At 67.5% G+C, this 115,343-nt stretch carries 100 protein-coding genes, 1 tRNA gene and 1 other RNA gene (2 of these 102 only partly in view); 57 read left to right on the top strand and 45 right to left on the bottom strand.

Annotated features, from left to right (window positions below; all coding sequences use genetic code 11):
• Positions 1-1,906: the 3' portion of an AAA family ATPase gene (locus RIA68_02510; protein ID MEQ8316306.1), read on the top strand. Its footprint begins 806 nt before the window's first position; only the last 1,906 of its 2,712 coding nucleotides appear in the window; its start codon lies off the left edge, out of view; it ends in the stop codon at positions 1,904-1,906.
• Between the two features lie 3 nt (positions 1,907-1,909).
• On the opposite strand, the gene RIA68_02515 is transcribed toward RIA68_02510, so the two are convergent.
• Positions 1,910-2,788, bottom strand: coding sequence for an alpha/beta fold hydrolase (locus RIA68_02515; GenBank protein ID MEQ8316307.1), 879 nt, complete (start codon positions 2,786-2,788; stop codon positions 1,910-1,912).
• A gap of 41 nt (positions 2,789-2,829) precedes the next feature.
• The gene (nbaC, locus tag RIA68_02520) at positions 2,830-3,414 is read right to left on the bottom strand and encodes a 3-hydroxyanthranilate 3,4-dioxygenase (protein ID MEQ8316308.1); all 585 of its coding nucleotides are present in this window, start codon (positions 3,412-3,414) and stop codon (positions 2,830-2,832) included.
• A gap of 71 nt (positions 3,415-3,485) precedes the next feature.
• Here nbaC and RIA68_02525 point away from each other — a divergent pair, with 71 nt between their 5' ends.
• On the top strand, positions 3,486-4,028 hold the full coding sequence (locus RIA68_02525) for a DinB family protein (protein MEQ8316309.1): 543 nt from the start codon (positions 3,486-3,488) through the stop codon (positions 4,026-4,028).
• Here the strand turns inward: RIA68_02525 and RIA68_02530 are convergent, their stop codons facing one another.
• The 4 genes from RIA68_02530 to RIA68_02545 form a co-directional block, all read right to left on the bottom strand.
• Positions 4,029-4,757, bottom strand: a complete 729-nt coding sequence (locus tag RIA68_02530; GenBank protein MEQ8316310.1) for a DUF4253 domain-containing protein — start codon at positions 4,755-4,757, stop codon at positions 4,029-4,031.
• A 66-nt stretch (positions 4,758-4,823) separates the two neighbouring features.
• The gene (atpD, locus tag RIA68_02535; protein ID MEQ8316311.1) at positions 4,824-6,263 is read right to left on the bottom strand and encodes a F0F1 ATP synthase subunit beta; all 1,440 of its coding nucleotides are present in this window, start codon (positions 6,261-6,263) and stop codon (positions 4,824-4,826) included.
• Between the two features lie 109 nt (positions 6,264-6,372).
• Positions 6,373-6,873, bottom strand: coding sequence for a DinB family protein (locus tag RIA68_02540; protein MEQ8316312.1), 501 nt, complete (start codon positions 6,871-6,873; stop codon positions 6,373-6,375).
• 8 nt (positions 6,874-6,881) lie between these two features.
• Positions 6,882-7,322: an HIT family protein gene (locus RIA68_02545; GenBank protein MEQ8316313.1), complete on the bottom strand. Its 441-nt coding sequence runs from the start codon at positions 7,320-7,322 to the stop codon at positions 6,882-6,884.
• 79 nt (positions 7,323-7,401) lie between these two features.
• On the opposite strand from RIA68_02545, the gene RIA68_02550 reads away from it, so the two are divergent.
• Both RIA68_02550 and RIA68_02555 read left to right on the top strand, forming a co-directional pair.
• Entirely contained in the window at positions 7,402-7,860 is a 459-nt protein-coding gene (locus tag RIA68_02550; protein ID MEQ8316314.1) for a hypothetical protein, read from the top strand.
• A 182-nt stretch (positions 7,861-8,042) separates the two neighbouring features.
• Complete coding sequence (locus RIA68_02555) at positions 8,043-8,852, top strand: CPBP family intramembrane glutamic endopeptidase (GenBank protein MEQ8316315.1); 810 nt, start codon at positions 8,043-8,045, stop codon at positions 8,850-8,852.
• On the opposite strand, the gene raiA is transcribed toward RIA68_02555, so the two are convergent.
• Together raiA and RIA68_02565 are read right to left on the bottom strand one after the other, a co-directional pair.
• On the bottom strand, positions 8,849-9,154 hold the full coding sequence (raiA, locus tag RIA68_02560) for a ribosome-associated translation inhibitor RaiA (protein MEQ8316316.1): 306 nt from the start codon (positions 9,152-9,154) through the stop codon (positions 8,849-8,851). The two genes, RIA68_02555 and raiA, sit on opposite strands and share 4 nt — an antisense overlap.
• Before the next feature lie 13 nt (positions 9,155-9,167).
• The gene (locus RIA68_02565) at positions 9,168-9,626 is read right to left on the bottom strand and encodes a hypothetical protein (GenBank protein ID MEQ8316317.1); all 459 of its coding nucleotides are present in this window, start codon (positions 9,624-9,626) and stop codon (positions 9,168-9,170) included.
• 89 nt (positions 9,627-9,715) lie between these two features.
• Here RIA68_02565 and RIA68_02570 point away from each other — a divergent pair, with 89 nt between their 5' ends.
• A complete protein-coding gene (locus tag RIA68_02570) occupies positions 9,716-11,350 on the top strand; it encodes an MmgE/PrpD family protein (protein ID MEQ8316318.1) in 1,635 nt (544 codons plus the stop codon).
• Positions 11,351-11,417: 67 nt separating this feature from the next.
• Here RIA68_02570 and RIA68_02575 read toward each other — a convergent pair whose 3' ends face one another.
• Together RIA68_02575 and RIA68_02580 are read right to left on the bottom strand one after the other, a co-directional pair.
• A complete protein-coding gene (locus RIA68_02575) occupies positions 11,418-11,540 on the bottom strand; it encodes a hypothetical protein (protein ID MEQ8316319.1) in 123 nt (40 codons plus the stop codon).
• 30 nt (positions 11,541-11,570) lie between these two features.
• A complete protein-coding gene (locus RIA68_02580) occupies positions 11,571-15,968 on the bottom strand; it encodes a chemotaxis protein CheB (GenBank protein ID MEQ8316320.1) in 4,398 nt (1,465 codons plus the stop codon).
• A gap of 241 nt (positions 15,969-16,209) precedes the next feature.
• Between RIA68_02580 and RIA68_02585 the strand changes: the two genes are divergently transcribed.
• The gene (locus tag RIA68_02585) at positions 16,210-16,866 is read left to right on the top strand and encodes a hypothetical protein (GenBank protein ID MEQ8316321.1); all 657 of its coding nucleotides are present in this window, start codon (positions 16,210-16,212) and stop codon (positions 16,864-16,866) included.
• Between the two features lie 498 nt (positions 16,867-17,364).
• Here RIA68_02585 and pap read toward each other — a convergent pair whose 3' ends face one another.
• A complete protein-coding gene (gene pap, locus RIA68_02590) occupies positions 17,365-18,846 on the bottom strand; it encodes a polyphosphate:AMP phosphotransferase (GenBank protein ID MEQ8316322.1) in 1,482 nt (493 codons plus the stop codon).
• Between the two features lie 100 nt (positions 18,847-18,946).
• Here pap and RIA68_02595 point away from each other — a divergent pair, with 100 nt between their 5' ends.
• Positions 18,947-19,912, top strand: coding sequence for an SDR family oxidoreductase (locus RIA68_02595; protein MEQ8316323.1), 966 nt, complete (start codon positions 18,947-18,949; stop codon positions 19,910-19,912).
• On the opposite strand, the gene RIA68_02600 is transcribed toward RIA68_02595, so the two are convergent.
• The 3 genes from RIA68_02600 to RIA68_02610 all read right to left on the bottom strand — a co-directional run bounded on the left by RIA68_02600 (position 19,909) and on the right by RIA68_02610 (position 25,543).
• Complete coding sequence (locus RIA68_02600; protein MEQ8316324.1) at positions 19,909-22,614, bottom strand: GC-type dockerin domain-anchored protein; 2,706 nt, start codon at positions 22,612-22,614, stop codon at positions 19,909-19,911. The two genes, RIA68_02595 and RIA68_02600, sit on opposite strands and share 4 nt — an antisense overlap.
• 197 nt (positions 22,615-22,811) lie before the next feature.
• On the bottom strand, positions 22,812-24,848 hold the full coding sequence (locus tag RIA68_02605; protein MEQ8316325.1) for a VWA domain-containing protein: 2,037 nt from the start codon (positions 24,846-24,848) through the stop codon (positions 22,812-22,814).
• Positions 24,845-25,543: an RlmE family RNA methyltransferase gene (locus RIA68_02610; GenBank protein ID MEQ8316326.1), complete on the bottom strand. Its 699-nt coding sequence runs from the start codon at positions 25,541-25,543 to the stop codon at positions 24,845-24,847. Before RIA68_02610 ends, RIA68_02605 begins: the two co-directional genes overlap by 4 nt.
• Before the next feature lie 227 nt (positions 25,544-25,770).
• On the opposite strand from RIA68_02610, the gene RIA68_02615 reads away from it, so the two are divergent.
• The 8 genes from RIA68_02615 to RIA68_02650 all read left to right on the top strand — a co-directional run bounded on the left by RIA68_02615 (position 25,771) and on the right by RIA68_02650 (position 32,790).
• Positions 25,771-26,109 (top strand): hypothetical protein, encoded by a 339-nt coding sequence (locus tag RIA68_02615; protein MEQ8316327.1) that lies wholly within the window; start codon positions 25,771-25,773, stop codon positions 26,107-26,109.
• Positions 26,106-26,555 (top strand): NADAR family protein, encoded by a 450-nt coding sequence (locus RIA68_02620; protein MEQ8316328.1) that lies wholly within the window; start codon positions 26,106-26,108, stop codon positions 26,553-26,555. Before RIA68_02615 ends, RIA68_02620 begins: the two co-directional genes overlap by 4 nt.
• 3 nt (positions 26,556-26,558) lie before the next feature.
• Complete coding sequence (locus RIA68_02625; protein ID MEQ8316329.1) at positions 26,559-26,774, top strand: hypothetical protein; 216 nt, start codon at positions 26,559-26,561, stop codon at positions 26,772-26,774.
• 595 nt (positions 26,775-27,369) lie between these two features.
• On the top strand, positions 27,370-28,059 hold the full coding sequence (locus tag RIA68_02630) for a hypothetical protein (GenBank protein MEQ8316330.1): 690 nt from the start codon (positions 27,370-27,372) through the stop codon (positions 28,057-28,059).
• 86 nt (positions 28,060-28,145) lie between these two features.
• Positions 28,146-29,000, top strand: coding sequence for a hypothetical protein (locus RIA68_02635; protein MEQ8316331.1), 855 nt, complete (start codon positions 28,146-28,148; stop codon positions 28,998-29,000).
• A gap of 49 nt (positions 29,001-29,049) precedes the next feature.
• Positions 29,050-29,463 carry a 6-carboxytetrahydropterin synthase gene (locus RIA68_02640; GenBank protein ID MEQ8316332.1) on the top strand — a complete coding sequence of 138 codons (414 nt, stop codon included), beginning with the start codon at positions 29,050-29,052 and terminating at the stop codon, positions 29,461-29,463.
• A 21-nt stretch (positions 29,464-29,484) separates the two neighbouring features.
• On the top strand, positions 29,485-31,722 hold the full coding sequence (gene ppk1, locus RIA68_02645; protein ID MEQ8316333.1) for a polyphosphate kinase 1: 2,238 nt from the start codon (positions 29,485-29,487) through the stop codon (positions 31,720-31,722).
• Between the two features lie 3 nt (positions 31,723-31,725).
• On the top strand, positions 31,726-32,790 hold the full coding sequence (locus RIA68_02650) for an N-acetylneuraminate synthase family protein (GenBank protein MEQ8316334.1): 1,065 nt from the start codon (positions 31,726-31,728) through the stop codon (positions 32,788-32,790).
• Here the strand turns inward: RIA68_02650 and RIA68_02655 are convergent.
• Positions 32,716-34,074, bottom strand: a complete 1,359-nt coding sequence (locus RIA68_02655) for an O-antigen ligase family protein (GenBank protein ID MEQ8316335.1) — start codon at positions 34,072-34,074, stop codon at positions 32,716-32,718. The genes RIA68_02650 and RIA68_02655 overlap by 75 nt on opposite strands.
• A 174-nt stretch (positions 34,075-34,248) precedes the next feature.
• Between RIA68_02655 and RIA68_02660 the strand changes: the two genes are divergently transcribed.
• Positions 34,249-35,982 carry a hypothetical protein gene (locus RIA68_02660; GenBank protein ID MEQ8316336.1) on the top strand — a complete coding sequence of 578 codons (1,734 nt, stop codon included), beginning with the start codon at positions 34,249-34,251 and terminating at the stop codon, positions 35,980-35,982.
• Positions 35,983-35,989: 7 nt separating this feature from the next.
• Here RIA68_02660 and RIA68_02665 read toward each other — a convergent pair whose 3' ends face one another.
• On the bottom strand, positions 35,990-37,129 hold the full coding sequence (locus RIA68_02665) for an alpha/beta hydrolase (GenBank protein MEQ8316337.1): 1,140 nt from the start codon (positions 37,127-37,129) through the stop codon (positions 35,990-35,992).
• Between the two features lie 52 nt (positions 37,130-37,181).
• Positions 37,182-39,230: a hypothetical protein gene (locus RIA68_02670; GenBank protein MEQ8316338.1), complete on the bottom strand. Its 2,049-nt coding sequence runs from the start codon at positions 39,228-39,230 to the stop codon at positions 37,182-37,184.
• 126 nt (positions 39,231-39,356) lie between these two features.
• Here RIA68_02670 and RIA68_02675 point away from each other — a divergent pair, with 126 nt between their 5' ends.
• Entirely contained in the window at positions 39,357-42,326 is a 2,970-nt protein-coding gene (locus RIA68_02675) for an FAD-linked oxidase C-terminal domain-containing protein (protein ID MEQ8316339.1), read from the top strand.
• A 2-nt stretch (positions 42,327-42,328) separates the two neighbouring features.
• Here the strand turns inward: RIA68_02675 and rpiA are convergent, their stop codons facing one another.
• The 5 genes from rpiA to thiS form a co-directional block, all read right to left on the bottom strand.
• A complete protein-coding gene (gene rpiA, locus RIA68_02680; protein MEQ8316340.1) occupies positions 42,329-43,072 on the bottom strand; it encodes a ribose-5-phosphate isomerase RpiA in 744 nt (247 codons plus the stop codon).
• Between the two features lie 25 nt (positions 43,073-43,097).
• Positions 43,098-44,633: an aldehyde dehydrogenase family protein gene (locus tag RIA68_02685; protein MEQ8316341.1), complete on the bottom strand. Its 1,536-nt coding sequence runs from the start codon at positions 44,631-44,633 to the stop codon at positions 43,098-43,100.
• A gap of 43 nt (positions 44,634-44,676) precedes the next feature.
• A complete protein-coding gene (locus RIA68_02690; GenBank protein ID MEQ8316342.1) occupies positions 44,677-45,504 on the bottom strand; it encodes a GC-type dockerin domain-anchored protein in 828 nt (275 codons plus the stop codon).
• Between the two features lie 32 nt (positions 45,505-45,536).
• Positions 45,537-46,382, bottom strand: coding sequence for a GC-type dockerin domain-anchored protein (locus RIA68_02695; GenBank protein ID MEQ8316343.1), 846 nt, complete (start codon positions 46,380-46,382; stop codon positions 45,537-45,539).
• A 61-nt stretch (positions 46,383-46,443) separates the two neighbouring features.
• Positions 46,444-46,665: a sulfur carrier protein ThiS gene (thiS, locus tag RIA68_02700; protein MEQ8316344.1), complete on the bottom strand. Its 222-nt coding sequence runs from the start codon at positions 46,663-46,665 to the stop codon at positions 46,444-46,446.
• Positions 46,666-46,720: 55 nt separating this feature from the next.
• Between thiS and RIA68_02705 the strand changes: the two genes are divergently transcribed.
• The 13 genes from RIA68_02705 (at position 46,721) to RIA68_02765 (ending at position 59,033) form a co-directional block, all read left to right on the top strand.
• On the top strand, positions 46,721-47,596 hold the full coding sequence (locus tag RIA68_02705; GenBank protein ID MEQ8316345.1) for a hypothetical protein: 876 nt from the start codon (positions 46,721-46,723) through the stop codon (positions 47,594-47,596).
• A gap of 188 nt (positions 47,597-47,784) precedes the next feature.
• Positions 47,785-48,117: a hypothetical protein gene (locus RIA68_02710; GenBank protein MEQ8316346.1), complete on the top strand. Its 333-nt coding sequence runs from the start codon at positions 47,785-47,787 to the stop codon at positions 48,115-48,117.
• The gene (locus tag RIA68_02715; protein MEQ8316347.1) at positions 48,108-49,172 is read left to right on the top strand and encodes an AAA family ATPase; all 1,065 of its coding nucleotides are present in this window, start codon (positions 48,108-48,110) and stop codon (positions 49,170-49,172) included. The genes RIA68_02710 and RIA68_02715 overlap by 10 nt, the downstream gene beginning before the upstream one ends.
• A gap of 157 nt (positions 49,173-49,329) precedes the next feature.
• The gene (locus RIA68_02720; protein MEQ8316348.1) at positions 49,330-50,250 is read left to right on the top strand and encodes a fatty acid desaturase; all 921 of its coding nucleotides are present in this window, start codon (positions 49,330-49,332) and stop codon (positions 50,248-50,250) included.
• 103 nt (positions 50,251-50,353) lie between these two features.
• A complete protein-coding gene (locus tag RIA68_02725; GenBank protein ID MEQ8316349.1) occupies positions 50,354-51,157 on the top strand; it encodes a polyprenyl synthetase family protein in 804 nt (267 codons plus the stop codon).
• Positions 51,158-51,433: 276 nt separating this feature from the next.
• Positions 51,434-51,916: a hypothetical protein gene (locus RIA68_02730; protein ID MEQ8316350.1), complete on the top strand. Its 483-nt coding sequence runs from the start codon at positions 51,434-51,436 to the stop codon at positions 51,914-51,916.
• A gap of 69 nt (positions 51,917-51,985) precedes the next feature.
• Positions 51,986-52,795 (top strand): bacteriorhodopsin-like, encoded by an 810-nt coding sequence (locus tag RIA68_02735; protein MEQ8316351.1) that lies wholly within the window; start codon positions 51,986-51,988, stop codon positions 52,793-52,795.
• Positions 52,796-52,849: 54 nt separating this feature from the next.
• Positions 52,850-54,433, top strand: coding sequence for a phytoene desaturase family protein (gene crtI / locus RIA68_02740; GenBank protein ID MEQ8316352.1), 1,584 nt, complete (start codon positions 52,850-52,852; stop codon positions 54,431-54,433).
• Entirely contained in the window at positions 54,430-55,401 is a 972-nt protein-coding gene (locus RIA68_02745) for a phytoene/squalene synthase family protein (protein ID MEQ8316353.1), read from the top strand. Before crtI ends, RIA68_02745 begins: the two co-directional genes overlap by 4 nt.
• Positions 55,398-56,576, top strand: a complete 1,179-nt coding sequence (locus RIA68_02750) for a lycopene cyclase family protein (protein ID MEQ8316354.1) — start codon at positions 55,398-55,400, stop codon at positions 56,574-56,576. Before RIA68_02745 ends, RIA68_02750 begins: the two co-directional genes overlap by 4 nt.
• Positions 56,573-57,544 (top strand): Brp/Blh family beta-carotene 15,15'-dioxygenase, encoded by a 972-nt coding sequence (locus RIA68_02755; GenBank protein MEQ8316355.1) that lies wholly within the window; start codon positions 56,573-56,575, stop codon positions 57,542-57,544. Before RIA68_02750 ends, RIA68_02755 begins: the two co-directional genes overlap by 4 nt.
• Before the next feature lie 141 nt (positions 57,545-57,685).
• Complete coding sequence (locus RIA68_02760; protein ID MEQ8316356.1) at positions 57,686-58,672, top strand: hypothetical protein; 987 nt, start codon at positions 57,686-57,688, stop codon at positions 58,670-58,672.
• Positions 58,673-58,775: 103 nt separating this feature from the next.
• Positions 58,776-59,033: a hypothetical protein gene (locus RIA68_02765; protein ID MEQ8316357.1), complete on the top strand. Its 258-nt coding sequence runs from the start codon at positions 58,776-58,778 to the stop codon at positions 59,031-59,033.
• A gap of 132 nt (positions 59,034-59,165) precedes the next feature.
• On the opposite strand, the gene sat is transcribed toward RIA68_02765, so the two are convergent.
• A complete protein-coding gene (gene sat, locus RIA68_02770) occupies positions 59,166-60,377 on the bottom strand; it encodes a sulfate adenylyltransferase (protein MEQ8316358.1) in 1,212 nt (403 codons plus the stop codon).
• 129 nt (positions 60,378-60,506) lie between these two features.
• Positions 60,507-61,733 (bottom strand): glycosyltransferase family 4 protein, encoded by a 1,227-nt coding sequence (locus RIA68_02775; protein MEQ8316359.1) that lies wholly within the window; start codon positions 61,731-61,733, stop codon positions 60,507-60,509.
• A gap of 105 nt (positions 61,734-61,838) precedes the next feature.
• Here RIA68_02775 and cysC point away from each other — a divergent pair, with 105 nt between their 5' ends.
• Entirely contained in the window at positions 61,839-62,468 is a 630-nt protein-coding gene (gene cysC / locus RIA68_02780; GenBank protein ID MEQ8316360.1) for an adenylyl-sulfate kinase, read from the top strand.
• Between the two features lie 9 nt (positions 62,469-62,477).
• Here the strand turns inward: cysC and RIA68_02785 are convergent, their stop codons facing one another.
• Genes RIA68_02785 through RIA68_02795 form a run of 3 tightly spaced genes read right to left on the bottom strand, consistent with a single transcriptional unit; the run spans position 62,478 to position 65,866 of the window.
• Complete coding sequence (locus RIA68_02785) at positions 62,478-62,771, bottom strand: hypothetical protein (GenBank protein ID MEQ8316361.1); 294 nt, start codon at positions 62,769-62,771, stop codon at positions 62,478-62,480.
• Positions 62,772-62,789: 18 nt separating this feature from the next.
• Complete coding sequence (gene gltX / locus RIA68_02790) at positions 62,790-64,517, bottom strand: glutamate--tRNA ligase (GenBank protein MEQ8316362.1); 1,728 nt, start codon at positions 64,515-64,517, stop codon at positions 62,790-62,792.
• 35 nt (positions 64,518-64,552) lie between these two features.
• The gene (locus RIA68_02795; protein MEQ8316363.1) at positions 64,553-65,866 is read right to left on the bottom strand and encodes a S8 family serine peptidase; all 1,314 of its coding nucleotides are present in this window, start codon (positions 65,864-65,866) and stop codon (positions 64,553-64,555) included.
• 375 nt (positions 65,867-66,241) lie between these two features.
• Between RIA68_02795 and fusA the strand changes: the two genes are divergently transcribed.
• A complete protein-coding gene (gene fusA, locus RIA68_02800) occupies positions 66,242-68,311 on the top strand; it encodes an elongation factor G (GenBank protein MEQ8316364.1) in 2,070 nt (689 codons plus the stop codon).
• Positions 68,312-68,374: 63 nt separating this feature from the next.
• On the opposite strand, the gene ssrA is transcribed toward fusA, so the two are convergent.
• Positions 68,375-68,725: a transfer-messenger RNA gene (ssrA, locus tag RIA68_02805) on the bottom strand.
• A gap of 132 nt (positions 68,726-68,857) precedes the next feature.
• Between ssrA and ispD the strand changes: the two genes are divergently transcribed.
• Positions 68,858-69,595 (top strand): 2-C-methyl-D-erythritol 4-phosphate cytidylyltransferase, encoded by a 738-nt coding sequence (ispD, locus tag RIA68_02810; GenBank protein MEQ8316365.1) that lies wholly within the window; start codon positions 68,858-68,860, stop codon positions 69,593-69,595.
• A 9-nt stretch (positions 69,596-69,604) separates the two neighbouring features.
• Here the strand turns inward: ispD and lexA are convergent, their stop codons facing one another.
• Both lexA and dprA read right to left on the bottom strand, forming a co-directional pair.
• The gene (lexA, locus tag RIA68_02815) at positions 69,605-70,219 is read right to left on the bottom strand and encodes a transcriptional repressor LexA (GenBank protein ID MEQ8316366.1); all 615 of its coding nucleotides are present in this window, start codon (positions 70,217-70,219) and stop codon (positions 69,605-69,607) included.
• A gap of 611 nt (positions 70,220-70,830) precedes the next feature.
• Positions 70,831-72,009, bottom strand: coding sequence for a DNA-processing protein DprA (gene dprA / locus RIA68_02820; GenBank protein MEQ8316367.1), 1,179 nt, complete (start codon positions 72,007-72,009; stop codon positions 70,831-70,833).
• Between the two features lie 227 nt (positions 72,010-72,236).
• Here dprA and RIA68_02825 point away from each other — a divergent pair, with 227 nt between their 5' ends.
• Positions 72,237-73,667: a SpoIID/LytB domain-containing protein gene (locus RIA68_02825; GenBank protein ID MEQ8316368.1), complete on the top strand. Its 1,431-nt coding sequence runs from the start codon at positions 72,237-72,239 to the stop codon at positions 73,665-73,667.
• A gap of 96 nt (positions 73,668-73,763) precedes the next feature.
• On the opposite strand, the gene RIA68_02830 is transcribed toward RIA68_02825, so the two are convergent.
• Entirely contained in the window at positions 73,764-76,268 is a 2,505-nt protein-coding gene (locus RIA68_02830; protein ID MEQ8316369.1) for a serine/threonine-protein kinase, read from the bottom strand.
• The gene (locus tag RIA68_02835; protein ID MEQ8316370.1) at positions 76,268-76,849 is read right to left on the bottom strand and encodes an ECF-type sigma factor; all 582 of its coding nucleotides are present in this window, start codon (positions 76,847-76,849) and stop codon (positions 76,268-76,270) included. The genes RIA68_02830 and RIA68_02835 overlap by 1 nt, the downstream gene beginning before the upstream one ends.
• A 220-nt stretch (positions 76,850-77,069) precedes the next feature.
• Here RIA68_02835 and RIA68_02840 point away from each other — a divergent pair, with 220 nt between their 5' ends.
• Positions 77,070-78,029 carry a GC-type dockerin domain-anchored protein gene (locus RIA68_02840; protein ID MEQ8316371.1) on the top strand — a complete coding sequence of 320 codons (960 nt, stop codon included), beginning with the start codon at positions 77,070-77,072 and terminating at the stop codon, positions 78,027-78,029.
• Positions 78,030-78,565: 536 nt separating this feature from the next.
• Here RIA68_02840 and RIA68_02845 read toward each other — a convergent pair.
• Genes RIA68_02845 through RIA68_02855 form a run of 3 tightly spaced genes read right to left on the bottom strand, consistent with a single transcriptional unit; the run spans position 78,566 to position 84,724 of the window.
• Complete coding sequence (locus RIA68_02845) at positions 78,566-79,222, bottom strand: hypothetical protein (protein MEQ8316372.1); 657 nt, start codon at positions 79,220-79,222, stop codon at positions 78,566-78,568.
• Complete coding sequence (locus RIA68_02850) at positions 79,185-83,942, bottom strand: hypothetical protein (GenBank protein MEQ8316373.1); 4,758 nt, start codon at positions 83,940-83,942, stop codon at positions 79,185-79,187. Before RIA68_02850 ends, RIA68_02845 begins: the two co-directional genes overlap by 38 nt.
• 26 nt (positions 83,943-83,968) lie before the next feature.
• On the bottom strand, positions 83,969-84,724 hold the full coding sequence (locus tag RIA68_02855; GenBank protein ID MEQ8316374.1) for an HNH endonuclease: 756 nt from the start codon (positions 84,722-84,724) through the stop codon (positions 83,969-83,971).
• Between the two features lie 408 nt (positions 84,725-85,132).
• Between RIA68_02855 and RIA68_02860 the strand changes: the two genes are divergently transcribed.
• The gene (locus RIA68_02860) at positions 85,133-85,834 is read left to right on the top strand and encodes a hypothetical protein (protein MEQ8316375.1); all 702 of its coding nucleotides are present in this window, start codon (positions 85,133-85,135) and stop codon (positions 85,832-85,834) included.
• Positions 85,835-85,931: 97 nt separating this feature from the next.
• On the opposite strand, the gene RIA68_02865 is transcribed toward RIA68_02860, so the two are convergent.
• Entirely contained in the window at positions 85,932-86,453 is a 522-nt protein-coding gene (locus RIA68_02865) for a DinB family protein (GenBank protein ID MEQ8316376.1), read from the bottom strand.
• Positions 86,454-86,734: 281 nt separating this feature from the next.
• On the opposite strand from RIA68_02865, the gene RIA68_02870 reads away from it, so the two are divergent.
• From RIA68_02870 to RIA68_02880, 3 genes are read left to right on the top strand one after another with little or no spacing between them, the layout of a single operon-like run.
• Complete coding sequence (locus tag RIA68_02870) at positions 86,735-86,968, top strand: hypothetical protein (GenBank protein ID MEQ8316377.1); 234 nt, start codon at positions 86,735-86,737, stop codon at positions 86,966-86,968.
• Positions 86,968-87,192, top strand: coding sequence for a hypothetical protein (locus RIA68_02875; protein ID MEQ8316378.1), 225 nt, complete (start codon positions 86,968-86,970; stop codon positions 87,190-87,192). Before RIA68_02870 ends, RIA68_02875 begins: the two co-directional genes overlap by 1 nt.
• A gap of 21 nt (positions 87,193-87,213) precedes the next feature.
• The gene (locus tag RIA68_02880; GenBank protein MEQ8316379.1) at positions 87,214-88,737 is read left to right on the top strand and encodes an SDR family oxidoreductase; all 1,524 of its coding nucleotides are present in this window, start codon (positions 87,214-87,216) and stop codon (positions 88,735-88,737) included.
• On the opposite strand, the gene RIA68_02885 is transcribed toward RIA68_02880, so the two are convergent.
• The 5 genes from RIA68_02885 to RIA68_02905 form a co-directional block, all read right to left on the bottom strand.
• Positions 88,734-89,417: an SCO family protein gene (locus RIA68_02885; GenBank protein ID MEQ8316380.1), complete on the bottom strand. Its 684-nt coding sequence runs from the start codon at positions 89,415-89,417 to the stop codon at positions 88,734-88,736. The genes RIA68_02880 and RIA68_02885 overlap by 4 nt on opposite strands.
• A 1-nt stretch (position 89,418) precedes the next feature.
• Positions 89,419-90,207: an ABC transporter permease gene (locus tag RIA68_02890; GenBank protein MEQ8316381.1), complete on the bottom strand. Its 789-nt coding sequence runs from the start codon at positions 90,205-90,207 to the stop codon at positions 89,419-89,421.
• Positions 90,204-91,013: an ABC transporter ATP-binding protein gene (locus RIA68_02895; GenBank protein MEQ8316382.1), complete on the bottom strand. Its 810-nt coding sequence runs from the start codon at positions 91,011-91,013 to the stop codon at positions 90,204-90,206. The genes RIA68_02890 and RIA68_02895 overlap by 4 nt, the downstream gene beginning before the upstream one ends.
• A gap of 86 nt (positions 91,014-91,099) precedes the next feature.
• Positions 91,100-91,999 (bottom strand): heme o synthase, encoded by a 900-nt coding sequence (cyoE, locus tag RIA68_02900; protein MEQ8316383.1) that lies wholly within the window; start codon positions 91,997-91,999, stop codon positions 91,100-91,102.
• 170 nt (positions 92,000-92,169) lie between these two features.
• On the bottom strand, positions 92,170-93,384 hold the full coding sequence (locus RIA68_02905; GenBank protein ID MEQ8316384.1) for an endonuclease/exonuclease/phosphatase family protein: 1,215 nt from the start codon (positions 93,382-93,384) through the stop codon (positions 92,170-92,172).
• Between the two features lie 362 nt (positions 93,385-93,746).
• On the opposite strand from RIA68_02905, the gene RIA68_02910 reads away from it, so the two are divergent.
• The 8 genes from RIA68_02910 to rplI all read left to right on the top strand — a co-directional run bounded on the left by RIA68_02910 (position 93,747) and on the right by rplI (position 98,895).
• A tRNA-Gln gene (locus RIA68_02910) sits at positions 93,747-93,817 on the top strand.
• 52 nt (positions 93,818-93,869) lie between these two features.
• On the top strand, positions 93,870-94,670 hold the full coding sequence (locus tag RIA68_02915; GenBank protein MEQ8316385.1) for an NTP transferase domain-containing protein: 801 nt from the start codon (positions 93,870-93,872) through the stop codon (positions 94,668-94,670).
• Positions 94,667-95,647, top strand: coding sequence for a ribose-phosphate pyrophosphokinase (locus tag RIA68_02920; protein MEQ8316386.1), 981 nt, complete (start codon positions 94,667-94,669; stop codon positions 95,645-95,647). The genes RIA68_02915 and RIA68_02920 overlap by 4 nt, the downstream gene beginning before the upstream one ends.
• Positions 95,648-95,692: 45 nt before the next feature.
• Complete coding sequence (locus tag RIA68_02925) at positions 95,693-96,355, top strand: 50S ribosomal protein L25 (protein ID MEQ8316387.1); 663 nt, start codon at positions 95,693-95,695, stop codon at positions 96,353-96,355.
• 26 nt (positions 96,356-96,381) lie between these two features.
• Complete coding sequence (pth, locus tag RIA68_02930; GenBank protein ID MEQ8316388.1) at positions 96,382-97,116, top strand: aminoacyl-tRNA hydrolase; 735 nt, start codon at positions 96,382-96,384, stop codon at positions 97,114-97,116.
• Between the two features lies 1 nt (position 97,117).
• Positions 97,118-97,666, top strand: a complete 549-nt coding sequence (gene rpsF / locus RIA68_02935) for a 30S ribosomal protein S6 (GenBank protein MEQ8316389.1) — start codon at positions 97,118-97,120, stop codon at positions 97,664-97,666.
• Between the two features lie 51 nt (positions 97,667-97,717).
• Complete coding sequence (gene ssb / locus RIA68_02940; protein ID MEQ8316390.1) at positions 97,718-98,182, top strand: single-stranded DNA-binding protein; 465 nt, start codon at positions 97,718-97,720, stop codon at positions 98,180-98,182.
• A 122-nt stretch (positions 98,183-98,304) separates the two neighbouring features.
• Complete coding sequence (gene rplI / locus RIA68_02945; GenBank protein MEQ8316391.1) at positions 98,305-98,895, top strand: 50S ribosomal protein L9; 591 nt, start codon at positions 98,305-98,307, stop codon at positions 98,893-98,895.
• Positions 98,896-98,919: 24 nt separating this feature from the next.
• Here rplI and RIA68_02950 read toward each other — a convergent pair whose 3' ends face one another.
• From RIA68_02950 to RIA68_02965, 4 genes are read right to left on the bottom strand one after another with little or no spacing between them, the layout of a single operon-like run.
• Positions 98,920-99,660, bottom strand: a complete 741-nt coding sequence (locus tag RIA68_02950) for a hypothetical protein (protein MEQ8316392.1) — start codon at positions 99,658-99,660, stop codon at positions 98,920-98,922.
• A gap of 12 nt (positions 99,661-99,672) precedes the next feature.
• The gene (locus tag RIA68_02955; GenBank protein ID MEQ8316393.1) at positions 99,673-100,452 is read right to left on the bottom strand and encodes a CoA transferase subunit A; all 780 of its coding nucleotides are present in this window, start codon (positions 100,450-100,452) and stop codon (positions 99,673-99,675) included.
• A 58-nt stretch (positions 100,453-100,510) separates the two neighbouring features.
• Positions 100,511-101,212, bottom strand: coding sequence for a DUF4328 domain-containing protein (locus RIA68_02960; protein ID MEQ8316394.1), 702 nt, complete (start codon positions 101,210-101,212; stop codon positions 100,511-100,513).
• A 30-nt stretch (positions 101,213-101,242) separates the two neighbouring features.
• Positions 101,243-103,171, bottom strand: coding sequence for an ATP-dependent DNA helicase RecQ (locus RIA68_02965; GenBank protein MEQ8316395.1), 1,929 nt, complete (start codon positions 103,169-103,171; stop codon positions 101,243-101,245).
• A gap of 188 nt (positions 103,172-103,359) precedes the next feature.
• On the opposite strand from RIA68_02965, the gene rpmF reads away from it, so the two are divergent.
• The 10 genes from rpmF to RIA68_03015 form a co-directional block, all read left to right on the top strand.
• Positions 103,360-103,560, top strand: a complete 201-nt coding sequence (gene rpmF / locus RIA68_02970) for a 50S ribosomal protein L32 (protein MEQ8316396.1) — start codon at positions 103,360-103,362, stop codon at positions 103,558-103,560.
• Between the two features lie 66 nt (positions 103,561-103,626).
• Positions 103,627-104,694 carry a phosphate acyltransferase PlsX gene (gene plsX, locus RIA68_02975; protein MEQ8316397.1) on the top strand — a complete coding sequence of 356 codons (1,068 nt, stop codon included), beginning with the start codon at positions 103,627-103,629 and terminating at the stop codon, positions 104,692-104,694.
• Positions 104,691-105,755, top strand: a complete 1,065-nt coding sequence (locus RIA68_02980; protein MEQ8316398.1) for a beta-ketoacyl-ACP synthase III — start codon at positions 104,691-104,693, stop codon at positions 105,753-105,755. Before plsX ends, RIA68_02980 begins: the two co-directional genes overlap by 4 nt.
• A 35-nt stretch (positions 105,756-105,790) precedes the next feature.
• Positions 105,791-106,744 carry an ACP S-malonyltransferase gene (locus tag RIA68_02985; protein ID MEQ8316399.1) on the top strand — a complete coding sequence of 318 codons (954 nt, stop codon included), beginning with the start codon at positions 105,791-105,793 and terminating at the stop codon, positions 106,742-106,744.
• A gap of 143 nt (positions 106,745-106,887) precedes the next feature.
• Positions 106,888-108,198, top strand: coding sequence for a hypothetical protein (locus RIA68_02990; GenBank protein ID MEQ8316400.1), 1,311 nt, complete (start codon positions 106,888-106,890; stop codon positions 108,196-108,198).
• Positions 108,199-108,306: 108 nt separating this feature from the next.
• A complete protein-coding gene (gene fabG / locus RIA68_02995; GenBank protein ID MEQ8316401.1) occupies positions 108,307-109,053 on the top strand; it encodes a 3-oxoacyl-[acyl-carrier-protein] reductase in 747 nt (248 codons plus the stop codon).
• A gap of 60 nt (positions 109,054-109,113) precedes the next feature.
• A complete protein-coding gene (locus RIA68_03000) occupies positions 109,114-110,163 on the top strand; it encodes an NAD(P)-dependent alcohol dehydrogenase (protein MEQ8316402.1) in 1,050 nt (349 codons plus the stop codon).
• 10 nt (positions 110,164-110,173) lie between these two features.
• Positions 110,174-111,457: a divalent metal cation transporter gene (locus tag RIA68_03005; GenBank protein ID MEQ8316403.1), complete on the top strand. Its 1,284-nt coding sequence runs from the start codon at positions 110,174-110,176 to the stop codon at positions 111,455-111,457.
• 18 nt (positions 111,458-111,475) lie between these two features.
• Complete coding sequence (locus RIA68_03010) at positions 111,476-112,948, top strand: alpha/beta hydrolase (GenBank protein MEQ8316404.1); 1,473 nt, start codon at positions 111,476-111,478, stop codon at positions 112,946-112,948.
• A gap of 50 nt (positions 112,949-112,998) precedes the next feature.
• Positions 112,999-115,343, top strand: the 5' portion of a protein-coding gene (locus RIA68_03015) for an OPT/YSL family transporter (GenBank protein ID MEQ8316405.1). Its footprint extends 190 nt past the window's final position; only the first 2,345 of its 2,535 coding nucleotides appear in the window; its start codon is at positions 112,999-113,001; its stop codon lies off the right edge, out of view.

Raw genomic sequence — 115,343 nt, forward strand, 5'->3', positions numbered from 1 at the left:
CGAGGGCGCGGTCATCCTGTTCATCGACGAGCTGCACACGATCATCGGCGCCGGCGCGGCCGAGGGGGCGGTCAGCGCTGGGAACCTGCTCAAGCCCGCCCTGGCGCGGGGCGAGCTGCGGTGCATCGGCGCGACGACGCTGGACGAGTACCGCAAGCACGTGGAGAAGGATCCGGCTTTTGAGCGTCGCTTCCAGCCCATCTTCGTGGGCGAGCCCTCGGTGGAAGAGACCGTGGCGATCCTGCGTGGGCTCAAGGAACGCTACGAGGCCCACCACGGCGTGCGCATCCAGGACGGGGCGATCCTCGCGGCGGCCCAGCTCAGCCAGCGGTACATCGCCGATCGCTTCCTGCCCGACAAGGCGATCGACCTGATCGACGAGGCCGCCAGCCGGCTTCGCATCGAGAATGACAGCATGCCCACCGAGCTCGACGAGCTGCGGCGGCGGATCATGCAGCTCGAGATCGAGCGCGAGGCGCTCAAGCTCGAGGAGTCGAGCGACGGCAGTGCCAAGGAACTCGGGCGGATCGAGAAAGAACTGGCCGAACTCCAAGAGAAGAACCGCGCCCTCACCAGCGAGTGGGAGGCGGAGAAGGCCGAGCTCGATCAGGTCAAGAGCATCAAGGAGACGATCGACGCCAAGCGCGTCGAGCTCGAGCAGGCCCAGCGGCGGGGCGACCTGGAGACCGCGGCCCGCATCCAGTACGGCGAGATGCGTGAGCTCGAGGCCGAGCTGGCCAAGGCAGACGAGGTCTTGCGGGAGAAGGCCAAGCAGGGCGACCTGCTGGTCAAGGAAGAGGTCGACGCCGAGCAAGTGGCCGAGGTGGTGGGCCGGTGGACGGGCATCCCCGTCGCCCGCCTGGTCGAGAGCGAGCGCGACAAGCTGACGCGCATGGAAGAGCACCTCCGCGAGCGGGTCATCGGCCAGGACGATGCGCTCCGGCTCGTGGCCGACGCGGTCCGCCGCAGCCGGGCGGGGCTGGGCGATCCCGACCGGCCCATCGGCAGCTTCCTCTTCCTCGGGCCGACCGGCGTGGGCAAGACCGAGACGTGCAAGGCGCTCGCGCAGTTCTTGTTTGATACCGAAGAAGCGCTCGTGCGCATCGACATGAGCGAGTACATGGAAAAGCACGCCGTGAGCCGGCTCATCGGTGCGCCCCCTGGGTATGTTGGCTATGACGAGGGCGGGGCGCTGACCGAGGCTGTCCGCCGGCGGCCGTATTGCGTCATCCTGCTCGACGAGGTCGAGAAGGCCCACCAGGACGTGTTCAACGTGCTGCTGCAGTTGCTCGATGATGGCCGGCTGACCGACGGGCAGGGCCGCACGGTCGACTTCCGCAACTGCATCGTCGTGATGACGAGCAACCTGGGCAGCCAGAAGATCCAGCAGATGACCGAACAGGGCGCCGAGGACTGGGAGATCGAGGCCGCCGTGCGCGACCTCATCCGCCACGGCCCGGGCGTCGACGTCGCCGGCAAGGGGCTCAACCCCGACATGGAGAGCGGCGAGATGAACGCCCGGCTCAACGTAGACCTGCGCGGCGCGTTCTTCCGGCCCGAACTCCTCAACCGCATCGACGAGATCGCCGTGTTCCACCAGCTCAAGAAGGACCAGCTGGGCGCGATCGCCGACATCCAGCTCGAGCGCTTGCGGCGGCGGCTGGCCGAGCGCGACATGGCTATCGAGCTGAGCGACGCGGCCAAGGCCCAACTCGCCAGCGAGGGCTGGGATCCCGCCTACGGCGCCCGGCCGCTGAAGCGGGCGATCCAGCAGCGCATCGAGAATCCACTGGCAAGCCGCATCCTGGCGGGCGAGTTCGGAGCGGGCGACACGATTGCGGTCGATGTGCAGGGGACGAGCTTCACGTTCAGCAAGGCCGGGACGCCCGAGCCGGCGACGGGCTGAGAGCTACCTGGCGACGAATTCCGGTGGAACAGGGCCCTCGGCTGACGACCCTTGTTGCTTCGGCAGAGCTTGCCCCCGCATGTTCGCGTGCTGTATCGCACTCGAGATGGCGTCGCGGATGATCTCCTGCCGTCCCCACAGCACGAAGTGCCCCGCCCCCTCGACCCTCACCGTCTCGACGAGTGGCGATCCGGTGAACGCCTCCTGCATGTACTCGACGTTGGCGTACGGCACGAGGCCGTCCCTGGTGCCGTGTACGATGACGACCGGGCAGCGCACGCGCACCAGCACCGCATCGAGCCGCTCGGTCTGCTCGCGGGCCGCGAAGATCTCGGCGTTGCTGACGCGGAGCATCCGGGGCAGGACGGGGCCGAGCGCCACGCCCACGTAGTTGAACCACCGCGGGTCCTCGAGGTCTGGATCGAGCGAGCCGGCGATGATGACGATCGCCGCGACGCGATCGGGATGGTCCGCGGCCATCCGGGCGATGATCGGGCCGCCGAGCGAGTGGCCCACAAGCACGGGCCACGTACCCTCACGCTCGACGAGCAGTGGCTCGAGGGCGGCGGCCTGGTCGGCGAATGAGGTCAGGGCGGGGCCTCCGGTCTTCCCGAAGCCCGGCCGATCGACGCTGATGGACTCGACGCCGTCGATCGGGTTGCGCACGAACTCGGCAAAGGCGCCGGCGTCGCCGGGCGTGCCGTGAACGTAGATCAGTCGAGGCTCGGCTTCGCTCCCGCTGCGGACGTAGGACACCGCGTTGCCACGTACGGCCCTGGTGATCCTTCGGTCGAGGTCCTTAGTTGACATGTCCACGTCGCCGAAGGGCGAGCAGCCGCCCAAGCCGGCCAGCATCGACGCGACCAGCCACACCAGGGTCATTCTCGCGCATTGGCACCGAACGATTGTCCGATACGCCACGCTCAGCCCCCGCCCAGCGGATCCATCTCGAATTCGGGCGCCCGTGTGATCACATAGCCGCATTTCTTGCACGTCCGGCGTTCCACCGGTCCGTCCCAGAAGTCATCCATCACCTTGTGCAGGTCACGGTCGATGTGTTCGAGTTCGAAGTAGTCTTCGTAGACGAGCTCATCGTCTTGGGGGCAGTACCACTGGAGCCCATCCTTCTGCGGGTTGCCGTTCTCGTCGAAACCGCGCGGGAACTCGACGATGAGACCCAATGTGTCGGCCGGTCGCTGCGGGCGGTGGGGCACCCATCGTGGCAGCAGGAAGAGCTCGCCTTCGCGCACGATCACGTTGTGCGGCGGGCTGCCATCGAGCGGCCGAACGCGGACGGCGATGTCGCCCTTGAGCTGGTAGAACAGCTCTTCGGTCGGGTTGACGTGGAAATCGTTGCGCGTGTTGGGGCCCTTGGACACAAAGATGATCGCGTCGCTGCTCTCGTGGAAGAACTGCTTGTTCATCACCGGCGGCGTGAAGGCCTCGGGATGCTCGTCGATCCACTGGAGCAGGTTGATGGTGGGGAAGGTGGTGCCGGTGGTGGTCATGGCCGGGCCTCCTGGTGGGTGCGATTGATGCTACGCCGGCCCGCTACCCTCGGGCGAGAGGGGGTATCACCATGGCCGATCCGGCGGATCGCTTCGAACCAACCTACTTCGTCGATCGGCTGCGGAGCTTTCCAGCGTTGCTCGACGCGATCCTCGCCGACCTGCCGGAGGCCAACTGGCGATGGAAGCCCCGGCCGGAAGACTGGGCGATCGCCGAGGTGATGGGGCATCTGGCCCGCGAAGAGCGCGAGGACTTCCGGCCGCGGCTTGAGCGCACGCTGCGCGATCCGACCGAGGCCTGGCAGACGATGGACCCGCAGGGCGACGTCACGAAGTTCGACGATCTCGCCGGCGATCCGCGAGCGTTCCTTGACGAGTTTTCGACGCTTCGCCGCGAGAACCTCGCCTGGCTCGCGTCGCTTGGCCCCCTCGACCAGATCGACTGGAGCCGGGCGCACCATCACCCCAAGGGCTTCGTGATCCACGCCGGGGACCTGCTGGCAAGCTGGGCCGACCACGACACGCTCCACGCCCGCCAGCTCATCAAGCGTCGGCACCAGTTGATCGAGCGAGCGGCGGGGGGATATGGGTGTGTGTATGCGGGGGAGTGGTGATCAGTCCCACCAGAAGAACCAGCGTGGTGCGTCGAGCAACTCGTTGGCGAGGCGTTCGATCGTCTCGGTGCCCTGATCGACGATGTCTGCGCAGTACCAGAAGTGCTCCAGCGCAAGTTCGACCGCCGCTTCGCGTGTGGTCGGGGGGCGGGAGACCGTGAATTCGAGGGTGTCGTTCGAACACACAACCAGCTCTGCACCAAACGTCTCCTGCCATTGCTTCACGTATGCAACGTGTATCCATGGCATCGGACAGTCATTCCACGCGCCGTATGCGATCGCTCCGATGGCCTCGGCGCCGCTTCGCGCCGGCACGTGTGCGAGCAGCAGCGATTCAACCGGCTCGCCTTCTGGATTGAGTAGTACGAGGAAGTCGTCCGGATCGGTCATCTGCCCGGGTTCGTCGGGCCATTCACCGCGCTCGGGATACTCGATGCCCTCTTCGGCCATCTCGGCCGATTCGCGTTTGCGCTCGGCAAGGAATTCGGCGGCGGCCTCAGGGGTCGCTTTCGCCATCACGTCCTGGTGTGTCCATGGGCCACTCTCGCCGAGTTCGATGAACTCGAGATCTTCGACCTGGCCGAATGCATCGACCGGCGGCCCGAGCAGCAACGGGTAGATCCCGGACTTCTCTGTTTGCGCGCGTAGTTGCCGCCAACGCTCGACGGCACGCGTTGTCGGAACGGACTCGATCCGGATCTCGCCGCACAGCGCCTTCTTGCTTTCCAAGACTGGAACCCCATGAAAAAGGGCGACCCGAGGGTCGCCTGATTGATCAGCCCTTTCGGACCCGCGCTACGCCTTCGCCGCCATCTTCTCGGCCTTGGCCCGGGCGTCGTCGAGGGTGCCGACGTACATGAAGGCGCTCTCGGGCAGGTCGTCGCCCTCGCCGTTGACCAAGCGCTCGAAGCTGTCGATGGTGTCTTCCAGGCTCGTGTAGATGCCCGGGAAGCCGGTGAAGACCTCGGCCACGTAGAACGGCTGGCTGAGGAAGCGCTCGATCTTGCGGGCGCGGCCCACGATCAGCTTGTCCTCTTCGCTCAGCTCGTCGACGCCGAGGATGGCGATGATGTCCTGCAGGTCCTTGTAGCGCTGCAGGATACGCTGCACGCTCTGGCTCACCGCGTAGTGACGCTCGCCCAGCACGCTGGGGTCGAGGATGGTCGACGTCGACGCCAGCGGATCGACGGCGGGGAAGATGCCCTTCTCGGCAATCGAACGCTCGAGCACGACGAACGCGTCGAGGTGGGCGAACGCGGTCGCGGGGGCCGGGTCGGTCAGGTCGTCGGCCGGCACGTAGATGGCCTGCACCGAGGTAATGGCGCCCTTGGCCGTCGAGGTGATGCGCTCCTGGAGCTCGCCCATCTCGGTCGAGAGCGTCGGCTGGTAGCCCACGGCCGACGGCATGCGGCCGAGCAGCGCGGACACCTCCGAACCCGCCTGGGTGAAGCGGAAGATGTTGTCCACAAACATCATCGTTTCCTTGCCCGATGCGTCGCGGAACTCTTCGGCCATGGTCAGGCCGCTCAGCGCGACGCGGAGGCGGGCGCCGGGGGGCTCGTTCATCTGGCCGAACACCATGGCCACCTTGTCGATGACGTGGGCGGTCTGGCCGTTCTCGTCGGTGTACTCGGCCTCCTGCATTTCACGCCAGAGGTCGTTGCCTTCGCGGGTACGCTCGCCCACGCCGCAGAACACGGAGTAACCACCGAACTCACGGGCCACGCGGGCGATCATTTCCTGGATGATGACGGTCTTGCCCACGCCCGCACCACCGAACAGGCCGATCTTGCCACCACGCACGAAGGGGCAGAGCAGGTCGACGACCTTGATGCCGGTCGGCAGGATCTCTGTGTTGGGGTTCAGGGCCGTGAACTCGGGCGAATGGCGGTGGATGGGCTTGCGGCCGCTGGCGTTGGCCGGGCCGCGGTTGTCGATGGGCTCGCCCAGCAGGTTGAACACGCGGCCGAGGACGCCCTCGCCCACGGGCACGCTCACGGGCTGGCCCGTGTCGGTGCAGGTCATGCTGCGACGCAGGCCGTCGGTCGAGCCCAGGGCCACGCAGCGGACGCGACCACCGCCCAGGTGCTGCTGCACCTCGCCCACGAGGGTGAGCTTGCCGGCGGGGGTGTCGGCATCGACCGTGATGGCGTTGTAGATCTCGGGCAGGTCGCTCTCGGCGAACTGCGCGTCGAAGGTGGAGCCGATGACCTGCGTGATGGTGCCTTGCGCCATGTGGAATGGTTCCTCGGAGCCGAGTATGCGAACAGAGACGAAACGGGCCTCTCAGCGGCACCGTTGGGGGACGCAAGGGTAGGCCAAAAGCCGGCCGATGGCACGCGACTCAGGAGCCCAAGAGCCCCTCGTGCCGCGCCGCGTGCATCCACGCCCGGAGCTGCCCGCCGTGGTTGCCCTCGTGCCAGACGTTGTAGACGACGTTGTGGCCGATCGTGGGGAAGTAGGAGCGGGCGTTCTCGTTGGGATGGGGGGCCGCCCAGGCCTCGTCGGAGACGCCGGCGATAGCTCCGAGCAGCGCCTCGTGCGAGTTGGCCGCGGCATCGATGGCATTGGTCCACGTGCCGAAGTGCGTCGCCAGTGCCTCGCCCGCACGGTCCACGTCCGAGCCCGGACCAACTTCCTTGAACAGGCCCTGCATGTCGCCCGGCACGAGCCCGAGGCTCTTGCCCAGCAGGTTGTCGGCCAGGTAAAAGTGACACACGATCCAAGCCGGTGTTTGGGCGAGCCCGCCCGGGCGCCGGGCCACGGTGCCCTCGGGCAGCGACCGGGCGATCTTGAGGTTCTCGGCTCGCTCGTATCGCAGGGTTTCGATGATGAGGTTGCGCATGTGCTCGATTACTCCGTCGTGATCGCGCCAGAGATCGCCTTCGCGAGGGTGGCGCCGTCGTCGAGCTCGCCCGACGGCCAGCCGATGCCCAGTCCGCTGCCTGGCGTGCCCTCGGCCTTGTCCGGATTGCGGGGGATGACGTGCACGTGCAGGTGCATGACGGCCTGGTGGGCGTCGGCGCCGTTGTTCTGCAGCAGGTTGTACGCCGAGGCGCCAGTCGCCTTCAACACCGCCCGGCAGATGCGCGGCAGCACGCGGCCGAGTGCCGCCGCGGACTCGTCGCTCAGTCCGTCCATCTGGGCGGCCCGCTCCTTTGGAATGACCAGCGTGTGACCCTTGCTCAGCGGCGCCACGTCGAGGAACGCGAGCACGTGCTCGTCCTCGTACACCCGGTGGCAGGGGATCTCACCCGCGATGATCCTGTCGAAGATGGTGGTTTCCTGGGCCATGGGGGAAGATAGCCCGCGTCACGTCCGCCGGTGGGCATGCTCGATCGGGCCTCCCGTACCATTTCGTCGGAGGCAACCAGTGGACCTCAAGGACGTCGATCGTCGGATCTCTGGCTGCATGCGGCACTACGGCCACGGCGCCCTGCGATTCACGCTTGCGGTCATCTTCGTCTGGTTCGGCATCCTGAAGCCCCTGGGAATCTCGCCGGCCGAGGCGTTGGTGCTGCAGACCGTGGATTGGATGCCGCTGCTGCCGGCGACCACCTGGCTGGCGATCATCGGCTGGTGGGAGGTCGCCATCGGCGTGCTGTTTCTCTTCCGCCCGACGCTCCGCTTCGCGATCGCCCTGCTGGCGATGCAGATGGTCGGGACGTTCATGCCGCTCGTGATCCTCCCCGACGTGACCTTCCAGCCCGGCCGCGTGCCCTACGGCCTGACGCTCGAGGGCCAGTACATCATTAAGAACATCCTGATCATTTCCGCGGCCATGGTCATCGGCGGCACGGTCACAAAGGAGAGGCCGGGCGACCGTGCGTGACGCCGCCCCCAGCGGAACGGGCACCCGTTCGTGCCTCCGGATCCGACACGAGGCGGGCCTCCCATCGTATTCAACATAACTTGTATTATCGGCAGTATCGAGGTGGCAGGGGAGGGGTGTGGGTTCGGGAATCCTGTGGCGGCGAGGCACCAGTGCGTCTCAGGGGCCATCATTGCGGTGACGTGTCAGTCGACGCAAGCATTCCGAACGCCATCGATCACGTTGGCAAGCCTCGACCGCTCGTACGGCTCTGGCTCTGGTGCGAGATGGTGTTCCTCTTCGCGTTCCTGCCGGCCTTGGCCGCGGCGGTGATGGATCCGGAGCATCGCTTCGACGGGCTGTTCCGCTCGGTCGGCCTCGGTGTGCTGGCCGACCCGCCCGTGCCCCCGGGTTCGCTGCTGTTTCCCACGCTCATCGCGTCGGCGATGCTCCTGGGCATCTGGCTTGCCATCGACCCCAGCTATCCGGCCCGCCAACTCTGGAACTGGCAAGCGTTCCGCAAGGACGCCAAGCGCATCTTCGGCTTGTTCGCCATCAACGCCGTGGCCATGCTCGCGGCAGCCTACGCGCTCTCGCAATTGACGCCGCTCATGACGCTCGTTGGCCGCGACGGCCAGGAGATCGACGCCTTCCTGCGATTGCCGCGCGAGGCCCCCATCATCCTGCTGTTCATCGCCATCGGCTACCCGTGGCTGAGCGCCTACCCGCAAGAGATCACCCACCGCGCGTTCTTCTTCCACCGCTACCGACGCATCGTGCTCGACGTCCGCGTGCTGTTCGTGCTAAACGTGCTGGCCTTCACCTGGCTGCACGCGCCGTTCTGGCACTGGATGGCGTTCGCCGTGACGCTGCCGGGCGGCGTCTTCTTCGCCTGGACGTACCTGCGCACGAAGTCGACGCTGGCCGCGGGCATGGAGCACGCGATCTACGGCTGGTGGCTCTTCTTCGTGGGGCTCGGGTGGTTCGTATTCACCGGCAGCGTGGGGAGCTAGTCGCGCTCGAGCCGCTTGGTCAGCGCACTGCGAAGCTTGTGGGCCGCGTCGTTAATGGCGGGATAGAAGTCGGCCGCGTGCGCTTCGACCGTGATCGGATCGCGCCCCCGCGGCCGGGCCTCGATGGTGCACCGCTTGTCGTCGGGCCCGTGCTTCTTGGAGCTGTTCTCGTCGGCGATGTGGACCTCGAAGCCGGTGAGGTGCTTGTACAAGTGGCCGACCTGCGATTCGAGCTGCTGCTCGACGTGCGTTTGAAGTGCGTCGGATGCGTCGATGTTGGCGTAGTTGTACTGGATGTGCATGACTTTCGCTCCTTCAGTCGTAGTTGTTGAAGCATACTTCGGCAACACTCGGCCGGCTGTTCGGGTGAAACCAAGTTAACAGGCTTCTGCGTTCGCAGCCGATGTCTACCCACTGTTTGATGGTGAGTCGCGTTCGCAGGAGTGACTCGTTGAGCAGCGTCACCAGACCGTACTCGAGTTCCCGTGCTCGGGCTGGCGCCGCACAAGGGTCGATCTTGCCGGCTTCGTGCGTCGTCGACCACGTTGCGAAGGGTGCCCCGAGCAACCGTAGCAGATAGTGGGTTGAGCCCTGATCCAGGAAACCTACCCATGCAAAGGTGTCACAGCTCTCCACGCACGCGTCCGTCCGATTGACTCTCAACTGCCTTGCGATGTGCTGGTACCAGATCGCAATCTCGCTCATGTCGGCCTGATTCCATTGCGTGGGATCACCGCCGAGCGCAGCGACCAACTGCCGGACCTGATCGACCATGGAGTCTCCAGACTGCTTGGGCAAGAACGGTATCGCCAATTCGCGACCTCCCCCCTACCCTCCCCCACCACTCCAGAGGACCCCCAAACATGACCCAAGCCGCCGCTCCCGCCTCCAGCACCGACACGCACGTGACCGTGCCCGCCGACAGCAATCAGGCCCGCGGCATCGCCCGCTACGCCATCGACTTCATGGCCTCGGGCAGTCCCGACCAGAGCGTGCTCGAGCGGACCAACCTGTTCTACACCGACGCGTGCCTCTGTGGCGTGAGCGCCCTAGCCCTCCGCACCAACGCCCCCACCATCTTGAGGGCCGAGGCCCTCGAATACGCCGTGCCGGCCGGGCACACCGGCAAGCCGCTGGGCACGGCGACGACGCACGGGGCGACCTGCTTCGGGTCGAGCCAGCGCGTGAAGGCCGAGAAGGCGATCCTCGCGAACGCCAACGCCGTCCGCGAGTGGGACAGCAACGGGACAAACTTCGGCTACAACCCGGCACTGGGCCACACGGCCGGCGAGTTCGGGCACAACGACTTCTACGCCGTGCCGGTGGCGGCCGCGCAGATGCTCGGCTCGGGCGGCGACGTCGCGCTCAAGGGTATGGTGTGCCTCGACGAGATCCGCGGCCGCCTGGCCGAGGTCTTCAGCCTCAAGACGTACAAGGTCGACCACGTCGTCCACGGCGCCATCGCCAGCGCGGCGGTCTTCGGCGCGATGCTGGGTGCGACCGAAGAGCAGATCGAGCGTGCCATCGGCATGGTCGTGGCCCACTACATCCCGTTCCGTGCGATCCGCGCGGGTAAGCAGCTCAGCGACAGCAAGGGCGCCAGCGCCGCCATCAGCACCGAGGTGGCGATCCTCAGCATGAAGCGGGCGATGGCCGGTTTCCTCGGCCCGCGCGACATCTTCCGCAACCCCGAGGCAATCTTCCGCATCTTCGAGGGGCCGGGGCAGATGTTCAAGGCCGTCAATGCGACCGACGCGAACACCGAGCAGGCCGACGCCTCGCCGTTCGACCTCGTGCTGGCAAGGTCGGGTGACGACTTCGCCGTCATGGGCATGCACTTCAAGCTGGGCTTGTACGAGCACCAGAGCGCGGGCGCGTTGCAGGCAGTCATCGACCTGTTCACGAAGAACCCGGGCCTGCTCGAGCAGGCCGACGGCGGCGCGATCAAGAACATCAACATCGTGGCGTACGAGCCGGCCTTCGGCATCATCGGCGATCCGGCCAAGCGCACCCCCACCACCCGCCAGAGCGCCGACCACAGCATGGTCTACATCGTCTCGACGCTCATCCGCAAGGCGCTCGAGACCAAGAAGGTCAACTGGAAGGACCTGATCCTCACGCCCTACGACTACGATCGCGCGTCGATCCACAACGCCGTCACCCGATCGCTCATGGACAAGATCACCTTCGAGCACGGCGGCAAGACCTACGACGACAAGTACCCCGACGGCATCCCCACCAGCATGGTCATCACCGACACCAGCGGCAACACCCACGACTCCGGGCTCGTGATGTACCCTGCCGGCCACGCGCGTAACACGACCGCCGACCTGCAAGACATCCTGGCCAACAAGTTTCGCGTCATGGGCTCGCTCGCGGGTGATGCCGACGCGATCGTCGGTCGCTTCGAGAACTTCGCGAGCAAGAGTGCGGCCGAGGTCGCCAGCGTGCACGACTTCGAGATTGCGTTCAAGGATGACTTCGACGACGCCGAGTAGGCAGGCATCGAGCCGCACGATATCGACATCCCGCATCACAAGGCGATGAGGCCACCGGTCACGCCGTTCAGTCTTCTGTAAGCCACGCCTGTAGCTTGTCCAGGTCCAGCGGCTTGGCGAACAGCGGCGCCGTGGCGTGGGCCTGGGGCAGATCCTCGGCGTTGTAGCCGGTGACGAATGCGAATGGCACGCCACGCGAGAGCAGTTTGTCGGCGACCGGCTACACCCGCTCTCCGTTGAGATCGATGTCCAGCAGCGCTACGTCGAGGGTGTTCTCCGCGACGGCGTTCATCGCACCGTCGAGGGTTGCGATGGGACCAACGACCTCGAAGCCCAGGTCGCGTAGGAATATGGTCATCGAGCGCGCGATGACCGAGTTGTCCTCGACGTAGAGCAGCCGCTCGGACGAGTTGTCCGCTCCGATCTTCGCTGGCGTTTCGCTTGCCGCACGCTTCTCCTTGCGGCGCGCAGCGCCGGCTCGGGCATTCGAATTGCTCGCCCCGGTGAGCGACGCCGGCACGATGGCATCGGTATCGGCGTGGCGCAGTGGGAACCAGATGCGCGCAGTCAGGCCCTCGGGCTCGAAGTCGAAATCGACCTCGCCCTGCAGCTCGTAGGCGAGCATGTCACGGATCATCTGGCTTCCGAAGCCCTCCGTGTGCGAGGCTTCCAGCGTCGGCCCGCCGCGCTCGGTCCAGGTGATCTCCACGCCGGTTGTCTCGCGGCTGGTCACGATGCGCCACCGGATGCGCAGGCGGCCCTCCGGCGTGGAGAGCGCCCCGTACTTGGCGGCGTTGGTGGCCATCTCGTGGATGGCCATGTGCAGCGAGAGCGCGCTCTTTGGCCTGATGGCCAGCTCGGGTCCCTCGATCTCGAGCCGGTCCGATGCGGCGACTCGGGGCTCGACCTCGCTGGTAATGATGTCGCGGATGTTGGCGCCTCGCCAGTCGCTGCGTGTCAAGAGCGAGTGGGCGACGCCCATCGAGGTCAGTCGATCGGCAAATGCCTTGCGGAAGGCGTCCATCGACGGCGCGTTGTTGGCCGTCACACGGGCGAGGGCCTGCACCGACGCCAGGGTGTTCTTGACCCTGTGGTTCAGCTCGGCCATGACGACACGCAGGTGCTTCTCGGCGTTCTTGCGTTCGGTGATGTCCGTCGAGATGCCGCACACCGCATACACCGAGCCATCAGTCGTTCGCAGAGGAAACTTCTGCGAGATGAACGAGCGCGTGTGATCCTTGAACACGACCGTCTCTTCGAACTCGATCGCTTCGCCGCTCCTGGCAACTTCGGCGTCGTTACGGCGATAGGCCTCGGCCCTGGCATCATCGAAGACCAGGTCTTCATCTCGCAGGCCGATGATCTTGGTGTGATCCATCTCGACCGCACGCCCGAGGGCCGCGTTGACCAGGATGAATCGGCCCTGGAGGTCCTTTGCGTAGATCGCCGCGGGCGCGTTGTCGATGATCGCCTGCAGCTTGCGCTGGCTCTCTTCAAGATCCTCGGTGACGCGTATCCGCTGCAGGGCGCCGCCGAGCACGTTGGCGATCTGCTGGACGAACGCCACCTGGTGCTGGTCGAAGGCCCTGGGCTTCGTTCCGTGCACGCCCAGGACGCCGTACGGCTCGCCGCCCGGCCCGAAGATGATGACGCTTACGCCGCTGCCGACGCCGTGGTCGGTCAGCAACGCGGGGCCGCTGAACCTGGTCTCGTTGGGCAGATCCGGGACGACCACCGGCCCGGCCGCCTCCAGCGTGTATCCCGCCTGGCTGCCGCGATCGTTGGGGACGGTGGCCCTTCCGACGAGCCCATCGTGCCAGCCGACGCCTGCGATCATCAGCAGCTCGCGGCGGTCTTCGGTCAGCTCGAGCACCTTGCACATCGGGCATCCGAGCGTTCGCGCCACGATGTTGACCGCGTGCTCGGCGAGGCCGACGAAGTCACCTTCCCGCAGGGCTAGCACGCCCGCCTCGGCCGCCGCCCGCTGCTGCTCGCGCTGGGCGGTCAGGCCGGCGGTCAGTTCCTTGAGGCGCGTGACCTGCGAGAACGTGATCACGACGCCATCTATGCGGTCATCGGCGGTGCGATAGGGCAGGATGCGACGCAGGTACCACGAACCGTCGTCGCCCTGGATCTCCTTCTCGACCGGGGCGAGCCCGTCGATGACCTTGCGCGCATCGTCGAGCATCCCGTCGTCGACGCACACGCCCTTGAGATCGCGGATCGGGCGGCCGATGTCGCTCTCGATGACGCTGAGCAGCTTGCGGGCCTCGGGCGTGTAGCGGCGGATGCAAAAATCGTGGTCGAGGAAGATGGCCGGCAGCTTGGTGCTGTGCAGCAGGTTGGCGATGTCCGCGTGGGCCTCCTGCAGCTCATCGAGCTTCTCGCGGAGCAGGCTGTTGGCGGTGATGAGCTCCTCGTTGACGCTGCGGAGCTCCTCGGACTGGGTCTCCAACTCCTCGCTGGTCGACTGGAGCTCCTCATTCATCGTCATCGACTCTTCGTTGCTCGTACGCAGCGCGTCGTTGGTCTGCTCGAGCTCTTCGACGGTCGACTGCAGGTCGCTGCGGAGGGCCTCGACCTCCCGATTCAGTTCCTCGGTGACGGTGCCGATGTCGGCGTCGGTAGAACCGTCGGGCTCGGGCGCGGCGCCGAGCTCGAACGTCACGGCGAGCAGGTCGTCGCCCAGTTCGGTCGAGGCACACGGCGAAACGGTCACCGTGTACGCGCGCTGCTCGCCGCCGCGGGTATGCAGCGTGCCCCGGGTCACGATCCGCTCGCGTGACCGCGAGGCCCGATAGACCGCGGCCCGGATGCGCGTCCGTGGCTCCTCACGCACCATCTCGATGAGGGTCATGCCCCCCGCGCCGCTGGGCAGATCGAGGAACTCGATGAGATCGCCGTGCAGGTACACGACCTGGTGCTGGCCGTTGATGAGCACGCTGGGCGGGGTCGAGGCCTGGGCCAGCAGCCGCAGCGAGGCCAGTTCGCTGCTGCGCTGCTCCTGGTGGCGCTGCATCGTGGGCATGGGCATCGCGACGGGCTCGAACCGGCGGCCCAGGAATGCCGGCGTGCCGGGGGCCTCCTGCTTGCCCTGCGTCTCGAGCCGCTGGTAGATCCGCCATCGCTTGTCGATGACGCGGAAGTGGCTGGCCGCCTGGCCGAGCGCCTCGGATGGGCCCAGGAAGAGGTAGCCCTGGGGCTCGAGCGCGAAGTGGAAGCTCGAGAGGGCGCCTTCCTGCGCCTCGCGACGCAGATAAATGAGCAGGTTCCGGCAGCTGACAAGGTGGAGCCTCGAGAACGGAGGATCGCTCAGCAGGTTGTGCGTGGCGAACGACACCAGGTCGCGCACGGGCTGGCGAACGCGGAACATCCCGGCCCTGTCCAGCCGGTCGAAGTAGGTGTCCCGTCGTGCCTCGCTCACGTTCGACAGGCACGCCTCGGGATAGACCGCGGCGCGAGCCTGCCTGATGGCCTCCGGGTCGACGTCGGTCGCGAAGACCTGGATGGCGATACCGGCGTCCGACCATCGCTTCTCCCGGTGTTCCAGGAGTGCGATGGCCAGCGAGAAGGCCTCTTCGCCCGTGGCACAACCCGGCGCCCAGACGCGGATGATGCGCTCGTCCGCGGGCTCGGCCGACGCGGCCTCGAAGATGCGGGGTATGACGCGTTCCGACAGCACTTCGAAGGCCTCGGGATCGCGGAAGAAGTCGGTGACGCTGATGTGCACGTCGCGGGCGAGTTCCTGGAGCTCGGTGCGATCCTGCTTGATGAGGTTGAGATACTCGGAGAGCGTCGTGACGTGACGCAGGCCCATCCGCCGCTGCACGCGCCGGGCGAGGGTGGAACTCTTGTACAAGGTGAGATCGATGCCCAGCTCGCTGCGGAGCAGCTCGAAGACCCCGTGGAATTCGTCGGGGAGGTCGCCGCCATCTTCGGAGCCATGTCGATCACCCTTCGCGTCGAGTCCTCGTTGCTCTCTCTCGTCGTCAGCCTCCCCCGACCCGGCTGTTCCGGTGGGCCTGCCGCCGTTGACGTACGGGTGGTCGAGGAACCGTTGGATGGCCTCGGGAATCTCGTTGATCTCCAGCACGAGATCCGCGACCCCCTGTTCGACCGCGCTTCGAGGCATTCCGTCGTAGGCGGCGCTCCCTGGCTCTTGCGCGATCGTGAAGCCGCCGGCGGCCTTGATGGCGCGCAGGCCGTTGGTGCCGTCGCTGCCCGTGCCGCTGAGGACCACCCCGATGGCGCTGCGGCCGAAGGAGTCGGCCAGCGACCGGAACAGGTAGTCGATCGAGAGCCGGCCGCCCCGCTCGCCCGAGGGCGTGTCGAGCCTAAGCGCGTTGCCCTCGATCGTGATGAAGCGATTCGGCGGGATGACGTAGACGCAGCCGGCCTGCACCTCTTCGTCGGGCTGGGCTTCCTTGACCCTGAGCTTCGTCTTCCGCGACAAGAGCTCCGCCATCATGCTCTCGTGCGTCGGGTCGAGGTGCTGGACGAAGACCCAGGCGACGGGCAGGTCGGGTGGGATCGATTCGAGCAGCGACGAGAACGCGTGGAGGCCACCGGCCGAGGCGCCCACGCCGACAACGACTCGCTGCGTCATGGTGGTGCCCATAGGAGGTTGACGATACGCGAGGGAACCCGTACAAGAGCGCGGCGCACCGGTCACAGGAGCCAGAAGCTCCGGACGGGATGCGACCCATGTACGTGGTGTCCCTGCTGGCATAAGAGACCTCACTGACTCAAATCGCCCTCGGTTCCGGAGCGTGGAGCGGGACGATCTAGGATGTCCCCTCGAAGCCATTCGCGACGCTTTACTAGTGTGATCCCGGTGGCATGACGGAAGGGGGTGCCAGTTGGACGCGAGGACCCTGATCGAAGCCAAGGCGTCGGCCCTTGACGAACAAGTTGAGGCCCGTGTGCAACTGCTGGAGCGTTGGACTTCGGCGGTCCGCCATGAGTTGGGCAACGTGCTCTATCCGAGCCGAAGCTTGCTCGAGAGGGCGTCGAACTCGCCCGGCCCGGCATCCGAGATCGCCGCCCGGATCGGTGATCTGATGGAGAGCATTGATCACAATCGGGCCTCGTTGGCCTGCGTCCGACCGGTGTCGAACGATGCGTCCAGCGGTGCGACCATCGTCGGCGAGTGGTGGGGCCGGACTCGACACCTGCTCCACGCCGTCGTGGGGCGGCAGGTGCGGTGCACGGGGCCGCACGAGTGCGACCACGCCCTGCCGGCAACCGACAGTGGCCTGACGGCGCTCGCGCTGCCCATCTTCGTGGCGCTCGACCTAGCAGCAGGCGACGGCGGCATCGAATCGGTCGTGGTCGACGCGCCGCGCGGCGAGCTCGCGCTGCGCATCGAAGCCGCCGCCACGGGCCTCGATCGCTTGGCGTTGCCCAGCAGGGTCTACGCGGTGGCGGCCGTGCTTGGGTGCGAAGTGACCAGCGAAACTCGGACCGGCACCTGGACGGCCCGCGCACGCTGGGATGGCCCTGCCGATCCAATGTGAGATCCAACCGCGCAGACTTGCCGGTCGTGGATGATCGAACTCCGAGCGGCGTTCGTGTCCGTTCGTTGCTGCCCCTCGCTATTCGGGAAGCCGAATCAAGTTCGTTGCATTGCCTCCGTCCCAGAACCCAGCATCCCCGGGCCATCCCTCTCGTCCCATAGAAAAGCCGCCCTGGCGCCCCCAGGAAGCGTTGATGCTCGAGGATCAGTCGTTGATTGTCGAGCATCGGTCGTTCATGGAGCTCCATCAAGAGCTGATCGTCGAGCATCAGGAGCTGATGGAGGACGATCAGGAGTTCGTGGCGGACGATCAGTCGTTGGTGAAGGCCGATCAGGAGCTGATAGAGGCCGATCAAGAGCCGATGGACGTCCATCAGTCGTTCATGGAGCTTCATCAGGAGCCCATGGCGCTTGCAAGAGAGCCCCGCCGACGAACGAGGAAACACCCACGGAGCCCCTGCCGCGTCGGTCGTTCTCGGAACCGTGAACGCGACCGCGATCACTCCAGCCGCTCGAGCCGCTCGCACACCGACTCGATCACGCTGACACGGGCGAACCGCTTGTCGTTGGCGGGAACCAGGTGCCAGTGCGAGATCTCCGTGCTCGTGCGTGCGATCATCTCGTTGGCGGCGGCCTTGTAGTCGTCCCAGCGCAGCCGGTTGCGGTGGTCTTCGTCGGTGAGCTTGTACTTCTTGTAGCCGGTCCGGGATCGAAGCTCGAAACGCTTCGCCTGCGTGTCTCGATCGATGTGCAGCCAGAACTTCATGACGACCAAGCTACGCTCGGCGAGCTGGTCCTCGAAGTCGTTGATCTCCTCGTACGCCCGGCGCCACTCGGTCGCCGAGGCCAGGCCCTCGACGCGCTCGACCAACACGCGGCCGTACCAGCTGCGGTCGAAGATCGCCATGCGTCCGTTGGCGGGGACGTCGCGCCAGAATCGCCAGAGGTAGTGCCGTGCGAGCTCTTCCTCGTTCGGCGCACCCGTCGAGATGACGTGGTAGTCGCGGACGGGCAGCGGCCGGATGAGCCGACGGATCGCCCCGCCCTTGCCGGCCGCGTCCCAGCCCTCGAACACGATGACCGGAGATCGACCTCCGCGCAGGCCACGGACGAGCCGGGCCAGCCGGGCCTGTGCCTCGCCGAGGCGATCCTTGTACTCGTCCCGCTCGAGCGATTGGCCGAGGTCGACCGCATCGAGCGGGCTGCGCTGCGGCGCGGTCAGCGTCGTGGGCTCGGACTCGGTGACAGCCGGCTCGGACGCCGCCGGGCCTGCAGCATCCAGCCGGGCCCGCACCGCCGACGCGATGGTCTCGCCGATCGTCAGGTCGCGATAGTCCTCGTCGACGCCCTCGATGATGTGCCATGGGGCGGTGCTGCGGTCGGTCAGGCGGACGTACCGCTCGACGATCGGCATCACCCGATCGTGGTCCTTCAACAGGGCGCGGTCGACGTCGTCGACCTGCCACGACAGAGCAGGATCGGCGTCGGCCCGCTCGATCCGATTGCGTAGCTCGTTGCGCGGCAGGTGGAGCCAGAACTTGAGCACCAGCGAGCCATCGTCCGTAAGCGCCCGCTCGAACCGCACGGCGTGGCTCACCCGGCGCTCGTACTCGAGGTCATCGATGGTGCCGGCGATCCTCGCATCGAGGATGTGCCGTGCCCAGCCGCCCATGTAGAGCCCGATGCACCCCCGCCGCGGCAAGACGCGCCAGTACCGCCAGAAACGCGGCCTGGCCGCTTCCTCGCTGGAAGGCTCGACGAAGACCTCGGTCTTGAGGTGCCGTGCATCCATCCATTCGTTGAGCAGGTCGACGACGCTGTTGCAGCCGAGGCGATCGTCGCCCGCGATCAAGATGAGAACGGAGAAGTCGGCATCCCTCAGATCGAACTGGGCGTTGAGCAGGTCGACCCGGAGCCCGGGGACGCGCTTCTTGAAGACGTCCTTGTCGACCGTGCTGCCGGTTTCTGCATTCTCGAACATAGGGCTCCCCGGGGCTCTCGTAGTCTACCGGAGCCACGTCGGTCGAGCCGTGCCACGCCAGCGTGGTACCATCGCGGTCCACACCAGAGAGTGCAACTGCATGCCGTCCGACACGCCCCCAACGAGCGCCCGAAGCGAGGCCCCACGCCGCCTGCTCATCACCGGCATCGCCGGCTTCCTGGGCGCGCACGTGGCTCGAGTTGCCACCGGCGCGGGCTGGGACGTCGTTGGCGTCACGCGAGCCTCCTCGACGCCGTATCCACACCTGACGATTGACCTCGCCGAGGACGACGCGGCGCGCGATGCCATCGAGCGACTCGCTCCGCATGCGGTGATCCATTGCGCCGCAAACGCGCGCACCAACGAGTGCGAGCGGTTCCCCGAGCTCGCCGAACGCGACAACGTGCTGGCGACCCGGCTGCTGGCCGAGGCGTGTGTTGACGACAGAAGTGCCACACCGATGGTCGTGTGCTCGACGGACCTGGTCTTCGACGGCGAGCGGCCCGGCGGGATGTACGCCGAGAGTGACGAGCCCAACCCGATCAACGCGTACGGACGCAGCAAGCTGTCGATGGAGCGGATGCTGCGCGAGATCGGCTCGCACGCCGTCGTCGCACGCTTGCCGCTGCTCTTCGGCCCCCCCGCTGCCGAGAACGCCCGGGGCTGTTTCCTCTCCGCGTGGGCCGAGCACCTACGCGGCGGCGAGGAACTCGTCTTGTTCACCAACGAATGGCGCACGCCCCTGAGTGCCCGCGACGCGGCACGGGGGCTGCTCGCGTGCCTTGAACACGGCGAAGCGGGCGAGACCTACCACGTCGCTGGCGCCGAGCGCGTCGACCGGTACGTGCTCGGCACTCGCTTCGCCGCCCATGCCGCTGGCTCGCTCGGATTCGACGCCACCTTGATCAAGCCCGGCGTCCAGAGCGACGTACCGATGCCCGCGCCCCGCGCCAAGGACGTCTCGCTCGACACCGGGCGCGCGCGAAGCGGCCTGGGCTTCGAACCCAGGCCGCTCGACAAGGAACTGCAATGGACGGCCGGCGTCATGGCCGGCCAGCCGGCTTAGCCGCAGCCGACGGTAAACGCGTTCTGGAACGCCAGGAAGTCGAAGAGGGTCAGCGAGCCGTCGCCGTCGAAGTCGGCCTCGGGGCTGCCCATGTCGAAGAGGTTCTGGAAGGCCAGGAAGTCAAAGATCGTCAGCGAGCAATCGCCATCGATGTCGGGCAGGCAGGTGTTGCGCAGCTCGACGCTCGTGCCAGTGTAGAACAGGCGCCAGCGCTGGTTGCTGCCGGCGACCGGTGGCACGAGCGTGTCGAACTCGCCCGTCACCGAACTACCGCTGATGACGACGAAGTTCTCGCACACGTCGGGCGTGAATCCATCGAACAGCGATGCGTCCAGCGTGCCGTCGACCGTGATCACCGCTGTACCGGCAATGCGGTCGAAATTCGTGTCGAGGCGTCCGCCGAGCTGGATCTCGACGACCGTCGAGTCGGTCATCTCGACCGTGCCCGTGTGCTGGAACACGCCGATGTCTCCCGCGGCTGCGCCCGCCTTGCCTGGCGATACCCGGCCGCGAAAAACGAAGTTGCCATTGACGATGCCGTTTCCGGTGAGGGCCATCGTCGGCTCAAGCGTCGTCGTCAGTCCGCCAACTGAGTGGATGAACTGGGCCCGACCAATGACGGTCGTGGGTTCAGTTCCGTTCAGCAGGATCTCGCCGTCACCGTCGATGCTGCTCGTCTCGTTCATGAGCAAACGGGTAGCCGAGGTCGAACCATTACGGTTGATGATGATCGTACCATCCATCGTAATGTCACCGCTGATGAACATGTCGCGGCCGTTCTCGATCTCGACGTCTCCGGTCACGCGCTCGACGTCATCGAGCGTTCCCGCGCCGCCGGCGATCTCGAACAAGCCGCCCGTCGTATCGATCTCGCCACCGACGATCGTGCTGATCAGCCGAACCTCGCCATCGACGATCTCGATGAGCCCGTCCGGACCTTGATTTACCGGCGTCTGCACTCGCAGCTTTCCGCCGCCGTCGACCTGGATCAAGTTGTTGTTGGTCTTGGGCGTACCGATGATGGCAAGCTCGCGTCCGTCGACATCGGCGATGATCGACCCGTCGTTGATGATGGTGGCGTTGACCTGGCCCGAGCCGCGGACCGTCACGGTTTCGGCGAGCGTCGTCGTGAGACTGCCAACGGCGTCGACCAACTGGGCCCGGCCGAATGCCGTGGGTGAGCTGTCATTCAGGAAGACGGTCATGTTGCCGTCCAGCGTGCCCGACGTCCCGAACAGCAGCCGCGACGGAGACGTGCTGCCGTTGCGATTGACGATGATCGTCCCGTCCATGGTCAGGCCGCCGCGGACGAACAGGTCGCGGCCGTTCTCGATCTCGATGTCGCCGGTCACGCGCGCGACGTCTTCGAGCGTCCCCGCACCGCCGGCGATCTCGAACAAGCCGCCCGTCGTGTCGATCTCGCCCCCGACGATTGTGCTGATCAGCCGAACTTCGCCGTCGACGATCTCGATGAGCCCGTCCGGGCCTTGATTTACGGGAGTTTGCAGGCGCAGCTTGCCCCCGCCGTCGACCTGGATCAGGTTGTTGTTGGTCTTGGGCGTGCCGATGATGGCAAGCTCGCGGCCGGCCACGTCGGCGCTGATCGTGCCATCGTTGATGATGGTGGCGTTCACCTGGCCCGAGCCACGGACGGTCACGTTTTCGGCGAGCGTCGTCGTCAGACCGCCGACGGTGTCGATCAACTGTGCCCGTCCGACGGCCGTGGGCGAACTGTCGTTCAAGAAGACGGTCATGTTGCCGTCCAGCGTGCCCGACGTGCCGAACAGCAGCCGCGTCGGAGACGTGCTGCCGTTGCGATTCACGATGACCGTCCCGTCCATCGTCAGGCCGCCGCGGATGAACAGGTCGCGGCCGTTCTCGATCTCGATGTCGCCGGTCACCATCGAGACGTCGGTGAGCGTGCCGGTACCTGCGCGGATCTCGAAGAGGCCGGCGGACGAGTCGATCTCGCCACCGATGATCGTGCTGATCAGCCGGATCTCGCCGCCATCGGCCACCATGCGGCCGGTCGTGCCCTGATCGACAATGGCCGCCAATCGCAGCAGGCCGCCGTCGACGGCCTCCATCAGGCCGTTGTTGTTCTTGTCCGGGCCGATGATGGCCAGTTCGCGGCCGGCGACGTCGGCGCTGATCGTGCCGTCGTTGGTCAGTACGAGGTTTACCTGGCCCGAGCCCCGCAGCGTCAGGTCGGGATTCAGCGTCGTCGACAACCCACCGATGAGGTCCACCAGTTGTGCCCGGCCGACTGCGGTGGGCGACGAATCGTTCAACACGATCTGGCCCGAACCGTTGATGAGCAGATCGGGCTCGCCGATGAGCAGCCGGCTCGGGCTGGTGCTCCCGACGTCGTTGACGATCACCGTGCCGTTGATCACCACGTCCGGACCGTTCAGGAAGAGATCTCGGCCGTTGCCGATCGCCACCGTGCCATTGGGATTGGTGAACCGGAAGCCGTTGATCTGCGGGGCGGCGCCCGAGCCGATGGTGATCGTGTAGGCGCCCGGCAGCCCGATGACGGCGACCTGACCCGACGTCAGCGGGACCGTCATCGGGTTCCAGTTGGTCGCGTCGTGCCAGATGCCGCCGGCCGCGTTGTCCCACTCGATGTCTTGGGCCACCGCGCTGCAAACCGTGCCCGCAACCGCGCACAACACCGACGCCAAGCTCAGCGTGCTCTTCATCGCTCCCTCCCGTGATGGACCTGTCCGATCTCTCTCAGCCGGGGCCGTCGGCGAGGCCGGCTCGAAACCCCCTGCAGGAGCATCATTAGAACGCGGCGCAGCGTGTTCCAGCGCGACAATGTCGTGCGAGCAGGCTTTTCGGACGCCGCTACGCCGGATTCGTGCCAGCTCTGTGAAGATAGCGAAGCTTCGATCGCCTATCGAGCGAGCCCGCGCGCCGAGAATAGCCACTCGATCGACAGCACCAGCAGCCCCGCGATGAGGAACCAGGGCCAGAGCTCGCGCTCCCCGCCGCGCGTGCGCTCGTCGGCGGCGTCGGCCTCGAGGCCACCGAAGCCCGCGGGCAGTTCCTCGAGCATCGAGACCCGGCTCTCCAGGTTGCTCATCACGTTGACCGCGACGCCGCGCTGGTCGCCGGGCGCTGCCTGGTCGAGCAGGTACACGCCCGCGCGCTCGAAGGGACCAACCGACGGCGACGCGCTCGGCGTCGAGAGCCGCAGGTCCAGATCGGTGCCCGCGCCGACGAGCCGCACCTGCGTCCGCGGCCGGCCGAGCCGCAGCGTCGCGGCGTCGCCCGCGCGCACGCCGTCGGCCGCATCGCGCGAGCCGCGCATCGAGAGGTAGTCGATCGCCTCGGCCACGAACAACGGAAAGCTCACGAGCTTGGGCCAGTTGCTCATCGCCGGCTCGAAGCCGACCCAGATCCGGCGGTGCCGCTCGGCCTCGAACGCGACGATCAGCGGGCCGCGCGAGCCGCTGGCCAGCACGGTGTGCCGCACGCCGTCGGGCAGGCCGGTCTCGATCAGCGGCTGGGCGACGGCGAGCTGGTCGAGCGCGAGGTCGCGCATCACCGGGTGCGTGCGCCGCCACGAGACGACGCGCGTGCCCCCCCCCGCCTCACCTGCCTCGCCCGCGTCGACCACCGGCAGCGGCGGCGCATCGCGGCGCTCCATGGGCGGCGGCGGGCCGAAGTGCAGGCTCGGCGCCGGCGGCGGGGTGCGCGGCGAGACGCGGTCGAACACGATCGCGTCGAACGGCAGGTCGCCGCCCGCGGCCAATTGCTCGTAGCGGCTCAGCCGGACGATGCGGATGTCACCAAGCTCCATCGCCTGCAGAACCGCGGCGATCAACAGCACCGGCCCGGGCCGGTCGGGGTCGACCAGCTCGGTCTCGGGAATCACCTGCATCACGCGCGGCCGGCCGGCGGTGCGCAGCCAGAGCGAGGCGACGTCGTCGGCGGCCAGCACGTCCTGGCCGGGCAGCAGCACGCTCAAGACGCCCGCGCCCGGCGCGACGGCCGAGAGGCTCACGCTTGCTTCGGTCTGTTCAGCGTCCTCTCCCTCTTGCCCGAGCTGCGCGACGGCTTCGGCGACGACCTCGCCGTCGAGCGCCAGTCGCACGGGCAGCTCACGCCGCATCTCGCCGGTCGCCAGCACGCGGGCGAAGACGCGGACCGTCGCGGGGTCTTCGTACTGCCGCTGGGCCGCGAGGGCCACGATCCCGGCATTGCCCGCGTTGCCCGCCTCGGCTGCGCCACCGACGGGCTCCAACCGCACGCGCACGTTCGCCGGCAGCGGATCGGTCGGCGGCGGCACGGCGCCGTCCGAGGCCAGCACCAGCGTCAGCACGCGCGGCTCGTCGGGCGTGGCCTCGCCCGCTTCTTCGCCGCCGACGTCCTCCCGCGCGCTGGCCAGGCGCACCAGCTCGGCCAGCGCCTCGCCCGAGGCCTCCTCGTCCGTCGGCTCGACGGCGTCGATGGCGCCCAGCAGCACGGCCCGGTCGCCCGTCCACGGCGTCAGCGGCACGGCCTCGGCCCCGAGCGCGACGACCATGACCTGCGCATCGCTCCCGGCCGCCAGCTCGCGGGCCATCGCGCGGAGCCGCGTGCGCGCCTCCTCGAACCTTGACACCCCGCCCGCGCCGTCGGTGGCGTTCATGGAGGCCGAGCGGTCGAGCACGAGCATGACGCGGCCGCCCAGCGTGCTGGGGATGACCGGCCGCGCGAAGGCCAGCAGCAGCAGCGCGAGCGCGAGCAACTGGAGCAGCAATTGCGTCTGCGGCCGCACCATCCGCCACGGCGCGTTGCCCTGGGCGTCTCGTACCGCGCGCTCCCAGAACAGCACGCTGCCAACCCGCACCGGCCGCCGCCGCAGCTTGAGCAGGTAGAACGCGATCACGGGCGGCACCGTCAGCGCCGCGGCAACGAGGGCAGCAAAGGGCGCCAGGAACGTCACGAGCCCCAGCCCTTCCCCGGCTTCGGCGGCGGCGGCGCCACGCCCTCGGGCCGCTCCAGCCGCCCGAGCGCGGGCTCATACCCCGTCGCGATCACGAACATCTCGGTCGAGACCTCGCGCGTTGCCCGCGGCTTCAGGCCCCGGCACTGTGCGAACATCGCGCCCGTGCGCTTCACCAGGTCGGGGTACGTCTCGCCCTCGAACACCTTGTAAACCAGCCCCCCGCCGGGCCGCAAGACATCGGGCAGCCGCTCCAGGATCGCCTCGCACAGCCGCACCGACTTGTAGTGGTCGCCCGCCCCGCTCGTGTTCGGGGCCATGTCGCTGATGACCACGTCGTACAGCCCGGGCCTGTCCTGTTCATCGCCCCGCCACCGCTTCAGCGGCTCCAGCAGCGTCGCCGCGTCCTGCTTCGTGAAGTCGCCGCGCATCGTCACGACGCACGGCGGCATCGGCTCGCGCACGTCGCTGAGGTCGATCCCGGCGACCAGCCCCTCGTCCCCACCCCCACACACCAACTCCGCGGCCACCTGCAGCCAGCTCCCGGGCGCACAGCCCAGGTCGAGCACGGCCATGCCCGGCCGCAGGATCCCCCGCCGCTCCTGGATCTCCAGCAGCTTGTACGCCGAACGCGCGAGGTAGCCCTCGGCCTTGGCCTTCTTGAAGTACTGGTCGTGGAGGACGCGTTTGGGCACGTGGGAGGGTACGGGGGAAGCGACGGAGGGACGGAGCGACGGAGCGACGAAGGGGGGAAAGACGTAGAGACGTAGAGACGGAGAGACGCAGTGGCGATCGCGCTCTCGCTCCCTCTCCCGCTCGCGGGAGAGGGCCGGGGTGAGGGTCTTCCGTCCGAGCCGCGTGCGTGAGCACGCGTGCCAACGCGATGCACTGCCAGTTCTCTCGCGTACGCTTGTCCCAATCCATGGCCGAACCACGAAAGCTCATGTGGAACGATCACCTCGTTGGCACCGTCGTTCGGACGGGCAGCGATTTTCCTGAAGAGCACGGTCGTGTAGAGCTGTCCACCAAGGACGAATCGCTCATCGCCTTCTTTCGAGCTGCCCGCGAGTCCGCCAAGCGGGGTGGCACGGAGTGGCCCGAGGGATTCGATCCTGATTTTGTTGATCGATTGTTCGAGGGCTGGACGCTGGTTGATCGCGCCGGGGTCGTCGAGAAGATCGCGGCCTTCCCGTTTCTGGATCTCGAAGAACGTTCTATCGTCTGGCGAACAGACCATACCGACGATCCGGAGCCGAGATGAACGACGAACCAATCCGCTTCTATCGCCTTGCCGACGAGTACGGCTGCTTCTCCAATTTCTCCAAGCACCCCATCACGATCGACGGCAAGGAATGGCGCACCAACGAGCACTATTTCCAGGGCCAGAAGTTCGCCGGCACCGAGCACGAGGACGAGATCCGCCTGACCGCCTCGCCCATGGTTGCGGCGCGGATGGGCCGGGCGCGCAAGCGTCCGCTTCGCGAGGACTGGGAGTCGGTGAAGGACGACGTCATGCGTACCGCAGTCCGCGCCAAGTTCACCCAGCACGCCGACCTGCGCGACATCCTGCTTGGAACGGGCGACGCCGAGATCATCGAGCACACGGCCAACGACCGCTACTGGGGCGACGGCGGCGACGGTAGCGGCAAGAACATGCTCGGACAGATCTTGACGGAAATCCGCTCAGAGCTTCGCGAGCAGAACTGAGCATTGCAACCCCGCAGTATTGGGTCGCCAGGCGACGACTGCGACCAGTTCAAGGCCGTGATGGAACGCGAGAACCGCCAACGCGGCTACTTCGTCGGCTTCAGCTACTCGAGCGCCGCCGTCCAGGAAGCCGCCAACTTCCACAAGCGCACCAACCGCATCATCAAGCTCATCAGGGTGCAAGAGATCCTCGACGACGAGCACGCCCAGCGGATGTGAGGCACGGGGGAGTCCGTAGCAGGCCGGCTGGCGCTGTGGGGAGCAGCTTCGCAGCGCAGTCGAGCCGGTCTACCGCGCCGCAAAACGGATCTACCGCGCCGCGGATTCGTTCTACCGCGCTGTTAAACGGATCTACCGCGCTGCGAAGTGGTTCCACCGCGCCGCGAAACGGATGTACCGCGCTGCGGATGCGTTGTACCGCGCTGCAAAATGGATTTACCGCGCGGTAAATCCATTCTGCAGCACCCCAAACGGGCTTGAGCGAATCTCGGGAGAATCTTCGTTCGGCCCCGAAAACCGCTCCTGCGACCTCCCGCGGCGGTTTTCTGCCGCGACGCGCTGGCAACGCCGTGCCGGGCCCGGAAACTTTCTCGTTTTCTCGGACTCGGGCTGGAGTCGGTCCGTGATCGCCCCGATGACCGGGATTGCCCGGCCGCTGTGGTCCGGGAATCTTGGTTCACGCGGCCGCCCGCTCGTGACGGGGTGACCGCGCTCTGGAGGACGCTGCGATGATGCACGTCGTTCAACAGCCGTCGGCGGCCCGGTTCGTGTTGGTCGCCACCGTCCGCACTTCTGCTTGCGAAGGAGCGCACTCATGAGCACGATCCCACGAGAGAACGATGCAGCCGTCGCGTGGTGCGCCGCGCACCTTCCCATCTGGATCGACAACGCCGCCTCGATCGGACTCGATCCGGCGGAGTTGGCGGACCTTTCGACCCTGATCTCCGAGGCCAATACCCGCCTGACCGCGCGTGACCAGGCCAAGGACGCCGCGTCGGGTGCCGTTGGCACGTTCAACGAGGCGGCCGGCACCATGCGCGAGCTGGCGGCGCTGCAAGTTGCCAAGATCCGCACGTTCGCCAAGGGCAGCGACACGCCCGCGATCGTGTACGAGGATGCGCAGATCCCCGCGCCCGCCGACCCCACGCCGCGGCCGGCGCCCGGCACGCCCACCTTGTTTACCATCACGCTCGAGCAGAGCGGGGCGCTGCAGGTCGACTTCAAGTGCCCCAACCCGCCGCGGGTCGGCGCGCTCACCTACCGCGTCGAGCGGTCGATCGGCGCGCAGCAGCCGTTCGTGTTCCTGCTCAACGCCAAGGAGCGGTCGTTCACCGATGGCACCGTGCCGTCGGGCTCGGGCGACGTGACCTACCGCGTGACGGCCCAGAGCTCGACCAAGGACGGGGCCCCGGGCTACTTCACCGTGCGCTTCGGCGTGAACCAGCAGGCCGAGCCGCAGGCCGAGATCGTGTCCGAGGGCACGAGTAGCAGCAAGGCAAGTTAGGCGGTACGCGGCCGGGCCGTGCCGACAACGCAACTTTGCAACGCGGGCCGACGGGCCCGCTTTCTCGTGCGCTTCTATCGTGGGGCGTGGACACCCCGGAGTCCCCCACGCTTCAAGCAACCCCCACCGTCCCCGACCGCCTCCCCTGCGTCGGCTGCGGCTACGACTTAATTGGGCTTCCCGAGGACGGGGCCTGCCCCGAGTGCGGCGTGGCGATCGGGCGGTCGATCAGCGGGGATCACTTGTTTGCGAGCTCGAAGGAGCACCGGCAGCGGCTGGCGCGCGGGGCCGACTATGCGCTCGGGGGCGTCTGGGCGGGCTGGATGTCGCTGGCGTTCGTGCCGGTCTCCGTGTTCGTCGACGCGACGATCGCGAGGCTGCCGCTCTTGCTGAGCGTCTCGCTCGCGCTGCTGGGCACCGGGCAGGGCTGGCTGCGGCTGATCTCGGCCGACCCCGATCGCATCGGCGACGTGCCCGAGCGGTGGGTCCCCAGGCTCGTGCTGCGGCTGTACGCGTGGACCATCGGGACGCTCGGCCCGGCGCTGGTCGTGCTGTGGTTCCTGCTGGAGGCGCTGCTGCGGACGCTGCCCACGCCCCGGGCCTCGTCCAGCCTGCTGCTGGTGCTGGCCGCGCTGGCGTGCCTGCCGACGCTGGCGGTCTCGGGCCCCATTGCCTCGGAGGTGGCCACGCTGGCCCGGCGGCTGCTCGAGGGCGACCTGGCCGATCGCTCGCGCGGGCTCGCGGTGACCGGCTGGGCGGGCATGGGCTCGGTCTTCGCGGCGACCACGCTCGCGTGGGCCAGGCCGGCCGGGCCGGGGTGGGTGCTCGAACCGATCGCGTGGATCATCGCCTTCGTCCTGATGCTCGCCTGGGGCGTGCAGTACCACACCCTCGTCCGGGCCCTGCGCCTCGCGCTGGCCACGGTCGCCGCTCGGCCGTGACGGGCCTTGACGGGCGGGCATGGACGCACGGCCACCTACCCTTCCCGAGATGGCCGAGATGTTCGAGATCACCGTCCAGGCCGGCTTCAACGCGCAGCACGCCATCCTGATCGGCGGCGAGCGCGAGCCCCAGCACGGGCACGACTGGCTCGTCGAGGCAACGATCGCCGGCCCGACGCTGGACGCCGAGGGCCTGCTGTGCGACTTCCACGCCGTCGAGGCGGCCCTGCGGGCGATCGTCGAGCCCTGGATCCACGGCGACCTCAACCTGGCCGAGGCCTTCCGCGGCCGCACGCTCGAGCCCACCGCCGAGAACGTGGCCCTGGTCATCGCTGCCGAGCTGGAGCGGGCCCTGGAGGGCCGCCTGCCCGAGGGGGCCGGGGTGTCCCGCGTGGCCGTGACCGAAGCGCCCCGCTGCGTGGCGACGTACCTTCCCCCCCGGGAAGGCCGACGGAAGGGCTGATCGAGTGGGGAGCACGGACGCATGACGCGGCAGGAAACACGCACGGCGGAGGCCCCCGAGGCCGACGGCAAGGCCGGCAGGAAGGCCGACCGGCGCGAGCCGGCGCCCGAGGAGCTGTTCAACCGCGACCTCTCGTGGCTGGCCTTCAACCAGCGCGTGCTCGAGCTCTCGGAGGACGAGGCCACGCCGCTGCTGGAGCGCGTGAAGTTCCTGGGCATCTTCGCGAGCAATCTTGACGAGTTCTTCATGAAGCGCGTCGGGCTCATCCGCCGCCAGGTCGACGCGGGCATCGAGGCCCCCTCGCCCGACGGCCTCACGCCCCGCCAGCAGCTCGACGCCGTCCGCGCGTTCGTCGAGCGGCTCCAGGCCCGGCAAGCAGATTGCTGGGAGCGGACCATCCTGCCCGCGCTCGAGGCCGAGGGCGTCTCGCTCGTGGGCTACGACCAGCTCGACGACGCCGAGCGGGCCCGGCTCGACCAATGGTTTGAGGACGAGGTCTTCCCGATCTTGACGCCGCTGTCGATCGACCCGGGCCACCGCTTCCCCTTCATCAGCAACCTGTCGGAGAACCTGGGCGTGCTGCTCTCGGGCGACGGGGGGCCGCCCGAGGCGCCGGCCGCCGAGGCCGGGCTCGGCCGCTTCTGCCGGCTCAAGATCCCCGACGGCGTGCCGCGCATGGTCCGCTGCGACGACCCCATGGGCGAGGGCGAGCCCGCGAGCGCGCTGGCCGCCGAGGGCCGGCTGCGCTTCACGCCGCTCGAGCAGGTCATGCGCGCCAACCTCGGCATGCTCTTCCCGGGCGTCTCGGTGCTGGCGACCAACGCCTTCCGCGTCACGCGGTCGGCCAGCGTCGAGGTCGAGGACGAGGCCGGTGACTTGTTGGAGAGCGTGCAGGAAGAGCTGCGCCGCCGCCGCTTTGCCCGGCCCGTGCGCATGGAGATGACCGAAGAGCCCAACGACGACCTCGCGGGCTTCTTCGCCACGAGCCTGGGCCTGCAGCCCGGGGACGTCTACGTCCGCCGCGGGCCGCTCGAGTACGGCGACGTCATGGAGATCGCCTCGCTCGACCTGCCGCACCTGAAGGACAAGCCCTGGAAGCCGCTGACGCCGCCGCGCCTGCTGGGTGTGGACGTGCGCAGCGGCCGCGGCGACATCTTCGCGGCCATCCGCGAGCGGGACATCATCGCGCACCATCCCTACGAGAGCTTCGACGACTCGGTCCGCGCGTTCGTGAGCGCCGCGTCGCGCGACCCGGACGTGCTGGCCATCAAGCAGACGATCTATCGCACCAGCCGCGACTCGCCCTTCGTGCGCTCGCTCGTGCGGGCCGCCGAGAACGGCAAGCAGGTCGCGTGCATGGTGGAGCTGCGGGCCCGCTTCGACGAGCACCGCAACGTGTCCTTCGCGCGGCGCCTCGAGCACGCGGGCGTGCACGTGGCCTACGGCATCGTCGGGCTCAAGACCCACGCCAAGTGCTCGCTGGTCGTCCGGCGGGAGCGCGACGGCCTGCGCACCTACGCCCACGTGGGCACGGGCAACTACCACCCGCGGACGGCCCAGCTCTACACCGACCTCTCGCTGCTCACGTGCGATCCCAGGATCACCGGCGAGGTCCTCGAGCTCTTCAACGCCATGACCGGGTACTCGCTCAAGGGCGACTACGAGCACTTGCTCGTCGCCCCCACCACGATGCGGCCGACGTTCGAGGCGTTGATCGACGCCGAGATCGAGCACGCCCGCGCCGGCCGGCCGGCGCGCATCTTCGCCAAGCTCAACTCGATGGAAGACCGCAAGATGACGGCACGGCTGTACGAGGCCAGCCAGGCCGGCGTGCAGGTCGATCTGTGCGTCCGCGGGTTCTGCTGCCTCAAGCCCGGCGTGCCGGGGCTGAGCGAGAACATCCGCGTGGTCTCGGTCATCGGGCGCTTCCTCGAGCACTCGCGCATCTTCCACTTCTCGGCGGGAAAGAGCGATCCGCTCAAGGGCCACTGGTACATGGGCAGCGCCGACTGGATGTACCGCAACCTGAACAATCGGCTCGAGGCCATCTGCCCGATCTACGACCAGGACGCCCGGCGTCGGCTGCACGAAGCGATACGCGTCAACCTCGAAGACCGAGACCAGGCCTGGGACCTGCAGCCCGATGGCACGTATACCCGGCGCGAGCGCGCGGGCCGCGGCACGTTTGCCACGCTCATGCGCCTCAGGCAGAAGGCCCACGCCGCGGCCCTGGCGGCCGCGGGCGAGCAGGACCGCTGACCCGTGCGCATCGGCGACCGGGCCATCGGGAACGAGCACCCGCCCTACGTCATCGCCGAGCTCGGCGTGAACCACGACGGTTCGGCCGACATGCTCGAGGAATTGGTGCGAGCTGCGCATGGAGCCGGCGTCGACGCCATCAAGCTCCAGCTCTTCACCGCCGACGACCTGCTCGCCGGCGCGGCCACGCTGGCCGAATACCAGAAAGACGCGGGCGAGCGCGACCCGCGCGAGATGCTCCGCCGGCTCGAGCTACCGATGGACGACGCACGGCGCGCCGTCGACCTCGCGCACGAGCTCGGCATGCACGCGATCGCGACGGTCTTCGACCTGCCGCTGCTGCCGATCGCCGAAGCGCTCCCACTGGACGCGTACAAGACCGCGTCGCCCGACCTCGTGCACCGGCCGCTCCTGGAAGCGCTGGTCGAGACTGGCAAGCCCTTGATCGTCAGCACGGGTGCGGCCTCGCGCGAGGAAGTCCAGCGGTCCGTCGGCTGGCTGGCACCGGCGCGTGATCGGCTTGCGATCCTCCAGTGCGTGAGCAGCTACCCCACGCCCCCCGGGCACGCGTCGGTGGCCGCCGTCACCGACCTCGCCGACGTGTTTGCCGGTCCGGTTGGCTACAGCGACCACACGACGCTCGTCGACACCGGCGCCCTCGCCGTCACGCGCGGGGCCCGCGTACTCGAGAAGCACCTGACGCTCGATCGCACGCGTCCGGGCCCCGACCACGCCGCCTCCATCGAGCCCGAGCAGCTCGCCGAGTACGTTCGGCTCTGCCGCGCGGCGTTCGAGGGCGAATGGAACGCAGATCCCAGCGACGAACGCCTCGGGCCGCCGACCAAGTTCCTCTTGCCGATCGAGGCCGACGTGCGGCAGGTGGCACGCCGGAGCATCGTGGCGGCGTGTGATCTTCCCGCAGCCCACGTACTCACGATGCAGGACCTCGCCTTCAAGCGGCCTGGCGGCGGGCTCGAGCCCTGGCAGGCCGATCTACTCCTCGAGCGCCCCCTCGAGTTCGACGTCCCCGCCGACCGCGCGATCATGCCGGAGGACGTAATCGACTGAGCCGGCGACCGCGAGCCCTAGCAGCAGCATCCACATCGCCAGCACGTGCGTGTTCATGTGCATGACCTCGAACATGCACGCCGCGAACAAGCCGAGCAACGCCCACGGCACCCCCGCGGCGTAGGGATGATCGTGCAGTCGCATCACCCACGCGAGCCGCGCCATGATCAGAAGGACCAGGACGTACAGCGCCAGGCCGATGGCGCCGGTATTGGCGAGCGGCTGCAGGAGGGTGTTGTGCGGATGCGGCCCCGTGTGCGTGCGGTCGGCGGGATCGATGCCCCGTTCGGCCAGGTTCTTGAGCACCCAGGGCTGGTAGCCGCCCTCGCCCGTGCCGCCGATGGGGTTGTCGGCGAACGCCTGCACTGCCCACCACATCAGCAGCAGCCTGGTGCCCGTGTACGACGAGAAGTCCTTGTCTTCGAAGACCTGTCGGAGTTCTTCGCGAGCCTCGAGCGCGCGCGGGGCGGCAACCTTCCAGCCCACCACACCTCCACCGATCGCGACGACAAGCAAGACCACGCCCGCGACGATCGCGCGCCTCGCGGTCCACCGGATCTTCCAGGCGCCCGCGAGGCAAGCGAGCCCAACAAGTCCCGCCGCAGCCAGCCACGCGCCACGCGTGCCGGTCGCCAGGATCGCCGCAAGCGTGATGACGACGCCAACGCCGCCGAGCGCGGCCCAGCCTCGTCGACCATACAGCAGCGCGCCCAGGTGCAGGCCGAGCGCGGCGCAGAGGTTCGTGCCCCCCGCCACCGGCTCGTTCCACCCGGCGTTGCGGTTGGGCATGCGGTCCCACTGCGGCAGCCACTCGAGCCCCGCCCGGCTGAGCCCGTGGCTGAGCTGCGAAAGGTTGTAGATCAGGAAGCCGCACACCAGACCGACCGCCAGCGTGCCAACCACCGGCGCGAGCGGCAGCAGAAACGGGATGTTCCAGGCGAACCGCAGCTTGTCGATGCGGTCGACGCCCGCCTCGACGTCGGGTGACCACAGCAGCGAGATCGCGCGCCACGCCGTCCAGGCCACGATCGCCAGGAAGAGCGGGTGCGCGAGACCCATCACGAATGCACGCCAGACCCAGGGCATCCGGACGAACGTGACGAGCCAGAGCAGCGCTCCGCCGACCTCGACGTAGGTGGTGCGACCGCAGACGCAGATGGTCCACGCGAGGGCGCCGATCAGGTGCAGCCACCACAACCATCGCGGCCCTGCCTGGGCCCGCTCGATCGCGTCTTTCGCAAACGGCTTCGAGAAGAACCCGAGCACGAGGCGTTCGGCATGCATGCGGGGTATCCCCTGTTCTCGAGCCCGGCAGCGAGGAGCTGCCGCCAAGGTGCCATAACCGAACCGGAATGCAACGAACCCGACCGCTCTTCGTACAATAGTGCATCGGAGGGCCCAGCCCGCCCGACTGTCTTGTCGGGTAGCCCACCAAGCCGACCGCAGGAGGCAGCGACCATGCAAGCCGTTCATCGAGTCGTCCGCAAGGCCTCGCTCCGCCTGTTCGTGCGACTGTTCGTCCAGCGGCTGGCGGTCACGAGCTTCGTGGCTGTGTTGGGCGTGCTTGCCGCCAAGGTTGGGCTCTGGCTCGCAGGCGTGGGCGTCGACGTGGTCGCCACGGTCGCCATCGCGGCCGGCGCCGCCATCGCGAGCGCCATGGTCTGGGCTCTCATCACCCGTCCGCGTGGCGTCGCTGTTGCCCGGGCCGTCGACGAAGCCGCAGGCCTGCGCGAGAGCCTGAGCACCGCGTGGCTGCACGAGCAGGCAACCGACCCATGGTCGGCCGCCGTGCGGACAGATGCCGACCGTCGAGCGAGCGCCGTCGACGTGCGCGCCGCGCTGCCGCTGGCCGTCGGCAAGCTTTGGAGGGTCCCGCCCATCGCGGCCGCCGCGGTCGCGCTCATCTGGGTGGTGCTGCCGGCGACGAGCCCCGACATCTTCGGCTGGCTCGAGCGCGAGCAGCAGCAGGCCCAGGCCGAGCAGGAGATGGAAGAGGCGCAGGTCGCCATCAAGGTGGCCGAAGAGATCGCCCAGAAGGTCGCCGAGAAGACCGGCCAGCCGCTCGACCAGTTCAAGCCCGAGCAGAATCCCGAAATGCAGACGCCCCAGGCGCTGCGCATGGCGGCGCTCGACAAGCTGACGCAGGCCGAGCAGGCCTTGCGTGACGAGATCGAGAACGGTGATCGGGCTAAGCAGCTCGAGGCCATGCGGCGAGAGCTCAGCCGCATGAAGCAGCCCGGCCCCGGTCCGGCATCGGAGCTCGCACGCGAGCTGGCGCGCGGCGACTTCGCCGCCGCCAAGCAGCAGCTCGACGCTCTTGCGCAGCAGATCGACAGCGGCGAACTCGACGAAGCGACGCGGCAGCAGCTCGCAGAGCAACTCAAGAACATGCAGGCCCAGCTCGATCAGATCGCCGAGGACCGCAGCTCGCTGGAGCAAGCGCTGAAGCAAGCCGGCATGGACCAGCAGCAGGCTGAGCAGCTCGCCCAGCAGCTGGCCCAGAGCGCCAACAACCCCCAGCAGATGCAGCAGATGATGCAGCAGGCCATGCAGCAGATGCAGAACCTGACGCCCGCCCAGAAGCAGCAGCTCATGCAGCAGGCCCAGCAGATGGCCCAGGCGTGCCAGGCATGTCAGGGCATGGGCGAAAAGATGGGCCAGATGGCCGCTGCATGCCAGAACCCCGGCCAGGGTGGCGCAGGCCAGGCCTCGTCGGGCATGCTCAGCCAGATGGAGATGATGCAGATGGAGCAGATGGCCGCCCAGGCCATGCTCAACCAGACCCAGCAGCAGATGCAACAGATGGGCGGAGGCATGAAGTCGTTGACGTCGGGCAGCAGCGGCAGCGGGCCGATGGCCGGCACTGGATCATCGCTGGCCAACGGCGAAGAGACCGCGCCCATCGAGGTCGATCGTCAGGCTCAGCGCACGCCCACCCAGCTCGGTGAAGGCCCGATCGTGGCCGAGCGACTCGTGTACGGCGAGCTCGTCCGCGGCGAGTCGGTCGCCCAGTTCAGCAGCGCCGTCCAGGCCGCCAGCACGGGCGTAGCCGAGGCCATCGAGGATAACGTCGTGCCAGTCGAGTGGCAGGAGTCGCTACAGGCCTACTTCGGCCGCTTGCAGAAGCGGGCCGAAGTCGTACAGGGCGAGAGGACCGAAGCACCGGCCGAGTCCGCCGGTGGTGGCGGCTAAGCGGCCATCAGTCTTCCACGATTCGATCCATCCAGGCAATCACGATGTCGGTCACGATGGGCTGCATCGGTTCACCAGCCGTTGCGTACTCGTCGAGCAAGCCCGTTCGAGCCGCCTGGAAGAGATGGTTCTGCGATTCGATCGTCACGACGGCCGACCGCTCGTCGCCGGCGTCGCGGAGATAGTCGGCCATAAGACCGGCGTTCTGCTCGGGAACGACTTGAACGTCGAGCGCACCGAAGATCGCGAGCACCGGGACCCGGGCTGACCGCAGGTCGTCGGCCGGGTCGTACTTGAGGAAGTAATTCATCCAGGTCTCTTCGAGCGGCGCGAGTGCCTGGGCGATCAGGGTGTCCATGGTCTCCTCAGGAATCGCAGATGGATCTCCGCCCCCGAGCCGCACGTTGAAATCGATGGCGTCGCGCGCTCGTGCTCGCCGCTCGGACTCGTCCCCGACTGCGACCGCGCGAATGAGCCCGGTCTGCACGGCGTCCATCTGGTCGATCTGTTCTGGCGACAGGCCGGTGGGCTGGCGTTTGTCGGTTTCGCGAAGGATCTTGTCGGTCTGGTAAGACAGCAGTTCCCAGCCGACGACCGAGGGCGAGGCGAGCAGGATGGCGCCGGCGGGCACCCGTCCCTCGCGGAGCAGCTTGGCGGTCACCAGGCCGCCCGTGCTATGCCCACAGACGAACACCTTCGAGCCATCGACGGCGTCGTGCGACGCCAGGTGCTCGATCGCGGCCGCGGCGTCGAGCGCGAAGTCAGCGGTGGTCGAGCCAGCGAATGAGCCCGTACTCTCTCCGATGCCGAGGGCCTTTGTGCCGCGATCGTCGTAACGCAACACCGCGTAGCCCTTCGCGACGAATGCCTCGGCCAGGACCTTGAACGGCTTCTTGTCCAAGAGCGTCTCGTCACGGTCCTGGGCGCTCGAACCGGTGATGAGCACGACGCCGGGCGCTTTGGCATCTTCTGACGCGGCCTCTGGAACGAGCAGCGTGCCCGCGAGCACGACGTCCTGCCCGGGCACGGGGATGCGCACTTCCTCGGAGACGACCCCGGCAGCATCGGGCTGGAGGGCCATCGCCCTCCAGCCAGAGAACGTGATCGTCAAGACGCAGATTGCAACGAAGCATCGAGTGGTTGGCATGCACGAGTATACGTGATCGCCCTCGCGAGTTTTCAGGGCGTTTCGGCGCCACTTACCGCACGCTCAATCCCTCGAAGTACTTCCGTCGCTCCGTCTCGGCCTGCTCGATGGCCCGGCGCGTCTGCTCGGCCTCGGTGCCCAGTTCGGCGAGCTGGTCTTCCTGGGTGGAGAGCGTTTCGAGGTAGCGGCGGTACAGGTCGGTGGTGCGGTCGATTGCCTGCATGTTCTGGCGGATGCGGTTCTGGTCCTGCTGGATGGACTGGACTTGCGCGGTGATCCGATCAAGCTGGCTTCGGAGGTCGGCGACCTTGCGGTTGAGCCGGGCGCCCTCGCGGAGGGCCTCCATGACGCCGTCGCTGGCCTCGGCGCCGCGGTTGATCTGCTCGATCAGGTTCGGCAGGTCGGCGTCGATCAGGCCGTAACGGCTCGACTCGGTGCGACGCTCGACGACCTTGAGCTCGAGCGTCTTGCCGGCGGCGACGGTGCGCTCGAATCGGACCATGCCGTCGTCGCTCTTCACGCCATTGGTTGGCTCGACGAGGTCCCAGCCGCCCATGGGCTGGTGCTCGATGACGACGGTGCGCTCCTTGCCCGCCTCGTTGCGAAGCGTGTAGGTGTTGGCGACGGTGCGGACATAGCTGGACTGGAGGTACCCGTTGATGATGCGGTACGTGGCTCGCGAGCTGCTGGAGTTCTGGGCCTGCTGGGCCTTGAGCTCCATGTCGACGGCGTAGGCCAGCATGCGGTCGGCCTCGCGCGGCACGAAGCCCACCATGGCGTCGCCGGCGTAGGCGCCGTCGTAGACGGCCACCGGCCCGCTGATGAGCGGGGCGCTCGTGGTGTTGGTTAGCTCGACGCCCAGCATGGGCTGGTTGCCCTGGCTGGGCGTGTAGATGCTGATCTTGCGGGCCTCGACCCTCTCGGTCAGCATCGGGATCATCGCGCTCTGCTGGCGGTCGAGGCTGATGGGGTTCTCGATGCGCAGCACGACCGACTCGCCCACCTGCACGGCGGCCGCCATGCTGGAAGCCGAGGCGAAGAATCCCGCCGCAGAATCGGCCATCGCCGTGCTGAGGCCAAGACTCGATTGCCCTCGCGCCGACATATCGGCTTCTGTCGCGGGTGCCGCGAAGCGGCTGCGGCCCGCTCGGCTCAGTTCTCGCTGCTCAACACGCATCGCTTCAGCCCCGGCATAGACCTTCGGCTGGGCCAAGGCCCCGCCGGGAACGGCGATGTCGGGCCGTTGCACGAAGAGTGGCGTCTGCAGGTCCATCGTGAAGCCGACCGGCTGGCTGGCGACGAGCGAGAGGTCGATCTGCCGCCAGTCTTCCTCGGTCGTGTTCTCGACGATGGCCCAGGCCTGGAGGATCGGCTCGCCCCGCTGGCTGAGCACCAGGCGGTACGCCGGCTTCCACACGGGCATCTCGTGCACGTAGCTGACGAGCAGCTCGCGGTCGCCGTCGCCTCGTGTCGAGACCTCGACGGTGCGGATGTTCTCGTCGCGCTCCTGGGCCAGGATCTCGAGGGCTCGCTGGATGTCGCTCTTGAGCCGCTCGTCGAGGAACTCCAGGCCGATGATGTCGTCCAGGTCGATCCGCTTGATGCCCGCGCCGGTGAAGATCGTGACCGCGAACGTGCTGACGGCCTTGTCGCCCTCGGCCCGCTGCACCGTCTCGACGCTGGTGATCGTGCCGGTGGCCGAGCTGTCGGCCGTCTGGATCTGGACCTTGGCCCCCCGAAGCCGACTGAGGAGTTGGCTCATCGACGGGTTGTCGGCGAGGTTCACGCCGAAGCTGGCCAGGCGTCGCTCGATGGGCTCGCGCGAGCCGTAGCTGATGGCCCCCACCGTGCCGCCGGCGTCGAGGACGACCAGGCTCTTGAGCAGGTCGTTGAGCTGGCCCTGGTCGACGCGGAGGTAGACGTTGGCGTCGCCGTTGATCTCGCCGACGCGCTCGAAGCTGCCCACGCCCGAGCGATAGAGCGTGATGGCGGTGATGGGGAGCTCCTGGGCCTCGTCCTGGGCGGCAAGGGCGGGCAGCGCGAGGCCGGCGGCGAGGGCGATGCTCAGGCACGACCTGGTGGTACGACGAATAGCTGGCATATCGGAAGTCCTCCTTGGTTCTGTCCGGAGATGTACGGACGCCGGCACACTTGGATCGACCGGGCGCGGGGGTTCCGTCCACTCAATCGGGCCTTGTGACAGTCCCGTGACCCATACCATCTCCGAATGCCATCGCTCAGCCTTCCGCAGCTTCCAAATGCCAACGGCGCCCTTCCCGCAAACGTCCTGACGGCGCTGGCCGGCGCGATCGAGGGCGAGGTCCGGACCGGCTACCACGACCGGATGCTGTACGCCACCGACGCCTCGAGCTACCAGGTGGAGCCGCTGGGCGTGGTCATCCCGGCGAATGCAAGCGACGTGATCAAGGCTGCCCGGCTGGCGAGCGACCACGGCCTGCCCATGCTGCCCCGCGGCGGCGGCACGAGCCTGGCGGGCCAGTGCACGAACCGGGCGCTGGTGATCGACACGAGCGTGCGGATGACGGCCATCAAGTCCGTCGACGCCGAAGCAAGGCGGTGCACGGTCGAGCCTGGCATCACGATCGACGACCTCAACGCCGCGATCGCGCACACGGGCCTGTTCTTCGCGCCCGATCCCTCGACGGCCCGCCAGGCCAACGTGGGCGGGAGCATCGGCAACAACGCCGCGGGCTCGCACTCGGTGCTCTATGGCAGGATGGCAGAGAGCGTCGAGGCCATCGAGGCCTGCCTCGCCAACGGCACGGTGACGCGTTTCGAGGCGGGCTCGCGAGACCTCGCGGCTCGCGCGATCGCCACGCAGGTCGTCGAGATCGTCAAGGAGCACCGCGACCTGATCCGTGAGCGATTCCCGAGGACGCCCCGGCGCAACGCGGGCTACGCGCTCGACATGGTGCTCGACGACATCGAGCGAGCCGAAGGCGAAGGGCGTGATCCGCTGGACGTAGTCAACCTCGCCAAGCTGCTGTGCGGCAGCGAGGGCACGCTCGCGATGACGCTGAGCGCTGACCTCGCCTTACATCCGCTGCCCAAGGCGAAGGGCCTGCTGCTGCTGGGCTTCAACGACCTCGACGCGGCCATCGCCGCCGTCGAGCCCTTGCTCGAGACCGGGCCCTCGGCAATCGAACTCGTCGACAACGTGATCATCGACCTGGCCATGGTCAACCGCACGCACCGGGCGTCGGCCGAGGCGATGCCCATGCCAAGCGAGGGGAAGCTCCGGGCCGTGCTGTACGTCGAGTACTTCGCGCAGTCCATCGACGACCTGCGCGAGCGGCTCGACGGCGGCGTGCGCGTGGTCGCCGAGAGCGACCCGACCGCGGGCGTCGAGCGCATCGAAGACCCTCGGGCGATAGGTGCCGCCTGGGCGCTGCGTAAGGCGGGCGAGCCGCTATTGCACGGCATGGTCAGCGACCGCAAGCCCGTGACGTTCGTCGAAGACAACGCCGTGCCGGTCGAGCGGCTGGGCGAATTCGTCCGGCGGTTCCGGGCGATCGTCGAGAAGCACGGCACGTTCGCGGCGTTCTATGCCCACGCGTCGGTGGGCGTCTTGCACGTTCGGCCCGCGCTCGATCCGCGCGACGACGCGGACGAGCGGAAGCTGCACGCCATCTCGGTCGAGGTCGCCGATCTGGCCAAGGAGCTCGGCGGCGTGATGAGCGGCGAGCACGGCGACGGTCGCGTGCGCGGGCCGCTGCTCGAGCGGTTCTACGGGCCCGAGCTGATGGACGCCTTCGCACGCGTGAAGGCGGTCTTCGATCCTCAAGGCCTGCTGAACCCGGGCAATATCGTTGGTGCGCCAATCAACATCGAGACCATCACCCAGCGCACGCGCATCCGCCCAGAAGGCAACGAGGTCGACGTCGTCGCCCGCGACACGTACTTCGAGTATGAGGACCAGCACGGCTTCCGCGGCGCGGTCGAGATGTGCAACGGCGCGGGCGTCTGCCGGAAGAAGTCCGGCGGCGTCATGTGCCCCAGCTACATGGCCACGCTCGACGAGAGGCACAGCACGCGCGGGCGTGGCAACGCGCTGCGGCTCGCAACGACGGGCCAGCTCGAAACGGGCGAGGCCGACCCGTGGAGCGACCCGGGCACGATGGAGACGCTCAACCTTTGCCTGAGCTGCAAGGCGTGCAAGAGCGAGTGCCCAAGCAACGTCGACATCGCACGTCTGAAGGCCGAGTACACGGCCCAGCGATTTGCCAGCAAGGGCAGACCCACGCTGCAGGCAACGGTGTTCGGCCACGTCCGCACGCTCAACAAGCTGGGCTCGCTGACGCCTGGGATTGCAAACGCCGTCAACCGTACCTCGCTCGCCAAGTGGGCAGCGGGCAAGCTGCTGAACCTCGACGAGCGGCGCAGCCTTCCGCCGTTTGCGCGTTCGCTGATGGGCCAGTGGAAGCGCGCCGGGCTGGACCGGCAGACCGATCGACCTCGCGTCCTGGTCTTTGGCGATTGCTTCACCATGTACAACGAGCCACGCATCGGGCTGGCCGCGGGTCGCGTGCTTGAAGCTTTCGGCTACCGGCCCGTGCTAATCGACGCGGGGTGCTGCGCACGCGCGATGATCTCGACGGGCCTGCTGGACGACGCCGCCCGGACGATCGCGAACACCTACGCGAAGCTCATGGCGGCCGATGCAACGGCGCCGATCGTGGTGCTCGAGCCGAGCTGCCTGTCGGCCATCATCGATGACTGGGTGCAGCTCAAGAACGAGGTCCCGCTGGCAGACCGCAAGGCGCTGGCCGCTCGCACGTTTGGGCTCGAGGCCTTCCTTGAACACGCCTGGGACGAGCATCCGCAGCGGCCGACAGTCGAGGCCAAGCCCGACGTCTACGTGCACGGTCATTGCCACGAGAAGGCACTGCGCGGCATCGGTCAATCGCGGAAGCTGCTCGAGCGGTTTGCGAATGTCCGCACGGCCGACGTGACTTGCTGCGGCATGGCCGGCTCGTTCGGCTTCACGAAGGACCGCTACGACCTCTCGATGAAGATTGGCGAGCTGGGCGCCCTGCCCCACGCGCGGAGCGCGGCGGCGGATGGCAAGGACGTGATCGCGTCGGGCACGAGCTGCCGGCACCAGATGCACGACGGAGCGGCGCTGACGGCGCTCCACCCGGCGGAGTGGCTGGACCAGGTCATCAGCGGCTCGTAGTGCTATTCGGCGGGCGGCCGAAGCAGCCGCTCGATGCTGCCGTCGTTGCGGCGCACCAGCACCTCGCTGGCCTCGGTCAGGAAGAGGCCGTGCTCGATGACGCCGGGGGTGTTGTTGAGGGCGGCGGCCAGGCGCTCGTAGTTGTGGCCGTCGTCGTCGCCACCGCCGTGGAGCTGGACGTCGAGGATGAGGTTGCCATTGTCGGTCACGTACAGCGTGCCGTCCATGCTGCGGCGGAGCACGCCCGAGAGGCCCAGCGTGCGGAGGTTCGCCCGGATCGTTGCGAGCCCGAAGGCCATGACCGCGACCGCCAGCGGCGTCCGCTCGCCCAGGTGCTCGACGAGCTTCTCTTCCTCGACGAGGTAGACGCGGCGCTCGGCGGCGGTGGCGACGAGGCGCTCGCGTGTCATCGCGCCGCCCGCACCCTTGAGCATGCGGAGGTGTCCGTCGACCTCGTCGGCGCCGTCGAAGAGGTAGTCGACCCGCTCGATGGTCGCGAACTCGCGGACCTTGATGCCGAGCTCGAGCGCGTAGGCGCTGCTGGCCTCGCTCGTCGAGACGCAGGTGATGTCGAGCTGCTCGGCGATGACCCGGCCGGCCAGCGCGGCGATGGCTCGGCGGGCGGTCCGGCCCGTCCCGATGCCGACGACCATGCCGGGCTGGATGTCGGCGACGGCAGCGCGAGCGAGGGCGTCGTTGGCGGTCTCGGTGGCAGCCAGGCGGGCCGCGTCGGTGGCGCTCGCCATGCCGGGATTGTCGGAGCGGGCCGATTCAGCCAAAGCGCACCCCCTGGGCGAGGCGCAGTGAGGCGCCGTAGTTGATCGTGCACGTCTGGCGACGCATGTAGGCCTTCCAGCTATCGCTGCCGGCCTCGCGTCCGCCGCCGGTGTCCTTCTCGCCGCCGAACGCGCCGCCGATCTCGGCGCCGCTGGTACCGATGTTGACGTTGGCGATGCCGCAGTCGCTGCCGGCAGGCGAGAGGAATCGCTCGCTGGCTCGCACGTCGCTGGTCATGATGGCGCTGCTCAGCCCGTGGGCGGTCGAGTTGTGCATCGCGATGGCGTCGTCGAGGTCGCGGTACGAGAACGCGTAGAGGATCGGCGCGAAAGTCTCGCGCTCGGCGACCGCGAGCCGGTTGCTCGCGGGGGCGCGGACGATCGTCGGCTTCACGAAGCAGCCGCCCAGCGAGACGTCGGCCCGCTCGCCACCGACGAGCACGGTGCCGCCCTGACTCTTCGCTTCTTCGATCGCGGCGTCGAAGGCCTCGCCCGATCGTTCGGTGATGAGCGGGCCCACGAGCGTGTTGTCGTCCATCGGGTCGCCGATCGGCGCTCGCTCGTAGGCGTCAACGAGCCGCTCGAGCAGTGGCTCGATGATCGACTCGTGGGCGAAGAGCCGGCGCGTGCTGGTGCACCGCTGGCCGGCGGTGCCCACCGCGGCGAACAACAGGGCGGGCACGGCCAGGTCGAGGTCGGCGTCGGGCTCGACGATCACGGCGTTGTTGCCGCCCAGCTCGAGCAGGCACCTGCCCAGGCGGGCCGCGACGACCTGGCCCACCTTTCGGCCCATCTCCGTCGAACCGGTCGCGCTGATGAGCGGGAGGCGGGCGTCGGCGGTCATGGGCCTGGCGACCGTCTCGTCGGTGCCGATGACGAGGTTGAAGATCCCTTCGTGGCCCATTTCGCGAGCGACCCTGCCGGCGATGGCGTTGGTCGCCATCGCGGTGAGCGGGGCCATCAGGCTTGGCTTCCACACGACCGTGTCGCCGCAGACGGCCGCGATCATCGCGTTCCAGCCCCAGACGGCGTTGGGGAAGTTGAAGGCGGTGATGACGCCGATGGGCCCGAGCGGCTGCCACTGCTCGAAGAGCCTGTGGTCGGCCCGCTCGCTGGGCATGGTTCGGCCGCCGATCATGCGCGACAAGCCAGTGGCGTAGTCGGCGATGTCGATGGTCTCCTGGACCTCGCCCAGGCCCTCGCTCCTGATCTTTCCGACCTCCATGCTGACGAGCGCGCCCAGCGCGTCCTTGTGCTCGCGCAGGGCGTGGCCGATGCGGCGGACGACCTCGCCCCGCTCGGGCGCGGGCACCGATCGCCACTTCAAGAACGACGCCCTCGCACGCTCGATCGCTTCTTCGAGTTGGGCAGCTCCGTCGAGGCGGACGCCCGCCAGCGGTTGGCCCGTCGCGGGGTTGAGGCTCACGACCTGCGACGCGTCGCCCGGGTCCGCCCGATCGGGTGCGATGTACCTCAGGTCGTCGACCAGGGGCAGCGTGTCGAGCGGGTTTCCGGCCGTCGTCTGGGACATCGGGGCACTGTAGGCAAAGCCCGCCCCGAGCCTTGGGCGACCTTTACCCGCAGCCCGCGTCGAAGGCGTTCTGGAACACGAGGAAGTCGAAGATGGTCAGCATGCCGTCGTCATCGAGATCGGCCTCGGTCCGCCCGGCATCGAAGGCGTTCAGGTAGGCCAGGAAGTCGAACACGGTGAGTTCACCATCGCCGTCGAAGTCGGCCAGGCACGGCAGGGGTCGCAGCGAGAGGTCGACGGTGTGCCTGGCGCTGTCGCCCTGTCGCGCACCATCATCAAACGCGATCTCGTAGGCGGCGCTGGCCTCGAAGGTGTACACGCCCGGAGCGAGCGTCACCTGCCAGATCCAGGTCGAGCTGCCGGTGGGCTGGCCGCTGACGATGATGTTGCCGTCGGCGTCGGTGAGCGTGCCCGGTGTGTACTCGGTATAGCTCAGGTCGTCGAACAGCGATGGGCGGACACTGAGGTGCAATTGGGCGGCCCGGTAGATCTCGAACTTCGCGTACTGCCGCCACGACCCGGCGGCCACGCGGCGTGGGGGCGCGGGATGGGACGAGCTATCCGCGCTGAAGTTCACGCTCGAGTTCATGAAGAAGCTCGTCGCGTCCAGCAATCGCCCGCCGCCATCACCCCAAGAACGGATCCTCGGCTCGGCGAAGGTGCCCCGACCAAGCTCGACATCGGTTTCAACGTCGGGGAAGGGCCGCGTGGTGTCGCTGTCCGACTCCTGGCCGACCAGTGGCGTTGGCGGCGTGTGGAGCTCGGCCCGCGAGGTGCAGGCGACCTCCGTCTCGATGAGGCGGAAGAAGATCTGCGCGTGGCACGCCGAAGCCAGAGCAAGGCTGGCAAACGCAATCGTCGATGGGACCATTGGCACATCTCCAGTCATGACTGAGCGTGGGACTACGGGCAGCCGGCGGCGAAGGCGTTCTGGAAGGCGAGGAAGTCGAACAGCGTGAGTTCGCCGTCGTCGTCGAAGTCGGCCTCGAGATCACCCGCGTCGAAGAGGTTCTGGAAGGCCAGGAAGTCGAAGATGGTCAATTCGCCGTCGCCGTCGAGGTCGGGTCGGCAGGGGGGCGCGAAGAAACTCATGAACGCGATGTCCATGCCCGCCCGATCGCTGAGGCCATCCCTGGAGTCGATCATGGCCTCGAAGGCGCCGAAGGACTCGAACGTGTATTGCCCCGGCTCCAGCGTGAGCAACCAGATCCACGAGCTGACCCCGGGTGCGGGCACGCCGCTGACGATGACGCCATCGGGGCCGGTCAGGCGGCCGGGCTCGTAATCGAAGAAGGCGACGTCGTCGAAGAGCGTGGGACGGATGCTCAGGTCGACGCGTGCTGTCCGGTCGATCTGGAAGACCAGGCGGTGGCTCCACGAGCCCCGGGCGGTGCGCTCACGCGGCGACGACGCGGGCCGCCACTCTCCGAGGTCGAAGCGCAGGCTCGTGCCCAGCGCGATCCGCGTGCTGCCCGGGGCCCAGCCATCGGTCACGACCTCGCACGAGGCGCCCTGGTGGCCGAAGGGGTCGCGCTCGATCTCGGCCAGGGCCTCGGCCTCGGGGCTGACCGGGTCGTCGTCGAAGGCCATCGCGGCATCAGAAAGCGGCGTCGGCAGCGTGTCGATGGTGACCGAGGCCGAGCTCTCGACCTCGAACTCGAGGACGTCTGGGAAGACCGGCTGGGCGTGGGCGAGTGCGGCGACTGCGAGCGTTGCGAAGAGCGACGTGGCGGCCTGGCTGCGGAACATGGGCGTACCTCCCGATCGGGATGGTACAGAACGCTCCGAGGCCAGGTTGCAACGGGCAGGCCTACCCGCCGCCGACGAGGGTGACGATCTCGACCTCGTCGCCATCGGCGAGCGTGTGCGTCTCGTGGGTGGCCTTGGGGGCCAGCTCGCGGTTGACCTCGACGGCGCAAGCCGTGCTGCTGAGGCCGAGTTGCTCGATGAGGCCGGCGATGGTCGTGCCGTGGGGGGCTTCGCGCTGCTCACCGTTGACGTTCAGCGAGATGGATTGCGTTGCCTGGGCCATGGCCGATGGTAACCGGGCCGCAACGATCGGGTCCACCGCGGCGTACGGTCTATGTATGAACCCTACCCGCCCCCTCGCGTTCGTTGCTCTTGCGCTCTTGGCGGTGGCCGTCTTGGCTGGCTGCGAGCAGGACTACAGCCAGGAGAGCCCCGAGGCGCTCGTCGACTCGGCCCGCCAGATGGTGCTGGACGGCAACGCCCGGCGGCTGAGCGAGCTGGTGTGGACCGAGGGCGACGGCGAGCGCCTGGTGATCGATCGCCTGGGCCGGACGATGGGCGCGCTGCAGCGGCTGGGCGAAGCCGTGGCCGAGGAGTTCCCAGAGGAGGTCGAGAAGATCCGCGTGCGGGCCGACGAGGCGGCCGAGAGCGGCGAGATCACCAGCATCATCGGCCGGGCGCTGACGGCCCAGGGCGGCGTGGCCCGCGGTGCGCCGGGCGCGATGCGCGACGAACGGCGAATGCGGCAGGGGCTCGACAGCGTCGTGCGCGAGCTGATGGCCGACCCCTACGGCTGGCTCGAACGCCACGGCGACAAGCTGCAGCCCATGCGCATCACCGACGACATCGTGGCGCTGAGCTGGCAGGGCAAGCCGGTGGTCGGGCTGAGCCTGGTCGAGCAGGACGGCGAGTGGTACCTGAAGCTGCCGCTCGATCAACCGGCGCTGCGACGCTTCCTGCCGCAGAACGACGAGGAGTTCGAGATCTGGGGCGAGCTCGTTGGCAGCGTGCACAACGTGCTGCTCGACCTTGCCATCGAGGTCGAGAACGGCCAGCACAAGAGCCTGGAGAGCGTGGCCAGCACCGCGGGCGAGTACGCCCTGCCCACCGCATTCATGGTGATGATCGCCTACGGCAAGGCGCTGGAAGAGCGGGAAGCGGAGCGTCGGGCGGAGCGTGAGGCGGAAGAGGCGCAGGACTCCGGCGAGGGCTAACGCCCGTGTAGGCCCAACAGAATGAGCCCCATCACCACCCGTGTGCGCTATCTCGCGGCGCTCGGGGCCTTGCTTGTTGCATCGCGTTGATTGCACGGAAACAGTGCATTGCCCGTTCGTTCTTGGATCGCAGCCCCCTTCGCTCGTTCGCTCACCGACGATGGGGATTGCTCATGGACCGCCTGGAGATGCAACTGAAGAGGAGCTGCGCCGCGATGCGCGCGTGGGATGGATCGATCGACGTGCCGACCAACACCGTGTTCGTGCTGGCGCGCGATCGGCAGAACCTGGACCTGCTCGACCAGCACCGCGACCTGGGCCTGGAGGTGCTCGGCCGCGTCATGGACGGCCACCTGCAAGTGCCCATGGTGCGCGACGCGGCGCGGTCGATCGCGCACGAGAACCGCCACGCGATCCTGGGCTACGTGCCCTTCGGGCTGCCGGTGCAGGGCACGGCGGCGGTGCTGATCCGCGAACTGACGGCGCGGTTCGTCGAGGCGGGGGTGGCATCATGCGCGTGAACCTGACCGACGGGAGCATCGGGCCGACGCCGACTGCCAAGAAGATCGATGCGAGCAAGCCCGGCTCCGATTCGATTCGGCCACCGACCAACCCAGCCCCGGAGCATAGCCGAAACGAATTCACGCTCACCGCATTGGGCGAGCTCGGACCCAGCGAGTCGCCCGATTGGATCTGGCCGGGCTACGTGGCGCGCGGGGGCGTCACGCTGCTGACCGGGCTGTGGAAGGCCGGCAAGACCACGCTGCTGGGGCACCTGCTGCGAGACCTGCCGCTGGGCACGGGGCTGGTCGACGTGCCGATGCAAGACCCGGTGGCGATCGTGAGCGAAGAGCCCGCGGGCGTGTGGGCGCGGCGGCGCGATGCGCTGAAGCTGGGCTCGACCAACCTGCTGCTGCAGCGCGAGTCGTTCGCGAGGCCTTCCCATCAGCAGTGGATCGACCTGATCGACAAGCTGACGTCGGCCGTGCGCGAGCGGTCGCTGGCGATGGTGGTGTTCGACACGCTGCCCAGCCTGTGGCCCGTGCACAACGAGAACGACGCGAGCGAGGTGGTGCACGCGCTCGCGCCGCTGCGGAACCTCAACAACGCCGGCGCGGCGGTCCTGCTCGTGCACCACCCGCGCAAGGGCGAGGGCGACCAGGCCCAGGCCAGCCGGGGCAGCGGCGCGCTGCCCGGCTTCGTCGATGCAATCGTCGAGCTGCGCCGCTTCAACCCCCAAGACGCCGCCGACACGCGCCGCAAGCTGACCGCGTATGGCCGCTACCCAGAAGTCCCGCCCGAGATGGTGCTCGACCTGACGCCCCAGGGCTACCGCATGCTTGGCCAGCCCGGCACGCTGCGCAGCGAGGGGCTCCAGCAGATCATCGAGGGTCTGCTGCCCACCGAGCCGCCCGGGCTGACGGTGGAGCAGGTGCTCGAGCGATGGCCCGAGGCGACGCGGCCGGGGCGGGCCCACACGCGCAACGTGCTGAATCGCGGCGCCGAAGACGAGCTCTGGGAACGCCACGGCGCGGGGCTGCGGGGCGATCCGCACACGTTCATGCGGATGGCGTAAGCGGGATCTCGTTTCGTTTCGGCTATGGTCGGAGGCTGGGTCGGGCTGTGGCCGAAACGAATCCTGGCTTCCGCCCCAGGTTTCCCTGTTGGCGCTTCCGAGCATCGGTTGGCGGCGTGGGTTGGCCTCGTCGCGTGGTCGGTCAATAGTTCTCTGCATGACCGCCATCGACACGCACGCCCCCGACGCAGCACCCGACCAGCACGACCACGACCGCCCCACGCCCGGCGACGAACGCCGCTCCGGGCTGCGGCTGCATCGCGGGAACACCGTCATGATCATCGTGGGACACGCGCTGTGCCTCGCCGCGCCGTTCGTCTTCTCGTGGAGCGGCCTGGCCTGGTGCCTCGTGCTGTTCTGGTTCAGCAGCGGCATCGGCATCACGCTGGGCTGGCACCGGCTGCTGACGCACCGGTCGTTCCGCACGCCGCGGTGGGTCGAGCTCGCGCTCACTGTCGTCGGCTGCCTCAGCCTCCAGCACGGGCCCATCGAGTGGGTCGGCACGCACCGCATGCACCACGCCCACACCGACGGCGACGAAGACCCGCACTCGCCCACGCACGGCTTCTTTTGGTCGCACGTGCGCTGGACGTTCTTCAAGACCGAGCCCGACCCCAGGCAGTTTGCCAAGGACCTGGTACGCGACCGCACCATCGCCCGCATCGACCGCGTGTACTGGCTGTTCCCGCTGTTGCTCGCGGCGGTGCTGCTGGTGGCGGGCGAGTTCATCCGGCCCGGTCTTGGCATCAGCTGGGTGGTCTGGGGCGTCGCGCTACGCACCGTGCTGGTGTTTCACGCGATCTGGTTCGTGAACTCGGCCGCGCACACCTGGGGCTACAAGAACTTCGAGGACGCCAGCGACGACAGCCGCAACAACTGGTGGGTCGCGATCATCGCCTTCGGCGAGGGCTGGCACAACAACCACCACGCCGACCCCAGGTGCGCCGCCCACGGCCGCCGCTGGTGGGAGTTCGATCCTACGTGGACGACGATCCGCCTCATGCGCCGCGTGGGCCTGGCGTGGGACGTCAAGGACCCCGGCCCGCTGCCCGAGCGGCGCGTGCGAGCAACCCCGTGACCAAACCCCTGGACGAGCCGGCGCCCAACACCACGCGCCCGTAGACTCTTGCGGAGCCCCTTGGCATGAAGCGGGGCGCCGGCCGAGCCACGACGGGGTGCCAATGACCAGTCCTTCCCATCCAGGCTTCGAGGATGCCATGCTGCTCGAGGTCGGTCGGCTGCCCGTCGAGGTGCGCACCGTCGCCGGTGAGTTCTGCGCGAACGGCAAGCGGCTCCGACCGAGGCTCGTCGAGGCCTTCGCCCTGGCCCATGGCGCCGATACCGATTCGTGGCATCGCTTCGGCGTGGCCGTCGAGCTGCTACACAAGGCGAGCCTGATCCAGGACGACCTCCCGATCATGGACGACGACGAGATGCGCAGCGGGATGCCGGCCGTGCACGCCGCATCCTCTCCAGCGCACGCACTGCTCGCGTCGGACGCGATGATCGGCCACGCGTTCCGCCTGGGCGCCGAGTCTCCGCACCCGGCGCACGCCGTCACGCTCATGAGCGACGCGCTCGCCTCGCTGTGCAGCGGCCAGCTCAAGGACCTGCACCTTGCGGGCGAGCAGGCTTCGGCCGACTGGTCGCAGATCGCCGACGAGAAGACCGGCGCGCTGTTCGCGCTGGCCGCCAGGCTGGGCGTGCTTGCGGCGGGCCGAATCGACGCCGAGGCCCACGCGGTCGCCCAAGGCTTCGGCGTGGCGCTCGGACGCCTGTACCAGCTCTTCGACGACGTTTCCGACGGCGACACGAGCGCTCCAAAAGCCTCGCTGGCCGAGCACCGCGACGCCATCCTGGCGCTCGTGGAGCGCACGCCCCGGCCCGCGGCGCTTCTGAAATACGTCGAGCAGCTCAAGAAGCTCACCGAAAAAGTGCTCGGGCGCCCGGGTGCGACGCCTCCCGCATCGCCGCCGGGTTCTTAGCCGCACCGCACGGTCGTCTTCTTCCGATCTCCCTCGTCGCATCTCGGCCAACCCGCGTCCCGCGGGGGGTATCTGTCATGAGATGCCTTGAACGTGCGTCACTCGCGACAAGCGGATGCTCGATAGGGATTACCGGCAAACCTGCGGGAGAGCCCGTTGCCGTGCCGCGATGCCGATCTGCAAGGTAAGTTGTGGCGGTATGCTCGCATCGCAACGCGAACACCTGCCGACTTGGCGTGATGCTTCGTGTGCTTGCTGCAGAACGTGAGTTAGAACATGACCTCGCATCGTGTCCACGCAGGCAACGGCACCACCATGACCGATCAACGCCACATCTTCGGTTCGGCCCTCGATTTGTTCGCGGCTGTGCTCGGAGCGTGCGTGTGCGTCGCGTGGCTCGTCGTGTTCCAAGACCGATTCATCGATGGTGCGACGTGGAGCGGCCTGAACCCCGGCGGCGGTGGACCGGGCTTCCTGCTCATCGTCTCGGCCGGCAGCCTTGGCTTCTTCATTCGCTCCAAGACGGCCAGGACGATGGCCGCCCTTCCGGCGATCGTCTACGCGGCGGTGTTCGCGGTCGCGTGCGGCGCCTGCTTCGCGCTCATCGCTTCGCAGCTCGTGACGCTGCCCTCAGACATGATCATGTCCATGGCGTCGGCCGTGACCGGCGCCTATTTCGTACCCCGAGTCGTGTCGTCTGTACTCAACGAAAGCTGGAAGCACGCACATGCCGCGCGTGCATACGACGGCACGGAGTAGTTGTTCGGTTGGTAGTTCCTCTTTGAAAGGCGGGCCGGACCCACTCCGAACCCGAGGAAGGAGCACGCAGTGCCAGATCTGAGTTCATTCGAGTTCAACGTGGTGTACAACCTGCTGTCGCTGACGGTCGCGACGATGGGTGCCGCCACGCTGTTCTTCTTCTTCGCTCCCAGGGTGAACAAGAAGTACAAGGCCGCCATGGTCATTACCGGCCTCGTGACGGCCATCGCCTGTTATCACTACTTCCAGATCCGCATCTCGTTCGGCAACGCGTTCGCGCTGAATGACGCGGGCGTGTACGCCGCCACCGGGAAGCCGTTCAACGACTTCTACCGCTACGCGGACTGGCTGCTGACCGTGCCGCTGCTGATGGTTGAGCTCATCGCCGTGATGGCGCTGACCAAGGCCGAGACGGCCAAGTACCTCCGGATCCTGATCCCGGCGGTGCTCCTCATGATCGTGCTGGGCTACCCGGGAGAGAACGCCATCTCGACCGGTGGTAGCGCCGCCGCCATCTGGGGCTGGTTCATCGCCAGCATGATCCCCTTCTGCATCATCCTCGCCGTCCTCTTCACCCAGCTCAGCGCGGCCATCGAGAAGCAGCCCGCCGAAGCGCGCGGCCTGATCAACCTGGCCCGCATCGTGGTGCTCATCACCTGGTCGTTCTACCCGATCGCCTACGTCATCGGTGCCTTGGGCTCGGGCGGTGAGTCCGGCATGAGCACGACCGCCGTCGTCGGCCTCCAGGTCGGCTACACCATCGCCGACATCACGGCCAAGGCCGGCTTCGGTGTCGTCATCTACATGATCGCTCGCAAGAAGAGCGAGATCGAAGGCCTCGACGAGGAGGCCCGGGCAACGGCCGTCGTGCCCGCGTAAGAGATTCGTGTCATCCACGGTCGCGGCGATTAGCGTCGCCGCGACCGCTTTCTCGTGCAGCACGCAACGCTCCAATCCGAGCCGCCCGGGGCGGCAGCCACCACGGCCTCGCCCGGCCGCCCGGCGGTCCTCGACTCGGGCCGACGCACCGCAGTCGTGATTGGCGCCGGCTTCGCGGGCATCGCCTCCGCTCTTCGTTTGGCCGCTGCGGGCTGCAAGGTCACGCTCGTGGACCGGCTGCCCGAGATCGGCGGCCGCGCACGGACCTTCGAGCGAGACGGGTTCACCTTCGATGCCGGCCCCACCGTCATCACCGCCCCCTACCTGCTCGACGAGCTCTTCCAGCTCTTTGGCGAATCGCTGCACGACCACGTCGACCTCCGCCCGGTCTGGCCCTGGTACCGCGTGCAATGGGAAGACGGCCGGCACTTCGACTACGGCGGCGACCCCGACACCATGTGCGAGCAGATCGCCCGGTTCGAGCCTGCAGACCAGGACGGCTACCGCCGCATGCTGCGAAAGGCCGAGGAGATCTACCGCATCGGCTACGAGGGCCTGGGCGACCAGCCCTTCGACACCGCGGGCTCCATGGTGCGAGCCGTGCCCGACATGATCCGCTTGGGAGCCCAGCGCTCCATGTACTCGTTCGTAGCGTCGCACATCAAGAACGAGCGCTTGCGTCAGGTCTTCACGTTCCAGCCGTTGCTGGTGGGCGGGAATCCGTTCACGACGTCTTGCATCTATGGGCTCATCCAGCCGCTTGAGCAGAAGTTTGGCGTCCACTACGCGATGGGCGGCACGACCGCGATCGTCAAGGCCCTCGAAGGGCTGCTCGTTCGGGCCGGCGTCGAACTCGTCCTGGGCGACGCCGTCTCCCGGATCGAGACACGCTCGAATCAGATCGCTTCGGCGCATCTCGAGTCCGGGCGAGAGGTCAGGGGTGACCTGTTCCTCTCCGCCGGCGATCCGGTCACGCTGTATACCAAGCTGCTGCCACCGAGCGGGCGGCACCTGCGGACGCGGCTGCGTGCCAAGTCCATGAAGCTCTCGATGGGCCTGTTCGTCTCCTACTTCGGTACGTCGACCGAGTATCCCGAACTGGCGCACCACACGATCCTGCTGAGCGACCGCTACAAGTCGCTGCTCAAGGACATCTTCGACCGGGGCGTCGTGCCCAAAGATCCGAGCCTGTACGTGCACGCGCCCACGAGGTCGGACCTGTCGATGGCGCCCCCGGGACACGAGTGCTTCTACGCCCTCGCACCGGTGCCCAATCTCAAGCTCTACGACGATTGGCAATCCCGGGCCGACCGGTACCACGACCTGGTGCTCGAGCGCATCGAGAGCCACCTCGCCCCCGGACTGCGACAGAACCTGGTCACCAAGTTTGCCGTGACGCCCCAATATTTCGAGAGCGAGCTCGAATCACCGGCCGGCGCTGGCTTCAGCGTGCAGCCCGTGCTCTCGCAGTCGGCCTACCTGCGCTTCCACAACCGCTGCCCGCACTACCGCAACATGTACCTCGCGGGCGCAGGGACCCATCCCGGAGCCGGAATCCCCGGAACGCTCTGCACCGCCAAGACCGCGATGCGATGCATGGTCCGCGACAACGCCGTCCCATCGGAGGCCCTCGGATGAACGCGAACGCCGCGAGCGACCATCCCACCCCGGCAGAGCAGGTCTACGGAAGCGTCGACCCTGTAGAGATCCTGCGACGTTGCGGACGCACGTTCTACAGCGCGTCGCTCGTCCTGCCCCGCCGCGTGCGGCAAGACTTGGCCCTCTTGTATGCATTGTGCCGCGCCATCGACGACAGCGCAGACGCCGTCGACGGCTCCGAAGATCACACGCCCGAAGCGCTCCTCGACGAGATCGCCTCGGGGCTTCGCGGAGCGCACGACCGCTCGCCCGTCGTCAATGCGTTCCGATCGCTCTCCGATCAATACCACATCCCGCTCGTCCTCCCACAGCAGCTGATCGAGGGCGTCCGGTGCGACCTCGGCACCGTCCGCGTCCAAACCGAGGACGAACTGCTCCGGTACTCCTACCGCGTCGCCTCGACCGTGGGGCTGATGATGTGCCGCATCCTGGGCGTCGATCCACGGGGCGATTCCTTTGCGGTCGACCTCGGCATCGCGATGCAGCTCACGAACATCGCCCGAGACGTCGCCGAAGACGCACGGACCGATCGCGTCTACGTCCCCGCCGAGTGGGTCGACGCCGAGCGGGTGCTCGCGACCGTGCAGCACACCGAGCCCGGCGTAGGGGAGCACGCCGGCGAGGTCTGCCTCGCCGTTCAGCGGCTGCTGGACACCGCCGAAACCTACTACGAGAGCGCGGAGCTCGGAATGCACTTCCTGCCGATTGCGGTCCGCGGCGGCATTCGCTCGGCGGCTTGGAACTACCGCGCCATCGGCGGCGTCGTTCGACGCGACTACGAACGCGCCCTGCGACAGCGATCGAGGACCAGCGGCGCCGGCAAGGCCCTCCGCACCATGGCCGCCCTGTGGGCCTCATCACTCGAATCGCTCCCCCTCGGACCCTCCGACACGCACGACGAGTCGCTCCACGGCGCGGTACGAGCGTTGCGGGTCGCCTCGGCATGAGCGCACTCCAGCCCGGCAGCCGCATCGCCATCGCCGGCGGAGGTTGCGCGGGCTGCTCCCTCGCGTGCGAGATCCTCGCCCGATGCCCGGGCGTGCACGTCTCGGTCTTCGAGCCTGCGGCCAGCCTCGGGTCCCGCCGGACATGGTGCTTCTGGGACGTGCGGCCCCACCGCTTCGCCGACGCGATCCACACGCGGTGGAATCGTGTGCTCGTCCGCTCAGCGCGCATCGACGTCGAAGTCGACGCCTCGTCCTATCCCTATTCGTGCATCCGGGCGGAAGATTTCTTCCGAGTCGCTCGAGAAGCGATGTCTTCCGAATCATGCACGATCAGGCTCGGAACTTCCGTCGAGGCGATCTCCGAGCGAGACGATGGCGTCGAGCTCTCGCTCCGCACCGGCGATGGGGCGTCGACGGAGCGATTCTCGCACGTGTTCGATGGCCGTCCGCCCGCCCAGCCGTCGCACCCGTCGAACGAACCCATGCTCCTGCAGCACTTCGGCGGCATCGAGATCGACACCTCATCTACTCCCGTCGATCCCAGCGTTGCGACGCTCATGGACTTTGGCGTCTCGCAGCATCACGGCGCTCACTTCATGTACGTCCTGCCGTTCCGTGCCGACCGGGTCCTCGTCGAGTCGACGTTCCTGACGACCGGCATCCCCGAAGGGATCGACTACGAGTCGAACGCCGCGGACTATGCCACGAGCGTGCTGGGCGTCGACCCCACCCGCATCGTCTACCGCGAGTCGGGCGTCCTGCCCATGACCTTGCGACCGCTCGGGCCGGCGTCGACGCCCAGGATCTGGGCGATCGGCACACGCGCCGGCATCGGTCGTGCCAGCAGCGGGTATGCGTTCGATGCCATCCAGCACGACGCTCGCAGGATCGTGGACGCCCTTCGTTCGAACGCACCGAGGCCTCGTCCACCCCGCCCGCGGGTCTTGGGTGCGCTCGACCGCGTTCTGCTGTCCCTGCTCGACGCCCAGAATGACGCGGCCCCCGACCTGTTCTCGCGGCTCTTCCGTGACGCCCCAACGGACGGACTCATCAGATTCCTCGGCGATGTGCCGCGACCGCTCGACTACCTCGCCGTAATGTGGGCTATGCCAAAGGCACAGGTCATCCGCCACGTGCTCGCACACCCGTCGGCTTGGCCACGGTTGGTCGGATGATCGCCTCGACCGAGGCGCCGGCTCCGATCGACGGCCGTTCCGTGTTGGCGATGTACACGTGGGCCATCAGCGTCGCCACGCTGGTCGCGGGCGCCCTCGTTCTCGCCTTTGGTTCGCCACCGCCGCTGACATCCGCGATCATCATGGTGGTTGCGGTCGCACTCATCGGTCTGCCGCACGGCGCGTACGACCTCGAAGTCGCCCGGCGCATCTTCGCCCATCGCCTCGGCAACGCCTGGTGGCTGCTCTTCGGCATCGCGTACCTGGCGTTGGCGGTGCTGGGCCTGGGGTTGTGGTTGGTGTTGCCTTGGGTCGGCCTGACCTTGCTGCTCGTGGGCGGTGCGATCCACTGGGGGCTCGATGATCTCGAGTGCGAACATACCAGCCGACGCACGAGGACGTGGCTCGCCCTGAGCCGGGGAGCCATCCCGGTCGCGAGTCCGATGGCTTTCCACAGTGAAGCGGTGTCCACGATTTTCTCCGCGATCCTCGGGGCCCAAGAAGTCGATGCGTCGCTCGTTCGCGTGGCGGGGGTCGTCTGGCTCGTTCTCGCGTGCCCTGGCATCCTCGCCTCGGTGCTGTGGGTGAGCCACGCAGCGCCCGCCGCAAGGCTGCGAGTCCTGGTCGAACCCCTCGTGCTCATCGCGTGGTTCGCCGTCGCCCCGCCGATCCTTGCCTTCACGATGTACTTCTGCTTCTGGCACTCGGTGCGACACTCGCTCCGCTCGGCCATGGCAGCCGCTCCGGGCGCGTCGGTGCGTGCTGCGATCACACGGTACCTGAGGGCCTCGGCGTTGCCGACCGTGCTCACGTGGGCCCTCGCCGCTGCGGCCGTCCTGATCTGGTCCGGGCTTGGGGATGCCGTGCAGTTGAGCTGGAGCATCGTGTTCATCGGGCTGTTCGCGTTGACCATCCCGCACGTCACGCTGGAGTGGTTCGAGAGCCGAGCTCGACCCGCAGGAGCATGACGAATGGACCGGCTGGTCCTCGCGAGGCGGCGGGAACCCTACGTCCCTCGTTGTTCCCCCCAAACGCGTGGGATGCCGCTACGCGAATCCCCGCCGAACCGAGCTTGGTGAGGCGATTCCGGATTCGATTGAGGTTCGGAGATGAGTCTCTCTACTGAACAAGCCTGCGCCACGCTGCTGGACCCCGCCATCCAGCCGCTCTCCCGTACATACGACCGGCTCTACTCGCCCGCCAACCTGCATCGCCTTGAGGTTCTGGTGATGATCGCCGCGTGCGCGGGGTTCATCGTCAATGTCGCGCTCATCTTCGCCGCACGCCGCTTTGCCGACATGGACCTGCCGGTGCTGCGGATCGTCAACACGAACTACTTCAGCGCGATCTACACGCCCTTCAGCTTCATCCTCTTCTACGAGGTCTTGATGCTGGTGGTCGCGCTGCCCAAGTCGCTGTCCATCGCGGTGGCCAAGCAGTACGAGATCATCTCGCTCATCATCGTGCGCGGCGTCTTCAAGGACATCGGCGAGTTGGAGAGCCCCGAGCAATGGGCCAGCCAGGTGGGCGACGTGCTGGTGCTGCTGGCCGACATGGCGGCGGCGCTGGCCATGTTCGCGCTCGTCGCGGTCTTCTACCGCCTGCGCAAGCGCAGCCCGCTGCGCCTCGACCCCAACACCATCACGGCGTTCGTCTCCTTCAAGAAGGCCGTCGCGGTGGTGCTCAGCATCATCTTCGTGGTCGTCGCGGTTGTTGGCCTCGTGGGCTGGTTGTGGAGCGTGATCGAGAGCTCGAAGGCGGGCGAGGTCAAGGGCATCGACACCGACCTGATCTTCTTCCCCAGGTTCTTCGAGATCCTGATCTTCAGCGACGTACTGATCCTGATCGTCTCGTTCTCCATCACCGACGGCTACCAGTACGTGTTCCGCAACGCGGGCTTCGTCATCTCGACCATCCTGCTGCGCATCTCGCTCACCTCGCCCAAGCCCCTCGACCTGGCCGCCGCCCTCACCGCCATGGGCTTCGGCATCGCCGTGCTGGCCATCTTCAACACCTACGCCAGGCTCGGGAAGGACAACGACGCGGGCGACGGGCCATCCGGAGCCCTGCCCGCGGACTCGACCGATTCGACCTAGCTCCGCACTCCTGCGCGACCGAGAGCGACGGATTCGTTTCGGCCACCGCCGACTCCACCCCTGGGCAAGAACCGATTCAAATCTCCCCTGCTATCCTCTGGCAGTGCGGTGCCCAAACTGCAAGTACGACATGCGCAGGATCGACGAGCGGCGCTGCCCCGAGTGCGGCTGCCGACCGCACGTGATCTTCGCCGACCGGGCCGAGCGCCGCCACCGACGCCGCCGCATCGCGAGGGTTGTCGGCTTCTGGGGCGGGCTGGCGATGGTCGTGGCCCTCATCTGGGCCATGTCGTACTTGCAGGTCAACGCGGACGAACTCAGCCAGAAGAAGGGCTTTCGCCTGTTGTACGGCTGGCGGTGAGGCACACCCAATCACGCCCGGCGCCACGCCGGCCGTTCAGCGCCTGCCCGCGTCTGCTCCACGCCCCTGACGCACGAAATGAAAGAGCCCGGACTCGCGCCCGGGCCTCGCTCGAACAGACGATCGCAAGCCTCAGCTCGTCGCCCACTTGATCAGCACATCAGCAACCTCCGGCCGCGTGAACTCGCCGGGGGGGCGCTCGCCCTTGGCCAGCATCTCGCGGACCTTGGTGCCGCTCAGGAACACCTGGTCGCCCTCGATCTTGGGGAACGTCTTGCCGCTGACCATGCCCTGGGCCTTGTGGCTCCACGCGGCGTGCTCGAACTTCAGCGGCGTGATCTTGAGGTCGCCGACCGCACCGGTCGTCACCTGGTCGACGAGCGTCTGCGCGTCGTACGTGCCGTAGTAGTTGCCCACGCCGGCGTGGTCGCGGCCGACGATGAAGTGCGAGCACCCGTAGTTCTGGCGGACGATCGCGTGCAGGATGGCCTCGCGCGGGCCGGCGTACCGCATCGCCGCGGGCATCACGGTCACCATCGTGCGATCGGTGTTGAAGTAGTTGTCGACGAGCACCTCGTAGCAGTCCATGCGGACGTCGGCGGGGATGTCGCCGGGCTTGGTCTCGCCCACCAGCGGGTGGATCAGCAGGCCGTCGGTGATCTCCTGGGCGCACTTGCACAGGTACTCGTGGGCGCGGTGGATGGGGTTGCGAGTCTGGAAGGCGCTGACCGTGCTCCAGCCCTTGCCCTCGAAGGCCTCGCGCGTCTGCGCGGGCGTCAGCCGCTTGTCGAGGAACGCCTCGGGGCCGTCGGGGTCCACGCACACCGTGACCACCTCGATCGGGCCGGCCAGGCACGTATCGCCTTCCTTCTTCACCGCCTCGGCGCCGGGGTGCTGCCCGTCGTCGTCGCCCGGCTCGTTGAAGAAGATCGTCGCCTCGGCCTCGCGGTCGTGGGCGAAGACCTCCTTAACGGTCATGACGGCCTGCAGCTCGCCGTTGGGCGCATAGAGCGCAACGCGCTCGCCCTGTTTCGGGGCCTTGCTGCCGTCAACGCTCAGCGTGATCGGAATAGGCCACCGCACGCCGCTCTCGAGCCGCATGTCCTCGATGACGCCGCGGACGTCGGCCGAGCCCATGAAGCCCGTGAGCGGGCTGAAGGCGCCCGTCCCGATCATCTCGACGTCGCACGACTGCTTCGCCGAGAGGTCGACGCGGGCCAGGCCCTTGGCCTCGGCGACCAGCTCGTCGCGGCGAGCGCCGTCGGCCACCTGGTTCACCAGGGTGCCGCCATGGGGCTCGATCAGGGACTTGGTGGCCGACTTCGGTGCCATCGTCGCGGGCATCGCATCCTCCTTGGAGGTGTTCTTGGAGTTGTTCGGGCCCGGGGCGCCACGGGCGACCAATCCGGGGAATGGAGATGTTACGTCGCATGCCCGATGGGAGCAAACCCCGAGGGCCGCCGGGGCCGGAATTCACCGGGCTTTCTGGCGATTCCGGGCCTGCTGGGAGGCAAAGCGGATGGCCGCCTCGTGCCCGTCGACCATGTTCTCGACGGTGCATCGCTCCAGGACCGTCTGGCGGCCGGCTTCGCCCATCGCCCGTGCTGCCGCGGGGTCTTCGACCAGCCTGGCGATCGCGTCGGCCAGCGACCCCGGCTCGCCCAGGTCGACCAGCAGCGAGTTCCGCTCGTGCTCGAGCACCCACGCCTCGGGCGGATGATCCCACAGGTTCTGGTTGGTCACCACCGGCACGCCGTAGCCAAGCGCGTGCAGGACGCTGAGGCCGATGAAGTCCGGGTAGCAGAACGCCGTGGCGGACAGGAACCACGGCGCAAGCTGCTCCTCGCCGTAGATCGCCCCGGGCATGACGACGCGGTCCGCGATTCCCAGCTTGCGCGCCAGCTCCAGCAGGTGCTCGCGCTGGTCGCCGTCGCCCACGAGCGCGACGACCAGGTCCGGGCAGCGATCGCTCAGGCGCGCCGCCGCGTGCAGCAGCAGGCCCATGCGGTTCTGCGCATACAACCGAGAGACGAACAGCACCACCGGGCCACGATCAAGACCGTGCTCACGCTTGAAGGCGGCCAGACGCTCGGGATCAGCGAGCCACTGCTCGCGCGCCGCCTGGATCGGGCTCTGGTCCAGCGCGTTGAGCGCCACGAATAGCCGCTCGGGGTCGAGCCCCTCTTCGATCAGTCGCTCGCGGGCCGGGTGGTTGTACAGCACGATCGCGTCGGCCTTGCGACCGATCCAGTTGCGCAGCCGCCGAGACCACTTCGTGTCCCGCACCGAGTAGCCGTGCCCCCACACGACGACGCCCACCCCCCGCTTCTTCGCCCGGCAGATCGCCGGCAGCAGGCTGGGCACGCCCGAGTTGTGCTCCAGCACTGCCACGTCCGCCCGGGCGGGGTCGACCGCCTCGAACTGGGCCGACACCCACCGGACCTCGCGAGGCCGCTTCAGCAGGAATCGCTCGCGCACCTGCCTCGCTTCGAACCCCTCGGCCGCCACGTTGGGCAGCTTGGCCTTGTCGCTGAACAGCACTTCCACCGAGATCCCGGGGCGCCTGGCAAGCTCGGCGAACACTGGCACGCGGTACGCCGGGAGCGCCGGCTGCTGGAAGCACACGCGGATCGTCCGATCGTCGGGCCGCTTGCCGGGCTGGTTCTCGGGCTTTTCGGGGGCAGTCTCGGGCACGGTCATGGCGGCAACGCTATCGGTTCCCCGGCGGTAGGCCGTCTACGATCTCTTCCCCGAGGGGCCGAATCCGGGGCTCCCCGGGCCACGAGAAACCGAACAGGAGGCGAAATGACCCAGACCACCGGTCAGGTGAAGGCGACCAACATCCACTGGCACGAGGGCGACCTCAGCCGCGACGAACGCTGGGGCGCTCTCAAGGCCAAGGGCGCCACGGTCTGGTTTACGGGCCTCAGTGGCTCGGGTAAGAGCACCATCGCCAGCGCCGTCGAGCAGGTCCTCGTCAAGCGTGGCGTCAACAGCTACCGCCTCGACGGCGACAACGTCCGCCACGGCCTCAACAAGAACCTAGGCTTCAGCGCCGACGACCGCACTGAGAACATCCGCCGCATCGGCGAGGTCAGCAAGCTCTTCGCCGACGCTGGCGTCGTCAGCCTGACCAGCTTCATCAGCCCCTACGTGCGCGACCGCGACCTCTGCCGCCAGATGCACGACGAGTCGAAGCTGCCCTTCCTCGAGGTCTTCGTCGACACCCCCCTCGAAGAGTGCGAGAAGCGCGACCCCAAGGGCCTCTACAAGAAGGCCCGCGCGGGCGAGATCAAGGGCTTCACCGGCATCGACGACCCCTACGAGGCCCCGCCGAAGGCCGAGCTCGTCTTGAAGACCGAGGGCCGCTCGATCGACGAGTGCGTGCAAGAGGTCCTGAGCTTCCTGGAGAGCAAGGGCATCGTCCAGGGCTGAAGTTCGAGCCTACTTCACGCGTCGCAAGCGCTGCGGCTTGGCCTTGGGCACCTGCTCGATCAGGCCGCGCGCTTCGAGGTCCTGCTTCACCGTCGTGACGTACCAGAGGACGCTCAGCCCCTTGGGGTAGGCGTCCTCATTCAAATGGTCGACGACCAGATCGCCCAGGTCGCCGAAGAGCACGCCCTCGTCGTCTTTTGGGATGACCTTGAGCAGCGCCCGACGCATCTCGTCGTACTTGCTCTTCTCGATGTTGACGCCCGCCTTGCCCTGCGGGTGCAGCGTCATGATCCGCTCGGCCATCCCCACGAACCTCCTCCGCTAGCTCTTCACTTCGTGGGCCGACAGGCATCGCTCGATGCGGGCGAGCGCCTTCGCCCTGCCCACGAGTTCCAGCGTTTGCCCCAGCCCCGGGCTCACCGTCCCGCCCGTCATCGCCACACGCAGCGGCTGGGCCGCCTTGCCCATGCCCAGGCCCTTGCCCTCGCACCATTGCTTGATGGCCGCCTCGATCGCCTCGGCCTCGAACGGCTCGACCGCCTCGAGCACCGGCCCCAGCTCACGCAGCGCCGCCAGCCCCTCGCCGTCGTTCTTGAGCAGCACCTTGTTGACGGCCTTCTCGTCGTACCCGAAGCCGTCATCCAGAGCAAACGCCACCACGCCCGCCGCCTCACGCAGCACGCGCGTCCGCTGCCGCGCCGCAGCAGCGGCCATAGGCAACTTCTCGCCCAACGCTTCGAGCGTCGCCCGGTCGTACCGCTCGAGCCACGTCCGCCATTCGCCCGCGAATCGCTCGTCGCTCATGCGGTTCTGGATCTCGTCGGCGTTGAACGCCATGAGCTTCTCCCGGTCGAACTTGCTCGCGCTCTTGCCGATGCGGTGCAGGTCGAATTTCCGGGCCAGCTCGTCCATCGAGAAACGCTCGACGTCGGTGCCGTCCTCGTTCTTCTCGCCCGGGTTCCAGCCCAGGAGCGCGAGGTAGTTGCACAGGACGTGCGGCAGGTACCCGCTGCGCCGGAAGTCCTCCACGTCGATCTCGGGCGGGGTGAAGCCGATGGCGCCCGCGAGCCGCATCAGGTCGTCCGTCGCGAGCTGCGCTCGCTTGTCGCCAAGCCACGCCTTAAAGCTCCCGTCATCGATGGTGCCATCGGGCGCAGCGTCGATCTTCTGCTCCTTGCAGAACGCCCGGACGGCCTTGTCCTTGTCCCGCTTGCTCATCTTGCTGTTGTCGGGGTTGAAGATCAGCGGCAGGTGGGCATAGACGGGCGTGCGATACCCCAGCGCCTGCTGCAATGCGACGTGCCGGGGCGTGTTCTGCAGGTGCTCTTGCCCGCGCAGCACGTGGCTCACGCCCATCGCCTGGTCATCGACGACCACCGCGAAGTGGTACGTGGGGAACCCGTCGGCCTTACGGATTACGAAGTCATCGAGCTCGCCCGCCGCGAAACGCACCTCGCCCAGCACCGAGTCGGCAACGACGACGTCGTGGTCGGGAGCCTTGAAGCGCACCACGTGCCGCTCGCCCGCCATCATCCGGCTGAGACGCTCGGCCTCGGGGATCTCCAGGGCCGCCCGGTTGTAGCGGTACGTCTCGTTGGCATCCTGGGCCGCCTTGCGCTTGGCGTCCAGCTCGTCGGCCGTCTCGAAGGCCGGGTACGCACGCCCACGCTCGAGCAGCTCGGCCAACGCCATGTTGTACGCGTCGACCCGCTCGGCCTGGAAGAACGGCCCCACGCCCCGCGGGTCGCCGCCCAGCTTCTTCTGGGCGTTGGCGTGCTCGGGCCCCTCCTGCCAGTCGATCCCCAGCCACGCCAGGTCCTCGAGGATGCCCGCGACGGCCGCCTCGCTCGAACGCTTCTGGTCGGTGTCCTCGACGCGCAGCAGGAACGTCCCGCCCCGGCCCTTGGCGAAAGCCCAACAAAAGAGCGCGGTCCGGGCGCCTCCCACGTGCAGATGGCCCGTGGGCGAGGGCGCGAACCGCGTGAATACCCCGTCAACCGGGGCGGGCTGGCCGTTGCTGGCCGAGACGTTGGCGTGTGCGTCGCTCATCGCGAGATGCTAGCGACGCACACGCGCAGGCGGCGTCAGCAGCCGGTGGCGAACAGGTTCTGGAACTCCAGGAAGTCGAAGATGTTCAGGTCGCCGTCGCCGTTGATGTCCGCCTCGCTGTCACCCAGGTCGAAGGCGGTCTGGAACGCCAGGAAGTCGAAGATCGTCAGGTCGCCGTCGCCGTCAAAGTCGGCGATGCAGCCCGAACCCACGTCGAGCGCCGCCTCGGCGTTGACCAGGCCGTGGCCGAAGCTCGTGTCGAAGCCCGGGGTGCCCAGGTCGATCGCCGTGTCGATCATGAGCTGGCGGACCTCGTCGTTGACGCGGCCGTTGCCGTTGGCGTCCTGGATGCCCGCGCCGATGATCAGCGCCGCGACGCCCGCCGCGTGGGGCGAGGCCATCGACGTGCCATCGAATTCGGCGTAGCTATCGTCGCGGTTCGACGTGGTCGAGTAGACCCGCACGCCCGGGGCGACGAGCTCCAGGTTCGACCCGCCCTGCGAGAATCCAGCACGACGGTCGCGGTCGTCGGTGGCGCCTACCGCGATCACGCTGTCGTAGCGGGCCGGGGTGCTGATGGCGGCGCCCCCACCGTTGCCCGACGCCGCAAAGTGGATGACGCCCGCATCCCAGGTGTTGTCGTATGCCTGGCGGAGCAGCGACGAGTCCGGCACGGTGAAGCTGCTGTTGGTGACCTGGATGTCGTTGTCCAACGCCCACTGCAGCGCGTTGATGGCGCCCGACGACGACGGGGCGAACGTTCCGACCTTCAGCATGTACAGGTCGGACTCGGGCGCGACGCCGATGGCTCCGTCACCGTTTGCGACCGCCGCGACCGTTCCGCTCACGTGCGTGCCGTGGCTGAACGGATCGCTGAAGTCCGAGGTCATCCGCTCGAAGTCGTAGCCGAAGACGAAGTTGTCGGCGATGTCTTCGTGCGTCGCGCGCAATCCCGAGTCCATCACGCCGACGGCCACGCCCGTGCCGCGCTCGCCGCCCGCGTGCGTGACCTCGCAACCGATACGACGCACGCCCCACACCTGGTCGTACTCGGTGAAGTAGGTGCCGATGGCGTTGGGCTCGATGCCGACCACGCCGCCGTTGAGTGCCAGGAGCTGGGCCGCCGCCCCCGCGGGCAGCGTCGCGTGCATGCCCGGCACGACCGTCCACACCCGGTGCACGACGCCCCCCACCGACTCGACCAGCGCCACGTCGGCGGGCGTTGGGTTGGCGGCGAATTCGATCAGCACGTCGTCCGTGGTCACGGCGTCGTCGGCGAGCGTCGTGGGAGCGAGCAGGCCGCAAGCCGACAGCGCGGCCGCGGCAACGGTCAAGGGGGCACGGTTCATGTATCAAACTCCTAACAGTCTGGGTGGGCAGGCGACGCGGGCAGACGAGCTTCGACTGGGAGCCGGCCATCCTGGCCGCTCCAAAAGCCCTCCGTCAAAGAACATACCGCCAGTCGCGGCTATTCGAGACCGAGGCCCGTTCTTGAGTTTCTACTCCCAGCAACATCCGCCGTTACAAGCCGCAGGGTTTCACGGACTTGGCACGGGATGACCATGCCATAACGCCGTCCTTCCTTGTCCTGTATGATGGGTCGTGGCTGATTCGTGTGGGCCGAGGTCGCGTGCGACCCTCAGCGCCAGGCCACGCCAACACGCTCGGCGGACGGGGACGACTCGACCAACCCCGGCACTGCCCATACCGACGGAGGCGCCCCTATGGCTGTCCGCAACCCTTCAACGATCCGCAACCTCCTCCTGTCCGGGCACGCCGGCGCGGGCAAGACACTCCTGATCGAGCGACTCCTCAATGCGTCGGGTGCCACCAACCGCATGGGATCGATCGAAGACGGCAACACCGTCACCGACTGGACCGACGAGGCCAAGAAGCACGGCCACAGCCTGACCAGCAGCCTCGCCCACTACGAGCGCAACGGCAACCTGGTCACCCTCATCGATTCGCCTGGCCTGGCAGACTTCTTCGGTCAGGCCATCGCCGGCATTCCTGCAGCGGGCCTCGTCGGCGTGGTCATCGACGCTGCGAAGGGCATCGAGACCAGCACGCGCCGCATCATGTCCGTCGCCGAGCAGCGCAACCTGCCGCGGATGATCATCGTCAACAAGATCGATGACGCACAGGCAGATCTTGACGGCCTCCTCGGCAAGATTCGAGAGACCTTCGGCAACGTGTGCGTGCCCGTGAACCTGCCCAGCGCCGACCGCGAGGGCGTCGTTGACGTCCTGGGCGAGGACACGAGCGGCGAGACCGCCTTCGGCGACGTCGAGAGCGCCCACACCAGCATCGTCGAGCAGGTGGTCGAGGTGCAAGACGACCTGATGACCAAGTACCTCGAGGGTGGCGCCGCCTCACTCGACCGCAAGGCCGTGCACGATGCCTTCGAACAGGCCCTTCGCGAGGGCCACCTCGTGCCCATCTGCTTCGTAAGCGCGAAGACCGGTGCCGGGGCCGACGCGTTGCTCGACCTCATCGAGAGCCAATGCCCCAGCCCGCTCGAGACCAACCCACGCACATTCCAGAAGCTCGACGACGACGGCAAGCTCGTCGAGAGCTTCGAGCCCAAGCCCGACGCGAGCCAGCCGCTCCTGGCCCACGTGTTCAAGGTTTCCAGCGACCCCTTCGTGGGCAAGCTGGGAATCATGAAGATCCACCAGGGCACGCTCAAGGTTAAGGACGAGGTCTACTTCGGCGATGGCCGCAAGCCCGTCCGCGTCAACACGCTCTTCCGGCTGCAGGGCAAGGACCACGTCGACGTGGCTGAGGCCGGCCCGGGCGAGATCGTCGCCGTCAGCAAGATCGATGACATCGAGTTCAACACCGTCGTGCACGCCCACGCCAACGAGCACCTGCGTCTACGCCCGCTTCCGCTGCCCAAGCCCATGTTCGGCCTGGCCGTTGTGCTCTCGAACCATAAGGACGAGTCGAAGTTCGGCCCGGCCATCGCCAAGCTGCAGGCAGAGGACCCGTGCTTCATCATGGACCGCGTAGCCGCGACCAAGGAGACCGTGCTCCGCGGCTTGGGCGAGATGCACCTGCGGGTCATGCTCGAACGCATGAAGAGCCAGTACGGCATCGAGGTGGAGACCCACCAGCCCAAGATCGCCTACAAGGAGACCGTGACCGCCAACGCCGAGGGCCACCACCGCCACAAGAAGCAGTCGGGCGGCTCGGGCGAGTTCGGCGAGGTCTACCTCCGCGTGGCGCCCCTCAACGGCGAGGCCGCCGAGCACGGCGAGCACTTCGAGTTCGTCAACGCCACGGTCGGCGGCTCGATCCCCCGCCAGTTCATGCCCGCCATCGAGAAGGGCATCCGCCAGGCGCTCACCGAGGGCGCCATCGCCGGCTACCCGATGCAGGACATCAAGGTCGAGGTGTACGACGGCAAGTACCACGCCGTCGACTCGAAAGAAGTCGCCTTCCTCAAGGCCGGCAAGCGCGCCTTCGTCGACGCCTGCCGCAAGGCCAAGCCCGCCCTGCTCGAGCCCTTCGTCGAAGTCGAGGTCGTCGCACCAGCACAGTACATGGGCGATATCACGGGTGATCTGTCGACCAAGCGCGGCCGCGTGCAGGACTCAATGGTCGACGGCGACAACTGCACCGTCCGAGCCGTCGCGCCACTGGGCATGCTGCAGAACTACGCCAACGAGCTCAAGAGCATGACCCACGGCGCCGGCAGCTACGTCATGGACTACAGCCACGACGAGCGCACGCCGCCGCAGGTGCAGGCTGAAGTCATCGCGGCATACGACCCGCACGCCGACGAAGACTAAGCCGCCGCGTCAGCGATCAATGAAGAAAACGCCGCGTGCGGATGCATGCGGCGTTTTCGTGGTGAATGGAGCCGGGGGGAATCGAACCCCCGTGTCGGATCGGCAGCCATGGCGCCTCTACGCGTGTAGTCGGCGGTTTGATCTCGGCCTGTGCACGGGCGCCGACGCCCTTGCCTTCGGCCCAGCCACCGGTGAACCTCCTCGCCGACGCGCCCGGAAGCGCCACGCGTCGACCAGCCCGATGTCGTCGTCCCCCATCCCTATCGGGCGTCGGGAGGGGGACGGGCTACGTCAAGCAGCCAGTGCGTACTGCGGTTCGGCAGTTGTTGGTTTTGTGTGCCGGTTACGAGAAGAGCACACCTCTCGACGCGCCACACCATGCCTTACACGTCCGATCGAATCCATATCGGCCCCAGGATGTCGAACCCGTCCGCAAGCCAAGCCCGCGGACAGGGATCATAGAAGACGGCCCGCCATCGGACACGCCGACGGCCAACCGATCTCCCATCATCGCCTATTCCGCTGTCCCAATCCATACACTGGCCGATGCCCCCGCCCAACAGCCTTGCCGTCATCATCTGCGCCGCCGGCTCGGGCACGCGCTTCGGCAACCGGTCCGGCAGCAAGCTCGACCAGGACCTGCACGGCCGGGCCGTCCTGCACCGCGCCGTCGAGGCGTTCGTCGACCAGTCGGGCGTCGAATCAATCGTGGTTGCCGGCCCGGCAGATCCCGACGCGCTCGAAGCCTTCCGAGGGCGGCACGAGCTAGCCCTCGGCCCCCTCGGCGTCAGCTTCTGCCCCGGTGGCAAGGCCGAGCGATACGAGACCGTCAAGGCGGGACTCGAGTATTTGCAAGCGAGTGGCTCGCGCGTCGACGCAGTCCTGGTGCACGACGCCGCCCGGCCGTGCACGCCGCGGCCGCTCGTCCGCCGCGTGATCGAAGCGCTCGGAGCATCGTCCGCGGTCGTACCGGCGATACCAGTGGCCGACACGCTGAAGCGTGCTGATTCAACGGATGATCCCAAGCGCGCTCGCGTGGTGGACGAGACCGTCGATCGCCGGGGCCTGTTCGCCTGCCAGACGCCCCAGGGATTCTCGCTCGATCTCATCACCCGGGCCTATGCGCAGGCCGACCTGGGCAGCACCGATGATGCACAGCTCGTCGAGCGATTGGGCGAGCCCGTCACGCTGGTGCCGGGCGACGGGCGAAACCTGAAGATCACCAGACCCGAAGACCTCACGCTCGCGCGGGCCATCTGGCTGACACTGTCGACCGACGAGTAATCGACAGACTCAGTACCGACGGATGACGCCACGCACGACGCCCTGCACTTCGCAGTGCTTGACGCGGATGGGCTCGAAGTCTGGGTTGGCCGGCTGCAGGCGGATATGGTCCGACTCGCGGAAGAACGTCTTGAGCGTGGTTGCGCCGTCGGGCAGCAGGGCCACGACGCGGTCGCCGTTGTGGGCCGTCGGGCTGCGCTCGATCAGCACGTAATCACCGTCGAGGATGCCCTCGTCGCGCATCGAATCGCCGTCAACCTTGAGCGCGAACATGGAACGGCTCGAGTCGGACGGGTTGCCGACGAGCTGCTGCAGGTCGATCTCGTCGCTGTCGGCGACCTTCTCGATCGGATAGCCCGCGGCAATCTTGCCCACGAGTGGGTAGCGGAACGGCCGAGACTCGTCGGGAACCGAGACGCCCTCAGCGATCGACAAAGAGCGTGCCCTGTTGGGCTCGCGAACCAGGGCGCCCTTCTTGATGAGCGCCTCGACGTGCTCGAACACGGTCACCTTGCTGACGCCGATTTCGTCGGCGAGTTCCTGCATCGTTGGCGAATAGCCGCGGCGGATCCGCCAGTCGCGGATGAGCCGGAGGATGCGAAGCTGCTTGGGGGTCAGGTTCATGGTGGCGTTCCTCGTCCTCTCGCTTCACGACGACTTCGGGCACGCGTCCCTCAGCCCGCTCGTGCGGCGTTGTTCCCATGCCAACGTTGGCCGTCGGCCAGCCCGGCATGGGCGTGTTGATCGTGCTCTCCGGACGCCACGCAGCCACAGCGGCCGCAGACGCCCCCTCCAGTTGCCCGGGCGTGGCCCGGGTCACGTTCCGTTCGTGACGCGTGCTCGGGACGGCCCGCCTGGGCGGACCACCCAACCGCATGGCCCCCAGTGCAAGCCCGACAACCTCCGTCAGGATCTCGCTCCATTCCTGGCGAGCGGGCTGCCGCTCGGGCTCGGTCGGTGGGGCCGACATCGATCCGATTTCACTCCCGATGGGTCGGCAGAACGCACCACCCGGCCCCAGCACCGCGAGTGCCTCCGCGGCCTCTTGCTGGTCGAGCTGGTGGCCGTCTTCGAGTTGGCTGGGGTGGGCGATCATGCCAGGTTCATCGGATGGTGGCCGCGATACTGTTCGATCTTTTTTCGGATATTTGTTCGGATTACTGTAGCAATCCATTTCCCGTATATCAAACCCGCTTCAGCGGCTCCCAGGCCCGTTTCGGCTGACGCAGAATCCCTTATCTACTCCGAACAAGCCTGAGTCCCTCCCGCCGGATCCGCCGCCGGATCTCCAGCAGCGTCACCGTCGCTCGCACCTGCTCGGGGGCGGCCTCGAGATGCTCGCACAACTGGTCGAGCGTCAACGCCTCCGCCAGTGCCTCGAGCACGCGGTCTTCCATGCTGTTCGGGGTCCGCTCGCCCTCGGTTCCCGCTGGGTTCCCATCAAATTCCGAAGAAGCCCCGAACAGGTCGGGCGTCGGTTCGCGTCGATCGCCGATCGAACCCAGCGCTTCCTCGACGTCGGCCGGGCACGCGACCAGCGTCACGCCGTCGCGGATCAGCGCATGGCAGCCCCGGCTGCTCTCGACGTCAACTCGGCCCGGTAGGGCCATGACCTCGCGGCCCATCTCGCCCGCCAGCCGCGCGGTGATCAGGGCCCCGCTCTTCTCGCCGGCCTCGATCACCACGATGCCGCGTGAGAGCCCGGCGATGATGCGGTTGCGGGCGGGGAAGTTCTTGGCCTCGGGCCGGCAGTGCATGGGTAGTTCGGACACGACCGCCCCGCCGCCCTCGGCGATCCGTTCGAACAAGTCCGCGTTCTCGGCCGGGTAGTCGTGGTCGAGCCCGCAGCCGAGCACCGCGACGGTGGTTCCGCCGCTGCGGAGCGCCGCGTGGTGGGCGGCGGTATCGATGCCGCGGGCGCCGCCCGAGACGATCGACCAGCCGGCCTGGGCCAGCACGCCCGCGAAGCGACCGGCCTGGTCGACGCCGTATGCCGAGCACTTGCGAGCCCCGACGAGGCCGACGCCCCGCTGCCGCAGCGCCTCGACCGACCCACGAACGTAAAGGAGCACCGGCGCGTGCTCGTTGCCGGCAAGCTGGGGTGGATAGTCGGGATGGTCAAAGGGCACGAGCTGCACGCCGGCCTCGATCGCGCGCTCGAATCGAGCATCCGCCTCGGTGCGCGCACTCTTAAGGCCGGCCGAGAGCTTGCGGGCCAGGGGCGCTCCGACCGATGGGATCGATTCCAGCTCGGCAAGCGAGGCCGAGAGCGCTGCTTCGGGTCCGCCCAAGATCGAGATGAGTCGGCGGATGCGGCGAGGGCCGAGTTCGGGCACGAGGGTGAGCGCGAGAACGGCTCGGGCCGATGGTCGGCTCTCGGCGGACGTCGGCCTGGGATCGCCGGCGATCGACATCGTTCCCTCCACGGAGGCCGCAGCATGGGCCTGATGAATCGTAGCCCCAAAGCGACAGCCCCGGACAACCCCCTCACACGACTCAGGGACCGGAGGGCTACTACGCTTGCTGAGCATCGATTGAGGAGCGTGCTTTCTCGCCTTCTTCATGAAGGAAGGCCGACGAAGCAGGCCAGCGGGAGCGATCGCCAGCGACGGCGACGGCCGGGAGCAGGATGTTCCAGCCCATGCGGACAGCGGGGATCAAGGCGTACCACGGCCTGTTTGGGCCGGCCGGTTTGGCTCGTGCCCATCTGGCCCATCCCGGCTCGGGGACCATGGCCGTGCTGCTCGCCCTGGGCCTCATCGTCAGCCTCGTCGCCGCGAGCTGCCAGTGGCCGCCGCGCACGAGCACCGTGATCGGGCCGATCGACGGTGGCGGCGTCGAGGTCTCGAGCGTGTGGATCGGCCGAGAGCCGACCATCCGCGTGCGCATCGTCGAGCCGGCCGACGAGGTCGTCATCGCCGGCGCCCGCCTCGTGCTGGCGCGCGACGCCGCGGGCGGCATCAAGATCTACCGCACGCCGCTGCTCGCACGGGCCTCGGGCGGATCGCTCACCCTCAGCGAGCCCGGCGGCGGGACGCATCAGATCTCCGGCTTCGTCGACCTCGAGTCGGCCGACCCGAGAGAGCCTGGGGCCGCGAGTCCCAACACGCTGGAGTCGTACCGGGACGCGCCGACCATCGCCGTCCAGGGCGTGCCGTACGCCGGCTCGGTCCGGTTGACCGCCTCGGCGGCGGGCGTGCAGGCGATCAACGAGCTCGAGCTCGACCGCTACGTCGCCGCCGTCGCCTCGCGCGAGCTCTACGGCTCGTGGGAGCCTGCCGCCTTCGAGGCCCAGTGCATCGCGGCCCGCTCGTACGCCCTGCACTCGATGGCGCTGGCCGACCGCCGCGGCCGCGCGTGGCAGGTCGAGAGCGGCGTCATCGACCAGGCATACCCGGGGCACACCACGCACGAGCGTTCCATCCAGGCGGCCATCAGCACGCGCGGCCGGGTGATGGCCTATGGCGGCGGCGTCTTGCGGACCTACTACAGCAGCACGAGCGGCGGGCGCAGCGGCTCGGCGGCCGACACGTGGCCGACCGGCCCGGGCTTCGAGTACAACCTGGCAGCACCGATCCAGGCCGGCCTCTCGCCGCAGCGCACCGTCCACGCGAGCGACGCGTCGCGCTTCCACCGCTGGCAGGTCGTCCGCTCGACCGACGACGTGACCAAGCGCCTGCGCGCCTGGGGCGCGCGGTCGGGCCACACGCTCAAGAACGCCCGCGCGGTCACGAACATCGAGGTATCGCGCACCAACCGCGTCGGCCGGCCCGCCCAGTACCGCGTGGGCGAGCGCAACGGCGTGTCGCACCTCTTGAGCGCCGAGCAGCTCCGCATCGCGCTCAACGCCGACGCTCGCGGCCTCAAGGACGTCGGCGGCGAGAGCCGAGTCCGCAGCGGCGACTTCGAGGTGACGGCCGCCGGCTCGCGCTTCGTGATCCGCGGCCGCGGCTTCGGGCACGGCGTCGGCATGTGCCAGTTCAGCGCCCAGGCGCTCGCGAAGCGCGGGTGGGACGCCGAACGCATCTTGCTGAACTTCTATCCGGGCGCCGAGATCCAGCGGGCGTATTAGGTCGCTCTTTTCGAGTTGCTGCCGAGCACGTTGCCGGGAGGAGCAAGCGAGTTCTTCGCTCTTCGAGTTGTGCGGTCTGGGTCGATGGACCGATCGCTAGTTGGTCTCGCCGAGCCGCTGCGAACGCCGCTCCCGGAGGTCTTGCATCACGAGGGTCTTGTTGCGCGCGGCCAAGGAGTCCTCCCCGGCTTGCGCCGCGCGGATGGACATCTCCAGCAGTTCCAGGGCGAGCCTGTGGTCGGCGCCGACGAGTTGCTCTGCGTTATGGAAGAGATCGTCGATCTGGAGCATCGCGTCGAGCGGCTCCTCGGGTGCGATGCTCGCCATCGTCCGCAGGGCCTTGGCGGAGATCAGGTCCGGGTGGTCGGGACCCAGCCGGCTCGAACGGATGCGGTGGACTGCCTCGGCGTGGTCGGCGGCGGCTCGGTTGTCGCCGGCAGCGAGTTCGAGCCGTGCCGCGACCTCGTGCGCATCGGCGATATCGATGTGGTCGTCGGGCAGCCGTGCATTCAGGATCGAGAACGCTTCGTCGACGTGCAGCCGGGCCTCGTCGAGCTCCGTGGAATCGACCAAGGCGCGGGCGAGCACGGTGCGAACGTGTGCTTCGGCGTACGCCTGCTCGCTCGCGCCCTCGATCGAGGCGAGCGCCTCACGCGCCGTCGAGACCGCCTCCGCGGCTTGCCCGCGTGCCAGCAGCGCGTGCGCGTCCCAGGCCATGGCACGGGCCCGGTACGGTTCTCCATAATGACGCGCCAGGAGGTCTCCGGCGACCCTGAGGACCGTCCGGGCTTCGACGGGACGGTCGAGTGCGAGCAGGGCGCGGCCCAGCTTCAGGTGCTGCCAGCCAGCCTCGGCGGACTCGGCGCGTCCCTCGGCGGCCTGCAACTCGAGGATTCGCTGGAACCGGTCGGCGGCGGCTTCGGCCTGCCCGTCGACGAGCAGCATGAGGTAGGCGACTTCCTCCGCGGCGGCGATCGTCTTCGGATGCGCTTCGCCCAGTTGCTCGCGCCAGGTACGCAGCGCTGCCTCGATGTGCCGTCGGGCGGGACCGAACATCGAGTGACGCCGGTAGACGAAGCCCAGCGAGTACCGCACCTCGGCCTCGACCAGCGGCGCATCGGCCAGGTCACGATGGATGCGCCGCGACGCGTACTCGAGAGCATCGAAGAAGCTCGCGTCGGGGCCCACTTCCTCGGGATCCACGCCGAAGATCGCGTTCTGGAGGAACGCGCCCATCCGGCCGGCACGCTCGGCCTCGGCCTCGGCCTCGATGATCGCCAGCTCCGCCGCGCGCGTGGCCTCGCGCTCGCGATCGGCGAGCGCATGGGCGTTGATCATGCTCGCCACGATGAGCCCCAGCGCACCAAGGGCGATCAGGGCCGCCATCGAGCCGGCGACGACCGCCGGGCGATGCCTCCGTGCCAGGAGCCTCGCCCGGCGGACGATGCCGGCGTCGCGCGCCTCGACGGGCTCGAAGGCGAGCCACCGCCGCAGGTCGGTGCCCAGCTGGCCGATCGACGCGTACCGATTCTCTCGATCGGGCGCCATCGCCCGGGCCAGCACGGCGCTGAGCTCCTGGTCGATGCCCGGGTCGGCCTCGTGGGCGGCCGGCGTCGGGGCCACGAGCGCGCCGAGCAGCGCGTCGCGGGCCGCCTGGTGGGCGTCGCCCGCGCCCGGCCGGGCCTCGACGCGCATCGACGGCATGCGGCGCGGAGGCTGCCCGGTCAGCAGCTCGAAGCCGACCGCCCCGAGCGCGAAGATGTCCGCCCGGGTGTCCAGGTCGCTCAGGTGGCCGGTGAGTTGCTCGGGGGGCATGTAGGCGAGCGTGCCCACCACGCTCCCGCCCTCGGCCAGCCGCGCCTCGACGCCGTGGTCGAGCGCCTTGGCGACGCCGAAGTCCAGCACGCGTGCGACGCGGTGCTCGTCGACGAGGATGTTGGCCGGCTTGAGGTCCAGGTGCACGACGCCACGCTGGTGGGCGTGCTGGAGGGCCTCGCACAGGTCGGCCAGGATCCGGACGCGATCGCGCGTCGAGAGCTCCTGCGACTCGGCGAACTCGTTGAGGGGCCGCCCCTCGACCAGCTCCATCGCGATGAAGGGGCGGTCCTCGCTCGCCCCATCGGCATCGACGACCGGGGCTCGCCCGGCCTCGATGATCGGCGCGATGCCCGGGTGGCGGAGGCGGCCGAGCATCTCGGCCTCGCGCTCCAGGCGCTCGTCCGATGAGCGGCCGAACAGCTCGGGCTTGATGAGCTTGATGGCGACCTCGCGCCTCGGAGTTTCCTGGATGGCCCGGAGCACGACGCCCATGCCCCCGCGGCCGAGCTCGCCGACGATGCGGTAGCGGCCGACGCGTCGGATCGCGGCGCCGTCCTTGCCCGCGTTGGAGGCCTGCGCTTCCGCACGTGGCGGGCGCGCGTGCGGGGTCGGCTCCAGGAAGCCCCTCGACTCGTCGTCGCTGGCGAGCAGGCGATCGACGGCGGTCCGCAGCTCGTCGTCGCCGTTGCAGGCCCGGTCCAACGCGTCGTCGCGCTCCCCGCGCGGCAGGTCGCACATGGCCTGGAAGAGCTCGGTCACGCGTTCGTACTTGGTCGCGTCCATCAGGCGTGCCCTTCGCCTCCAGCAAGCCGGTCGCGCAGCCAGGCCCGTGCCGTCCGCCAGTCGAGCTCGACCGTGCGGGGCGACACGCCCAGCACGGCGGCGGCCTCGTCGACGGTCAGCCCGGCGAAGAACCGCAGCTCGACGATGCGGGCCTGCCGCTGGCTCAGGTGTGCCAGCTCCTCCAGCGCTGCATCGAGTGCCAGCATTTCCACCGGCTCGCCGGCCCCGGGGGTGCCCGAGCCCGAGAGATCGAGCCCGGTGAGCGTCACCCGCTGCCAGTCGCCGCCGCGCTTCTGGGCCTGCCGCTCGCGGGCGTGCTGGACGGCCGCCTGGCGCATGGCGTTGGCCGCGGCGCCGAAGAAGTGGTTGCGGCCCTCGAAGTCGGGCGTGGCGGCGCCGAAGAGCTTCTCGTAGGCCTCGTGCACCAGCGCGGTGGCGTGCAGCGAGTGGGCGTTCGAGCCGCGCAATTGCCGGCCCGCCATGGCGCGGAGCCGGTCGTACACCCGCCCCACGAGCTCCTCGCGGGCCAGGTCATCGCCCGAGCCGACGCGTTCGAGGAGCTGGGTGAGGTCTTCGTCCATGGTGCACGGCCGCGACGGGGCGGTGAGCGGCGGATCCGAAAAAACTCGCGAACGTCTTGCGCCCTCCCGCGGCGGTTTGCATATCTCGGGCCAGACCCGTGCCGGCCGTCGCGTGACGACCGGGCCACGGGGCACGCCGCCGGAGGGAGGCGGCGTGCGACCCAGGAGCCGGCCCCGCGGCGCACCGCCGGGGGCCACCACCAGCACGAGAGGATACGCCATGACTCGCACGAACCGTTCTCGCTTCGTCGTCTCCATCGCCGGAACCACCATCGCCGCGCTCTCGGCCGCGGCCCTGGCGGACGACCCGCAGGTCTTCAGCGACTGGGGCGCCCAGGCCGACGACATCGCCGACACCGTCGACGCCTACCGCGACGCCCTGGGCGACCTGAACCGCCCCGAGCCGGGCAGCGTGGGCAGCGGCCGCCGCCAGATCGACTGGGACGCCGCCCCCGACGCCGTCAGCGCCCCCAACGACTTCCCGGGCGACTTCTTCAACTTCCCGGCCTTCCCGCGTGCCCGCGGCGTGGTCTTCACGACCGACGGCACCGGCTTCCAGCTTTCTGCGACCGACGCCAGCGGCGTGGGCATCGAGTTCAGCAACATCGACGCCAGCTACGACGGCCTGTTCAGCACCTTCAGCCCCGAGCGCCTGTTCACGCCCATCGGCGACAACGTGCTGGACGTGCACTTCCGCATCCCCGGCGAGGACCGCCCCGCCGCCAGCACCGGCTTCGGCGCCGTCTTCAGCGACGTCGACACCGCCCGCCAGACCAGCCTGACCTTCTACGGCCTCGACGACGAGGTGCTGGGCACCTACTACGTGCCGTCGGCCTCGATCGACAACGAGTCGCTCTCGTTCCTGGGCGTGAAGTACGACGAGGCCATCGTGACCCGCGTGCGCATCGTCTCGGGCGACACGGCCCTGGAGGAGGGCGTGACCGAGGCGTGGCCCGCGAACGATCTCGTCGTCATGGACGACTTCATCTTCGGCGAGCCGGTGTTCCTGCCGTGCTTCGCCGACCAGGACCGGGACGGCTCGCTGACGATCTTCGACTTCCTGGCCTTCCAGAACAACTTCGACGCGGGCGACCTGGCGGCCGACTGCGACGGCAACGGCCTGCTGGAGCTGTGGGACTTCCTCTGCTTCCAGAACGCGTTCGGCGCCGGCTGCCCGTAAGGCATCCCGCCGCAACGCCCCAGCGCTGACCCCCAGGGAAGCACCCCCGCCCCGGCGGGGGTGCTCGCTGCGCGCCGGGCTTCGCACGGGTCGGAGGGCGAGTTTTCGGGCGTCGTTCTCGAAAGTGGTTCGTGGGGCTTCGCCGGTTGGCGGCGGGGCTCGGTCGGCCGTTGGCGGAGCGTCGGGAGCGAGTCTTGCAGCCTCATAGACAGTTTCCGAGGCCGCGAAGACTCCTGAACGGCCTTCAAGAACGATTTCCGAGGCTTCGGAAACGCCTGAACAGCCTCCGGGAATCATTTCCGAGGCCTCGGAAACTGTTGAACGGCCTTCGGAAATGATTTCCAAGGCTTCGGAAACGATCTTTGAGCCTTCGGAAATGATTTCCGAGGCCTCGGAAACGATTTCCAAAGCCTCAAAAACTCTTGACGCTCGACCCAAAATCTTTCTGAGGGGCGCCAGGGCGGTTTTTCTATGGGACGAGGGGGATGGCCCGGGGGTGCGGGGTTACGGGACGCGAGCGGGATCGAGCCGCGCGGCTACACGAAGTCGCTTGGTTCGCGGACCTCGATGTCGCAGCCTTCCAGCGACACCGCTCCGCGGAACACGACCTCGACGACCTTGCCGGGTGTGCCGTCGAAGTCCTCGGCAAGCCGGAACGTGTCGGGCCCGCGCGGGCCGGGGACGCCCTTGCCGTTAACCGCCTTGTGCCTTGGCGAGCCCGAGTTGCACGCGCTGAATCGCGGCTCAGGATTGGCCGCGAACACCTGCGCGGTGGGCAGCACAAGCACGACGCAGTCGTCCTTCGAGTAGCGGCCAAAATGGTTGAGCCCCTGCTGGATGGGCTTATCGCCGCCGGGCCAGAAGAAGACGTGCTCGTTGAGGTGCTGCACCAGATCGGCGAACGTCCACCCCTCGGCCAGCCCGCAGTTCTTTTCGTACAGCGGCGACTCATCGCGGACGTGGACGGCCTGGCCGTCGCACTCGACCACCACCGACCGGGCCCGCCGCGCACGGCTCAGGTGCGGTGTGCCGGCCGCCGCGAAGATGTCGACGGCCGGCCGCAGCCGCCGGGTCCGCTGGATGTGCTCAAGGTTGGACCGTGCGGTGATGTGGAAGAGGGTGGGGCGGAGGCGGGTGAGGGTAGCGAAGGTATAGCTACCACTTAATGTCGCTACGGAACCAAGCCCGACCATATGTGCTGCCGAGCGGATACTCCACAGGCGAAGAGCCCGCCAAGCGTCGCTGAATGAACTTGAGCCTTTCGCGAGAGTTTGGATGCTCCTGTACAAGCATGGACAAGGCAAACATCAGGCCATCAAAGCCACCGTCTTCGACCGCGGCTCTTACATAGTCCTGCGCAGCGCGCCATCCGTACTCAAAGAATCGCCTTGTGTTTTCTTCATCCAAGTATGAAAGGGTATCCAGATACGACTCGAATTCGGAAGGCACAGTCACGCTCGTTCCCTCACGCACCGGCAGTGGCTTCCCTTGCATGATGTGCTCAAAGTAATTCGAATATGCGACCAGATAAGCCCGCTTCTCCTCTTCCGTGTTCTCTGCAATAGACTCATTCGCAGAGTCCACCAGGAAGATCGCAAGATCGTAGATCTTTAGCATGACAGAAGCCACACTGACCGTCTTGGAGAATACACCAGTAAGCGTCGATGCCGATTCGGTCGACTTGCCAATTAGACCACTGATCGAATTAACCCGTGCAGCAAAGTCCGTGTACGCCGTGCCGGCGTCCGCGAGCGACGACAACAGCGAGTTATGCACAGTCTTCATCTGACTCACATGCAGCACCATAGCTTCCTGCCACTTATCCTGCGCGTAGGTTCGACTCACATCCTCAAGAATGCTCTGCACGGCCGGGCGCTCGATCGCCGAACCAAACTCTTCGATCACTGACAGGGTTGCCACCCACAAATCTGGATAGGCCGTCATCTGCATGGGCGAGTCTGGCAGCCAGATCCGCTCCATCAATAGGCGAGCCTCGTATATCTCGGGAGCTCCCTTGCTTGAATCTCGTGCGACATCATCGATTGCAGATGCCAAGTCTCGCGCCTTTGTCGAACTGAAAGTAGCCCAAGAGCTAAATGCAGAAATTGCCGCCAAGACTATCGGATTCGTGTACTCTGCCACAAACGCTTCTGATTCCGTGGTTGTAGGCGCAGCGTATACCCCCTCTTTCTTGTAGAGATAGTCCACAGAGTCGTAAAGCCATGGTCGCCCGGAACCCACAATTTCCACAGCTGGGAACTCTACTTCAACCTCATCACCTGGTGTTGCGCTACCTCCACCTGCATCTGATCCGCCGGAAGACACTGTCTCACCATTTGCGCCGCCGCTTCCCCCTGTACCAGTATCCCTGATGCTGCTACCCACGGCATCCGCCTTGGCAGCGTCGAGCGTCGACACCGGATTGGTCGACCGTGGCTCGGGATTTTCGCCGATTCCGTCGAGCGCGTTCAGCGTTCCACCTTTCTCAGTCGGCGTTGATGGCACTGCGGCTCGGGCGTTGTCCATGGCTTGCCCCGTCAAACCAGCCACCTGCTCACCGAACTTGACGGCTGCATCCAGTGCATTCGCCGCAGCCTCGCCAGATAGCTGGCCCGCGGTCGTCGCAGCGGTCGTCGCCATCTGTGACAGATTCTCCAGAATTCCTGCAAACGTTCCGCTGGCTGACATATCGCGGAACATGCTGCCATTCTGGATCGCCGAGAGTGCATCCGAAAGACCGGTTGGCATCGCGTACTGGGTCGGCGGCGTTGCCGAGAGCGTGCTGTCCGCCACCGTGGGGTCGAGCCCCGCCGCGACCTCGGCGGCTCGCTGCTGGTTCAGGTCGATGGCCAGGATCTGTGGGGCCGAATTCGGTATCGGCGAGTCCTGCCAGTTGTAGAACCGCCTCGTGTCGATGTACTCCGCGGAGTTCGAGCGACCGAGGATCGCCTCTGCAAATACGCCGGCCGAGGGCAGGAAGACGCTCTCGTTAAGCGGCGACTCCCGCATCTGGGCCTCATACGCCTTGATGTCGTCGCAGTAACCATCTACGTCATCCCCGAGCGAAACGGCGCGATGCCCAAGGAAGTCTTTCTCGATTTCCAGGATGTACTCGTGTTCCTTGGCTGGCAGATCGAAGTCATCGGGCAGCGGTGCCCGAGCCAGCGTCCTCAGTGGCGCATCAGTCTGATCCCGGATGGACCCCAGAGCCCCGATTCCCTCGCTGGCAAACTCGATCGAAATGCGATCGCTGTCTGGTTGCTGGGTGAAGCCCTTGATGGGCAGATCGTACTGCTGTTTCATCGAACCGAAACGGCGAGTCACGCTGATTGCGCCACGAACGGGGAAGTTGCCGTCCTGATCCCGCGTGTCGTCGATGTCGAGTTCGACTTCCATCGAGGAGCTTCGATCCCGAACCGCTGTCTTCGCGAGGAATCCCTGGAGTGCCAACTTGCCCGCACCCCGGCGGCCAGTTGCGACCTGTCTCCCGTCTCCACGGCTCTCCGTGAGCGTACGACCACTTTGCTTCTCGACAACCCGCGTGCGATACTCAAAAAGCTCGTCGACGCGGCCCGGGCGATCACCGCCATCACCGCACTTGAGCGGGAAAATCATGAGGTTGTCGACGATGCCCAGCGGCGCTGGATCGATTAGATCGACGAGGGGCATTCCGGCTGCAGCACCCTTGACTTCGAGCTGCTCGATGAGGTCAATGACCTGCTCCTTCTCGAGTCGACTAAGTAAGTAGCGGCTCAGGCCATATCGATGCAAGTGAAAGAAGGCCTCAATTTCAGCAATGGTTTCAGAACTATTGATGTCTGAGATAGTTGCAAGGTAGTCCTCAATGGCCTCGCTGACGTCAAGAATCTCGTGTTCTACACCGCTGTGAAGCTGTTGGAATGTATAGCTCGCTTCTATCGTCTGGAATACCGTCTCAGCATTGCCATGCTCGTCAACGAGCTGAAACTCAACGTCGATTGAGAAATCAATCCGATCGGATGGATTCAGAAGGCTGTACTGCCCAGACTCAATATAATCTGTGAGATTAGACTTATTATGACCAGGATGCAGTTCGTTAAACTCCATATTGGTCTTAAATGGATCGGTATTCTTTATCGTACTCGAGATAAGGTCTTTCAACGCTCCCTGCACCGCCTCTTTGAATGCCGAAGCATCAAAATACAGCCGCAGATTCTCGGCCGTTGATGCGCCGGCTCCAGAACCGATGCTGCCCTCCGTCATTGACTGCTCTCTGAGCAATTTGTAGCTCAAGTATGTACTGTTTCCCTTAAAACTTAAGTCAACGCCCGAACCCAATTCACTATTGCTGATTCTAAGCTTGATATCAGGGTCGGCCACAGTCATCTTAATTTTAAACTGGTCTGAGAAGAGCGCACGTCGAACGATTGTCGCCGACTGAACATATACTGATCCGCTGCTGTCAAAGGCACCATTGTCCGGACTGAAGTCACTAACTACCTGGTTCCATTTTTTCGCTTGAGCGGGCATTAGTTCCTTGAGTGACGCATAGAACACAGGCCAGTACTTCTGAATGGACACCATGTCGAAGTCGAAGGGCTTAAAAGGCAGGTACAGCACAGGCATCAACGACTCGACCCTCGTTGACGTGCGGTACTTATGCAGCACTTCATAGTACTGGATGGTCAGGGCGTGCATGTGATTGTAGTTGGTGACGTTCCGGGTCGTCGAGGACTGCCCGCCCAACTGGGAATCATCGATGACAACCGTGGACATGAGTGAACGCACGTTCGAGGCGTTCTGAACTGTCATATCAGAAATGTTCTGCTGCGTTTGCGCAAGGATCTGCCGTGTGCCAGAAGATTCTGTCTGGATCGTCCCTTGGACCTTTCCACCCCCGTGGACAAAGCTCGCCCCCAGAGCGCCGGCCGCCGCCGACGTCGAGGCCCCACCCCCACTCCCGCCGACGCCCGCTGGCAGCCCGAGCAGTGACGTGAGATCGAGTCCTCCCGACAGACCGGCCGCTGCAGAACTTCCGGATCCCCCGCCGGCCCCAGTGGTTAAGCCGAAGCCAGTAGTCTTCGTCGACGCATCAACTTCCGTCCCGCCGTACTGGTGTTCCTGAGCCGTGGCCTGCACAACCTCGTTCACAGCACGATTTTGGAAGAACTCGTTGGTGAGCACTTCGCTTGCGGTCGTGTCCTCACTCCGGGCGCTCTGCTGTCGCGAGTACCAATCCAGTTGGGCAATGTTGCGTGACTCACCGGGAGCAAGCCCGAGGCTGTGTATGATCTCGCCAAGATGTGTGCCCGCGCTGACCCAACGCTGCTTTAGGAGAGCGAGATACCCCAGGTAGAACTTGAACGGAGTCCGATACAGCATCGAGCTGAGTGATTCATCCGAGATGGGATCGCCCGGATACCAGCCTGCTCCGAGACGATAGTCGGGGAACTCGAATTCGCGTTCTCTGATGTAGTTGCTAAAACGAAAAGCGCCGTACGTGCTTCCCAGCACTTCAGGCAGGAGCGTGCGCGGGGCCGAGGGCCGCTCCTGAAACTTGTCCAACGCCTGATCGAGCATACGACGTCGGGCTTCAAGATACAGGTCAAACGTGGCGAGATCGCGGAGTGATTGAACGTCAAAGGTGTCCGCGAGTCGTGTCGCAGCCGCGTCGTTGAGTGTCTTCAGGAAGGATGCAGGCTGCTCGGTAAGCGCAGCCTCTTGTTCTTCGTCGAGCGACGAATCAAAGTACAGGTTGAGATCGAGATCGCGGATGGTGCCGTTGTCGAAGAAGCCGACCAACAACTCAGCGTGCCGACAAGGCGCATACTCGGCCAGGTCGCGGACCGACACGATGCCGAGGCGTTCGAGTTCCCGCAACTGCTGCGTCGAAGCGATCTCGGACAGTGATGCCACAGACTGAAAGCTCTTCACTTGACACCCCCTCAAGATCTAAGAGGCTAGGCCTCGGCTCTCGACCGATGCCACCGCACCGCCTCCCCATCCGGCTCGAACCGCTCGGGCATCCGCAGTCGCCGTCCCGCCCAGCCCGCCAGGTGCTCGGCCAGCATGCCCCCCGCCTCCGGATCGCGGAGCGAGGGGCCCAGGACCACGGCCAGATCATCATCGAGCGTGATGAGACCGCGATCGAAGGCCTTGTCGGCTAAGGCGTTGAGGCACAGGCCGTTGCGCGGGTCGGCGCGTCTCGATTCGTCGGCCGCCCAAGGGATGATGTGGCTGGCCACGAGCAGCGCGGGGTGGGCCAGGCCCGTCAGAGCGCAGCGGTGGCCGTAGCCGCTCAGGACGGTGCGGCGGAAGAAGGCCTGATGGAGCCTCACGCTGCGCATGGCGGTCGCTTCGGTGGGGCCAGATGGGGTCTCGTGTTCATCGAGGTAGTCCGAAGGCATGCCAACGGATTCCCAGGCGTTCTCCGCCTCGAGCGCCACCGCAGCGCTATCGGTGGTGAAACGTGCCCATATGGCCTCTTCGACTGTCGAGCGATTCTGCAGGCCGGTGACGCCGCGCGCGCGGTGGGCCGGGTCGAGGCTCGCAAAGTTGCATGCCTTCATCGCGATGGCCGAGGGCGTCCGCCCCAGCTTCGCGGCCAACTCGATGATGTCGGTGTTGTGCTGGTGCAGCTTGCCGAAGGGCGTGGAGCAGTAGAGCCGGAAGGCCGCAAGAGTCTCGGTCTCGGTCCAGTTGGCCCCGGCTGGCATGGCGGAGCGTAGCGAGACGTTTGATTCGCGGCAGCGAAGCCAAGACCCCCTCAGTCTCGGAAGTCCTCGACAGCTCCCCCGCTGGGAGCGGGGGAGCGAGTGAAGAGGCCCCCCGCCTCACGGCGGGGGCTCGTCAGACCCCGCAACGCGGAACTCTCGGACCCTCACCCCGGCCCTCTCCCGCGAGCGGGAGAGGGAGGCAAAGCCGCCCTAGCACCCCCTCGGGGCCTTTCGGCCCCGGCGCACCTTCCCCAGCCCGCACGACCCCACCCCCGCCACAGAAAATCACGAGCGAGGCCCTCAAGCGGCTCCCTTCCTATTCCGATGCCGGTTTTTGCCGGGCGGCGTGGTCGCCCGCGAGTGCAGGAACACGGCCTTCGGCCGAAGGCCCACACGGGAGGCGGCGTCATGCCCCGAACACCTCAAAGCGATACGCAATTCGTCACCTGGGCCAGCGACCACGTGGCCGTCTGGGCCGGAAACGGCACGCCCCCTGACATCGGCCTGACCACCGAACAGGTCGCAGCCGCGCAGTTACTGGTCGACGATGCCGAGGAGAAGCTCGACGCCCAGCGTGCGGCCCGCGACGCCGCAAAGGCCGCCACCGCCGAGAAGGACACCAGCGTCGACGCCCTGCGCGCCTCCATCGGCGGGCTCATCGGCATCATCGATGGCTACGCCAAGAACACCGCGGACCCGGACGTCTACGCCCGGGCCCAGATCGATGCGCCCAGGCCCGCCGCCCCGCGCACCGATGCGCCCACCCCCACCGACGTGCAGGCCTCGCTCCTCAACGACGGCACCGTCGAGTTCCGCTTCCGCGTGGCCAGCGGCGGCGGCGCCGTGTACCTGGTGCAGCGGCAGACCGTCTCGGCGACCGGCGAAGAGGGCCAGTTCGAGAACGTCGGCCAGGCCGACGACCTCAAGCGCTACTTCGACGCCAGCGTGCCAACCGGCGTCCGCTCGGTCTCCTACCGCGCCCGGACGCGCCTGACCAACGGCGAGCTGAGCGACTGGTCCGAGACGGCGACCGTCCGCTTCGGCACCGCCGGCGGCACGGGCTCAGCAACCAGCACGGGACCGGCGACGGGCGACTCAAAGGCCGCCTGAGCCGGCGACCGACAATGACGACACTCGCACGCGGGCCCGACGGGGCCCGCTTTCTGTTGGGCTCGGTGCACGCGGCCGCCGGCGTGGAGGGCCCAGCCTACAGCGGCTCGATCACGTAGCACATCTCGTTGTAATCCACGTCGCCCGCCGGCGCGCCCAGGCGTCGGAGCATGTTGAGCACCTGGGCCCGGTGGTGCACCTCGTGCAGCACGAGCTGGGTGAAGACGTCCGACGCCGTCGCGGTGACGCGGCGGGGCTCGTCTTCCCAGCGGACCTCGTAGCGGATGTCGGCCTGCCAGTCCTGGACGGCCTCGAGCGCCGCTCGCGTCCTGGCTGCCTGCTCCATCCAGGTCGCCTCGATCACCGGCAGCGCGGGCGGCTCTTCCTCGTTGATGGGCCAGCCTTCGAGCGAGTCCAACTCGGCGCCCGTCAAACGCCGCACGTAGTACCACTCGGCCCCGACCACGTGCGCGAGCGTGCGCTGCAACGAGCCCGGGCCGATGTCGAACTCCTTGGCGTGGTCACGCGGCGTGAGCGTGCGCGTCTTGTCGAAGATCTTCGCGCGGGCGGACCGCAGGTAGTCGTAGGTCTTCAGGGCGTGGGCGTTGGTCGGGTGCATCGATCATCGTAGAAAGCTCGGCCGCTCGCCCCGCCGGCGCGGCGTGCTGGCAATCGTGAAGCCCGCTTCATGCACGTTTCGGACGCTCGCATGCCGGAAGAGACGAGGGCAACCCGCATGGCCCGCGGGCCACCGCCATCGCGGATGTTGGTTGCCCCGCACGTTTCACGATGAGCCCGACGCCGAAGCTCGTGCCGGTGCAAGCGTTCGCCGATGTTCGTCCGGGCCTCGTGATCCGGGCGATGAGCCATGTCCGAGCGAGCACCACAAAGGAGTTGACCATGTCCGACGCACCCAGCAGCCAGCACACCACCACGTGGCCCGACCTTGCCATCGGCCTGTACGACCGTCTTACCGGCCGGGGCGCCGAGATCACCTACGAGTTCGAGAAGCTCAACGTGCACGTGCCCAGCGGCACGGGCGACCGCGCGGCCCACGCCGCGTGGACGCTCGACGGCACGGTCCGCGTCCGGACGCGCGACAACGCCAACGGGGGGGCCGCCCCAAACTCGTGATGGCGGGCCGGCTCGACGCGAGGGTCCGACGCGGCGAGAAGTCGTCGCGCCTCACCATCCGCTTCGAGGACGGCGCCGCCCACGTCACCAGCGACGACGTGGTCACGCCCGCGTTGCAACTCTGGCGGGCGCGGCGGGCACTCAAGCGTGCCGGTGCCAGGCCGGTGGGCCTGCCCGTCACGCTCAAGCTGGGCTCGCTGCCACGCCTGAAGGCAACGTTGTAGCATCTCGCGGGGTACTGCCACATGGATCCAACGACTCCGTCTGACACCACGATCACCGCGAGTCGGTCCGGGCCGCCGCGTGTCTTGTTGACGGGCGGCACGGGCTACATCGGTGGCCGGCTCGCCCCACGACTGCTCGAGGCAGGGTTCCGCGTGCGGTGCCTCGTTCGCGAGCCCCGCAAGCTCGAGGACCGACGCTGGGCTCGCCACGAGGACTGCGAGGTCGTGCAGGGCGACATCGAGGACACCGAAGCGCTCGCCGAGCAGATGCGTGGCTGCCGCTTCGCGTACTACCTCGTGCACTCGATGATCTCGGCGGGAGGGGAGTACGCCGAGCACGACCGAAGGCTTGCACAGTCGTTCGCGGCCGCCGCCGAGCAAGCTGGCGTCGAGCGCATCGTCTACCTCGGCGGGCTCGGCGAGATGGGCGAAGACCTCAGCGACCACCTGCGCTCTCGCCGCGAGGTCGAGCGCGTGCTCGCGGCCGGGGCCGTGCCCGTCACCGTGCTGCGGGCGGCGATGATCATCGGCTCGGGCTCGGCGTCGTTCGAGATCCTGCGATACCTCGTCGAGCGTCTGCCCGTCATGGTCACGCCCAAGTGGGTGAGCACCAAGTGCCAGCCGGTGGCGATCTCCGACATCCTCCATTGGCTCGTTCGCTGCCTGCGAGAGCCCACAACGGCGGGTAAGACCTACGAGGTCGGCGGCGACGGCGTGCGGACGTACAACCAGCTCATGCGCACGATGGCCAAGGAACTGGGCCTGCCGCGTCGGCTGGTCATCCCCGTGCCCGTGCTCACGCCCGAGCTCAGCAGCCGCTGGATCGGCCTGGTGACGCCCGTCAGCGCCCGCATCGGCCGACCACTCGCCGAGGGTTTACGCAACCCCGTCGTCGTGCGTGAGAACGACGTCCGCGAGGCCATGCCCCACAACCCGCGCACGCCCGAGCAGGCCATCCACATGGCCCTGAAGCGAACGAGCCTGGCCGAGGTCGAGACGTCGTGGTCGTCGGCGGGCGTTGTCGAGGGCGATCCGGACTGGGCGGGCGGCCGCGTGTTCATCGATGCACGGCAGTGCGAGATCGACGCACCGCCCGAGGCGGTCTTCCAGGCCGTCTGCCGCGTGGGCGGAGGACACGGCTGGTACGCGGCCGACGTCCTCTGGCGCATTCGCGGATGGATGGACAAGATCGTGGGCGGCCCGGGCCTGCGTCGCGGCCGCCGCCACCCGCAAGAGGTCGCCTACGGCGAAGCGCTCGACTTCTGGCGTGTCATCGCGGTCGACAGCCCCAGGCGTCTGCATCTGCTCGCCGAAATGAAGCTTCCGGGCCAGGCGGCGCTGGAGTTCTGCATCGATCCGAACGCAACAGGAGATCGCAGCACGCTCCACATGACCGCTCGCTTCAAGCCCAAGGGCCTCTTGGGCCTCGCGTATTGGTACTCGGTGCTGCCGCTCCACCACTTCGTCTTCAACGGCATGCTCAATGGCATGAAGCGAACGAGCGAGCAGATCGCCGAGACGCCGGCCGAGCCGGCGCCGACTTAATTGCCTTCGATCGCTCGTGCCGCAGCGCGGGCTCGGCCCCGAAGCTCGGTCATGCGATCGACCTCGTAGTACAAGTAGATGCCGAGCACCTCGCGATCCGGGCCGACGAGGATCAGGTGCGACGGGTGGCTTACGTTGTTCATGGTGCCGCCATCGGGAAGCGTGATCTGGCGGGTCGTGTCCTCGCCAACGAAGAAGTTCAAGCTGTCGCGGACGATCGAACGGACGTCCTCGAACGGTCCGGTCAGCAGGTTCCATCGATCGAAGTCCATGCCGTTGCGGTCGCCGTAGGCCTTCAGGACCTCGGGCGTGTCGTTGGCAGGGTCGACGCTGATGCTCAGGAACCGCACGCCGCTGCCCTCGAGCGCGGCCTGGTGCTGCAGCATCTGCCCCGTCATGCCCGGGCACGCAAACGGGCAGTTCGTGAAGATGAACGCGAGGATGGTGATCTCGCCCTCAAGGATGGACTGATCGACGAGCTGACCGTCCTGGTTGGTGAGCTCGAACTCGGGGATCGAGTAGCCCACGAGCATCTCGTCGGGCTGCAACGGGTCGCTCGCGACGTCCTTCATCTCCGCGTCGGTCACCGCGCGTGGCTGCATCATGATGAGCGTGCCGACCAGGCCGAGGAAGATGAGCGCCACCACGACGATGGCCATGAACAACCGCTTCTGGGACATATCAATCTCCAACGCTCGAAGCTTCGCGGGGCCCACCGCGCCCCGCGACGACCATGACCAGCAAGACCAGTGCGACGCCCGTGGCCGCGAACACCCCCGAAAGCAGCAACGCGAGCGTATCCACCCGGCCGTCGAGCCCGGCGGCTACGGCGCGCTGGCACCAGCCGAGCGGGTTGGCAATCGCCAAAGCCCGCAACCATCCGCTCGCGCCCTCGACCGGGAAGATCGCCCCGCTCAGCAGCCACATCGGCATGAACACCAGGTTCATCACGCCGTGGAAGCCCGAAGCCGAATCGATCTTCCACGCAGCCGCGAGGCCCAGGCCGGTGATGCCCAGCGAGAGGCACGCCAGCGCGACGAACGCTGACAGCACGCCGCCCGCCGTCACGGTCGCGCCGACGAGCGGCGACAACGCGAGCAGAATAATCGCCTGTGCAACGCCAAGGGCGCCGCCTCCAAGCAGCTTCCCCACCGCCATCGACCACCGCGGCGCGGGGCTGACCAGCACGGCCTGTAGGAATCCCTCGTGGCGGTCTTCGATGAGCGAGATCGACGCGAAGATGGCGTTGAACAGCACGACCAGCGAGGCCATTCCCGGCAGCAGGTAGAGCGTGAGAGAGCCCGCGTCGCTGCCCAGCGTGTCGGGCCGGATGCTGTTGGAAAAGCCGCTGGCGATGAACAACCACATCATGGCCGGCGTCGCGATCGCAACCACGATGCGCAGCGGCTGTCGCCCGAGCCGCCGCACCTCACGCATTGCCAGCGCGCCCGACGCCCGCACGCCGCTCACGCTGCGGCCTCGCCCTGCAGTGGCGCTCGAGCCAGGTGCAGGTAGGCGTCGGCCAGCGTGGGCCGACGGACCGAGAACGGCACGCCGGCCTCGGCCAGCAACGTCGTCCATGCCGAGAGCTGTGCCTCGTCTTGCGGACGGGCGATCGCCGAGCCATCGGCCTGGGACTCGCAGGGAATCTGATTCCCGACTTCGACCCCCGCGGGCACGGCGATCAACAGGTCGCCCAGCCGCTGGACGAGCTCACCTGGCGATCCCTCGGCCGCCACAGCGCCGTTGCTCAGCATCACCACGTGCTCGAACCGTTCGGCATCGGTCATCAGATGCGTCGACATCACGACCGCAATGCCCGGGTGGTTCTGTCGCAGCACATCGATGGCTCCGAGCAGTGCCGCACGAGCCGGCAGGTCGAGACCGACCGTTGGCTCGTCGAGCAGCAGCAGGTCGGGCTCGGCCAGGATGGCGCGCACGAATTCGACCCGCCTTGCCAGACCGCCCGAGAGCGTCTTGACTCGATCGTCGAGCCGGTCATCGATCGCCTGCTCGCCGCACAGACGCTCGATCGTGTCGTGCGCCTCGGGCATCCCAAAGAGCGAGGCCTGCAGGCGCAGGTTCTCGCGGACCGTCAGCAGCGGGTCGAGGGCCGGGTGCTGGAACACGACGCCCAGCCGGAGGCCGTCGCGTCTGCGCAGGGCGCCGGCGGTGAGCGGCTGCAGCCCTGCGATTGCCTTGATGAGCGTCGACTTGCCCGAGCCATTGGGGCCCAGCAGCGCGACGTAACTGCCAGGCTTGATGGCGAGGTCCACGCCATCAAGCGCCCGTGTCGCCTCGCGCCGTCGTACGCGATGCTCCACCACGCCGCCTTCGACTCGTACGAGCCAATCGCCGCCGGCTACCACCCCAGCGCGGCCCCCAGGCCCGCATCAGCCACCCACGCGGCAAGCAGCACAGGCAGGTAGATCACCGAGCCGATAAGCACGCGGCGTGCGTCGGCCCGGGTGCGCGATCGCGCGACGCGGATCGTGAGGGCCAGGAACCACACGCCCGCGATGACGCCGACCGGAACGGCGATGTAGCCCGGCGTCACGTCCATCACGAGCGGCGGCAACACCGTCACCGGCAACAGGATGGCCGCCCACAGCACCATCATCGCCCACGTCCAGCGGCCACTCGCGTCGACGACGGGTAGCACGCGGTATCCACCCGCGGCGTAGTCGTCTCTATACATCCACGCGATCGACAGGAAGTGCGGGATCTGCCAGACGAACATGATCGTGAACAGCGCCCACGGGCCGAACTCGGCCAGCGATGCCCACGTGCCGCCCGCGCACGCCCAGCCGATGACCGGCGGCAAGGCCCCGGGCACCGCGCCGATCCACGTGCTGCTCCACAGGCCCGGCTTGCTCGGGGTGTACAGGAACAGGTAGCTCAGCACCGTACCGGCGATGAGCACCGCCGCCGGTAAACCGGCCAGGCCCCAGGCGAGCACGACCCCGAGGGCGCACAACTCGATGCCGAAGAACAGCACCGAGTTCGGCGTCGCTCGCTGCGTCGGTAGCGGCCGCGAACGGGTACGCGGCATCCGAGCGTCGCGCGATCGCTCCATCCACTGGTTCAGGGTGTTGGCACCCGCCGCGGCGAGGCCCGCCCCGAAGATTGCCGCGATGAACCCGGTAATGAGTTCAAGAGTCGCCGGCCGGTAGGCGAGGGCGCCGAGCCCGAACCCCAGTGCGCTCGTGATGGTGACCAGCCGCGTGATCCGAGGCTTGGTCGTCTCGTAGAGCGCAGCCATACTGAGTCCGCGCGCGGCCGCCGGTGAGACGGTAAGCGATGCGGCGTGTGGCTCAATGCGGGTCATTGGCAGCGAGGACTCCGGTCGTGACTCGGGCAAACCTTCTGCGGTACCGGAATCTTTGCGGTCTGGCCGCAAATTTTCTACTTTTTCAGGGGTTGCCGCATGGTTCACCATGCGGGTACCGAGAGTTCGATCCAAACCGGAAAGTGATCGCTCGGGAAGGTCCCGGAACCACGCCATCCCGACGGGGGCCGGGTCCAAATGCCCGTCCGGACGACCTGCATGTCCCTGCTGGGAAGCACGTAGTCCACCCGCAATCCGAAGCTGGACGTATCAGTCGGCTCGAGGCCCTCGACGGTTTCCTGATGACTCGGTGCATCCAACCGCTGGAGGCGAGGGTGTTTCAGGAGCCGGTTGATGGCCTTGTCCACGTCGTTGCCCTTCTCGGGGTCGGCGTTCAGGTCGCCCAGGATCACGAATAGCTCGCCACGCTGCAAGCCACCGCTCACGCCCCCGTCGTCGGCGATCCAGCCGCGATCGTCGAGGTAGTCGTCCCAGAACCTGATCTCGTCGTGGTTCCGCGCCATGTTGCGGCTCTCCGGACCATCGAAGGCCGGTGGCGTCGGGTGGCTGCACAGCAAGTGGACGACGGTGTCGTTGGGCAGCCGCACCGGCACGTCCCAGTGACTTTTAGAGCTGAGACGCATCGCCTCCCACTCAGCATCGTCGTACCAGGGCTCGCCGTCGGGCCCGATCGGCCGACGGGCGTCGGGCATCGCGCTCCAGGGCAGCAGCCGGAACGAGCGGATCTGGTCGTCGAGCACGTCGAGGCGGTGGTCGACGAGTAGGGCCATGGCGTACTGGCCCGGGTAAGTTCCAAAACCCCAGCTGTCGTTCCCGAAGCTCCGGCCGGCCTCGGTCTGCGGAGGCGCCTCTCCGAGCTCGTTCGAGCGTACGGGGCGCGGATACGCGGTCACGGCCTCATCGCTGTTGTCCAAGTCGAATCCGCTGGGCCGACCGGTGTTCGACGGCAGCATGACCGCCCGGTAGCGCAGGGGCTCGAGGCCCTCGCCCTGGCTGACCTCGAGGTAGTGCTCCACGAATCGGCGGGCATTGGAGCCTTCGGGCTCGTCGAGCGGGACCCCCGGCACGCCGTGCCAGTCGTAGGCGATCTCGTTGATCAGCACTACCGTCGGCCGCAGCCGCTGGAGCACCTCGGCCAGCGCTCTGACGCGGGGCTGATCGTTGATCATCAGGTCGCTGGTCGAGACGTCTTCGATGTTGAAGGTGGCCACGCGGATCTCGACGGGCTCGGCCTCCTCGGCGAGGGCCAGACAGGCCAGCGCAGCCACGATCGAGATGAGGAGGAGGAGACGATCCATGGTGGCCAAGGGTAGAGCCGGGCGTCCCCGGCGTCGGCCCGGGTGCTACCATCCCGCTCGCGAAGCGGCAGGACGGGAGCCGGCTGCGATGAGCCCGGAACGATCCGAACGATCGTCGGCGGCGAGGCGCAGGCAGGGGTTGCCGACGGGCGAAGGCCCGGACCGGTGATCCAGCTCTAAGAGCCAGCGTGCGAGCGGTCCGGGAGCGGCTTCGGCCTTCCCCTTCGCTCCGCATCGCCCCGTGCCACCGCCGCGTCGGGATGGTCCCGGCGTGTTGAAGGCATGGGTTCGTGCATCGAGCACGACTGGCAAGGAGATCCGCCGGCCGCGAGCGCACCGAGCAGCATTCACTGCCGAATCACTGCCCGATGGTGTAATGGTAGCACTTCAGTTTTTGGTACTGAAAGTCCAGGTTCGAATCCTGGTCGGGTAGTTTCCCGGTGCCTTCCTCGCCGCCGCTGCGATCTCCGCTTCCTGGGATCAGCGTGAGCGAAGCCGACGCACAACACCACGCAGGCCAGCCGTGCGCGATCATCCTCGCCGCAGGCAAGGGCACGCGCATGGGCAGCGACCTGCCCAAGGTGGTCCACCAGGTCGGTGGCCGCCCGATGGTTTCGATCGTGGCCGAGGCGTGCCACGCGGTTGGCTGCTCGCCGATCGTCGCGGTCGTGGGCCACGGGCGAGAGCACGTCGAGTCGGCGCTCCAGGGCGCGTCGGGTGATGTTCGATTTGCGCTCCAAGCCGAGCAACTCGGAACCGGGCATGCGGTCCTCGCGGCCGAGGGCGAGCTCTCGGGCGTGCCCCAGGATGCGGACGTGCTCGTGCTGTGCGGCGACGGCCCGCTGATCCGACGCGAGACCATCCGCACGCTGCTCGAGACGCACCGCGCCGCCAACGCGGCCGCGACGCTGGCGACCGCCGTCGTCGACGACCCTACCGGCTACGGCCGGATCGTCCGCGACGAAGAAGGCCGCTTCGCCCGAATCGTCGAGCAGAAGAACGCCTCCGACGACGAACTGGGCATCCGCGAGATCAACCCGAGCTACTACTGCTTCAAGCTCGGCCCGCTCATGGACGCGCTGCGGAACGTCGAGCGGAACCCGAAGACCGGCGAGTACTACCTGACCGACGTGCCCGCCCTGCTGCTGGCCGGCGGCGCGCGAGTCGAGGTGGTCGACGCCGTTCCTGCCGAAGACGTCTTGAGCATCAACACGCCAGTTCAGTTGGCCGAGGTCGATCGGATCTATCGCCAGCGGCACCAGGCCGCGGAAGGGACGCGTGCATGAAGATCGATCCCAACCAGCTCAAGGTCTTCAGCGGCCGCTACAGCAAGGACCTTGCCTCGCGGGTCTGCGCCCACCTCGACCTTCCGCTGGGCAAGGCGCGGACGATGGCCTTCCCCGACGACGAACTGCTCGTCAAGCTCGACGAGGATGTCCGCGGCCGCGACTGCTTCGTCATCCTGTCGACGTGCCACCCGGTCAACGACAACATGATGGAGTTGTTCATCTTCATCGACTGCCTGCGGCGGGCGTCGGCCAAGCGGATCACGCTCGTGATTCCATACTTCGGGTACGGCCGCCAGGACCGCAAGGACGAGGGCCGCGTGCCCATCACCGCCAAGCTGGTGGCAAACCTCATCACCGCCGCCGGGGCGGACCGGGTGCTGGCGATCGACCTGCACGCCGCGCAGATCCAGGGATTCTTCGACCTGCCGACCGATCACCTTTCGGCCACGCCGGTCTTCCTCGACTACTTCCGCGAGCATCGCGACCGCCTGGGCGACCTGTGCCTGGTGAGCCCGGACGTGGGCAACGTCAAGATGGCCGAGGCGATGCAGAACCTGCTCTCGGCCGACCTGGCGATCATCAACAAGAAGCGGATCAGCGGCAGCGAGGTGATCACCGACACGCTCATCGGCAACGTCAAGGGCAAGACGGTGCTGATGTTCGACGACATGATCTCGACCGCCGGCACCGTGTGCGAGGCGGCCCGGTTCGTCATGGACCAGGGCGCCAAGGACGTCTTGGTTGCCGCGACGCACCCCGTGCTGGTCGGGCCTGCTATCGACCGGCTGATCGAGAGCCCGATCAGCGAGGTCATCGTGACCAACACCATCCCGCTGAGCGATCGAGCCAAGCGGCTGGACGGCAAGCTCGTCGAGCTGTGCCTGGGCCCGCTGCTGGGCGACGCCATCCACAACATCCACCACGACCAATCCGTCAGTGCGCTGCTGCGCGACGCCGCCGGCGCCAAGCGATAACCAAGGAACGAAGGCGATGCGACGCATCGCACAGGAGAGCTTGCCATGCATGAAGACGCACCAACCCTGCCCGCCCGCAAGCGCGACCGATCGGGCTCGCGCTACTCGAAGCGACTGCGCGACCGCGGCGGCCTGCCGGCGGTCGTCTACGGCCACGGCCAGGATCCGCTCTCGGTCGAGTTCGACGCGCACGAGGCCAACATCCACTTCTCGAAGGGCGAGCGCGTGTTCGTGCTCCAGATGGAGGGGGCCGAGAACGAGTTCGTACTGCTCCAGGACCTGCAGTTCGACCACCTGGGCACCGAGATCATCCACGCCGACTTCCGCCGCGTCGACCTCTCCGAGCGCGTCGAGGTCACCGTGCCGCTCGAGTTCGTGGGCAAGGCCAAGGGCCTCAAGGCCGCCGGCGCCGTGCTGACCCACCCGGTCACCGAGCTCCAACTCGAGTGTGCGGTTACGAACCTGCCCGACGTGCTCGAGGTCGACATCAGCGACCTGGGCGTGGACGAGATGATCACCGCCGGCGAGATCCCCCTGCCCAAGGAGACCATGAAGCTGCTGACGCCGCCCGAGACGCGGGTCGTGAGCATCTTCATCAAGGCCGAGGTCGAAGAGACCAGCGAGGAGAGCGAGGTCGACGCCGCCGCTTCGCCCGAGGTCATCACCGAGAAGAAGGACGAGGGCGAGAAGGACAAGGACGGGGACTAATCCCTCTCGCATCCACGAACGCACGCATGAAGCTGATCGTCGGTCTTGGCAATCCGGGAAGCGAGTACGAGAACACGCGGCACAACGCCGGGTTCATGGTGCTCGACGAGCTCGCGCGGCGGCACGCCGGCGGCGCCGTGGCGCGTGGACGGTTCCACGCGGCCACGCTGGATTGCACCATCGGCGGCGAGAAGGTCATGCTTGCCAAGCCCACCACGTTCATGAACAAGAGCGGCCTGACCGTGGGCGAGGCCCTGCGGTTCTACAAGCTCGAGCCGGCCGACGACCTGCTCATCATCGTCGACGACGTGAACCTGCCCCTGGGCGGCATTCGCCTACGAGCACGCGGCGGCGATGGCGGGCACAACGGGCTGGCCGACGTCGCCCGGGCCGCCGGCGGCGATGCATACGCCCGCTTGCGCGTCGGCGTTGATAGCAAGCCGCAGGGCGGCAGCCAGGTGGGCTACGTCCTGGGCCGTTTCACGCAAGAGCAAAGCGACGCACTCAAGCCCGCGCTCACGAACGCAGCCGACGCGGCCGAGTGCTGGGTGAAGAGCGGCATCGTCGAGGCCATGAACCGGTTCAACACGCCCGACGAGAAGAAGGCCAAGGGCCGCAAGCCCAAGGTTACCGAAGCATCCAACGACACGAATCGTCCCGGGGACGCCTCGAGCGAGGGCCCCAGTGATCAACCCCATGGCCCGGGCGGCTACGCCCCGGCCGGTCACCAACCGCCGGACCAGCCGGCAAAGGACTCCTGACATGCCCCCAGAGCGCACGTACCACTACGAGGCCATGTTCCTGATCGGTCAGTCGACCGCGGCCGACCTCGGCTCGGTCATCACCCACATCGACGAACTGCTGGAGCGCTGCGGCGCGAAGCTGGTGGCGATGGCCAAGTGGGATGAGCGCCGCCTTGCCTTCGAGATCGAGAAGCAGAAGCGCGGCCTGTACATCCTGGCGTACTTCGAAGCGCCCGCCCAGAACATCGCCCAGCTCGACCGCGATACGCAGATGAGCGAGACCATCATGCGCGTGCTCGTCACCCGGGCCGACCACCTGACAATGGAGGAGATGAAGGCGGCCGACGACCGCGAGGCGCTGATGGGCGAGGCCAAGCTGCGGGCCGAGAAGGCCACCGAGGCCGAGGAAGAGAAGGACACCGGCGTGCGTATGGGCCGCCCGATCGAAGATACCCCGCTGGACCACACGGGCTCGAAGGACGAGGGCGGGAACGAAGGCGACGAGAGCAACAAGGGCGAGCAAGACGCCGCCGGCAACGACTCGTCGACCGAACCCGCCAACGCCTGACCCGTCTAGCCTCTCGCTGATCCATCAACGCTCGTCCCTTGGAGGACCGCCATGGCCGGCAGCTACAACCGCGTGTTGCTCATGGGCAACCTGACCCGAGACGTCGAGGTGCGCCACACGTCCCAGAACATGGCGATCGCCAAGATGGGGCTCGCGGTCAACCGCAAGTTCAAGACCCAGAGCGGCGAGAACCGCGAAGAGGTCACCTTCGTCGACTGCGACGCCTTCGGGCGGACGGCGGAGGTGATGGCCCAGTACCTGCGTAAGGGCAGCCCGGTGTTCATCGAGGGCCGCCTGAAGCTCGACCAGTGGCAGGACCAGCAGGGCAACAAGCGCAACAAGCTCTTCGTCGTCGTCGAGAGCTTCCAGTTCGTCGACAGCGGCCAGGGCGGCGGCGGAGGTGGAGGTGGATACTCCGGCGGGGGCGGCAATCAGGGCGGAGGGGGCAACTACGGCGGCGGAGGCGGAAGCTACGACAGCGACCCCGTCCCGCCGGATGACGACATCCCGTTCTAGGGCGAATCTGCCTATCGTTTCGGCCCCGCGGATCGACCCCGGGGTACACAACGCTGGGGCCGTCGGCGTCTCGCCGGGCTCCTTAACTCTCCGGCCCGATTCGGGCGGAAAGGACAGCGACCATGGCTCGTGATCTGAATCTCCTGCTTGTCGAAAACGTCGACAACCTCGGCATCGTCGGCGACGTCGTGAAGGTGAAGGCCGGCTACGCCCGGAACTTCCTGCTGCCGCGTGGCCTGGCGACCGAGCCCGACGACGAGCTGATCAAGCAGCTTGCCGACCGCCGGGCCGAGGCCGAGAAGGAAGTCGCCGCCCTCCGCTCCAAGCGCGAGGAGATGGCCGGCAAGCTCGATGGCCAGGAGATCACGATGATCCGGGCCTGCAACGACCAGGGCGTGCTCTACGGCGCCGTGACGCAACAGGACATCGCCACCGCGCTGCAGTCGCTGGGCTTCGAGGTCAAGCCCCGCGAGGTGCGCCTGCCCTACGCGATGAAGCGCATCGACAACTACGAGGTGCTGCTGAAGTTCGCCGCCGATCTCGAGAGCCACATCCGCGTGTTCGTCGAGCCCGATCGCACGATCGACGAGGACGAGCGCGAGGAGATGGAGTTTGACAACGAGGGCAACCTCATCGAGCCGGGCAGCAAGAAGAGCGAGAAGGCCGAGCAGCCCGCCGCTGCCGAGCAACCCGCGACCGACGCGGGCCAGTAAGCGTCGCGTCCCAACAACGAATCGCTAGCTGAAGCTGCGTGGCGAGTGCATCATCTCGCCACGCAGTCTCTTCATGTGCTTGTTTCGCACGGGGTAGCGCTGCTCGATCGTTCGGCCGAACTTCGTCGTGATGCCGACGAGGTAGCGAATCGGGTAGACCAGGATCTTGAGCGGCTTGCCCTTGATCTCGCCGACCTGTTGTTCGGCCAGCTCGATGGCGACGTTGAGCAGTGGTCGCCGGATGGTGAGCGGCTCGCAGTAGCCCTCTCGCTGCATGTAGCCGACGGCGTGCTCGTGCCGCCGCTCGAGCTCGGCCAGCGAATCGGTGCGGAAGACCTCGGCAAACATTCCCAAGGCCGGAAATCCGTTGGCGAGATCGCCGTTGTTCGAGGTGATGACGAAGACGCGCTCGCCCGTGGCTCGCGCGCGAAGAGCGGTGGTGAAGTTCACGCGGGGCGTGCCATGCTCCCGCTCCGTTGCCGAGAGGTAGCAGTGGTCGGGCGAGATCTCCCACGTCGCTTCGCGGACTTCGAGGCCCTGAGTCTTGGCCTGGATCGCGATTTCGAAGGGCAAGCCCCTGGCGTCGGCATACTCCGAGATCGAGGGCAGCTTCTCGACGAGGTCTGCCGTTCCGTCTTCGTCGAGCTGCGAGATCGCGCTCGCCGGGTCGAGGCGCGAGACCTTGAGGATCATCCAGACCATGAACGCGTAGACCAGCACCAGCAGGCCGCCGACGATGCCCAGGATCCAGATCAGCACGGTCATGGATGGCCGGCCTTAGCCTTCTCGGGTCGTCCGCTGCTCGATGCGCTTCTCGCTCTTGCTCAGGATGAACCGATCGACGAAGCTGCCCGGCGTGTGGATCTGGTCGGCATCGAGTTCACCCAGTCCGACGATGTTGTCGACCTCGGCGATGGTATAGGCCGCGGCGGTGGCCATCATGGGATTGAAGTTGCGGGCGGTCTTGTTGTAGACAAGGTTGCCGAAGGGATCCGCCGTCTCGGCCTTGACGAGGGCGAGGTCCGCATAGATACCCGTTTCGAGCACGAACTCGCGCTCCTGGAACACGTCGCGGTTGAGACGCGCCTGGGCGGGCGTGGGCATGAACGTGCGCGTCTCCTTGCCCTCGGCGATCTGCGTGCCCGCGCCCGTGGCGGTGAAGAACGCCGGGATGCCGGCGCCGCCCGCGCGGATGCGCTCGGCCAGCGTGCCCTGCGGGTTGAACTCGACCTCGAGCTCGCCCGAGAGGAATTGCTTGGCGAAGGTGTCGTTCTCGCCCACGTAGCTGGAAACCATCTTCTTGATCTGGCGAGTCTGCAGTAGCAGGCCCAGGCCCCAGTCGTCGACGCCGGCGTTGTTGCTGACGCAGGTCAGGTCCTTCACGCCCGTATCACGCAGCGCGATGATGAGCTGCTCGGGAATGCCGCAGAGCCCGAAGCCGCCCACGTGGATGGTGCATCCGTCGTAGAGGACGCCCTTGTCCTTGAGGTCCTTCAGGGCGTCGGCCGCGGTGGGCACCTGCTTGCTCGTGACGGCGGATTGGTCGGCTTGGGACATTGCGGCGGGTCTCCGGATGCGGCGTGCTCCACATGCAGAATAGGCGAACCGGCCTGGGTCAAGGCGTCGGCGGTGCGAGCTGAGCTCTTGCCTGCCAGGATTCGACTTGCAGGCGGTCGATCCGTCGGATCATCAGGATCGCGAACATCCCGGCACCCAGCAGGATCACCGAAGCCGCGACATCGAGCGTGACTCCGACGGTCACGGAAGTACTCATTTCCTGTGGAAATCGCCTGGTGAGGACGTTTGAAGCACCCTGGACGATCGTTTGCGAGAACCACGCGATCCACCAGAGCGTGACGACGACACCGGGCGTGTTGCCCTTCCAGGCCTCGCGATCGACGTAGCCAGTCGCCTGGCTCGCGCGGTCGATCTCGCGAAACACCCCATAGGGGACGACAAGATTCGCCAGGGGGATGAAGAACCAACCAACGGCCCATGCCGGGCTGTATCGCAGCCCGTCTGCACCCAGTGCCCGAACATTGGCGGCGACTCGATGCGTCCAAATGCAAAGGAAGACGATCAGTGGAATCGTCACGAGAAAGAATTGCGCGAGTACGGTCAATGCCGCGATGACGAGGCCGTTCTCGGCTCGATCGACGTCCCGCTCCACTGCCGACCGAAGCATCACGAGTTCGCCCGCCAGGATGCCGACCTGGAAGGTCATGCTCAGCACCAGGAGAACAATGGTCGCGACGGCGACTCCACCGCCCGGCTTGAATACGTACTTTGTAGGTGATGGCAGATTCGTGGAGCTCATATCGGGTATCGTACTCGAGGTGATTCGTCGTCACGTATCTTCATTCAACGCTTCGAGGAACTGCCGCCCGAACGCGTCGAGTTTGGCCTGGCCCACGCCCTTGATCGAGAGCATTTCGCGTTCGGTCGAGGGCTTCTGCCTTGCCATCTCGCGCAGCGTGCCGTCGTTGAAGACCATGTAGGGCGGGATGGAGTCCTCGCGGGCGATCTCCAGCCGTACGGCCCGCAGTCGCTCGAAGAGGGCCTTCTCGTCGGCGTCGAGGATGACGACCTCGGCGGCCTTGCTTGCGCGGCGGCCGCGCTCCTTGCGCAGCGAGCCCGAGCCCATCGGCTTGGCGAGCGTGACGGGCATGTCTGCCTTCATGACGGCATTGCCGTGCTCGCCGAAGCGGATGGTCTCGATCATGCCGCCGGCCTCGGTGGGCGAGGCGTGCCGCTGGAGCGCGCCAACGGCGATGAGTTGCTCAATGAACATTTGGACCTCGCCCTTGGCGTGGCCACGCAGCATGCCGTAGACGCCGAGCTGGTCGTGGGCGTTGCTCTTGATCTTCTCGGTGCTCGCGCCGCGGAGGACGTCGACGAGGTGGCTGGCCCCCCATCGCTGCTCGAGGCGGGCGACGGCGCTCATGATGATCTGTGCGACGCGGGCCGAGTCTTGCTCGATCTCGGTCTCACCCAGGCACACGTCGCACGCGCCGCAGTTGTGGCGGCCGGGTGGTGGCTCGTAGTCCTGCCCGAAGTGCTCGCTCAGGGCCTTGTGGCGGCACTCCATGAGCGCGACGAAGCGCTGGGCCTCGCGGATGAGCTCGAGCTGGGCACGCGTCGACTCGCCGAGCGGCTGGCCGAACCGCTGCTCGCCCATGATGAGCCTCGTCCAGCGGCCGGCGTCGCCTGGGCCGTAGAGCAGCAGGCACTCGGCGGGCTCGCCGTCGCGGCCGGCCCGACCCGCCTCCTGCTGGTAGGCCTCGACGCTCTTGGGGCACGCGGCGTGGACGACGAGTCGGACGTTGCTGCGGTCGATGCCCATGCCGAAGGCGACGGTGGCGCAGACGACGTCGAGCGCTTCGTTCGTGAACGCCGCCTCGATGTTGTCGCGCTGAATTGGCTTCAGGCCCGCGTGGTAGGCCTGGGCGTCCAGCCCCATGCCACGCAGGCCGTCGGCGAAGTCCTCGGTCTCCTTGCGGCTGATGCAGTAGACGATCGCCCCGCCCTCGCCGGCGGCCTTGTGCTTCTTGATGGCCTCGGCGGCCTGCTCGATGGCCCGAGCGCCGGGCTGGCGCGCGCGTACGCGGTAGGTCAGGTTCGGGCGATCGAACACGCCCACGAGCACCTCCGGCTCGCGCAGACCGAGCTGGCCGATGATGTCCTCGCGAACGCGCGGCGTGGCGGTCGCGGTGTAGGCCTGCATCGGCACGCCGGGTACGACCTCGCGCAGCTCGGCCAGGCGGCGGTACTCGGGGCGGAAGTCGTGGCCCCACTGGCTGATGCAATGGGCCTCGTCGATGGCGATGGCGCCCAGGCGATCGGCATCGGCCAGGCGCGCCAGGAACGTGCGGAAGCCGGTCGTCACCATGCGTTCGGGCGCTGCCAGCAGAAGGTCGATCTCGCCGGCGACGACCTGGTGTTCGATCCGCTGGGCGTCCTCGTACTCAACGGCCGAGTGCAGGGCCGCGGCCCGGTAGCCGTTGAGCTCGAGCCCCCTGACCTGATCTCGCATCAGGGCGATCAGCGGGCTGACGACGACAGTGGCCTTGCCGCTCACCAGCGGCGGGAGCTGATAGCACAGGCTCTTGCCCCCGCCGGTAGGCAGGACGACCAGGGCATCCCGAGCATCGAGCGTGGCCCGAATCGCCGCCGCCTGCATGGGGCGGAGGGCATCGAAGCCCCAGACTCGTTGGAGCGCCCGCATGGCGTCCTGGGGCAGGTCGGGGGTGGTGGCTGTACAGGTTCCGTCAGGCACGCCGGGAGGCTATGCTTGCTGCCCCTCGCGGGGCGGGTGCGTTGACGAGACCCGGCTTGGCGCTTATCGTGAGGGTCTGGATTCGCATCTGGATGCGGGGCGAGCCGTACGCTCGCTGTCAGGTGCGAGACACGTGATCTCGGGACGGCGGCCGGGGCCGCAGCGTTCCTTCGAAAGGGTGAATTGACATGCTTCCTACGCATCGCCAGTCGCACGGTCGGACGCGTCGCCGCCGGGCCCACGACTCGCTGAAGGGCCTGACGGTCACCCTGTGCCCGGTCACGAGCATGCCCAAGAACCACCATCGCGCCTGCCGCCAGTCGGGGTACTACCGCCCCGGCCTGACGATCGTCGTTCCCAAGCTCGGGATCGGCGTCGAGCGTGACTGAGCGCCCGCTCATCCCCAGCAGCAACGAATTCGCTCGGTGCCTGCCTCTTGACCGAGGGGATGCCTGATGCGCCTTGCCGTCGACGTCATGGGGGGCGACCACGCGCCCGACGCGATCCTGGCTGGCTGCTTTCGCGCGCTCGATCCGGCGAGCGGCGCGATTCCCGAGGGCGGCCGGCTCGTCTTGGTGGGTGATGAGTCCGCCATCCTCGACGTTGCCCGCGAGCAGGGCGTCGATCCCTCGACCTTCGACCTCGTCCCGACCACCGAAGTCATCGCGATGGGCGAGAGCCCGGCCAAGGCCGTGCGCTCAAAGGCCGATTCGTCCATCGTTCGCTCGGCCCGGATGGGCTCGCACAAGTCGGCGGGCTCGCCCGAGTTCGTCGATGCCATCCTGAGCGCGGGCAACACGGGTGCGTGCGTGTCGGCGGCGATCATGCACCTTAAGCGGCTGCCGGGCGTGCATCGTCCGGGCATCGCCGTGACGATCCCGGGCTTCAACGGCCCGGTCGTGATGTGCGACGCGGGCGCGAACCCCGAGCCCCAGCCGACGCACCTGTGGCAGTACGGCGTGATGGCCGAGGCCTACGCGCGCACGGTGCTGCACATCGATCAGCCGCGCGTCGCCGTGATGAACATCGGTGCCGAGGAAGGCAAGGGCACCGACCTGATCCAGCGCAGCCGCGATCTCATCGCCGCGACGCCCGGCATCAACTTCACGGGCTTCATCGAGGGCCGCGAGTTCTTCGACGGCGGGGCCGACGTCGTGGTGACCGATGGCTTCGTGGGCAACGCCGTCCTGAAGATGGCCGAGGGCCTGGCTCGCAGCCTGTTTGGCGCTATCGCCCAGGCAATCTTCGCCGAGGATCCGGAGCTCGCGCTGCGGCTCGAGCCAGCAATCAAGGCGCTGTACAGCAAGAGCGACTACGAGGAGCTCGGCGGCGCTCCGCTGCTGGGTGTCAACGGCACGTACATCATCGCCCACGGCTCGAGCAAGGCCAAGACGATCAGCGCCAGCATCCGCAACGGGTTCGAGTACCTGCGGCTGGGCCTCAACGACGTGCTGCAGAACCGGATCTCGGAGGTCGAGGCCGCCATCGACGCCGACGTGCTGAGAGAGTCTGTCCGGGCATGAGCGAAGAGCACACAATCAACCGCGTCGATAAGGACTCGGTCCACGCCGCGGGCGGAACGCGGGTTGGCGCGACGATCCTTGGGTCGGGCATGGCCCTTCCCAAGACGGTGCTGACCAACGCCGATCTCGAACGACTGATGGACACCAGCGACGACTGGATCCGCCAGCGTACGGGCATCACCCAGCGGCGAATCGCCAAACGCGAACTTGGCGAGACGACGGCGTCGCTCGGCACTCGCGCTCTCCAGGCCGCGCTCGATGACGCCGGATTGCACGCGACCGACCTCGACCAGATCGTGGTCGCGACGCTGACGGCCGACATGCCCACGCCCTCGGCGGCGTGCCAGATCGCCTCGAGCATCGGGGCCGGCAACATCGCCGCCTTCGACCTCAACGCGGCTTGCTCGGGGTTTGTGTTCGCGCTCAACACCGTCGACGCGCTCATCCGGTCGGGCAACGCGAAGACCGTCGGCGTCGTCGGGGCCGACATCATCACGCGGCACGTCGACTACTCGAACCGCGGCCGCGGCACGAGCATCCTGTTTGGTGATGGCGCGGGCGCCTTCGTCATCTCGGGCAGCGACGATCCGAACACCGGCGTGCTCGCACGGGCCATGCATACGGACGGTGGCCGCTGGGTCGACCTGTTCATCCCTCGCGCCGACGAGGACTATCCGAGCGACTTCGACCTCGACGGCGATGGCGTTGACTTGAACTGCCTGCACATGAACGGCCGGGCGGTGTTCAAGTTCGCCGTGAGCACGTTTAGCGATCTCATCCAAGAAACGCTCGACAAGGTCGGCCTGCGTCCCGAGGACGTGGACCACTACGTGTGCCACCAGTCGAACAAGCGAATCCTCGACGCGGCCCGCGAGCGCTTCGGCCTGCCCGAAGAGAAGCTGCACATCAACATCGACCGCTACGGCAACACCGTGGCCGCGTCGGTCGCCCTGTGCTTCACCGAGCTCAAGGCCGCGGGCCGCATCAAGCCCGGACAGCTCGTCATGTTCCTGGGCTTCGGCGCAGGGCTGACGTGGGGCAGCAGCCTCTGGCGGCTCTGAACATCCTTCCCTCGACTTGAATTGGAGCCTTGCCCATGAGCGAGAGCGTGATCGTCCTTTGTCCCGGCCAGGGCTCGCAAGCCGTCGGCATGGGCCGGGCATGGGCCGACGCGAGCGATGCAGCGCGAAAGACCATCGAGGCGGCCGACGCCATCCTGGCCGGCCAGCTCGGAGCGCCGCTGAGCGCACTGTGCTTCGATGGCCCGGCCGAGACGCTCAACCGCACCGACGTCAGCCAGCCGGCGATCTACATATGCTCGATCGCCGCGTGGCGGGGCATGGCCGAGCTCGGCGGCGAACCCCTTGATCTCAAGGCGACCGCCGGACTCAGCCTGGGCGAGTACACGGCGCTGCACCTGGCCGGCGTGCTCGGGTTCGAGGAAGGCCTGCGCCTCGTGACGCTGCGTGGCCGTGCGATGCAGGACGCCGCCGAGGCAACGCCCGGCGGCATGCTTGCGCTGATCGGCTGTGACGAGGAGCAGGCCAACGACGTGTGCCAGAAGGCACGCGAGGATGGCGTCCTCGTGTGCGCCAACTTCAACGCGCCGGGCCAAGTCGTGCTCAGCGGCGATGCGGACGCGATCGAACGAGCCCAAGGTGCCGCCAAAGACGCCGGCTTGCGTGCCACGCCGCTGCCCGTCGCCGGAGCGTTCCACTCGCCGCTCATGGAGCCCGCGGCCGATCGCCTTGCCGAAGCGCTTGCAGGGGCGCCGATCAACGCCGAGGTGCTCGCGGCGTGCCCGGTGTATTCCAACGTCACCGCCAAGCCCCACGAGCACGATGCCGACAGCATCCGCCGCAGGCTGGCCGAGCAGCTGACCCACCCGGTGCGGTGGGCCCAGGGCTGCCAGAACCTCTTGGCTGATCTGGCGGCCGGTGGGCAGGGCGGAGGCACTTCATGGCACGAGCTGGCGCCGGGCAAGAGCCTGGCGGGCATGATGAAGCGCATCGATCGCTCGGTGTCGGTGGCCATCCACGACGCACCCTGACGACCGCCGGACAGGCCGTAACGTGGGCGCAGGCAACGCCCTAGGCTGCGGTATCGAGGGCGAACCTCTCCGGGTAGACGGGCGAATGTCTCAACGAGCCCGGACTCGTCCTGACGATGAGAATCACGCAGACGGAGTGACCCATGACCAGCCGGAAGACCCGATCGATCGCGCGACAGGCCCTGAAGGTGTCGCTGCTTGCCATCCCCGTGGTGCTGACGGCGTGCAAGGAGCCGCCTCCCCCTCCACCGCCGCCTCCTCCGCCCCCCCCGCCGCCGCCGCCCGCCCGCGTCGACGTGCAGGAGGTCATGGCGAAGATGGACGGCCTCGACGCCCGGGTACAGGCCGCCAGCGGGCTCAGCGTACTCGAAGAGGACGAGCCGATGGTGCGTGCGGCGATCCGGTTCGCCGATGCGTTTGCCAAGGGCGACGACTTCGCGCTCGAGGGCATGCTGACCGGCGACGCTCGGACCGTACTCGACGACCTGCGCTTCGGCGGTCAGTGGTACGACGCGATGGAGACGATCGAGCAGGTGCGCATCGTGTACCTGACGGCCGACGCGCCGGCCGAGGGCATCGAGCTGGCCTCGGCCGCGTCGTTGGGGGCCATGGGGGCGATGAGCGCTGCAGGCTCGTTTGATGCGCGGTCCATGGACTCGCTGGCCCAGGACATGGGCCAGCAGATGATGGACGCCATGCCGCCCGAGATGATGGAAGCGTTCGGCGAGATGATGATGGCCATGCAGGCGTACGGCGACGATCAGAGCCGGATGGACGCCGACTTCACGGCCGCCATTACCGCCGTCCTCGAAGACGATCCGCAGCTCGCGGCGGACCTCGGCCGCGCCATGGGCATGGAGGGCGAGATCGATCCCGCCACGGTGCTCCAGCAGATGGAAGCAATGGACGGGGGCCAGAACCAGGAGATGGACGAAGAGGCCCTCGCCGCCATGAACCGTCTCTTCGAAGCGCTCCAGAACTCGGACGATTCGCCCGAGCCCATCAAGCAGATCGCGTCGGGCGCCCAGAAGATGTTCGCGGCCATGCAGGACATGGGTCCCACCGGCCTCGCGGCTTCGAGCAGTTCCGCAGGCTCGAGTGGCTCGTTCGACTCTGGCTCCGACACGCCCGGCGCCGTCGCGCTAGCCATCCAGACGCCCGGGCAGGCATACGTCCTGGGCTGGTCCGTGACGCCCGTGGGTGGCGAGTACCTGTTTGGCGGTGCCCCGACGAACTCGCCGGACGTGGCCCGCGCCTCGGAGTACGACGGCGTCGTGAGTCCGGCGAGCTTTGCGATCGACTTCTCGGCCCTCGGCCGTTCGGACGACATCAGCCGGGCGGCGCTGCCCGTGTTCGAAGACGAGCCCGAGCCCGAGGAAGAGGAAGAAGAGAAGCCCAAGGACACCGTGCGTCGCACGCCCCGCGGGCCGATCACGATTCCTGGTGGTGGCTAAGAAGCCGGCCCCGGCGGCGGCGAAGACCGGATCGAACTCCTAAACTGGATCACTCCCACGGGGCGCGGCGAGCGCCCCGCTTTCTTTCCCGCCTTGGAGACCGCTCGCATGTCCGACGCCCCCACTCGAGTTGCCCTCGTCACCGGCGCCAGCCGAGGCATCGGCCGCGCCATCGCCACTCGCCTGGCCGCCGACGGCCGCCACGTGGTTCTCGCCGCTCGGTCGCAGGGCCCGCTCGACGAGCTCAAGGCCGAGATCGAGAACAGCGGAGGGCAGGCGACCGCGCTGGCCGTCGACGTGGGCGATCGTGCGTCGTTCGCCGGGGCCATCGAGGGCGTGGTGAAGGACCTGGGTCGGCTCGACGTCTTGGTCAACAACGCCGGCATCACGCGCGACGGCCTGCTCATGCGGATGACCGACGAGCAGTGGGACGAGGTGATCAGCGTCAACCTGACGAGCGCCTTCGCCGCCTGCCGGGCCGCGGCCCGCTCGATGATGAAGAACCGCTTCGGCCGGATCGTGAACATCGCCTCGACGTCGGGCGTCGTCGGCAACGCGGGCCAGGCCAACTACGCCGCCGCCAAGGCCGGCCTGATCGGCCTCACGCGCACGCTCGCGCGCGAGCTTGGCAGCAAGGGCGTGACCGCCAACGTCATCGCCCCGGGTTTTATCGAGACCGACATGACCAGCGGGCTGCCGGATGAAGTCGGGCAGACGGTGCTCAAGGCGATGAGCGTGCCGAGGCTCGGCGCCCCCGAAGACATCGCCGCCGCGGTCAGCTACGCGAGCAGCGACGAGGCGGGGTTCCTAACCGGCCAGGTCATCTGCGTAGACGGCGGCCTGACGATGTGCTGACCCGCTCCGTGGGCGGGCACAAGCTCGGCGTCGGGCCCGCCCGGGTTCTATGCTGCCGCCATGACGACCCCAACCAAGGCCTACGCCGCCCAGTCCGCAACCACGCCGCTCGGCCCCTTCGACATCCAGCGCCGCCAGCCGACGGCCACTGACGTCGAGATCGAGATCCTTTACTGCGGCGTGTGCCACAGCGACCTGCACTTCGCGCGCAACGAATGGGGCGGCACGACGTATCCCGTGGTGCCCGGGCACGAGATCCTCGGCCGCGTCACGCGCGTGGGCAAGGACGTGACGCGGTTCAAGGAGGGTGACCTCGCGGCCGTGGGTTGCATGGTTGACTCGTGCCGCGAGTGCGAATCCTGTAAGCAAGACCTCGAGCAGTTCTGCCAGAAGGGCGCCGTCTTCACGTACAACGGCGAAGACACGCACCTCGGTGGCCTCACCTACGGCGGCTACAGCCAGCGCATCGTGTGCGACGAGGCGTTCACGCTCAAGGTGCCGAAGAACCTCGACCCCGCCGCCGCCTCGCCACTGCTGTGCGCAGGCATCACGACCTACTCGCCGCTCAAGCGCTGGGGCGCGGGCAAGGGCAAGAAGGTCGGCATCGTTGGGCTTGGTGGCCTCGGCCACATGGGCGTCAAGTTCGCCCACGCCATGGGCGCCCACACCGTGCTGTTCACGACCTCGCCCGGCAAGGTCGAGGACGGCAAGAAGCTCGGCGCCGACGAGGTCGTGATCTCCAAGAACGAGGACGAGATGGCCGCCCACGCCGGCAGCTTCGACCTGATCCTCGACACCGTGAGCGCCGACCATGATCTCAACGCCTACCTGAACCTCTTGAAGGTCGACGGCACGCTCGCCGTCGTCGGCGCACCGCCCAACCCCCAGCCGCTGCAGATCTTCGGCCTGCTTATGCCCCGCCGCCAGATCGCCGGCTCGCTCATCGGCGGCATCGCCGAGACCCAGGAGATGCTCGACTTCTGCGGCGACAAGAACATCCAGTGCGAGATCGAGATGATCCGCATGGACCAGATCAACGAGGCGTACGAGCGGATGCTCAGGAGCGACGTGAAGTACCGCTTCGTGATCGACATGGCGAGCCTGTCCTAGCCTTCGCGGCATGGCCGCTCCGAACGCGTACCTGAAGGCCCTCGGCCCGGGCATCCTCTTCGCCGGGGCGGCCATCGGCGTCAGCCACCTCGTGCAGTCGACGCGGGCCGGAGCGGTGTATGGGCTGTCGCTGGTGCTCCTGGTGGTTCTCGCCCACCTCATGAAACTCCCGGCGATGCTGTTCGGGCCGAGGTACGCCGCGGCGACGGGGCGCTCGCTCCTCCACGCGTACCGGGCCCAGGGGCGTGCAACGCTCGGCGCGTTCGCCGTCATCCAGGTGGGCACGATGTTCACCATCCAGGCGGCGATCACGGCCGTGACGGCGGCGCTCGTCAAGCCCCTGGTCGTCGATCCGCTGCTGGCGCGCCTTGGCATCACCGACGCCGGTGCGCCGATGTGGGTCGTCGCAGCGGGCATCTTGCTCGCGTGCGTCGGGCTGCTGGCGTGCGGCGGCTACAAATGGCTCGACCGCGTGGTGAAGGCGCTGATGCTCGTGATGGTGGTCAGCACGGTCATCGCCGCGGGCATGCAGCTGCCAAACCTGGACCTGGGCGCGACGCCCGTGTGGCCGACCGAGTGGAACCTCGCGCTGCTGGTGTTCGCCGTGGCGCTCGTCGGCTGGATGCCCGCGCCGCTGGACATCACCGTGTGGCACTCGCTCTGGAGCCTGGCCAAGAACGAGCAGACAGGCCACGCCGCCAGCAAGCGCGAGTGCGAGCTGGACTTCTACGTCGGCTTTGCGCTGTGCATCGTGCTCGCCCTGGCGTTCGTCGTGCTCGGGGCCTCGCTCCTCTACGGCAGCGGCACGCAGCCCGCCGAGACCGCCGGGGCGTTCGCCAACCAATTGGTTGGGCTGTACACGCAGTCGCTGGGCGAGTGGGCCCGCCCGCTCATCGCGACCTGCGCCATCGCCGTCATGTTCAGCACGACGATCACGGTGCTCGATGCCATCCCGCGCACGATGTCGGCGCTGGTGGGCGAGTTCCGCGGCGTCGAGCCAAAGGGCAACCGCGGCTACTGGATCTGGCTGGGCGTGCTCGCGACCGGGGCGGTCGTGATCCTCGCGGCGTTCCTGCGATCGCTGTCGGACATGGTCGATCTCGCGACGACCCTGAGCTTCCTGGGCACGCCCGCGATCGCGTACTTCAACCACCGGGCGATGACGAGCGATGCCGTGCCCGCCGATCACCGGCCCGCGAGGTGGCTCATCGTGCTGAGCTGGGTGGGGATCGCGTTCTGGTCGGCCTTCGCGCTCGTCTTCGTGGTCACGTGGTTCCTCCGCTCGGGTTCGTAGCAACCGCTAGGCTTGGGCATGACGAGCGGACCTCGACGCCTCGCCGCTTCGGTCATCTTCTGGGTGTCCGCGTGCACGCTTGTCGTCGCCACGGTGGGGTGCCGGCACGAGACGAGGCTCGTCGACACGCCCCGCGTCATGGCCGGCGAGCGTGGCCGGCAGGTGTTCGATGCCCTGCCCGCGCACCTGCAGACCACCGACATCCCCGTGGTCTACTTCACAGATCGCCGCGATCGTTCGCTCGATGGCGACGACCCCGGCGCCATGCCCGACTACGGCAGCGAGCGCAGCCAGGACATCAGCTTCGGCGTCGCGCGGATCGGCCTGCTGCCCGAGCCGACCTGGGACGAGCTGGTCGAAGACAGCACGAGCGAAGATCGCACCCGCGACTACACGCTCACGGTTGAGTCGGTCGAACGGACCGGCACGATGGCGTCGCTGGAGGGAAGGCTGCGCGTCCGTGACGAGCAGGTCATCTATCCCGCGGAAGCCTCGCTTGCTTTCGCCCAAGACCTGGCCGACTTCCGCGCCACGCTCGAGCCATTCCTGACCGACGGGCCCGAGGGCAACGCGGCGCTCGTCTTCGTGCACGGGTTCAACAACGGCTTCGACGACGCCGTCCTGCGCCTGGGCCAGACCTGGCACGCCGCCGGACGCCACGGCATCCCGATCGTCTTTACCTGGCCGGCCGGGTTCGAGGCCTGGATCGCGCCGGTCGCGTACAACCACGACCGCGAGTCGGGTGAGTTCAGCGTGCTGCAGCTCAAGACCTTGCTGATGGCGCTGGCCGCGACCGAGGACATCGACCGGATCCACCTCGTCGCCCACAGCCGCGGGACCGACGTGACGACGACGGCGCTCCGGGAGATCGCCGCCGAGATCGAGGCCGCCCAGGGCCGGACGTTCTTCAGCCAGCGCACGCGGCAGGCCCTGGGCGAAGACGTCGACTTCGTCGAGCCGGCCTTCGCCGACGGCATCCGCCCCTCGGACGTGCTCAAGCTCGAGACGCTCGTGCTCGTGGCGCCCGACCTGGACATCGACATCTTTACCCAGCGGTTCATCTCCGAGCGCGTCATGCGGATCGCGCGTCGGGTCGTCGTGTATACCTCGAAGGAAGACGGGGCCCTCGGGCTCGCCCGGCTCTTCTTCGCGAGCCGCGACCGCCTGGGCGATGCACAACTCGAAGACTTTGACCCGATCAGCCGATCGCTCATCAACGACCTGCCCAGCATCGAGATCGTCGAGTGCCGCGTGGGTGGCGTGAGCTCCCATGCGTACCTGTTCGAGCACCCCGCGGCGCTGTCGGACATGATTATGGTCATCCGCGACGGCCTGAAACCGGCCGGCAGCGGCGAAGGCCCGGAGCCGCGATCGGCCGATGCTCCCTTGGACGTGCGGCCGCTGCAGGTCCTCGAGCCGGGGTTCTACCTGCTCGACGAGACCTACCTCGAGCGTGTTGAGTATTCGGAATCGCAACTGCCTCCGGGATGACCCGCGACGGCGGCCGCCATACGTTTCGGCAACTCGTTGGAGGCGTCCGCATGAGCGAAGACCCCGGCACCCCGGACCCACGGCCCCAGAACCCACAGTCTTCCACCGGCGTCAACCCGGATGCCCTGGCCGACCCGCCGGGGCCCGGATCATCGACGCCGGTCGATGCGCCCCCGGCCAATCCGCCCGCGCATAGCAGCGGGCTGTTCGACCCGCGCTACCGCGAGGTCACGATCGCCTCGATCATCTTCGGCTTGATCGTCGGCGCGATCATGAACGCCGCCATTACCTACGCGGGCCTGAAGATCGGCTTCACGATCGTCGGCAGCGCCATCGCGGCGGTGCTGGGCTTCGGCGTGCTCCGCGGCCTCCTGCGAAAGGGCACGATCCTCGAGACCAACATCGGGCAGACCATCGCCAGCGCGGTCAACACGCCCAACTCGGGCGTCATCTTCACCGTGCCGGTGCTGTACCTCCTGGGCTATTCGCTCCTGCCCAGCAGCCTGGACTTCTGGCTCATCACGCTCGCGTGCGTCGCGGGCGCGATCCTCGGCTGCGCCTTCATCATCCCGCTGCGCAAGCAGATGATCGACATCGACCGGCTGCGGTTCCCCAGCCCGACGGGCGTTGCGGTCATCCTCAAGAGCCCGGGCGCGGGGGCGAAGAAGTCGATCGTGCTCGTCGCGGGCATCCTGCTCGGGGCGCTCATCTACCTGCCGGTAGGGCTGCCCGCACTCGGCCTCAACGCCTCCGTCGACGATCTCGACGCCCTCGTCGAGCGCGAACGCATCGCCGAGTCCGATGCCGAGCGAACGCGCATGATCGCGGGCTGGATCGAAGACGAGTCGGTTCCCAGCGATGTGCTGGCGCGGGGCGCGCTCCTTGCTGCATTGAGCGACGCTCAGGAAGAGCAGGCAGAAGAAGACACGATCCAGGTGCTCGAAGCCCAGCTCGAAACAGCACCATCGGCAGAAGGCGTGAGCGACAAGCTTGCCGAGGCCGCATTCCTCGCGTCCTCCGGAGACCGACCCTGGGACTCGTTGAAGTCCAAGGCGCTGGGCTGGGCACAAGCGCCGCTGCCCGGCTACGCCGACGTCGGCTGGCGGCTCCCGGCCGAAGAGGATGAAGCGTCCGACAAGCTCACCCTGCGGGTCGACCGCGACCGCAACGATCGCCCGGACCTGCTGCTGACCGACAGCAGCGTCGATGTCGGCCGATTCCTCGGGCTGCCCGACCAGTTCCAGCTCGTCTTTGCCATCGCGCCCTTCGCCATCGGCGCGGGCTTCATTACGGGTCGCGCGGGCCTGATGGTGCTGGCGGGCGGCATCCTGGCCTACTTCATCATCAACCCGCTGGTCTACTCGATGGGCTGGGCGCCGGCGACTATCCGAGCGCACGAGGCCCCCGGCTACGCGTTCGGCGCATTCAACCGGCCGCTGGGCATCGGCCTGCTGCTGGGCGGCGCGCTCATGGGCGTGGTGTTCGCGCTGCCGGCCATCCGTGAGGCGATGAAGAGCATCGCCAGCGCCAGCTTTGGCAAGAAGAAGGGCGGCTCGGACGAGCTGGGCCTGAAGGTGCTCGTCGTCAGCGTGCTGGCGGCCCTGCTCCTGCTGTTCCTGGCCGCCGACTTCGTTGGCAACAAGCCCGTCAACCTGACCGACCCGATCAGCGAGATCGAACTGAGCGGCGAGGGCGCCCCCGAAGACCAACCCACCACCAGCTACGGCGGATACACGCTGGCGTTTGCTGGGCAGGACACGCTCGACGCGTGGAACGCCTGGACGCCCGAGCAGCGAGATGAGTACCTGGCCGCCAACGACCTGAAGCCCGGCTGGCTGGCGTGGATGAACCCCCACCTGCGCGCCCTGGTCATCGCGCTCGTGGGCGCGGCGTGGATCTGGTTCGCCGGCATCATCATCGCTCAGTGCACGGGCATGACCGACTGGTCGCCGATCTCGGGCATGGCGCTGCTGACCGTCGTGCTGGTGCTGCTGCTCTCGGGCTCGGGCGCGGTCGTCGGGGCGGTGCTGCTCGGGGCGGCCCTGTGCGTGGCCATTACCTGCGCCGCCGACATGATGGGCGACCTCAAGACCGGCTACCTCGTCGGCAGCCAGCCCAAGCGTCAGCAGATCGTCGAGCTGGTCTCCACCGGCCTCGGTCCGGTCGTCTGCATGCTGGTTCTCGCGACGATCGTCGCCGTCAACCTGAAGGCAACCGACGGGCAGATCCCCATCGGTCCGGGCACGCCCACCGTCGCGCCGCAGGCCCAGGCGCTCCAGGCCGTCATCACCGGCGTGCAGGGCGGTGAGATGCCCTACGCCCTCTACGGCTTCGGTGCCTTGCTGGGCGCGTTGCTTGGCCTGGGCGCCTTCCCGGGGCTGGGTGTGCTCGTGGG

It is taken from the genome of Phycisphaerales bacterium (genome assembly GCA_040217175.1).
Lineage (GTDB): Bacteria > Planctomycetota > Phycisphaerae > Phycisphaerales > UBA1924 > JAHCJI01.

Bases quoted from the DNA above. Each gene is read 5' to 3' on its own strand.
- RIA68_02760 (MEQ8316356.1), top strand. From the start codon at position 57,686: ATGAGTCTCTCTACTGAACAAGCCTGCGCCACGCTGCTGGACCCCGCC.
- RIA68_02705 (MEQ8316345.1), top strand. From the start codon at position 46,721: ATGAACCCTACCCGCCCCCTCGCGTTCGTTGCTCTTGCGCTCTTGGCG.
- RIA68_02720 (MEQ8316348.1), top strand. From the start codon at position 49,330: ATGACCGCCATCGACACGCACGCCCCCGACGCAGCACCCGACCAGCAC.
- RIA68_02855 (MEQ8316374.1), bottom strand. From the start codon at position 84,724: ATGCCAGCCGGGGCCAACTGGACCGAGACCGAGACTCTTGCGGCCTTC.
- rpiA (MEQ8316340.1), bottom strand. From the start codon at position 43,072: ATGGCGAGCGCCACCGACGCGGCCCGCCTGGCTGCCACCGAGACCGCC.
- RIA68_02630 (MEQ8316330.1), top strand. From the start codon at position 27,370: ATGAGCACGATCCCACGAGAGAACGATGCAGCCGTCGCGTGGTGCGCC.
- RIA68_02540 (MEQ8316312.1), bottom strand. From the start codon at position 6,873: ATGCGCAACCTCATCATCGAAACCCTGCGATACGAGCGAGCCGAGAAC.
- RIA68_02880 (MEQ8316379.1), top strand. From the start codon at position 87,214: ATGGATCCAACGACTCCGTCTGACACCACGATCACCGCGAGTCGGTCC.
- RIA68_02875 (MEQ8316378.1), top strand. From the start codon at position 86,968: ATGGCGGGCCGGCTCGACGCGAGGGTCCGACGCGGCGAGAAGTCGTCG.
- RIA68_02545 (MEQ8316313.1), bottom strand. From the start codon at position 7,322: ATGGCCCAGGAAACCACCATCTTCGACAGGATCATCGCGGGTGAGATC.
- RIA68_02620 (MEQ8316328.1), top strand. From the start codon at position 26,106: ATGAACGACGAACCAATCCGCTTCTATCGCCTTGCCGACGAGTACGGC.
- cysC (MEQ8316360.1), top strand. From the start codon at position 61,839: ATGACCCAGACCACCGGTCAGGTGAAGGCGACCAACATCCACTGGCAC.
- RIA68_02515 (MEQ8316307.1), bottom strand. From the start codon at position 2,788: ATGACCCTGGTGTGGCTGGTCGCGTCGATGCTGGCCGGCTTGGGCGGC.
- RIA68_03005 (MEQ8316403.1), top strand. From the start codon at position 110,174: ATGGCCGCTCCGAACGCGTACCTGAAGGCCCTCGGCCCGGGCATCCTC.
- pap (MEQ8316322.1), bottom strand. From the start codon at position 18,846: ATGTTCGAGAATGCAGAAACCGGCAGCACGGTCGACAAGGACGTCTTC.
- pth (MEQ8316388.1), top strand. From the start codon at position 96,382: ATGAAGCTGATCGTCGGTCTTGGCAATCCGGGAAGCGAGTACGAGAAC.
- RIA68_02845 (MEQ8316372.1), bottom strand. From the start codon at position 79,222: ATGGTCGGGCTTGGTTCCGTAGCGACATTAAGTGGTAGCTATACCTTC.
- atpD (MEQ8316311.1), bottom strand. From the start codon at position 6,263: ATGGCGCAAGGCACCATCACGCAGGTCATCGGCTCCACCTTCGACGCG.
- RIA68_02825 (MEQ8316368.1), top strand. From the start codon at position 72,237: ATGCGGACAGCGGGGATCAAGGCGTACCACGGCCTGTTTGGGCCGGCC.
- RIA68_02715 (MEQ8316347.1), top strand. From the start codon at position 48,108: ATGCGCGTGAACCTGACCGACGGGAGCATCGGGCCGACGCCGACTGCC.
- RIA68_02525 (MEQ8316309.1), top strand. From the start codon at position 3,486: ATGGCCGATCCGGCGGATCGCTTCGAACCAACCTACTTCGTCGATCGG.
- RIA68_02885 (MEQ8316380.1), bottom strand. From the start codon at position 89,417: ATGTCCCAGAAGCGGTTGTTCATGGCCATCGTCGTGGTGGCGCTCATC.
- RIA68_02865 (MEQ8316376.1), bottom strand. From the start codon at position 86,453: ATGCACCCGACCAACGCCCACGCCCTGAAGACCTACGACTACCTGCGG.
- raiA (MEQ8316316.1), bottom strand. From the start codon at position 9,154: ATGCACATCCAGTACAACTACGCCAACATCGACGCATCCGACGCACTT.
- RIA68_03010 (MEQ8316404.1), top strand. From the start codon at position 111,476: ATGACGAGCGGACCTCGACGCCTCGCCGCTTCGGTCATCTTCTGGGTG.
- RIA68_02925 (MEQ8316387.1), top strand. From the start codon at position 95,693: ATGCATGAAGACGCACCAACCCTGCCCGCCCGCAAGCGCGACCGATCG.
- RIA68_02685 (MEQ8316341.1), bottom strand. From the start codon at position 44,633: ATGTCCCAGACGACGGCCGGAAACCCGCTCGACACGCTGCCCCTGGTC.
- RIA68_02655 (MEQ8316335.1), bottom strand. From the start codon at position 34,074: ATGCATGCCGAACGCCTCGTGCTCGGGTTCTTCTCGAAGCCGTTTGCG.
- cyoE (MEQ8316383.1), bottom strand. From the start codon at position 91,999: ATGGCTGCGCTCTACGAGACGACCAAGCCTCGGATCACGCGGCTGGTC.
- lexA (MEQ8316366.1), bottom strand. From the start codon at position 70,219: ATGAACCTGACCCCCAAGCAGCTTCGCATCCTCCGGCTCATCCGCGAC.
- RIA68_02860 (MEQ8316375.1), top strand. From the start codon at position 85,133: ATGCCCCGAACACCTCAAAGCGATACGCAATTCGTCACCTGGGCCAGC.
- RIA68_02675 (MEQ8316339.1), top strand. From the start codon at position 39,357: ATGCCATCGCTCAGCCTTCCGCAGCTTCCAAATGCCAACGGCGCCCTT.
- RIA68_02565 (MEQ8316317.1), bottom strand. From the start codon at position 9,626: ATGGTCGATCAGGTCCGGCAGTTGGTCGCTGCGCTCGGCGGTGATCCC.
- RIA68_02600 (MEQ8316324.1), bottom strand. From the start codon at position 22,614: ATGAAGAGCACGCTGAGCTTGGCGTCGGTGTTGTGCGCGGTTGCGGGC.
- RIA68_02725 (MEQ8316349.1), top strand. From the start codon at position 50,354: ATGACCAGTCCTTCCCATCCAGGCTTCGAGGATGCCATGCTGCTCGAG.
- rplI (MEQ8316391.1), top strand. From the start codon at position 98,305: ATGGCTCGTGATCTGAATCTCCTGCTTGTCGAAAACGTCGACAACCTC.
- RIA68_02990 (MEQ8316400.1), top strand. From the start codon at position 106,888: ATGACCAGCCGGAAGACCCGATCGATCGCGCGACAGGCCCTGAAGGTG.
- RIA68_02580 (MEQ8316320.1), bottom strand. From the start codon at position 15,968: ATGGGCACCACCATGACGCAGCGAGTCGTTGTCGGCGTGGGCGCCTCG.
- rpsF (MEQ8316389.1), top strand. From the start codon at position 97,118: ATGCCCCCAGAGCGCACGTACCACTACGAGGCCATGTTCCTGATCGGT.
- RIA68_03000 (MEQ8316402.1), top strand. From the start codon at position 109,114: ATGACGACCCCAACCAAGGCCTACGCCGCCCAGTCCGCAACCACGCCG.
- RIA68_02905 (MEQ8316384.1), bottom strand. From the start codon at position 93,384: ATGGATCGTCTCCTCCTCCTCATCTCGATCGTGGCTGCGCTGGCCTGT.
- RIA68_02660 (MEQ8316336.1), top strand. From the start codon at position 34,249: ATGCAAGCCGTTCATCGAGTCGTCCGCAAGGCCTCGCTCCGCCTGTTC.
- RIA68_02670 (MEQ8316338.1), bottom strand. From the start codon at position 39,230: ATGCCAGCTATTCGTCGTACCACCAGGTCGTGCCTGAGCATCGCCCTC.
- RIA68_02615 (MEQ8316327.1), top strand. From the start codon at position 25,771: ATGGCCGAACCACGAAAGCTCATGTGGAACGATCACCTCGTTGGCACC.
- RIA68_02920 (MEQ8316386.1), top strand. From the start codon at position 94,667: ATGAAGATCGATCCCAACCAGCTCAAGGTCTTCAGCGGCCGCTACAGC.
- RIA68_02775 (MEQ8316359.1), bottom strand. From the start codon at position 61,733: ATGACCGTGCCCGAGACTGCCCCCGAAAAGCCCGAGAACCAGCCCGGC.
- RIA68_02745 (MEQ8316353.1), top strand. From the start codon at position 54,430: ATGAACGCGAACGCCGCGAGCGACCATCCCACCCCGGCAGAGCAGGTC.
- RIA68_02690 (MEQ8316342.1), bottom strand. From the start codon at position 45,504: ATGGTCCCATCGACGATTGCGTTTGCCAGCCTTGCTCTGGCTTCGGCG.
- RIA68_02570 (MEQ8316318.1), top strand. From the start codon at position 9,716: ATGACCCAAGCCGCCGCTCCCGCCTCCAGCACCGACACGCACGTGACC.
- RIA68_02710 (MEQ8316346.1), top strand. From the start codon at position 47,785: ATGCAACTGAAGAGGAGCTGCGCCGCGATGCGCGCGTGGGATGGATCG.
- RIA68_02835 (MEQ8316370.1), bottom strand. From the start codon at position 76,849: ATGGACGAAGACCTCACCCAGCTCCTCGAACGCGTCGGCTCGGGCGAT.
- RIA68_02980 (MEQ8316398.1), top strand. From the start codon at position 104,691: ATGAGCGAAGAGCACACAATCAACCGCGTCGATAAGGACTCGGTCCAC.
- gltX (MEQ8316362.1), bottom strand. From the start codon at position 64,517: ATGAGCGACGCACACGCCAACGTCTCGGCCAGCAACGGCCAGCCCGCC.
- plsX (MEQ8316397.1), top strand. From the start codon at position 103,627: ATGCGCCTTGCCGTCGACGTCATGGGGGGCGACCACGCGCCCGACGCG.
- dprA (MEQ8316367.1), bottom strand. From the start codon at position 72,009: ATGTCGATCGCCGGCGATCCCAGGCCGACGTCCGCCGAGAGCCGACCA.
- ppk1 (MEQ8316333.1), top strand. From the start codon at position 29,485: ATGACGCGGCAGGAAACACGCACGGCGGAGGCCCCCGAGGCCGACGGC.
- fabG (MEQ8316401.1), top strand. From the start codon at position 108,307: ATGTCCGACGCCCCCACTCGAGTTGCCCTCGTCACCGGCGCCAGCCGA.
- RIA68_02870 (MEQ8316377.1), top strand. From the start codon at position 86,735: ATGTCCGACGCACCCAGCAGCCAGCACACCACCACGTGGCCCGACCTT.
- ssb (MEQ8316390.1), top strand. From the start codon at position 97,718: ATGGCCGGCAGCTACAACCGCGTGTTGCTCATGGGCAACCTGACCCGA.
- RIA68_02730 (MEQ8316350.1), top strand. From the start codon at position 51,434: ATGACCTCGCATCGTGTCCACGCAGGCAACGGCACCACCATGACCGAT.
- RIA68_02960 (MEQ8316394.1), bottom strand. From the start codon at position 101,212: ATGAGCTCCACGAATCTGCCATCACCTACAAAGTACGTATTCAAGCCG.
- ispD (MEQ8316365.1), top strand. From the start codon at position 68,858: ATGCCCCCGCCCAACAGCCTTGCCGTCATCATCTGCGCCGCCGGCTCG.
- RIA68_02595 (MEQ8316323.1), top strand. From the start codon at position 18,947: ATGCCGTCCGACACGCCCCCAACGAGCGCCCGAAGCGAGGCCCCACGC.
- thiS (MEQ8316344.1), bottom strand. From the start codon at position 46,665: ATGGCCCAGGCAACGCAATCCATCTCGCTGAACGTCAACGGTGAGCAG.
- RIA68_02750 (MEQ8316354.1), top strand. From the start codon at position 55,398: ATGAGCGCACTCCAGCCCGGCAGCCGCATCGCCATCGCCGGCGGAGGT.
- RIA68_02950 (MEQ8316392.1), bottom strand. From the start codon at position 99,660: ATGACCGTGCTGATCTGGATCCTGGGCATCGTCGGCGGCCTGCTGGTG.
- rpmF (MEQ8316396.1), top strand. From the start codon at position 103,360: ATGCTTCCTACGCATCGCCAGTCGCACGGTCGGACGCGTCGCCGCCGG.
- sat (MEQ8316358.1), bottom strand. From the start codon at position 60,377: ATGCCCGCGACGATGGCACCGAAGTCGGCCACCAAGTCCCTGATCGAG.
- RIA68_02640 (MEQ8316332.1), top strand. From the start codon at position 29,050: ATGGCCGAGATGTTCGAGATCACCGTCCAGGCCGGCTTCAACGCGCAG.
- RIA68_02830 (MEQ8316369.1), bottom strand. From the start codon at position 76,268: ATGGACGCGACCAAGTACGAACGCGTGACCGAGCTCTTCCAGGCCATG.
- RIA68_02840 (MEQ8316371.1), top strand. From the start codon at position 77,070: ATGACTCGCACGAACCGTTCTCGCTTCGTCGTCTCCATCGCCGGAACC.
- RIA68_02795 (MEQ8316363.1), bottom strand. From the start codon at position 65,866: ATGAACCGTGCCCCCTTGACCGTTGCCGCGGCCGCGCTGTCGGCTTGC.
- RIA68_02695 (MEQ8316343.1), bottom strand. From the start codon at position 46,382: ATGTTCCGCAGCCAGGCCGCCACGTCGCTCTTCGCAACGCTCGCAGTC.
- RIA68_02955 (MEQ8316393.1), bottom strand. From the start codon at position 100,452: ATGTCCCAAGCCGACCAATCCGCCGTCACGAGCAAGCAGGTGCCCACC.
- RIA68_02985 (MEQ8316399.1), top strand. From the start codon at position 105,791: ATGAGCGAGAGCGTGATCGTCCTTTGTCCCGGCCAGGGCTCGCAAGCC.
- RIA68_02785 (MEQ8316361.1), bottom strand. From the start codon at position 62,771: ATGGCCGAGCGGATCATGACGCTGCACCCGCAGGGCAAGGCGGGCGTC.
- fusA (MEQ8316364.1), top strand. From the start codon at position 66,242: ATGGCTGTCCGCAACCCTTCAACGATCCGCAACCTCCTCCTGTCCGGG.
- nbaC (MEQ8316308.1), bottom strand. From the start codon at position 3,414: ATGACCACCACCGGCACCACCTTCCCCACCATCAACCTGCTCCAGTGG.
- RIA68_02755 (MEQ8316355.1), top strand. From the start codon at position 56,573: ATGATCGCCTCGACCGAGGCGCCGGCTCCGATCGACGGCCGTTCCGTG.
- RIA68_02665 (MEQ8316337.1), bottom strand. From the start codon at position 37,129: ATGCCAACCACTCGATGCTTCGTTGCAATCTGCGTCTTGACGATCACG.